General features: G+C 71.5%; 92 protein-coding genes, 1 pseudogene and 1 riboswitch. Of the genes and pseudogenes, 36 read left to right on the top strand and 57 right to left on the bottom strand.

Annotated elements, in window-relative coordinates; genetic code table 11:
* Positions 1-228 precede the first annotated feature (228 nt).
* Complete coding sequence (locus tag ACZ4TV_RS29515; RefSeq protein ID WP_468138132.1) at positions 229-1035, top strand: purine-nucleoside phosphorylase; 807 nt, start codon at positions 229-231, stop codon at positions 1033-1035.
* Positions 1036-1069: 34 nt separating this feature from the next.
* Complete coding sequence (locus tag ACZ4TV_RS29510; protein WP_468138131.1) at positions 1070-2725, top strand: phospho-sugar mutase; 1656 nt, start codon at positions 1070-1072, stop codon at positions 2723-2725.
* Positions 2726-2791: 66 nt separating this feature from the next.
* Here the strand turns inward: ACZ4TV_RS29510 and tgmC are convergent, their stop codons facing one another.
* From tgmC to ACZ4TV_RS29490, 4 genes are read right to left on the bottom strand one after another with little or no spacing between them, the layout of a single operon-like run.
* Complete coding sequence (tgmC, locus tag ACZ4TV_RS29505; protein ID WP_468138130.1) at positions 2792-3922, bottom strand: ATP-grasp peptide maturase system methyltransferase; 1131 nt, start codon at positions 3920-3922, stop codon at positions 2792-2794.
* A complete protein-coding gene (gene tgmB, locus ACZ4TV_RS29500) occupies positions 3919-4869 on the bottom strand; it encodes an ATP-grasp ribosomal peptide maturase (protein ID WP_468138129.1) in 951 nt (316 codons plus the stop codon). Before tgmB ends, tgmC begins: the two co-directional genes overlap by 4 nt.
* Positions 4866-5177, bottom strand: coding sequence for a putative ATP-grasp-modified RiPP (gene tgmA, locus ACZ4TV_RS29495; protein ID WP_468138128.1), 312 nt, complete (start codon positions 5175-5177; stop codon positions 4866-4868). The genes tgmB and tgmA overlap by 4 nt, the downstream gene beginning before the upstream one ends.
* A 37-nt stretch (positions 5178-5214) precedes the next feature.
* The gene (locus tag ACZ4TV_RS29490; protein WP_468138127.1) at positions 5215-5412 is read right to left on the bottom strand and encodes a hypothetical protein; all 198 of its coding nucleotides are present in this window, start codon (positions 5410-5412) and stop codon (positions 5215-5217) included.
* Positions 5413-5663: 251 nt separating this feature from the next.
* On the opposite strand from ACZ4TV_RS29490, the gene ACZ4TV_RS29485 reads away from it, so the two are divergent.
* The 3 genes from ACZ4TV_RS29485 (at position 5664) to ACZ4TV_RS29475 (ending at position 7703) form a co-directional block, all read left to right on the top strand.
* On the top strand, positions 5664-6902 hold the full coding sequence (locus ACZ4TV_RS29485; protein ID WP_468138142.1) for an XRE family transcriptional regulator: 1239 nt from the start codon (positions 5664-5666) through the stop codon (positions 6900-6902).
* Complete coding sequence (locus ACZ4TV_RS29480; protein ID WP_468138126.1) at positions 6899-7447, top strand: GNAT family N-acetyltransferase; 549 nt, start codon at positions 6899-6901, stop codon at positions 7445-7447. The genes ACZ4TV_RS29485 and ACZ4TV_RS29480 overlap by 4 nt, the downstream gene beginning before the upstream one ends.
* Before the next feature lie 109 nt (positions 7448-7556).
* Entirely contained in the window at positions 7557-7703 is a 147-nt protein-coding gene (locus ACZ4TV_RS29475) for a hypothetical protein (protein WP_468138125.1), read from the top strand.
* A gap of 543 nt (positions 7704-8246) precedes the next feature.
* Here the strand turns inward: ACZ4TV_RS29475 and ACZ4TV_RS29470 are convergent.
* The 3 genes from ACZ4TV_RS29470 to afsQ1 are packed head-to-tail and all read right to left on the bottom strand — an operon-like array spanning position 8247 to position 11048.
* Positions 8247-8894: a GerMN domain-containing protein gene (locus ACZ4TV_RS29470; RefSeq protein ID WP_468138141.1), complete on the bottom strand. Its 648-nt coding sequence runs from the start codon at positions 8892-8894 to the stop codon at positions 8247-8249.
* Positions 8887-10374 carry an ATP-binding protein gene (locus tag ACZ4TV_RS29465; RefSeq protein ID WP_468138124.1) on the bottom strand — a complete coding sequence of 496 codons (1488 nt, stop codon included), beginning with the start codon at positions 10372-10374 and terminating at the stop codon, positions 8887-8889. The genes ACZ4TV_RS29470 and ACZ4TV_RS29465 overlap by 8 nt, the downstream gene beginning before the upstream one ends.
* Positions 10371-11048 carry a two-component system response regulator AfsQ1 gene (gene afsQ1, locus ACZ4TV_RS29460; RefSeq protein ID WP_468138122.1) on the bottom strand — a complete coding sequence of 226 codons (678 nt, stop codon included), beginning with the start codon at positions 11046-11048 and terminating at the stop codon, positions 10371-10373. The genes ACZ4TV_RS29465 and afsQ1 overlap by 4 nt, the downstream gene beginning before the upstream one ends.
* 188 nt (positions 11049-11236) lie before the next feature.
* Between afsQ1 and ACZ4TV_RS29455 the strand changes: the two genes are divergently transcribed.
* On the top strand, positions 11237-11932 hold the full coding sequence (locus ACZ4TV_RS29455) for a SigE family RNA polymerase sigma factor (RefSeq protein WP_468138121.1): 696 nt from the start codon (positions 11237-11239) through the stop codon (positions 11930-11932).
* 326 nt (positions 11933-12258) lie between these two features.
* On the opposite strand, the gene ACZ4TV_RS29450 is transcribed toward ACZ4TV_RS29455, so the two are convergent.
* The gene (locus ACZ4TV_RS29450; protein ID WP_468138140.1) at positions 12259-12957 is read right to left on the bottom strand and encodes a uridine kinase; all 699 of its coding nucleotides are present in this window, start codon (positions 12955-12957) and stop codon (positions 12259-12261) included.
* 54 nt (positions 12958-13011) lie between these two features.
* Between ACZ4TV_RS29450 and ACZ4TV_RS29445 the strand changes: the two genes are divergently transcribed.
* Positions 13012-13371: a hypothetical protein gene (locus tag ACZ4TV_RS29445; RefSeq protein WP_468138120.1), complete on the top strand. Its 360-nt coding sequence runs from the start codon at positions 13012-13014 to the stop codon at positions 13369-13371.
* Positions 13372-13455: 84 nt separating this feature from the next.
* Here the strand turns inward: ACZ4TV_RS29445 and ACZ4TV_RS29440 are convergent, their stop codons facing one another.
* The 3 genes from ACZ4TV_RS29440 to deoC are packed head-to-tail and all read right to left on the bottom strand — an operon-like array spanning position 13456 to position 16758.
* Complete coding sequence (locus ACZ4TV_RS29440; RefSeq protein WP_468138119.1) at positions 13456-14361, bottom strand: aldehyde dehydrogenase family protein; 906 nt, start codon at positions 14359-14361, stop codon at positions 13456-13458.
* Complete coding sequence (locus ACZ4TV_RS29435; protein WP_468138117.1) at positions 14354-15790, bottom strand: aldehyde dehydrogenase family protein; 1437 nt, start codon at positions 15788-15790, stop codon at positions 14354-14356. Before ACZ4TV_RS29435 ends, ACZ4TV_RS29440 begins: the two co-directional genes overlap by 8 nt.
* Before the next feature lie 5 nt (positions 15791-15795).
* Positions 15796-16758, bottom strand: a complete 963-nt coding sequence (gene deoC, locus ACZ4TV_RS29430) for a deoxyribose-phosphate aldolase (RefSeq protein WP_468138139.1) — start codon at positions 16756-16758, stop codon at positions 15796-15798.
* Between the two features lie 203 nt (positions 16759-16961).
* Between deoC and ACZ4TV_RS29425 the strand changes: the two genes are divergently transcribed.
* The 3 genes from ACZ4TV_RS29425 to ACZ4TV_RS29415 all read left to right on the top strand — a co-directional run bounded on the left by ACZ4TV_RS29425 (position 16962) and on the right by ACZ4TV_RS29415 (position 18526).
* Entirely contained in the window at positions 16962-17606 is a 645-nt protein-coding gene (locus ACZ4TV_RS29425) for a PH domain-containing protein (RefSeq protein ID WP_468138116.1), read from the top strand.
* An 88-nt stretch (positions 17607-17694) separates the two neighbouring features.
* Positions 17695-18273 (top strand): VanZ family protein, encoded by a 579-nt coding sequence (locus ACZ4TV_RS29420; protein ID WP_468138115.1) that lies wholly within the window; start codon positions 17695-17697, stop codon positions 18271-18273.
* A 52-nt stretch (positions 18274-18325) separates the two neighbouring features.
* Positions 18326-18526 (top strand): PspC domain-containing protein, encoded by a 201-nt coding sequence (locus ACZ4TV_RS29415; RefSeq protein ID WP_468138114.1) that lies wholly within the window; start codon positions 18326-18328, stop codon positions 18524-18526.
* Between the two features lie 68 nt (positions 18527-18594).
* On the opposite strand, the gene ACZ4TV_RS29410 is transcribed toward ACZ4TV_RS29415, so the two are convergent.
* The 3 genes from ACZ4TV_RS29410 to ACZ4TV_RS29400 form a co-directional block, all read right to left on the bottom strand.
* Positions 18595-19365, bottom strand: coding sequence for a hypothetical protein (locus tag ACZ4TV_RS29410; protein ID WP_468138113.1), 771 nt, complete (start codon positions 19363-19365; stop codon positions 18595-18597).
* Positions 19366-19497: 132 nt separating this feature from the next.
* Positions 19498-19761 carry a hypothetical protein gene (locus ACZ4TV_RS29405; RefSeq protein ID WP_468138112.1) on the bottom strand — a complete coding sequence of 88 codons (264 nt, stop codon included), beginning with the start codon at positions 19759-19761 and terminating at the stop codon, positions 19498-19500.
* Between the two features lie 139 nt (positions 19762-19900).
* Positions 19901-21049 (bottom strand): adenosine deaminase, encoded by a 1149-nt coding sequence (locus tag ACZ4TV_RS29400; RefSeq protein WP_468138111.1) that lies wholly within the window; start codon positions 21047-21049, stop codon positions 19901-19903.
* Positions 21050-21163: 114 nt separating this feature from the next.
* Here ACZ4TV_RS29400 and ACZ4TV_RS29395 point away from each other — a divergent pair, with 114 nt between their 5' ends.
* On the top strand, positions 21164-21886 hold the full coding sequence (locus tag ACZ4TV_RS29395; RefSeq protein WP_468138110.1) for a prolyl oligopeptidase family serine peptidase: 723 nt from the start codon (positions 21164-21166) through the stop codon (positions 21884-21886).
* Positions 21887-21961: 75 nt separating this feature from the next.
* On the top strand, positions 21962-22327 hold the full coding sequence (locus ACZ4TV_RS29390; RefSeq protein WP_468138109.1) for a cupin domain-containing protein: 366 nt from the start codon (positions 21962-21964) through the stop codon (positions 22325-22327).
* Between the two features lie 275 nt (positions 22328-22602).
* Here the strand turns inward: ACZ4TV_RS29390 and ACZ4TV_RS29385 are convergent, their stop codons facing one another.
* Positions 22603-23544 carry a LysR family transcriptional regulator gene (locus ACZ4TV_RS29385; protein WP_468138108.1) on the bottom strand — a complete coding sequence of 314 codons (942 nt, stop codon included), beginning with the start codon at positions 23542-23544 and terminating at the stop codon, positions 22603-22605.
* Between the two features lie 98 nt (positions 23545-23642).
* Between ACZ4TV_RS29385 and ACZ4TV_RS29380 the strand changes: the two genes are divergently transcribed.
* Together ACZ4TV_RS29380 and ACZ4TV_RS29375 are read left to right on the top strand one after the other, a co-directional pair.
* On the top strand, positions 23643-24926 hold the full coding sequence (locus ACZ4TV_RS29380) for an MFS transporter (protein ID WP_468138107.1): 1284 nt from the start codon (positions 23643-23645) through the stop codon (positions 24924-24926).
* Between the two features lie 91 nt (positions 24927-25017).
* A complete protein-coding gene (locus ACZ4TV_RS29375; RefSeq protein WP_468138106.1) occupies positions 25018-25734 on the top strand; it encodes a L,D-transpeptidase family protein in 717 nt (238 codons plus the stop codon).
* Between the two features lie 162 nt (positions 25735-25896).
* On the opposite strand, the gene ACZ4TV_RS29370 is transcribed toward ACZ4TV_RS29375, so the two are convergent.
* On the bottom strand, positions 25897-27246 hold the full coding sequence (locus ACZ4TV_RS29370; protein WP_468138105.1) for an MFS transporter: 1350 nt from the start codon (positions 27244-27246) through the stop codon (positions 25897-25899).
* A gap of 189 nt (positions 27247-27435) precedes the next feature.
* On the opposite strand from ACZ4TV_RS29370, the gene ACZ4TV_RS29365 reads away from it, so the two are divergent.
* A complete protein-coding gene (locus ACZ4TV_RS29365) occupies positions 27436-28431 on the top strand; it encodes a sigma-70 family RNA polymerase sigma factor (RefSeq protein ID WP_468138104.1) in 996 nt (331 codons plus the stop codon).
* On the opposite strand, the gene ACZ4TV_RS29360 is transcribed toward ACZ4TV_RS29365, so the two are convergent.
* The 13 genes and pseudogenes from ACZ4TV_RS29360 to ACZ4TV_RS29300 form a co-directional block, all read right to left on the bottom strand.
* Positions 28327-28665, bottom strand: coding sequence for an STAS domain-containing protein (locus ACZ4TV_RS29360; RefSeq protein ID WP_468138103.1), 339 nt, complete (start codon positions 28663-28665; stop codon positions 28327-28329). The genes ACZ4TV_RS29365 and ACZ4TV_RS29360 overlap by 105 nt on opposite strands.
* Positions 28666-28716: 51 nt before the next feature.
* Positions 28717-29310 carry a Uma2 family endonuclease gene (locus ACZ4TV_RS29355; protein ID WP_468138102.1) on the bottom strand — a complete coding sequence of 198 codons (594 nt, stop codon included), beginning with the start codon at positions 29308-29310 and terminating at the stop codon, positions 28717-28719.
* Positions 29311-29404: 94 nt separating this feature from the next.
* On the bottom strand, positions 29405-30682 hold the full coding sequence (locus ACZ4TV_RS29350) for a thymidine phosphorylase (RefSeq protein ID WP_468138101.1): 1278 nt from the start codon (positions 30680-30682) through the stop codon (positions 29405-29407).
* A 102-nt stretch (positions 30683-30784) separates the two neighbouring features.
* The gene (locus ACZ4TV_RS29345) at positions 30785-31183 is read right to left on the bottom strand and encodes a cytidine deaminase (RefSeq protein ID WP_468138100.1); all 399 of its coding nucleotides are present in this window, start codon (positions 31181-31183) and stop codon (positions 30785-30787) included.
* Positions 31180-32445 (bottom strand): ABC transporter permease, encoded by a 1266-nt coding sequence (locus ACZ4TV_RS29340; protein ID WP_468138099.1) that lies wholly within the window; start codon positions 32443-32445, stop codon positions 31180-31182. The genes ACZ4TV_RS29345 and ACZ4TV_RS29340 overlap by 4 nt, the downstream gene beginning before the upstream one ends.
* Complete coding sequence (locus ACZ4TV_RS29335) at positions 32442-33557, bottom strand: ABC transporter permease (RefSeq protein ID WP_468138098.1); 1116 nt, start codon at positions 33555-33557, stop codon at positions 32442-32444. Before ACZ4TV_RS29335 ends, ACZ4TV_RS29340 begins: the two co-directional genes overlap by 4 nt.
* The gene (locus ACZ4TV_RS29330; RefSeq protein ID WP_468138138.1) at positions 33554-35155 is read right to left on the bottom strand and encodes an ABC transporter ATP-binding protein; all 1602 of its coding nucleotides are present in this window, start codon (positions 35153-35155) and stop codon (positions 33554-33556) included. Before ACZ4TV_RS29330 ends, ACZ4TV_RS29335 begins: the two co-directional genes overlap by 4 nt.
* 228 nt (positions 35156-35383) lie before the next feature.
* Positions 35384-36430, bottom strand: a complete 1047-nt coding sequence (locus tag ACZ4TV_RS29325; protein WP_468138097.1) for a BMP family lipoprotein — start codon at positions 36428-36430, stop codon at positions 35384-35386.
* A gap of 227 nt (positions 36431-36657) precedes the next feature.
* Positions 36658-37902, bottom strand: coding sequence for an amidohydrolase (locus ACZ4TV_RS29320; RefSeq protein ID WP_468138137.1), 1245 nt, complete (start codon positions 37900-37902; stop codon positions 36658-36660).
* 136 nt (positions 37903-38038) lie between these two features.
* The gene (locus tag ACZ4TV_RS29315; protein ID WP_468138136.1) at positions 38039-39211 is read right to left on the bottom strand and encodes a hypothetical protein; all 1173 of its coding nucleotides are present in this window, start codon (positions 39209-39211) and stop codon (positions 38039-38041) included.
* A gap of 22 nt (positions 39212-39233) precedes the next feature.
* Positions 39234-40142, bottom strand: a complete 909-nt coding sequence (locus ACZ4TV_RS29310; RefSeq protein ID WP_468138135.1) for an N-acetylneuraminate synthase family protein — start codon at positions 40140-40142, stop codon at positions 39234-39236.
* Positions 40143-40508: 366 nt separating this feature from the next.
* Positions 40509-40898: pseudogene (locus ACZ4TV_RS29305) on the bottom strand (cytidylyltransferase domain-containing protein); the annotation flags it as partial.
* Positions 40895-42535, bottom strand: a complete 1641-nt coding sequence (locus ACZ4TV_RS29300) for a DUF6716 putative glycosyltransferase (RefSeq protein WP_468138096.1) — start codon at positions 42533-42535, stop codon at positions 40895-40897. The gene ACZ4TV_RS29300 and the pseudogene ACZ4TV_RS29305, both read right to left, overlap by 4 nt.
* A gap of 188 nt (positions 42536-42723) precedes the next feature.
* Here ACZ4TV_RS29300 and ACZ4TV_RS29295 point away from each other — a divergent pair, with 188 nt between their 5' ends.
* Entirely contained in the window at positions 42724-43698 is a 975-nt protein-coding gene (locus ACZ4TV_RS29295) for a glycosyltransferase family 2 protein (RefSeq protein WP_468138134.1), read from the top strand.
* The gene (locus ACZ4TV_RS29290) at positions 43698-45116 is read left to right on the top strand and encodes a polysialyltransferase family glycosyltransferase (protein ID WP_468138095.1); all 1419 of its coding nucleotides are present in this window, start codon (positions 43698-43700) and stop codon (positions 45114-45116) included. The genes ACZ4TV_RS29295 and ACZ4TV_RS29290 overlap by 1 nt, the downstream gene beginning before the upstream one ends.
* A gap of 6 nt (positions 45117-45122) precedes the next feature.
* Here the strand turns inward: ACZ4TV_RS29290 and leuE are convergent, their stop codons facing one another.
* Complete coding sequence (gene leuE, locus ACZ4TV_RS29285) at positions 45123-45773, bottom strand: leucine efflux protein LeuE (protein ID WP_468138094.1); 651 nt, start codon at positions 45771-45773, stop codon at positions 45123-45125.
* 44 nt (positions 45774-45817) lie between these two features.
* Positions 45818-47398, bottom strand: coding sequence for an acyl-CoA mutase large subunit family protein (locus ACZ4TV_RS29280; RefSeq protein WP_468138093.1), 1581 nt, complete (start codon positions 47396-47398; stop codon positions 45818-45820).
* A gap of 179 nt (positions 47399-47577) precedes the next feature.
* Between ACZ4TV_RS29280 and ACZ4TV_RS29275 the strand changes: the two genes are divergently transcribed.
* A complete protein-coding gene (locus tag ACZ4TV_RS29275) occupies positions 47578-48444 on the top strand; it encodes a L,D-transpeptidase family protein (RefSeq protein WP_468138092.1) in 867 nt (288 codons plus the stop codon).
* Between the two features lie 304 nt (positions 48445-48748).
* Here the strand turns inward: ACZ4TV_RS29275 and ACZ4TV_RS29270 are convergent, their stop codons facing one another.
* Both ACZ4TV_RS29270 and ACZ4TV_RS29265 read right to left on the bottom strand, forming a co-directional pair.
* Entirely contained in the window at positions 48749-49813 is a 1065-nt protein-coding gene (locus ACZ4TV_RS29270) for a hypothetical protein (protein ID WP_468138091.1), read from the bottom strand.
* Complete coding sequence (locus ACZ4TV_RS29265; RefSeq protein WP_468138133.1) at positions 49813-50565, bottom strand: RNA polymerase sigma factor; 753 nt, start codon at positions 50563-50565, stop codon at positions 49813-49815. The genes ACZ4TV_RS29270 and ACZ4TV_RS29265 overlap by 1 nt, the downstream gene beginning before the upstream one ends.
* Positions 50566-50911: 346 nt before the next feature.
* Between ACZ4TV_RS29265 and ACZ4TV_RS29260 the strand changes: the two genes are divergently transcribed.
* The 5 genes from ACZ4TV_RS29260 to ACZ4TV_RS29240 all read left to right on the top strand — a co-directional run bounded on the left by ACZ4TV_RS29260 (position 50912) and on the right by ACZ4TV_RS29240 (position 55092).
* Positions 50912-51517, top strand: coding sequence for a 2-oxo-4-hydroxy-4-carboxy-5-ureidoimidazoline decarboxylase (locus ACZ4TV_RS29260; RefSeq protein ID WP_468138089.1), 606 nt, complete (start codon positions 50912-50914; stop codon positions 51515-51517).
* A 152-nt stretch (positions 51518-51669) separates the two neighbouring features.
* Positions 51670-52050, top strand: coding sequence for a succinate dehydrogenase, cytochrome b556 subunit (gene sdhC, locus ACZ4TV_RS29255; RefSeq protein ID WP_468138088.1), 381 nt, complete (start codon positions 51670-51672; stop codon positions 52048-52050).
* Between the two features lie 5 nt (positions 52051-52055).
* Positions 52056-52547, top strand: a complete 492-nt coding sequence (locus tag ACZ4TV_RS29250; protein WP_468138087.1) for a succinate dehydrogenase hydrophobic membrane anchor subunit — start codon at positions 52056-52058, stop codon at positions 52545-52547.
* A 23-nt stretch (positions 52548-52570) separates the two neighbouring features.
* Complete coding sequence (gene sdhA, locus ACZ4TV_RS29245; RefSeq protein ID WP_468138085.1) at positions 52571-54325, top strand: succinate dehydrogenase flavoprotein subunit; 1755 nt, start codon at positions 52571-52573, stop codon at positions 54323-54325.
* Positions 54325-55092 carry a succinate dehydrogenase iron-sulfur subunit gene (locus tag ACZ4TV_RS29240; protein ID WP_468138084.1) on the top strand — a complete coding sequence of 256 codons (768 nt, stop codon included), beginning with the start codon at positions 54325-54327 and terminating at the stop codon, positions 55090-55092. Before sdhA ends, ACZ4TV_RS29240 begins: the two co-directional genes overlap by 1 nt.
* A 102-nt stretch (positions 55093-55194) precedes the next feature.
* On the opposite strand, the gene ACZ4TV_RS29235 is transcribed toward ACZ4TV_RS29240, so the two are convergent.
* Positions 55195-55527 (bottom strand): rhodanese-like domain-containing protein, encoded by a 333-nt coding sequence (locus ACZ4TV_RS29235; protein ID WP_468138083.1) that lies wholly within the window; start codon positions 55525-55527, stop codon positions 55195-55197.
* Positions 55528-55565: 38 nt separating this feature from the next.
* Here ACZ4TV_RS29235 and ACZ4TV_RS29230 point away from each other — a divergent pair, with 38 nt between their 5' ends.
* The gene (locus ACZ4TV_RS29230) at positions 55566-56165 is read left to right on the top strand and encodes a TetR/AcrR family transcriptional regulator (protein ID WP_468138082.1); all 600 of its coding nucleotides are present in this window, start codon (positions 55566-55568) and stop codon (positions 56163-56165) included.
* 67 nt (positions 56166-56232) lie between these two features.
* On the opposite strand, the gene ACZ4TV_RS29225 is transcribed toward ACZ4TV_RS29230, so the two are convergent.
* The 3 genes from ACZ4TV_RS29225 to ACZ4TV_RS29215 form a co-directional block, all read right to left on the bottom strand.
* Positions 56233-56442, bottom strand: a complete 210-nt coding sequence (locus tag ACZ4TV_RS29225; protein WP_468138081.1) for a hypothetical protein — start codon at positions 56440-56442, stop codon at positions 56233-56235.
* Positions 56435-56557 carry a hypothetical protein gene (locus tag ACZ4TV_RS29220; RefSeq protein ID WP_468138080.1) on the bottom strand — a complete coding sequence of 41 codons (123 nt, stop codon included), beginning with the start codon at positions 56555-56557 and terminating at the stop codon, positions 56435-56437. The genes ACZ4TV_RS29225 and ACZ4TV_RS29220 overlap by 8 nt, the downstream gene beginning before the upstream one ends.
* 117 nt (positions 56558-56674) lie before the next feature.
* Complete coding sequence (locus tag ACZ4TV_RS29215) at positions 56675-57898, bottom strand: helix-turn-helix domain-containing protein (RefSeq protein WP_468138079.1); 1224 nt, start codon at positions 57896-57898, stop codon at positions 56675-56677.
* 257 nt (positions 57899-58155) lie between these two features.
* Here ACZ4TV_RS29215 and ACZ4TV_RS29210 point away from each other — a divergent pair, with 257 nt between their 5' ends.
* From ACZ4TV_RS29210 to ACZ4TV_RS29200, 3 genes are all read left to right on the top strand, one after another.
* Entirely contained in the window at positions 58156-59283 is a 1128-nt protein-coding gene (locus ACZ4TV_RS29210) for a serine hydrolase domain-containing protein (protein ID WP_468138078.1), read from the top strand.
* A gap of 42 nt (positions 59284-59325) precedes the next feature.
* Positions 59326-59877 carry a hypothetical protein gene (locus ACZ4TV_RS29205; protein ID WP_468138077.1) on the top strand — a complete coding sequence of 184 codons (552 nt, stop codon included), beginning with the start codon at positions 59326-59328 and terminating at the stop codon, positions 59875-59877.
* A gap of 89 nt (positions 59878-59966) precedes the next feature.
* Entirely contained in the window at positions 59967-60725 is a 759-nt protein-coding gene (locus tag ACZ4TV_RS29200) for an alpha/beta fold hydrolase (RefSeq protein ID WP_468138076.1), read from the top strand.
* Between the two features lie 7 nt (positions 60726-60732).
* On the opposite strand, the gene ACZ4TV_RS29195 is transcribed toward ACZ4TV_RS29200, so the two are convergent.
* Together ACZ4TV_RS29195 and ACZ4TV_RS29190 are read right to left on the bottom strand one after the other, a co-directional pair.
* Entirely contained in the window at positions 60733-61614 is an 882-nt protein-coding gene (locus ACZ4TV_RS29195; protein WP_468138075.1) for a geranyl diphosphate 2-C-methyltransferase, read from the bottom strand.
* A gap of 49 nt (positions 61615-61663) precedes the next feature.
* On the bottom strand, positions 61664-63091 hold the full coding sequence (locus ACZ4TV_RS29190; RefSeq protein ID WP_468138074.1) for a family 2B encapsulin nanocompartment shell protein: 1428 nt from the start codon (positions 63089-63091) through the stop codon (positions 61664-61666).
* A gap of 226 nt (positions 63092-63317) precedes the next feature.
* Between ACZ4TV_RS29190 and ACZ4TV_RS29185 the strand changes: the two genes are divergently transcribed.
* Genes ACZ4TV_RS29185 through ACZ4TV_RS29175 form a run of 3 tightly spaced genes read left to right on the top strand, consistent with a single transcriptional unit; the run spans position 63318 to position 64915 of the window.
* Entirely contained in the window at positions 63318-63722 is a 405-nt protein-coding gene (locus ACZ4TV_RS29185) for a hypothetical protein (RefSeq protein WP_468138073.1), read from the top strand.
* 3 nt (positions 63723-63725) lie between these two features.
* Complete coding sequence (locus tag ACZ4TV_RS29180) at positions 63726-64151, top strand: thiol-disulfide oxidoreductase DCC family protein (RefSeq protein ID WP_468138072.1); 426 nt, start codon at positions 63726-63728, stop codon at positions 64149-64151.
* An 11-nt stretch (positions 64152-64162) separates the two neighbouring features.
* Positions 64163-64915: a TetR family transcriptional regulator gene (locus ACZ4TV_RS29175; RefSeq protein WP_468138071.1), complete on the top strand. Its 753-nt coding sequence runs from the start codon at positions 64163-64165 to the stop codon at positions 64913-64915.
* A gap of 53 nt (positions 64916-64968) precedes the next feature.
* Here the strand turns inward: ACZ4TV_RS29175 and ACZ4TV_RS29170 are convergent, their stop codons facing one another.
* Both ACZ4TV_RS29170 and ACZ4TV_RS29165 read right to left on the bottom strand, forming a co-directional pair.
* Positions 64969-66375 carry a metallophosphoesterase gene (locus ACZ4TV_RS29170; RefSeq protein WP_468138070.1) on the bottom strand — a complete coding sequence of 469 codons (1407 nt, stop codon included), beginning with the start codon at positions 66373-66375 and terminating at the stop codon, positions 64969-64971.
* On the bottom strand, positions 66372-66662 hold the full coding sequence (locus ACZ4TV_RS29165) for an SCO4848 family membrane protein (protein ID WP_468138068.1): 291 nt from the start codon (positions 66660-66662) through the stop codon (positions 66372-66374). Before ACZ4TV_RS29165 ends, ACZ4TV_RS29170 begins: the two co-directional genes overlap by 4 nt.
* Positions 66663-66783: 121 nt before the next feature.
* Between ACZ4TV_RS29165 and ACZ4TV_RS29160 the strand changes: the two genes are divergently transcribed.
* Positions 66784-68028, top strand: coding sequence for a D-alanyl-D-alanine carboxypeptidase family protein (locus tag ACZ4TV_RS29160; protein WP_468138067.1), 1245 nt, complete (start codon positions 66784-66786; stop codon positions 68026-68028).
* Here the strand turns inward: ACZ4TV_RS29160 and ACZ4TV_RS29155 are convergent.
* The 4 genes from ACZ4TV_RS29155 to ACZ4TV_RS29140 all read right to left on the bottom strand — a co-directional run bounded on the left by ACZ4TV_RS29155 (position 67976) and on the right by ACZ4TV_RS29140 (position 72505).
* Positions 67976-68959, bottom strand: a complete 984-nt coding sequence (locus ACZ4TV_RS29155) for a YihY/virulence factor BrkB family protein (RefSeq protein ID WP_468138066.1) — start codon at positions 68957-68959, stop codon at positions 67976-67978. The two genes, ACZ4TV_RS29160 and ACZ4TV_RS29155, sit on opposite strands and share 53 nt — an antisense overlap.
* 178 nt (positions 68960-69137) lie before the next feature.
* The gene (locus ACZ4TV_RS29150; protein WP_468138065.1) at positions 69138-69734 is read right to left on the bottom strand and encodes a 2'-5' RNA ligase family protein; all 597 of its coding nucleotides are present in this window, start codon (positions 69732-69734) and stop codon (positions 69138-69140) included.
* A gap of 97 nt (positions 69735-69831) precedes the next feature.
* Complete coding sequence (trpS, locus tag ACZ4TV_RS29145; protein WP_468138064.1) at positions 69832-70845, bottom strand: tryptophan--tRNA ligase; 1014 nt, start codon at positions 70843-70845, stop codon at positions 69832-69834.
* Between the two features lie 391 nt (positions 70846-71236).
* Complete coding sequence (locus tag ACZ4TV_RS29140; RefSeq protein WP_468138063.1) at positions 71237-72505, bottom strand: serine hydroxymethyltransferase; 1269 nt, start codon at positions 72503-72505, stop codon at positions 71237-71239.
* Positions 72506-72538: 33 nt separating this feature from the next.
* A riboswitch (ZMP/ZTP riboswitch) is annotated at positions 72539-72629 on the bottom strand.
* Positions 72630-72748: 119 nt separating this feature from the next.
* On the opposite strand from ACZ4TV_RS29140, the gene rocD reads away from it, so the two are divergent.
* Positions 72749-73954 carry an ornithine--oxo-acid transaminase gene (gene rocD / locus ACZ4TV_RS29135; RefSeq protein WP_468138062.1) on the top strand — a complete coding sequence of 402 codons (1206 nt, stop codon included), beginning with the start codon at positions 72749-72751 and terminating at the stop codon, positions 73952-73954.
* Positions 73955-74058: 104 nt separating this feature from the next.
* Here the strand turns inward: rocD and ACZ4TV_RS29130 are convergent, their stop codons facing one another.
* The 3 genes from ACZ4TV_RS29130 to pdxR form a co-directional block, all read right to left on the bottom strand.
* Positions 74059-75261 carry a glutathionylspermidine synthase family protein gene (locus ACZ4TV_RS29130; protein WP_468138061.1) on the bottom strand — a complete coding sequence of 401 codons (1203 nt, stop codon included), beginning with the start codon at positions 75259-75261 and terminating at the stop codon, positions 74059-74061.
* Between the two features lie 8 nt (positions 75262-75269).
* The gene (locus ACZ4TV_RS29125; protein ID WP_468138060.1) at positions 75270-75572 is read right to left on the bottom strand and encodes a hypothetical protein; all 303 of its coding nucleotides are present in this window, start codon (positions 75570-75572) and stop codon (positions 75270-75272) included.
* A gap of 150 nt (positions 75573-75722) precedes the next feature.
* Positions 75723-77120: a MocR-like pyridoxine biosynthesis transcription factor PdxR gene (gene pdxR, locus ACZ4TV_RS29120; RefSeq protein ID WP_468138059.1), complete on the bottom strand. Its 1398-nt coding sequence runs from the start codon at positions 77118-77120 to the stop codon at positions 75723-75725.
* A 47-nt stretch (positions 77121-77167) separates the two neighbouring features.
* Between pdxR and ACZ4TV_RS29115 the strand changes: the two genes are divergently transcribed.
* A complete protein-coding gene (locus ACZ4TV_RS29115) occupies positions 77168-77671 on the top strand; it encodes a carboxymuconolactone decarboxylase family protein (protein WP_468138058.1) in 504 nt (167 codons plus the stop codon).
* Positions 77672-77716: 45 nt separating this feature from the next.
* On the opposite strand, the gene ACZ4TV_RS29110 is transcribed toward ACZ4TV_RS29115, so the two are convergent.
* The 6 genes from ACZ4TV_RS29110 to ACZ4TV_RS29085 all read right to left on the bottom strand — a co-directional run bounded on the left by ACZ4TV_RS29110 (position 77717) and on the right by ACZ4TV_RS29085 (position 83410).
* Positions 77717-78550 carry a serine/arginine repetitive matrix protein 2 gene (locus ACZ4TV_RS29110; RefSeq protein WP_468138056.1) on the bottom strand — a complete coding sequence of 278 codons (834 nt, stop codon included), beginning with the start codon at positions 78548-78550 and terminating at the stop codon, positions 77717-77719.
* A 3-nt stretch (positions 78551-78553) separates the two neighbouring features.
* Positions 78554-78928, bottom strand: a complete 375-nt coding sequence (locus ACZ4TV_RS29105; protein ID WP_468138055.1) for a hypothetical protein — start codon at positions 78926-78928, stop codon at positions 78554-78556.
* Complete coding sequence (locus tag ACZ4TV_RS29100; protein WP_468138054.1) at positions 78918-80651, bottom strand: hypothetical protein; 1734 nt, start codon at positions 80649-80651, stop codon at positions 78918-78920. The genes ACZ4TV_RS29105 and ACZ4TV_RS29100 overlap by 11 nt, the downstream gene beginning before the upstream one ends.
* Positions 80652-80757: 106 nt before the next feature.
* Positions 80758-81747 carry a malate dehydrogenase gene (locus ACZ4TV_RS29095; RefSeq protein WP_468138052.1) on the bottom strand — a complete coding sequence of 330 codons (990 nt, stop codon included), beginning with the start codon at positions 81745-81747 and terminating at the stop codon, positions 80758-80760.
* A gap of 252 nt (positions 81748-81999) precedes the next feature.
* Entirely contained in the window at positions 82000-82560 is a 561-nt protein-coding gene (locus tag ACZ4TV_RS29090) for a DUF3017 domain-containing protein (protein ID WP_468138050.1), read from the bottom strand.
* Positions 82550-83410: a bifunctional methylenetetrahydrofolate dehydrogenase/methenyltetrahydrofolate cyclohydrolase gene (locus tag ACZ4TV_RS29085; RefSeq protein WP_468138049.1), complete on the bottom strand. Its 861-nt coding sequence runs from the start codon at positions 83408-83410 to the stop codon at positions 82550-82552. The genes ACZ4TV_RS29090 and ACZ4TV_RS29085 overlap by 11 nt, the downstream gene beginning before the upstream one ends.
* A 244-nt stretch (positions 83411-83654) precedes the next feature.
* On the opposite strand from ACZ4TV_RS29085, the gene ACZ4TV_RS29080 reads away from it, so the two are divergent.
* Positions 83655-84326 carry a hypothetical protein gene (locus ACZ4TV_RS29080; RefSeq protein ID WP_468138048.1) on the top strand — a complete coding sequence of 224 codons (672 nt, stop codon included), beginning with the start codon at positions 83655-83657 and terminating at the stop codon, positions 84324-84326.
* Positions 84327-84420: 94 nt separating this feature from the next.
* Here ACZ4TV_RS29080 and purH read toward each other — a convergent pair whose 3' ends face one another.
* Complete coding sequence (gene purH, locus ACZ4TV_RS29075; protein WP_468138047.1) at positions 84421-86013, bottom strand: bifunctional phosphoribosylaminoimidazolecarboxamide formyltransferase/IMP cyclohydrolase; 1593 nt, start codon at positions 86011-86013, stop codon at positions 84421-84423.
* The gene (gene purN, locus ACZ4TV_RS29070) at positions 86010-86633 is read right to left on the bottom strand and encodes a phosphoribosylglycinamide formyltransferase (protein WP_468138046.1); all 624 of its coding nucleotides are present in this window, start codon (positions 86631-86633) and stop codon (positions 86010-86012) included. The genes purH and purN overlap by 4 nt, the downstream gene beginning before the upstream one ends.
* 243 nt (positions 86634-86876) lie before the next feature.
* Between purN and ACZ4TV_RS29065 the strand changes: the two genes are divergently transcribed.
* A complete protein-coding gene (locus tag ACZ4TV_RS29065) occupies positions 86877-87461 on the top strand; it encodes a hypothetical protein (protein ID WP_468138045.1) in 585 nt (194 codons plus the stop codon).
* A gap of 166 nt (positions 87462-87627) precedes the next feature.
* Here ACZ4TV_RS29065 and ACZ4TV_RS29060 read toward each other — a convergent pair whose 3' ends face one another.
* Positions 87628-89229: a cell division protein PerM gene (locus ACZ4TV_RS29060; RefSeq protein ID WP_468138044.1), complete on the bottom strand. Its 1602-nt coding sequence runs from the start codon at positions 89227-89229 to the stop codon at positions 87628-87630.
* 119 nt (positions 89230-89348) lie between these two features.
* Here ACZ4TV_RS29060 and ACZ4TV_RS29055 point away from each other — a divergent pair, with 119 nt between their 5' ends.
* A complete protein-coding gene (locus ACZ4TV_RS29055) occupies positions 89349-90746 on the top strand; it encodes a helix-turn-helix domain-containing protein (protein ID WP_468138043.1) in 1398 nt (465 codons plus the stop codon).
* The last annotated feature ends 134 nt before the right edge of the window (positions 90747-90880 follow it).

The raw sequence follows: 90880 nt of genomic DNA, 5'->3' as shown, positions 1-90880 counted from the left end.
TTCCCCCCCCCCCCCCCCTCCCCCCCCCCCCCCCCCCCCCCCCCCCCCCCCCCCCCCCCCCCCCCCCCCCCCGCAACGGCGCCGCACCCGCCCCCCACCCCCACCAGCCCCCGCACATACCCCGCCCCACCGTCGGGGACATTTGGTCGGAAACGACAAGGCAACGATCCGAACACCGTGAGCTGTGCCATCTACGCGCGTAGGCCGAGAGCGGCTACGCTCGTCCGCGTGAACGCATCTGTTACCGACCCCTTCGCCGCCGCCGACGCCGCAGCCGCCCGCCTGCGCGAGCTGACCGGCGTCGAATCCCACGATGTCGCGCTCGTCATGGGCTCCGGCTGGGCCCCCGCCGCCGAGGCGCTCGGCGCCCCCGAGTTCGAGTTCCCCGTCACCGAGCTGCCCGGCTTCCCGCCGCCCGCCGTCGAGGGCCACGGCGGCAAGATCCGCTCGTACAAGATCGGCGACAAGCGCGCGCTGCTCTTCCTCGGCCGGACCCATTACTACGAGGGCCGCGGCGTCGCCGCCGTCGCCCACGGCGTCCGTACGGCCGTCGCGGCGGGCTGCAAGACCGTCGTCCTCACCAACGGCTGCGGTGGCCTGCGCGAGGGCATGAAGCCCGGTCAGCCGGTCCTGATCAGCGACCACCTCAACCTGACGGCCACCTCGCCGATCGTCGGCGCGAACTTCGTGGACCTCACGAACCTGTACTCGCCCAAGCTGCGGGCGATGTGCAAGGAGATCGACCCGAGCCTCGAAGAGGGCGTCTACGTCCAGTTCCCCGGCCCGCACTACGAGACCCCGGCCGAGATCAACATGATCCGCGTCATGGGCGCCGACCTGGTCGGCATGTCCACCGTGCTGGAGGCCATCGCGGCCCGTGAGGCCGGCGCCGACGTGCTCGGCATCTCCCTGGTCACCAACCTGGCGGCGGGCATCTCCGGCGAGCCGCTGAACCACGAAGAGGTTCTCCAGGCCGGCCGCGACTCGGCCGCGCGCATGGGCAAGCTGCTGACCCAGGTCCTCGCCCGCATCTGAGGCACCGGACCGTACGAGAGGTAAGGCGGAAGTAGTGCAGGAACAGGACGACCTGATCACCCGGGCCCAGGCCTGGCTAGCGGAGGACCCGGACCCGGAGACGGCGGCCGAGCTCGCGGCGCTCATCGAGGCGGGCGACACGGCGGAGCTCGCGGACCGTTTCTCCGGCACCCTGCAGTTCGGCACGGCCGGACTGCGCGGTGAGATCGGCGCGGGCCCGATGCGGATGAACCGCTCCGTGGTCATCCGGGCCGCGGCGGGCCTCGCGGCTTACCTGAAGGCCCAGGGCCACGCCGGCGGCCTGGTCGTCGTCGGCTACGACGCCCGCTACAAGTCGGCGGACTTCGCCCGCGACACCGCGGCCGTCATGACCGGCGCCGGGCTGCGCGCGGCCGTCCTGCCCCGCCCGCTGCCGACGCCCGTCCTCGCGTACGCCATAAGGCACCTGGGGGCCGTCGCCGGCGTCGAGGTGACCGCGAGCCACAACCCGCCCCGGGACAACGGCTACAAGGTCTACCTCGGCGACGGCTGCCAGATCGTCTCCCCGGCGGACGGGGAGATCGCGGCCGAGATCGCCCGCGTCGACACGCTCGACTCGGTCCCCCGCCCGGAGTCCGGCTGGGAGGACCTCGGCGACGAGGTCCTGGAGGCCTACCTGGCCCGTACGGACGCCGTCCTGACCCCCGGGTCCCCCCGGGGCGTGCGGACCGTCTACACGGCCATGCACGGCGTCGGCAAGGAGGTCGTCATGGCCGCCTTCGCCCGGGCCGGCTTCCCGACCCCGGTGCTGGTCGCCGAGCAGGCCGAGCCGGACCCGGCCTTCCCGACGGTGGCCTTCCCCAACCCGGAGGAGCCGGGCGCGATGGACCTGGCCTTCGCGAAGGCCGCCGAGGCCAACCCGGACATCGTGATCGCCAACGACCCGGACGCGGACCGCTGCGCGGTGGCCGTACCGGACGACGCGGCTCCCTCCGGCTGGCGGATGCTGCGCGGCGACGAGGTCGGCGCGCTGCTGGCGGCGCACCTGGTGCACAAGGGAGCGCGCGGCACCTTCGCGGAGTCCATCGTCTCCTCCTCCCTCCTCGGCCGGATCGCCGAGGCGGCGGACCTGCCGTACGAGGAGACCCTCACGGGCTTCAAGTGGATCTCCCGCGTCGAGGGCCTGCGCTACGGCTACGAGGAGGCGCTCGGCTACTGCGTGGACCCCGAGGGCGTCCGCGACAAGGACGGCGTCACCGCCGCCCTGCTGGTGGCCGAGCTCGCCTCGGAGCTGAAGGAGCAGGGCCGCACCCTGACCGACCTGCTGGACGACCTGGCGATGGCCCACGGCCTGCACGCCACCGACCAGCTGTCGGTCCGCGTCTCGGACCTGTCGATCATCGCCTCGGCGATGTCCGCGCTGCGCGCGCAGCCCCCGACCTCCCTGGCGGGCCTGCGCGTCACCTCTGCGGAGGACCTATCGGTCGGCTCGGCCGCCCTCCCGCCGACGGACGGCCTGCGCTACTACCTGGACGGCGACTACAAGGCCCGGGTGATCGTGCGCCCGTCGGGCACGGAGCCGAAGCTGAAGTGCTACCTGGAGGTGGTGGTCCCGGTCCCCGAGGCCTCCGACCTCACCCCGGCCCGCACCCGCGGCCAGGAGATCCTGGACGCGATCAAGAAGGACCTGGCGGTGGCGGCCGGCATCTAGCCCGGCCCAGCAGTCTGACGGCCCCCCGAGCCCCGTCCGGCCCGGGGGGCCGTCGCCGTCCGCGTGTCAGGGCCGCCAGGTGATGGTTTGTCCTTCGGGCGTGACGGTGATGTCGAACCGGTCGAGGCCGGGGGCGCCGTCGTCGCGCCACCGGGTGACGTAGTCGGTGATCCGGTCCCACAGGTTGTCCGGGCCGCCTTGCCGTACCAGCCACCGGCCGCCGTCGTGCCGGAGTGCGGCCCATGCGCCTGCTTCGACGTCGAGGAGGACGTGTTCGGTGCGACCGTCGCGGTCCACGGTCATGTGCTGCGAGCTGGGAGCTGCGAGCTGGGCAACGAAACGGGTGTCCCAGTCTTCGAGGACGTCCGCGCCGAGGTCGGCGGTTCGTTCGTCCCCCTGGTCGATGTCCGGAAGCATGCCGAGCGGGGGCGGTGTCTGGGGGCGAGCGAGCATGAAAGAGTTCCGGCCGTCGAGGAACCGGCCCGTGGCGGTGCCGTCGCCCTTGACGGTGAGGCGTGCGAGCTCAGAGGAGTACATCCACCCGCCGACGGTGGCGAGGATGATCCCGCCGGGCCGGGCCTGCTCAATCCACGCGGGCGGCACGGTGACCGTTCCGCAGTAGACGACGATCCGGTCATACGGGCTGCCGTCCTTCCATCCTTCGAGGCCGTCGCCGATGACCGCGGTGGGAAGGTAGCCGCACGCGCCGAGCGCGGCACGGGCGCGGCTGGTGACATCCGGGTCGATCTCGACAGCCGTGACGTTGTCGTCCCCGAGGCGGTGGCAGGCGAGGGCGGTGGAGTAGCCGGTGCCGCCACCGACGAGGAGAAGCCGGTGCCCGGCCTCGACATGGAGGTCTTCGAGCATCCGCACCACCAGGGAGGGCAGTGTGCTGGACGACGTCGGCAGGCGCATGATCTCGCCGCGCAGGTCGCCTGGGACGATCGTGCCGGCGATCTGCGTGACGAGGGATTCATCCGCGTAGCAGGACCCCAGCCACGGCGGGTCCTGCGGCATGACCGGCGCCCATGCGGTCGGGTGGCCGGGGGTATCGATCCGCTTGAAGTAACCGCCGCGCAGGAACTCGTGACGTGGCACGGACTCCACCGCGCGGCGCCACGGTTCGGTGCGCAGGTGGCCGGCACCAGTGAGGTGCTCTGCGAGCCGCAGCCGCAGCTCGGCGGCGTCGTCGCTCATCCGCTGGTCCTTTCGAGAAGGTCAGCCATGGCCGCGACCATGGGAAGGCCGGTTTCCGGCTCCAGCCATGCCCACTGGCCGGAGGGGTTGCATTCGAGGAACCACCATGTACCCGTGCGATCAATGGCGAAGTCGAAAGCGCCGAAGACCAGCCCGAACAGGGACAGGTAGCGCGTGAGGGCGGCGGCGATGCCGGGCGGGGGTTGGACCACGGTGTAGGTGAGCTGGTCGTAGTCGGTTCGCCAGTCCAGCAGTCCGGAGTCAATACGGACCGCGTACACCTGGTCGCCGATGACGGTCACGCGGACATCCGCCGTCTTATCGATGCGCTGCTGGAAGAGATGAGCGGTACCGGTCACCCGATCGTCGATCTCCTCTGCAGTCACCTCCCGTACCTCGACGGTGCAGGAGACGCCGTCAACGCGGTAGAGCGGCGCGGACAACGGCTTGTAAATCACCTGTTCGTGAGCGGTGATGAACGCGCGGGCGGCGGCCGGGGCGGAGGTGATACACGTGGGCGGGACCTGGAATCCAGCCTTCACAGCGGCGGCGAGTCCGGACGGTTTGAACTCGGCGTCGCCGATGCGGTGGGGGTGGTTGACGTAGAGGCAGCCAGGCAGGGAGGCGAGCGTTCCGCCGAGGCCGTAGCGGGCCTGTGTGGTGGCGAACCGCGCGTCATGCTCGGGCAGGTGGGGGAAGGCGAACCCGGACGGCCGCCGGTAATACAGCGACCGGACGCGGGAGAGATCCGCCGTGCGGGTCGGGGTGGACAGTGATCCTTCGATCCCGTCCGCCGTGATGTAGGCCGCGAACGACAAGGTGGCGGGGAAGTCCCCGGAGTCGAGCCGCACGACCGGGAGGCCCCGGCCGTGCAGCTCGTGAATCACCAGGTCGGCCGTGGGGTCGTCGATCATGGTGACGACCAGCACCGGACCGGAGTGGGTCACTGGTCGCTGTCGTTCCCGGTGTCCTGGTCCCCGCCGCCGGAGCCGCCGCCGCTGGAGCCGTCGGAGGGGTTGCCAGTGTTGGTGGCCGGGTTGGTGCCGGTACTGGTGCCGTGGCCCGGCATCGTCATCGGCTGTCCGTCGTGGTCGAAGTAGCGGGCCGTCTGCGTGGTGGGGTCGATCTCGGCACGGCCGTAGCCGCGGGACATGGCCGGGTACGCGGCCATACGCTGTACGCCCCACGGGGTCGGAGTGTTGTGGCCCATGGGCAGGGGGCTGCCGGCGGGGAGCCGGTCGGAGTGGACGAACACGCTTACCTCCATTGGTCGGATGGAATCGCGGGGCGGTTCAGGGGCGACGCACGCGATCGGCGCGCGTCTGGATGACTGACAGGCTGTCGGGGTCCGTGGTGATCCACTGCGGCGCCAGGAGTGCGTCAGCGGGACGCAGAACCCACACGGCGCCTCCCGCCACGTCGGTGACGATGGCGACCTGACCGTCTTCGTCCTTGACCAGGTCGCCGATCCACGCGCGTGGGCCGCTCATGCGGAAGGTTCAGTGTCGTCGGTGCATGCAGCTGGGGTCATGTCGCCAGTCCCTCCGGGCAGTTACGCGCAGTGGCGCTGTCGGTACAGACAGCTAAGCGCCGTAGAAGCGGCGACGGTAGGGCGATCGTGGGCGTTCAACGGCACGCCGTCTAGGGCGATTTGACCGTTCGTTTACCTGATGCGCCGGAGTTGGACGGGCTACCGTAGGGGCGTATGGACACAGCGCCAAACCACGCATTAGCGGCATGGATGCGAGAGGTGGGCTACAGCTCTCGCGAACTCGCCGCCCTGGTCAATCGCATGGTCGGTGAACTGACCGGGAAGCCGGGCGGGCTGGACGATTCCAGCATCCGGGGGTGGCGGTCGGGGCGCGTGCGCTGCCCGAAGGGGGCCCAGCTCGCGGCGCTGGAGCTGATCAGTGGGCGCACTTCTCTCGCCTTAGGTTTCTCGCGCCGTACCCGTACCCAGTTCCAGGAGCCGCCCATGGACCGCCGCGCCTTCCTCACCTGCGCCACCGCAGCGGCTGCCGCATCGTCCGGGAGGGTGCCACCGACAACGGCCGCGCCGCGGCGAGTGGGCATGGCGGACGTCGCGCTCATTCACCAGCGGTTCGCGGACGTCATCGCCTCCGACCACCGGCACGGTGGACAGCTCGACATCGAGCGGCAGGCGGCCGCCCTCGCCGACGAAGCGCTTGCACTTCAGTCGTCCGGGTCGGCATCACAGCGGGTCCGGGCCAGCCTGTACGGGTCGGCGGCGTCGTTCCGATCGTCGGCGATGTGGGCGGCGATCGACGGCCGCCGGTTCGGCGACGCGAACAGCCACATGCGACATGCACAGGAACTCGCCGAGCTGTCCGGTGATTCGGCGATCAAGTTCCGGATCTGGTCGCACGCGGGGACGATGTACCGGCACATGGGACGCCCGGCGGACGCGGCTGCCGCGAACGACGTGGCCCGCGGGCTCACCCTCACCCGCCGTGACCCGCTGTTCGCGTCGCTCGGGCTGGCGCGGCAGGCAGCGATCCACGCGGCGGCCGGGGACCGGGCCGCGGTGCGGCGGGCGTTCGGGCAGGCACAGGATGCGATGCACCGGGCCAACACTGCCGAGCTTCGGCCGGTGTGGCTGAATGCCTTCTACGATCAGGCCGAGATCGACTCCCTTGCCCTGTCCGCGTACTCCTCGCTCGGCGACTGGGCAACGGCGGAAGCGCACGGCCACAGGTGTCTTGCCGGTCTGCGGCCGCACATGGTTCGGTCGAAGGCGATCACCACAGCCCGCCTCGCACGGGCACAGCTCGAACAGAAGGAGGTCAAGGCCGCCGTGACCACCGCAATGAGCGTGCCCGCCGAGGCGGCCGCGGGGCACCCGCGGGTGGCGGTGATGCTCGCCAGGTTCGGGGACCGCCTGCAAGAGATCGCCCCGTCGAGCGGCGATACGTCCGCGTGGCGCTCGCACATGGTGCGGGTGAAGGTGGCGGCCCAATGAGTTCACCCGCCCCGCTCATAGGCCGCCACTCGGCGCTGACACCCATGCTGCGGCAGACGATCGGCGACGTGTACGCGCAGGTTCGTGACGACCTCCTCGACCACCCGAACTACAGGGTGGACGTCTTCCTTGACCGGCTGGACCGGCACGCCACCGAACCCGGGTGGGCCATCGCCGTAGCGCACGACCCGGTCAGCGGCGAAGCGGTCGGCTATGCCTACGCAAACACCATCGCCCCCGGGGACCGCTGGTGGAAGCGCATGACCGTACCCGTTACGGCACGGTTCACCGCCCGGGACACCGTCGCCGTCAAAGAGATCGGCGTCATCCCCGGATGGCGTGGCGTCGGGCTCGCTCGGCGCATGCATGACGTCCTCCTCGACGGCCGAGTCGAGCCATACACGACGCTGATGGTGAACCCGGCCGCCGGCGACGGAAAGGTCATGCGGCTGTACGAGGGATGGGGCTACCGGGAGATCGGGGCGGTCCAGCCCTCGCCGGAGTCGCCATGGCTGGTGTGCATGGGGCGGACCACCCGCGCGTGATGCACCGGGCCGTTCCCGGGGCGGCCGATGCGGTGTAGAGCGGAGGCCGCCGGGTGGCGGGGCAGACTGGCCAGACCCGCTGCGGCGCATCACGCCTCACCTCGCTCGCGTGATCGGGCATGACTCGCCCATGTTCCACCTGCGCCGACACGGCGAGGAAGGCATGTTCGACCGGTTCGCCGGTCATGCCGAGGAGTTGCGGGAGCGGGGCACACCGTACGCATTCGAGCAGTCCCAGACGGCCCTCGGACGCTGAACCATGAGGAGCGCGTAGCGATTTGACGCGCCTGGACGCTCCCCGCCCCGCCCTGGCCGTCGTCTGGCGGCAGATATGAGCCCAAGACTGCCGGCAGACGCCGTCGTCGAGGAGCGCGTAGCGATTTGACGCGCTCCCCGCTCCCGCCGCGGGAATGGTCGGGGTCTCGCTCCGACTCGGCCCCGGCACTCGGGCCGCCCATCGCTGATGTCCCCGCTCATGGGCTCGTACCCCGGTGACCGTTCCTTTGGGGGCTTCCCGGCAGTCCTTGTCTTTCCGGGGCGGGACGCCATGTCAAGGGTGGCCGAAGGCCATCGCGAAGCGACGCGACGACGAAGGAGGAGCGCCCTTGACAGGGCGGCCCGGCCCGGAGAGACAGTGGGGCTGACGGGAAACCCCCAAACCCTCCCTGATCAGGTCCCGCCAAGACACCGCCCACCAGCCCCCCGGACCCGCAGACGGGGGCGGGTGGGCAGCCGCCGACCGGCCCCCGCCCCCTCGAGGGGGAGATAGGGGGCCCGCGCCACGCGACGACGTACAGCCTCACGCCGCCGGCGAGGGGCCGGCGGCCGGGCGGACGATCTCGCCCAGTGTCGGCACCGACTCCGGGCGCGAGCGCACCGCGTCCGTGCAGTCCCACGCCCGCGGCGGATCCTCGTCCGGCCCGCCCAGGACCACCGGCCCCGGCCCCGCCGAGATGGCCTCGCTGCCCGCCAGCGTGCACACGATCTGCGACAACGCCACCGGCGGCAGATCCTCCGGCTTACGGCTCAGACGCACCGTCCCCGCCGGGTCCCCCGCCCGCGGCGCACCCGCCGTCAGGCCCGCCGGAACCTCGGTCGTGAAACCGGCGTCCCGCTCCTCCGCGGTCGGCTTCTGCTCCAGCGCCTCCAGCAGCGCCTGCGCGACCAGGGCCACGGGATCCCGTACGGGCTTCTTCTCGGGCACCGGAACCACTCGCTCCACGCCCACCAGCTGCGATCCGCAGACCAGTTCCACCGTGGCCCGGAAGCCCGGCACCCCGGTCGGCCCGCCGGGCTGCGCCGGAGTGTCGCACGACACCCGTGACGGCGCCGGACCCACGTCCACCGGCACGGTCGTCGCCCGGATCCCGCAGCCCGAGGTGGCGAGCAGAGCGATCCCGACGAGCGGGACCAGCACGGCCGGCAGCACCGGCAGAGCCCTACGCATCCTGGTCACGCGCGATCACCTTCCCCACGTCCACCGGCAGCCGCAGCGTGAACAGCGCCCCACCGCCCTGCGCGTTGGCGGCGGTGATGTCGCCGCCGTGGATGTGCGCGTTCTCGACGGCGATCGACAGGCCCAGCCCGCTCCCGTCCGACTTCGGCCGCGACGCGCTCGCCTTGTAGAACCGGTCGAAGACGTGTGGCAGGACCTCCTCGGGGATGCCCGGCCCGTTGTCCCGGACCGTGATCACCAGCCACTCCCCCTCCACGGTCACCGACACCCGCACCGGCGAGCCGCCGTGCTTGAGCGCGTTGCCGATGAGGTTGGCCAGGATCACGTCGAGGCGGCGCGGGTCGAGCCGGGCCACGATGTCCCGCTCGGCGTCGAGTTCGACCGCGTCGAGCCAGGCCCGCGCGTCGATGCAGGCCGTGACCTGGTCGGCGACGTTCACGTCGTCCAGCACCAGCCGGGCCGTTCCCGCGTCGAAGCGGGTGACCTCCATCAGGTTCTCCACCAGGTCGTTCAGGCGCCGGGTCTCGCTGACGACCAGCGCCACCGCCGGTGCGATCATCGGATCGAGGTCGTCGACCTCCTCCTCCAGCACCTCGGCCACCGCCGTCAACGCGGTGAGCGGCGTGCGCAGTTCGTGCGACATGTCCGCGACGAAGCGCCGGCTCGCCTCCTCCCGCGCGCTCATGTCGGCGACCTTCTTCTCCAGCGCCTCGGCCGTCTTGTTGAAGGTGCGCGACAGGTCGGCGAGTTCGTCCGTACCCGACACCTCCAGCCGGTGGTCCAGCTCGCCCTCGCCGAGCCGCCGCGCCGCGTCTCCCAGCCGCTGCACGGGCTTGAGTACGGTACGGGCCGCGGCCTGCGCCAGCAGCGCGGAGCCGAGCAGCGCGAGACCGGTCGCGATCGTCAGCGACCAGGCGAGCGCGTTCAGGTCGTCCCGCTCCTGTGCGAGCGACTTGTACATGTAGCCGGTCAGCCCGCCGCCCACGATCCGCGTACCGCCGACCAGGTACGGATTGCCGCGCGGCTTCGTGCGCTGCCAGTACATGTGGTACTCGGCGTCGTTGGCCGCGGTCGTCTTCTGCCGGTCGTTCACCGCCTGCTGCAGGGACTTCGGTACGTCGGCCAGCCCGAAGGAATCCGGTCCCGCCGCGCCGAAGACCTGCCGGTTGTCCTTGCCCACCTGTACGAGCAGCACGCTGTACCCGGGGCTGCTGGCCGCCATCAGCTCGGCGGTGCGCTGCAGCTCCTCCTGCGTCGGCTCGGCGGGCAGCGCGGCGGCCCGGTCCTGCATCTCCCGCCGGAAGTCGCCGAGGGCGGCGTCCTGGGTGCGGGTGAGGACCGCTTCCCGGTTGAGCCAGTACGCGATCCCGGACGCGGAGACCGCGGCCGTGAGCGCGACCAGCGCGAAGACGAAGAGGAGCCGCAGCCGCAGGCTGGTCCAGCGCCGGCCCGCGAGCAACGCCCGGATCACTGCGGGGAGTCCAGGCGGTAGCCGACGCCGCGGACGGTACGGATCAGGGTGGGCGAGGACGGCACGTCCTCGATCTTGGCGCGCAGCCGCTGCACACAGGCGTCGACGAGCCGCGAGTCGCCGAGGTAGTCGTGCTCCCAGACCAGGCGCAGCAGCTGCTGGCGCGACAGGGCCTGCCCGGGCCGGCGGCTCAGTTCGAGCAGCAGCCGCAGCTCGGTCGGGGTGAGCTGGAGGTCCTCGCCGTTCTTCGTCACCGTCATGGCGGCCCGGTCGATGACGAGGGAGCCGAAGCTCGCGGAGTCGCTCGACTCGCGCTCGCCGCGTCGCAGTACGGCCCGGATGCGGGCGTCGAGGACCCGGCCCTGGACGGGCTTGACCACGTAGTCGTCGGCCCCGGACTCCAGGCCGACGACCACGTCGATGTCGTCGCTGCGCGCGGTGAGCAGGATGATCGGCAGCTGGTCGGTGCGGCGGATCCGCCGGCACACCTCGAAACCGTCGATCCCGGGCAGCATCACGTCCAGCACGATCAGATCCGGCCGCTGCTCGCGCAGCAGTTTCAGGCCGTCCTCGCCCGTCGCCGCGGTGGCCACACGGTGGCCCTGGCGAGACAGGGAGAGTTCGAGGGCCGTGCGGATGGCGTCGTCGTCCTCGATCAGCAACAGGAAAGGCACGGGCTCATTCTGACCCATCGGCCGTCGGGAGTTCGACCGTCACGCAGGCGCGATCCTGCCGAGCCCTGCCGGAGGTCGCTGTGACAGGCCTGTGACAGTCGACGGACACCCCGGTTAAGTCGGCCGGGCAGTCTTCTATCAACGCACGACGGACCGAAGCAGACACACTCCACGACGGGGGGCGCGAGATGAACACGCTGCACAGCACCACCACCAGCGCGGTTGTCACGCGGCTGCACGATGTGAACCGCCGGGCGGGTGTCCGTACGGTGGCGGTCGCCCGTCCCCGGCCGGCCCACGTCGTAGCCATTGACGCACACCAGTACCAGGCGGTTCCCGCACAGCAGGCCCCGTCCTCCACGTCCGAGGCGGAGTTCACGGCGTACGTCCAGGAGCGGCGGGCCGCCCTGTACGCGACGGCCTTCCACCTCACCGGCGACCGCTACGAGGCCGAGGACCTGCTGCAGAGCGCGCTGTTCTCCACGTACCGCGCCTGGGACCGGATCAGCGACAAGGCGGCCGTCGGCGGCTACCTGCGCCGCACGATGACGAACCTGCACATCAGCGCGTGGCGTCGGCGGAAGCTGAACGAGTACCCGACGGAGGAGCTGCCGGAGACGGCCTCCGACACGGACGCGATGCGCGGTACGGAGCTGCGAGCGGTGCTGTGGCAGGCGCTGACCCGCATCCCGGAGCCGCAGCGCACGATGCTGGTGCTGCGCTACTACGAGGGCCGTACGGACCCGGAGATCGCGGAGATCCTCGGGATCAGCGTCGGCACGGTGAAGTCGAGCATCTGGCGCTCGCTGCGGCGTCTGCGGGAGGACGAGGCGCTGAGCTTCGGCCGCGACGAGGCGGAGTCCTTCGAGGAGCTCGTCGCCTGAGGGCGGCGCACACAGACCATCGGGCGGGGGGCCCGTCCTACGGGGGTGGGACGGGGGGCACGGGGGGGGAAGAGGCGGGATCAAGCGGCCGGGGGTCCGCCTGATCCCGCCTTTTCGCGTCCGCGGGTTCAGCAGCGAAATCCCGCGCGGCTCACAGCCCGGGGCTCCGCCCCGTACCCCGCGCCTCAAACGCCGGCGGGGCTGGAGGCGCGGCTCAAACGCCGGCGGGGCTGGAGGCGCGGCTCAAACGCCGGCGGGGCTGGAGGTGCGGCTCAAACGCCGGCGGGGCTGGAGGTGCGGCTCAAACGCCGGCGGGGGTGAAATGGCTACGCCGGAGCGGCGGCGCGGTGGCGGCCTGCCGCGGCGGCGGCCAGGCGGCCGAGCGCCTCGTCACGGCCGCAGGCGTGCGCGCCCAGCGCGACGTGCCGCGCCACGATGCCCCGCTCCGCCCGCATCAGCCGAAAGCCCCTGCGCAGCAGGAACGCCAGCGACTTGCGGCCCTCGCGCAGATCGCGCAGCAGCCTGCGCCGGAACGTCGTCGACGGCCGCCCCCGCAGACAGATCGCGTCGGCGAGCAGCCCCAGTTCCTGGCAGCGCGCCGCGACGTCCGCCGCGAAGATGCCCTCCGCGATGAACAGCGGGGTGCGGGCGATGTCGAGGGTGTCCGTGCCCGTACGGGAGCTGGTGGCGATGTCGTAGACCGGCACGTCCGTCCGCCCCGCCGCGCACAGCTGCGCGATCGCGGCGACCGCCGCGTCCGCGTCCCAGGACAGCGGGGAGTCCCAGTCGATGTCGGAGCTGCCGTCGACCAGCGGGAGGGTGGGGTCCTCGCCCTCCTTGTAGAAGTCGTCGAGGCGCAGCACGGGCAGCCCTGAGCGGGCGGCCAGCGAGGATTTTCCGGAGCCCGACGGACCGGTCAGCAGGACGACTCGGGTCGGCGAAGGCGAAGGACAGCTCACGGGACACCAGTCTGAACCATTCCCCCGGGTAGGGGATCCCTCCGGTGACCGGTTGGTATCCAGGATCACACGTCAACTACGCTGCGTGCGCACGCGACTACGACCTCAGGCGGGAACCCCATGGCACGTCACGCAGCCCCATCCGTACCGCATTCCGTACCGAGCCGGCTCCGCACCGCGGGGCTGACGCTCTCGATGGCCGGAGCGGCCCTGGCGATGGCCGCCGGCGGGGCCCAGGCCGGCGAGCTCGATGTCCCGGCGGCCCTGGCCGGGGTCACCGATCCGATCGCGAACCTCAAGGTGAACCCCCTCGCGCACACCGGCGTGGACCCGCTGGACAACGGCGTCGCCACGAAGGTCGCGGACTTCCCCGCCGTCGGCACCGGCATGGTCACCGGCGTCCTGACGCAGGGGCCCTCCGTCGGCGAGCTGCCCGGCGCGGCCGTCTCCTCACTGCTCGGGCCGGTCCTTCCCAAGTAGCCCGTTCTCCCCCGAGGAAGGGGGACGCGAAGGCCCCGACAGCGCGGGGGACGCTGCCGGGGCCGGTCTCGTGGGGGCGGGGCCTCAGTACGACGAGCCGCCCGCGCCCAGCGACCCGGTCGGGTGCCAGACGGTCTTGGTCTCCAGGAACGCCGTCATGCGGGACGTGCCCGGGTCCGCGCTCCAGTCGTCCACAGGCTGTGGACGCAGGACGCGCTTGAGGTTGTCGGCCGCCGCGATCTCCAGCTCCTTGGCCAGCGCCGTGTCGGCTCCGGCCAGGTCGATCGCGTTGACGTCCTGGTGGGACGCCAGGTGGGGGCCCATTTCGGCGGCCTTGCCGGACAGGATGTTGACCACGCCGCCGGGGAGGTCGGAGGTGGCCAGCACCTCGCCCAGGGAGAGGGCCGGCAGCGGGGACTTCTCGCTGGCGATGACCACGACCGTATTGCCCGTCGCGATCACCGGGGCGATCACCGAGACCAGGCCCAGGAAGGACGAGTCCTGCGGGGCGACGACCGCCACCACGCCCGTCGGCTCGGGGGTGGAGAGGTTGAAGAACGGGCCCGCGACCGGGTTGGCCCCGCCCACGATCTGGCCGATCTTGTCGGTCCAGCCCGCGTACCAGACCCAGCGGTCGATGGCCGCGTCCACGACGGCGGAGGCCTTCGTCTTGGACAGCCCCTCGGCCTCGCCGACCTCGCGGACGAACTGCTCCCGGCGGCCCTCCAGCATCTCGGCGATGCGGTAGAGGATCTGGCCGCGGTTGTACGCGGTCGCGCCCGACCAGCCCCCGAAGGCCTTGCGGGCGGCGACGACCGCGTCACGCGCGTCCTTGCGGGACGACAGGGGGGCGTTGGCGAGCCACTTGCCCTTTGAGTCGGTCACCTCGTACACCCGGCCGCTCTCGGAACGCGGGAACTTCCCGCCCACGTACAGCTTGTAGGTCTTGAAGACGCTCAGACGCACAGAAGACGTCGAAGACTCAGACATCGAGGTAGCCCTCCAGGCCGTGGCGGCCGCCCTCGCGACCGAAGCCCGACTCCTTGTAGCCGCCGAAGGGCGAGGTCGGGTCGAACTTGTTGAACGTGTTGGCCCACACCACACCGGCGCGGAGCTGGCTCGCGACCGCGAGGATGCGCGAGCCCTTCTCCGTCCAGATGCCGGCGGAAAGCCCGTACTGGCTGTTGTTGGCCTTGGCGACCGCCTCGTCGGGCGTACGGAAGGTCAGCACGGACAGCACGGGGCCGAAGATCTCGTCGCGGGCGACGGTGTGCGCCTGGGTGACGTTCGTGAAGAGCGTCGGGGCGAACCAGTAGCCGGCGGACGGCAGCTCGCACGCCGGGGACCAGCGCTCGGCGCCCTCGGCCTCCCCGGTCTCGGCGAGCGCGGTGATCCGGGCGAGCTGCTCGGCGGAGTTGATGGCGCCGATGTCGGTGTTCTTGTCCAGCGGGTCGCCCAGGCGCAGGGTGCTCAGGCGGCGCTTGAGGGAGTCCAGCAGCTCGTCGTGGATCGACTCCTGGACCAGCAGGCGGGAGCCCGCGCAGCAGACCTGGCCCTGGTTGAAGAAGATGCCGTTGACGATGCCCTCGACGGCCTGGTCGACGGGGGCGTCGTCGAAGACGATGTTGGCGCCCTTGCCGCCCAGCTCCAGGGTGACCTTCTTGTCGGTGCCGGCGACGTGGCGGGCGATCTTCTTGCCCACGGCCGTCGAGCCGGTGAAGGCGACCTTGTTGACGTCCGGGTGCTCGACGAGGGCCGCGCCCGCGTCGCCGTAGCCGGTGAGGATGTTGACGACGCCCTTGGGCAGCCCGGCCTGGCGGCAGATGTCCGCGAAGAAGAGCGCCGACAGGGGGGTGGTCTCGGCGGGCTTCAGGACGACCGTGTTGCCGGTTGCGAGCGCCGGGGCGATCTTCCACGCGAGCATCAGGAGCGGGAAGTTCCACGGGATGACCTGGCCGGCCACGCCGAGCGGGCGGGGGTTCGGTCCGTAGCCCGCGTGGTCGAGCTTGTCGGCCCAGCCCGCGTAGTAGAAGAAGTGGGCGGCGACCAGCGGGAGGTCCGCGTCGCGGGTCTCCTTGATCGGCTTGCCGTTGTCCAGGGTCTCCAGGACGGCGAGCTCGCGGCTGCGCTCCTGGATGATCCGGGCGATGCGGAAGAGGTACTTGGCGCGCTCGGAGCCGGGCAGCGCGGACCACTTCTCGAAGGCCTTGCGGGCGGCCCTCACGGCACGGTCCACGTCGGCGGCGCCCGCCTGGGCGACCTCGGCCAGGACCTCTTCGCTGCTCGGCGAGACGGTCTTGAAGACCTTGCCGTCGGCGGCGTCGGTGAACTCACCGTCGATGAAGAGCCCGTAGGAGGGGGCGATGTCGACGACCGAGCGGGACTCGGGAGCCGGTGCGTACTCGAATACAGATGCCATGGTGATCAGTCCACCGTCACGTAGTCGGGACCGGAGTAACGGCCGGTGCTCAGCTTCTGGCGCTGCATCAACAGGTCGTTGAGCAGGCTGGAGGCGCCGAAGCGGAACCAGTGGTTGCTCAGCCAGTCCTCGCCCACGGTCTCGTTGACCAGGACCAGGAACTTGATCGCGTCCTTGGTGGTGCGGATGCCGCCGGCCGGCTTCACGCCGATCTGGATTCCAGTCTGCGCGCGGAAGTCGCGTACGGCTTCGAGCATGAGCAGCGTGTTCGCCGGGGTGGCGTTGACCCCCACCTTGCCGGTCGACGTCTTGATGAAGTCGGCGCCCGCGAGCATGCCGATCCATGAGGCGCGGCGGATGTTGTCGTAGGTCGACAGCTCGCCGGTCTCGAAGATGACCTTCAGGCGGGCGGCGCTGCCGTCCTCGCGGACGCAGGCCTCCTTGATGGCCTTGATCAGCTCGTACGTCTCCAGGTAGCGGCCGGCGAGGAAGGCGCCACGGTCGATGACCATGTCGATCTCGTCGGCGCCGGCGGCGACGGCGTCACGGGTGTCCGCGAGCTTGACGGGCAGGGCGGCGCGGCCGGCCGGGAAGGCGGTGGCGACGGAGGCGACCTTGACGTCGGCGCCGTTCAGCGCGGCCTTGGCGGTCGCCACCATGTCGGGATAGACGCAGACGGCGGCCGTCATCGGAGTCGTGCGGTCGGTCGGATCGGGATGGACGGCCTTGGCGGAGAGCGCCCGGACCTTGCCCGGGGTGTCCGCGCCTTCCAGCGTCGTCAGGTCGATCATCGAGATGGCGAGGTCGATGGCGTACGCCTTGGCCGTCGTCTTGATCGAACGGGTACCGAGGGAGGCCGCGCGGGCCTCCAGGCCGACAGCGTCGACGCCGGGCAGCCCGTGCAGGAAGCGGCGCAGCGCGCTGTCGGACGTCGTCACGTCAGCGAATGCGGTGATGGTGGTGGGCATGGTCACCAGATGAGCATATCTACGCGCGTAGCAACATGTCACCCCCTCCCCCGGATCCAATCGGAATCCTGTCCGCCGTTTGACGTCACGGCCCGCCGTACCGATCGGCCCCTTCGACACCGCCCGCGTCCGCCGTGCCCGTCCTGTACGCCGATCTCGTGGGCTGATCCACCCAGGCGGCGCGGTGGGGCAGAATCGACCCCATGAGCAGCCAGCAGCAGCCGACCGACGAGCCGGTCCACGACGATCGGGTCTACCGCTCCTCCATGGGCGTCGTCACGGGGGTCATGCTGCTCGCGCTGATCGTGTGGCTCTGCGGCGACGCCGTGGTGCGGGGCTCGGGGAACACCCCCTTCATCGCGCTGGCGGTCGCGCTGTGCGCCGTACCGCTGGTGGTGGCCTTCACGATCCGCCCGGCCGTGTTCGCCAATGACGACCGGATGCGCGTGCGGAACCCCTTCCGGATCATCGAGCTGCCCTGGGCGGCCGTGGACGCGGTGCGCGCCGGGTACTCGGCGGAGGTGCTCGCCGAAGGGTCGAAGTACCAGCTCTGGTCCGTGCCCGTCTCGCTGCGGGAGCGGAAGAAGGCGAACCGGCAGCAGCTGAGGCAGCAGCACGGCGGGCGCTCCGGCCGCGGCGGGAGCGACCCGGGAGCGAGGACCACCGCCCCGGCCCAGCCGCCGCGGGCCAGTGCGGACCGGATCGTGGACGAGTTGCAGGGGCTGGCCGAGCGCGGCGCCTCGCGGGCCGGGGCCCAGGGCAGCGTGCGCGTGCACTGGTCGTACGAGATCATCGCGCCCGCCGTCGTCGGCGCGGTGCTCCTGATCGTCCTCGTCGCCACCCGCTGACCGGGCTTCCCGCGCGGCGCGCCGGTGCTCCGTGCCACACCCCTTTCGGGGCGGAACCGGGGCTACCACCTCGCACGTCCTCGCAGGTGTGCAGCGTCATGAGGCCGGCGACAACGCCGCCACCGCCACCGCGATCCACCTTCGTCTGCGACTCCTGGCCGGGGTCCTGCTGGCCGCCCATCTCCTGGTCGTGGGCTGGCTGACCCTGCGGCCGCTCGACGTGCCCTGGGCCGCGGCCGCCAATCTGACCCCCCTGGAGGGGATCAGGACGGACCTCGCCTACGGGCCGCTGGAGGCCGCCCGGAGGATCGGCGAGGGGCTGGCGCTGCTGGCCCCGCTCGGGGTGCTCCTGCCGATGATCAGCGGGCGGCTCGCGCTGTCGACGCTCTCCGCGTGGTCCTCCCTGGCGCGGACCTCGGCCGCGGGCGCGCTGGTCTCCGTGTGCATCGAGATGCTCCAGACCGCCGTGGCCGGCCAGGTCGCCGACGTGGATTCGGTGCTGCTGAACACCACGGGTGTGCTGCTCGCGCACGCGGCCGTTGTACCGGCGCTGCGGGCGCGGCTGCGACGTTCACACACCGCTTATCAGGGGGCTACCCCGAAGATTTCCAGGGTCGGGCTCGGCCCCTGGACCGACGTTCTCTCGGCGGTCCAGCGCGAGTATTGAGGCATCGCGCTGCGCTGACTCCAAAGCAGCGATCCCGACGAAGGAGAACCTCATGAGCGCCTTGGTCCGCCCCCGTGACGGCCGCTGGATCGGCGGAGTCTGCGCCGGACTGGCGCGGCGTTTCGGAATTTCCGGGAACGCGATGCGCGCCATATTCATCGTCTCGTGCCTGCTGCCCGGCCCGCAGTTCCTGATCTACATCGCGCTGTGGCTGCTGCTGCCGAACGAAAAGTCCGCCTCGACCGCCTGGTAGCGGCCTGGTCGGCAGATGCGGTCGGCAGGTCCGGTCGGAAGCTCCAGTCGGCAGGTGCGGTCGGCAGGTCAGCCGGCCTTCCGGACCTTTTCCAGCTGCTTGTCGGCCACTTCCTGCGGCACCTCGGCCTGCTGCTGGGCGCCCGCCACATTGAGGGCCATCAGCCGCACGACGGTGCCGCCCTCGCGTACGACGACGAGGTGGACCTGCGCGGAGACGCCCTGGGCGGCCGCGGTCGTGGTCCAGCTGACGCTCTCGTCGCCGGTCGTGCGGTACGCGGCGGCCCGCACGTCGCGGTAGCTGCCGGTCTGCTTCTCCACGGTGGCGGAGAAGCCCGTGCCGCAGGCGGCGACGGCGGCCTTGAGCCGGGAGATCAGCGCCTTGGCGTCGCTCTCGGCGTAGGAGCTGACGGAGGCGGAGACGGCGAGCCCGACCTGCTTCTGGGAGCCGACGCCGCGGTTGACGGTCTCGCGCGCGGCCGGGTCGGGCTTGTCGCCCATGATGTCGGCCAGCGGCTGGCAGGCCTTCTTGTCGGCCTGCGGCTGGCCGTCCGGGGCATTGGGGTTCTTGCCCTGGGCGGAGATCTGGTAGCCGGGCAGGTCGCCTTGCGCCAGCGCGGACCGCTCCAGCTTGCTGCCACCGGCCTTCGGCGCGGCCGGTCCGGTCGATCCCGTCGATCCCGCCGACTCCCCGGGGGCGCCGGGCGCGCCGGAGGTCCGGCCCGCGGAGCCCTTGGGGTCCGGTGCCTTGCCCGGGGCGGGGGTGTCCGCACCGCCGCATCCCACGGCTGCGCACAGCAGGGCGGGAACCAGCGCGACCATCGTCGCTCGTGTCTTCATGCGCATGATCAAAGACCTCGTACCCCGTGCGTCGGCGGGCAGTTGGTGGTGATCGTGGCACACGGCACGACGTGGCGCCCACCCGTTCGAAGGGGTGTGCGCCACGCGTGCACGCGTACGGTCCCGTACGTATCAGCCGCCGAGGCCGCTGGTCGGCAGACCGCCGAGCAGGCCGGTCACCGGGGCGAGCGCGGCAGCCGGGTCGCTCGACTGCTGGCCTTCCTCGGCGCCCATGTGCTGCTGGCTGGTGAGGCCCTGGACGGCACCTGTGGCGGTGCCCAGCGCGTCGGTCAGGCCGACGGCCGGAACGGCGGCGGAGGCGGTACCGGCGGCGACGGCGGCGAAGGCGGCACCGAGAGCGGCGACACCGAGGGTCTTGGCAGCTGACTGCTTCATGAAAACGTGTCCTTGCGACGGGGAATTGAGCGGCTCCGCAAACTAGTCACTTCAAACCCCCGCCCGCAAACATCCTTAAATATGAGAAAGCGCCCGGGAATTGCCGCTCCCGGGCGCTTTCAGTACGTCATGCCATGGCCTACGCCGAAACAGAACCGCTGGTGGAAGCCGTCTGCTGGAACAGCCACTCCGACTTCAGCTCCGCATAACCCGGCTTGATCACCTCATTGATCATGGCCAGTCGTTCATCGAAAGGAATGAACGCGGACTTCATCGCATTGACGGTGAACCACTGCATGTCGTCGAGCGAGTAGCCGAAGGTCTCGACCAGGTGCTCGAACTCCCGGCTCATGCTGGTGCCGCTCATCAGACGGTTGTCGGTGTTGACCGTGAGCCTGAAGTGCAGCTTCCGCAGCAGGCCGATCGGGTGCTCGGCGTAGGAGGCGGCCGCGGCCGTCTGCAGGTTCGAGGTCGGGCACATCTCCAGGGGGATGCGCTTGTCCCGGACGTACGAGGCCAGGCGCCCCAGCTTCACGGAGCCGTCGGCGGCGACCTCGATGTCATCGATGATCTTCACGCCGTGGCCGAGCCGGTCGGCGCCGCACCACTGCAGGGCCTGCCAGATCGACGGCAGGCCGAAGGCCTCGCCCGCGTGGATGGTGAAGTGGTTGTTCTCGCGCTTGAGGTACTCGAAGGCGTCGAGGTGGCGGGTGGGAGGGAACCCGGCCTCGGCCCCGGCGATGTCGAAGCCGACGACGCCGTTGTCGCGGTAGCGGTTGGCCAGCTCCGCGATCTCCAGCGCACGGGCCGCGTGGCGCATCGCCGTCAGCAGCGCGCCGATGCGGATGCGGTGGCCGTTGGCCTTCGCGCGGCGCTCGCCCTCGCGGAAGCCGTCGTTCACGGCCTCGACGACCTCTTCGAGGGTCAGGCCGGCTTCCAGGTGCTGCTCGGGGGCGTAGCGGATCTCGGCGTACACGACGCCGTCCTCGGCCAGGTCCTCGGCGCACTCGGCGGCGACCCGGATGAGGGCCGCCTTCGTCTGCATGACCGCGCAGGTGTGCGCGAAGGTCTCCAGGTAGCGCGGGAGGGAGCCGGAGTCGGCGGCTTCGCGGAACCAGATGCCGAGCTTGTCGGCGTCGGTCTCGGGGAGGCTCTCGTAGCCGGCCTCGCGGGCCAGCTCGATGATGGTGCCGGGTCGCAGTCCACCGTCGAGGTGATCGTGCAGCAGCACCTTCGGGGCGCGGCGGATCTGATCCGGGGTCGGCAGGGTGGGGGTCTCGCTCGTCATCTGCGCACTCTAACTCCTACGCGCGTAGAGCGGGGGGCCGACGGCGACCGTCGATATGTAACAGAGACCGCGCGGACGGATGGCGTACACCTCCGGGTCTGAGACTGTTCCGCCATGGCACAGCATGCGCCGCCGGCGCGCGGGGCCCGTCTGGGACGGGCGGCCGGCGCGAACGGCTCGGGTTCGACGGTCAATGGTGTGGTGCTCCTGCTCCCCGGAGCGTCCAGACTCTCCCCCGGTCCACTGCGTCCGCTCGCGCGGGCGCTGGCCCGGGCGGGCGGGACGGACGGGCTGGTCACGCACACCGTGATCCATGGCGGGGGGTCATCCCGGGAGGAGCAGGCGCGGTGGGCGGCGGACGAGGCGGTACGGCGGTACGGGGACGTGCCGGTGTGCCTGGCCGGCTATGACGCGGGCGGCCTGGCCGCGCTGCGGGCGGCGGGCCACGGGGCCGTCAACTCGGTTCTGGCCATGGCCCCCTGCCTGGCGGAGGCGGCCGCCGCGGACTCCCCTGAACCGGTGAAACAGCTGGCGGGCCGGCAGGTGTTGATCGTGCACGGCACCAACGACGCGCGCAGCGACCCGGAGACCTCCTTCCGGCTGGCGGCGCGGGCGAAGAAGACGAACAGGACGACGTGCCGGTTCGAGGTCCACTCCGACGGGCACGGGTTGCGCGAACACCAGGCGGAAGTGGTGGCCCTGGCCGTGGACTTCGTGCTGGGCTCGGTGCTCTCGGGGCGGTACTCGCGGCCGGTGACGGACGCCCTGGCCGCGCCGCCGCCGCTGGGCCTGCGGATGCCGCTGGCCTCGGGCTACGGGAGGTCGCTGCGGAGGTGAGCCGCGGCCCCCGCGCGTAACGTGAAGAGAGGACTCGGGGCGGACTCGGGGGTTTCTTCGCGGAGGCGGTGAGCCATGGCCGGATTGGTGTCCAGGAACTTCGACCAGCCGGACGAGACGAGGCCTTTCGAAAAGGGCAGGCTGGACCTGTTCAACACGGAGGCGGGGCCCGTGGGGCGCGCCGTGTTCGAGCCGGGGTGGCGCTGGTCGGAGCACGTGAAGCCGCTGGCGGGTACGGACAGCTGCATGTCCGCGCACACGGGATACATCGCGAGCGGGCGCTTGAAGATCGTCATGGATGACGGGGAGAGCGCCGAGGTCGGCCCGGGCGACTTCATCCAGGTCGCGCCGGGGCACGACGCCTGGGTCCTGGGTGACGAGCCCTGTCTGGCTCTGGACTGGACCGGTTACGGCGACTACGCGAAGCCGGCCTCCGGCTGAGACCCCCTAGCAGGGCCCGCGGCGCCGGTCGTAGTAGGCGCGCAGTCCGGGGCTGCTCGGACGGCGGGCAGGGCCGTCGCGGCCTCGCCCACCTCGTCCCACAACCGCCAGGGCGGACCGGACGGTTCGGGGTCCACGGCGTACGTAGCCGGCTCCATCAGCGGCGGATGCAGTTGCTCCCAGGCCGCGTAGCGGGTGTGGACGGGAAGGGCGACCCGGGAGACCGGCGCCGTCAGCTCGCCGCCGCGGTCGAGCGCTTTTCGGGCGTACGGACCTTACGCGGCCGGTGGCTCCAGGTCAGGGATCAGCCGGCCGCGCCGGGAGAGCAGGAAGCGCTTGAATTCCGCGACCGGCGGGGTGTCGGGGTGGCCGTCGAGCCAGGCGACGCCGATCTCGCGGACGGCGCGCGGGGCGGTGACGGTCAGCTCGACCACGCCGGGGCGGGCGACGGCCGGGGGCGGCAGCAGGGCCACGCCGAGCCCGGCGGCGACCAGACCGCGCAGGGTCTCGGCCTCCTCGCCCTCGAAGGCGACGCGCGGGGTGAAGCCGGCCTCCGCGCACAGGTCGTCGGTGATGCGGCGCAGCCCGTAGCCCGGTTCCAGGGTGACGAAGGTTTCCTCCGCGGCTTCGGCGAGGCGGACGCGCTTGCGGCCGGCGAGGCGGTGGTCCTCGGGCACGACCAGGCGCAGGCGCTGCTCGTCGAGGCGGCGGGCGACGAGGTCGGGGGCGTCCGGGAGCGGTGAGGTGAGGCAGAGGTCGAGTTCGCCGGCCCGGAGCTTCTCCAGCATGGCCTCGCCGTAGTTCTGGACCAGGGAGAACCGCACGCGCGGGTGGTCGGCGCGGAAGGCGCGGATGAGGCCGGGTACGGTCTCGGAGCCGAGGGTGTGGAGGAAGCCGAAGGCGACCTTGCCCGAGGCCGGGTCGGCATCCTGCTGGACGGACTCGGCCGCGCGGGCGATCCCGTCCAGCGCCTCCTCGGCCGAGGCCAGGAAGGTGCGGCCCGCCGTGGTGAGGGCGACGGTGCGGCCCTTGCGGGCGAACAGCGTGACGCCCAGGTCCTCTTCGAGGCGGACCATGGCCCGCGACAGGGTGGACTGGGGGACGCCCAGCTCGTGCGCGGCGCGGGTGACGTGCTCGTGCCGGGCGACGGCCGCGAAGTACGCGAGGCGCGGGGCCAGCAAACGTGTCACCGACACGTCTTCTTCGTAACGGTTCATCGACATGCGCCGCCCTGAGCTGTGCTGATGCGTGGATGGATCGATTATCGCGATTCCATGCATTGGACGCATCAAAAACGGGAGCCTACCTTCGACGTATGCCTCCCGCTCATACCGGGGCACCCGTCATCCCGGGTGCCTCCACCCCGTCGTTCCCTCGGCCCGAACCCCGTGCCCCCGGCCGCCCCGGCTACCGCCGGATGAGCCTCGCGCTCTTCGCCGCCGGACTCGCGACCTTCGCCCTCCTCTACTCCACCCAGGCGCTGTTGCCCGCGATCTCGGCCGGCTTCGGGGTGACGGCGGGCCGGGCCAGCTGGACGGTGTCCGCGGCCACCGGCGCGCTCGCGCTGTTCGTCCTGCCGCTCAGCGCGCTGTCCGAGCGCTTCGGCCGCAGCCGGATGATGACCTGCTCGATGGTGGTGGCCGTGGGCGTCGGCCTGCTGGTGCCCTTCGCGCCGAGCCTGGAGTGGCTGGTGGTGCTGCGCGCCGTCCAGGGCGCGGCGATCGCCGGGATCCCGGCTTCCGCGATGGCGTACCTGGCGGAGGAGGTCGAGCCGCGGGCCCTGGTGGCCGCGATCGGCCTGTTCGTGGCGGGGAACTCCATCGGCGGCATGAGCGGTCGCCTCGTCACGGGCTGGGCGGCGCAGCTGTGGGGCTGGCGTGCGGGGCTGGCGGCCGTCGCCCTGATGTCCCTGGCCTGCGCGGTGGCCTTCCTGGTGCTGCTGCCCCGGGCGCGGTTCTTCCGCCCCGCGTCGCTGAACCCGCGCGCGGTGGGCCGTACCGTCTCGGGCCACCTGCGCGATCCGCTGCTGCTGCGGCTGTACGGGATCGGCGCCCTGTTCATGACGGTCTTCGGCGCGGTCTACACCGTCATCGGCTACCGCCTGGTGGAGGAGCCGTTCTCGCTGGGGCAGGGCGTGATCGGGTCGATCTTCCTGATCTACCTGGTCGGTACGGTCTCCTCCGCCGCCGCCGGCAGGCTGGTGGCCCGCGCGGGGCGGCGCGGCGCGCTGTACCTGGCCGTGACCACCACGGCGCTGGGGCTGCTGCTGTCGCTGTCGCAGTCCCTGGCGGCGGTCCTGCTCGGGCTGGTCCTGATCACGGCCGGCTTCTTCGCTGGGCACGCGGTGGCCTCGGCCGCGGTGAGCCGGACGGCGAAGAAGGGCCGGGCGCAGGCCTCCGCGCTCTACCAGTCGGCGTACTACCTCGGCTCCAGCGCGGGCGGCACCCTGGGCGCGCTCGCCTACCACGGTGCCGGGTGGGCGGCCACGGTCGGCATCGCGCTGCTGGCGGTGCTCGGCGTCGTGTCGATCACGCTGTACGGGACGCACGCGGCTCGCGCGCAGCGGCGGATGCCGGTTTCGGCGGCGGCCGCGCGCTGACGAAATCTACGCTCCTGCCGTAGGCAACTCCTGCTCTTTTTCCGGGCATTCAACACGGAGAACGGACGCTGTGCGAGCAGGGGAGGACCGGATGGGGACGCGGAGTGCACACACGCGTGCGAGGCGGCGGGCGGTGGTGTGGGGCGGGGTGCTGACGGTGGCCCTGGCGCTGCCGGTGGTGGTCGCGGGGGGCGGGCCGGCGCAGGCCGCCTCGTGCAACCTCACCACCGGGCCGTACCAGCGGCAGGTGGAGCAGTTCCTGGGACGGCCCGTGGACGGCAGGCAGTCGGCGGCCGACTGCACGGCCATCAGGGCGTTCCAGGCGCGCCACGGGATCACCCCGACCCAGGGGTACGCCGGGCCGCTGACCTGGCGGACGATGAGCACGATGCTGGCCCAGCGGGCGGCCGGCAGCACCCCGAACAAGGCGGGCGCCTGCCCGACGAACCGCGGCCGGATCGCCTGCGTCGACCTGACGCGGCAGCTCAGCTGGATCCAGGACGGCGCCACCGTGAAGTACGGCCCCGTCCCGGTCCGCACCGGCAAGGACGGCACGGAGACCCGGACCGGCCTGAAGAAGATCTACTACCGCAGCATCAACCACTGGTCGACGATCTACGACGTCGCGATGCCGTACGCGCAGTTCTTCGACGGCGGCATCGCCTTCCACTCGACCACCAAGAGCATGTGGAACCCGCCCGGTTCGGGCGGCTGCGTGAACATGCGGCCGGCGGACGCCAAGGCGTACTGGAGCATGCTGGGAAAGGGCGAGGACGTCTACGTGTACGGCCGCAAGCCCGGGACCTAGGCCCTGTCCGGGCGATCTTCGTGGATCAGGCCGCGGCGTCTGGTGCGGTGCATCGCAAGGCGGAGGGGCGCAGCTCGTACTTGGCCGTACTCGCGCGCTCCGACAACGCAGCGAGGTGCCGTGCCAGGCGTCGCGGACCCGCGAAGATCGCCCGGACAGGGCCTAAGCGGTGCCGGCGGCCCGCCCGGCGGTTTCGGCGGCGGGCGGCGGCGGTGCGGTGGGGTCGGGCGCCGCGTGCAGGCGGTCCAACCGCCGCAGGCTGGCCCGGCGTTGCACGAGGGACAGTCCGGCCACCGCCGCCCCGAGGACCAGCCAGCCCGCCGGGCCGGCCGTCATCACCGCGCCGGTCAGCAGCAGCGGGCCGGCGGACTTCTGGACGGACTGGGCCATGCCGGCCACGCCGAGGTACGAGGCCCGGGCCTCCGGGGGCGCGAGGGAGACGGCCAGTTCCCAGGAGCTCACCGAGCGCATCAGCTCCGCCGCGGTGGCCAGCACGGCCGCGGCGAGCAGGGCCGCCGAGGCGGCCCAGACGCCGCCCGCGGGGGCCATGGCCAGCAGGACGCAGCACAGGAGCGTCGTCAGCCCGTACAGGGCGACCGCTCCCGCCGCCTGGCGCGGGCCCGGGACCCGCGCCGACACGCGCCACTGGAGGAAGACGACGAGCACGGTGTTGAGGACCAGGAAGGCCGGGATCAAGGCGTGCGGCGCGGTGGTGTGGTTCACCAGCCACAGTGGCAGGCCGACGCCGAGGATCGCGTCGTCCAGGTTCATCGGGATGTCGAGCAGGACGAACTGGAGGTAGCCGCGGTCCCGCCAGGGACTCCGCCCGGCCGCCCCGGCCGCCCCGGCCGCCCCGGCCGCCCCGGATGCCCCGAGCCCGTGGCCGCGCGGCTCGCGGGTGCGCCACACCAGGGCGGCGGCCACGAGGAACGACAGCGCGTTGGCCAGGATCAGCACGTGATAGGCGCCGCGGGTCCCGACGGCGAGGCCGATGGCGGCGAGGCCCGCGCCCAGCGCGTAGCCCGCGTTCGCCGCACTGCGCGCCAGCGCCTGGTACGTGGAGCGCCGCTCGCCCGCGACCCGGGTGGCGAAGAGCATCTCCAGCGTCTTGGCCGCCCGGTCGCCCAGGTACGTCACGGCGACCACGGGCAGCAGCACGTCGAAGTCGGTCACCACCAGCAGCGCGCAGAGGGTCACCATGCGCAGCAGGTGGCAGCCGATCAGCAGGGAGCGCACCGGGAAGCGGTCGGCCAGGTGACCCGCCAGCGGCGATCCGGCGATGCCCGCCACTGCGGCCGCGCCCAGCAGCAGGCCCAGCTGCCGGGCGTCGAGTCCGACGATGAAGGTGAAGTAGAGGACGCAGGACGCGGCCCATACGCCCGTACCCGCGCGGTCCAGGAGTTGGGCGAGCAGCATGATCCGCGCGTCGCGCCCGCCCGGTGGCCTGCGCAGCTGCGCCAGCAGCCCGGTTCCCTCCCGCTGTGCCTTCCGGATCTCCCCGCCGCGCCGCATTCCGGCCTCCGCATCCGCCGCCCATGTATCTCGATGTCGAGATACATGGCGGAAGCCTGCCCCACATCAATCTTGACGTCAAGATACTTGATGTCGATAGACCCTCGCGTCCGCGCGCTTCCGGCTGCCGTTGTCGGACCCCTCCGGTAGTTTCCGGAGTACCGGGAACTACCAGGGGGATGAACGGACATGAGCGACCTCGCCACCAGTACGGACCTCGATGCGGCGATGGACCGGTACCGGGTCGAGCTCACCGGCTACTGCTACCGGATGCTCGGCTCGTCCTTCGACGCCGAGGACGCGGTGCAGGACACGTACATCCGCGCCTGGCGCAGCCACGAGAAGTTCGAGGGCCGCTCCTCGCTGCGGTCGTGGCTCTACCGGATCGCCACGAACGTCTGCCTGGACCTGCTGAAGGCCGGGAACAAGCGGGCCCGCCCGATGGACCTGACCGCCCCGCAGCACCAGGCCTCCGCCGTGCTCAACGAGCGGTCCGAGGTGACCTGGCTGGAGCCGGTCCCGGACGGCCGGGTGCTGCCGCAGACCGCCGATCCGGCGGAGATGGCGCTGGCGAAGGAGTCCGTACGGCTGGCCTTCGTCGCGGCGCTCCAGCATCTGCCGGCGAAGCAGCGGGCGGTGCTCATCCTGCGCGAGGTGCTGGCCTGGAAGGCGGACGAGGTCGCACAGCTGCTGGACACCACGGTGGCGTCGGTGAACAGCGCACTGCAGCGGGCACGGGCCACGCTCGCGGGCCACGGGCTGCGCGAGAGCGACCCGGCGGACCCGCTGGACGAGGACCAGGCGAAGCTGCTGGAGCAGTACCTGTCCGCCTTCGAGGCGTACGACATCTCCCGGCTCACCACGCTCCTGCACGAGGACGCGGTGCTGTCGATGCCGCCGTTCGACCTGTGGCTCCAGGGCCACGCCGACATCGCGGCCTGGCACCTGAACCAGGGCATCGGCTGCCAGGGCTCCCGACTGGTCCCCACGACGGCGAACGGCATGCCGGCCTTCGGGCAGTACCGCCCGGCGGCCTCCGGGAAGGGCCACACCCCGTGGGCGCTCCAGGTCCTGGAGATCTCAGACGGCAAGATCGTCGGGCTCAACGCCTTCCTGGACACCGCCCGGTGGTTCCCGCTCTTCGGCCTCCCCGAGCAGCTCGACGAGACCTACGAGGTCCAGTAGGGCCCGTAAGGCGGGCGGAGCCCCGGTGACGGTGAAGGCACCCCGCCCCCTCGCGGTCAGCCGCAGCCGGGCCAGCACCTCGACGGCGCCGAGGCCCGGCGCGGTGACGGCGGCGGCGTCACACACCACCGCGCCGGCCCCACCGTCGTACAGCCGCGCCAACCGCGCGCACAGCTGCGCGGCGTCGTATCCGGTCAGGTGGGGTCCGGGCAGCACAAGTCGTCTGATCTCCATGAGTGGACGACTCGTCCGCCACCCGGAACTCATCGGTGCCGGGCGTGCAGGTCAGGGCGTCGGAAAGTTGGAAGTGTCCAGCTTGAGGTCGAAGGGCGCTGGGAGATGGAAGGTCTCGCCGAACTTGCCTGCCTGAAGAATCCGGTAAACGCCGTTACTTGGCTCACCGTAGAGGGTGATGGTCGCGCCGCCAGGCGCGTGACCGTCGATGAGCAGGTAGAGCGGGACGCCTGCCTGGGCATACCCGGCGGCCTTGGCGATGCGATCGTGCGAAGCGTTCGACTTCGAGGTGATCTCGACGGCGAGCTCCGCAGCAGCGGCGGAGATGAAGTTGCCGTCGTCTTCGAGGACGAGATCTTCAGGGACAACCACCACGTCCGGGATGTAGAGGCCGCTGCGAGACGGGACGGCCACGTTAAGGGTTTGGAAGATCTCCCAGTTCTCAGGAATCGCGGCCAGCAGGCATCGATGCACCTTGGCCGCGATGAAGTTGTGGTGGTTGGCGGGCGGTGGCGCCACGGTGATGATCCCCTCGATGATCTCCACCTTGCAGCCCTCCGGCCCGTCCGTCTCCTCCCAGAGGCGGACGAGGTCGTCCCAGCCGTCGCCGCTCGTGGGCTCCTGCTGGACGGTGAGTGCGCTCATGGTGTGCTCCTAGGCTGTTGGCACCGATCCCAGCATGACGAACGGGACCGGTGGGCGTCCACCGGTCCCGTTCAGCCGTAGGAGTGAGGACGGATCAGGCGATGCGGTCCAGGACGATCGGCGTGGCGGAGAAGGGGGTGCCCGCCGGGGCGATGTCGTAGGAGCCCTCCAGGGAGGCCAGGGCGTAGTCGAACTTCTCCGGGGTGTCCGTGTGCAGGGTCAGCAGGGGCTGGCCCGCCGTCACCGTGTCGCCGGGCTTCGCGTGGAGCTCGATGCCCGCACCCGCCTGCACCGGGTCCTCCTTGCGGGCGCGGCCGGCGCCGAGGCGCCAGGCGGCGACGCCGACCCCGTACGCGTCGAGGCGGGTCAGGACGCCCGAGGCCGGGGCGGTGACGACGTGCTGCTCGCGGGCCACCGGCAGGGCCGCGTCCGGGTCGCCGCCCTGGGCGGCGATCATCCTGCGCCAGTGGTCCATCGCGGAGCCGTCGGCCAGGGCCTTCGCCGGATCGGCGTCCTTGATGCCCGCCGCCTCCAGCATCTCCCGGGCCAGCGCGAGGGTCAGCTCGACCACGTCGGAGGGGCCGCCGCCCGCCAGGACCTCCACCGACTCGCGCACCTCCAGCGCGTTTCCGGCGGTCAGGCCCAGCGGCGTGGACATGTCCGTCAGGAGCGCGACGGTCTTGACGCCCGAGTCGGTGCCGAGGCCCACCATGGTCCGCGCCAGTTCCCGCGCGTCCTCGATGTTCTTCATGAAGGCGCCGGTGCCGACCTTCACGTCCAGGACGAGCGAACCCGTACCCTCGGCGATCTTCTTCGACATGATCGAGGAGGCGATCAGCGGGATGGCCTCGACCGTGCCGGTGACGTCGCGCAGCGCGTAGAGCTTCTTGTCCGCCGGGGCCAGCCCGTCGCCCGCCGCGCAGATGACCGCGCCGGTGGTGTCCAGGACGTGCAGCATCTCCTCGTTGGACAGCAGCGCGCGCCAGCCGGGGATGGACTCCAGCTTGTCGAGGGTGCCACCGGTGTGGCCGAGCCCGCGGCCCGACAGCTGCGGCACGGCCGCGCCGCACGCGGCGACGAGCGGGGCCAGCGGGAGGGTGATCTTGTCGCCGACGCCACCCGTGGAGTGCTTGTCGGCGGTCGGGCGGGAGAGGGAGTCGAAGTTCATGCGCTCGCCGGAAGCGATCATCGCCGCGGTCCAGCGGGCGATCTCGGCCCGGTTCATGCCGTTCAGCAGGATGGCCATCGCCAGCGCCGACATCTGCTCATCGGCGACGACACCGCGGGTGTACGCGTCGATGACCCAGTCGATCTGCTCGGGGCTCAGCTCACCGCGGTCCCGCTTGGTCCGGATGACGGAGATGACGTCCATGAGGTGCTTCCTTCTACGCGCATAGAGAGAGGGAGAGAGGGGTTCAGGGAACGGAAGTGCGACGGCCCTCCGCCCCGGCAGGGCGAAGGGCCGTCGGCACGGCTATCTCAGGTGGTCGGGCCCGAAGGCCTGCGGCAGCATCGCCGCCAGCGGGAGCACCCCGTCCGGGGTCTCCACCAGCAGCTCGTCGCCGCCGAACTCGTACAGAAGCTGGCGACAGCGGCCGCACGGGACGAGGACCTCGCCCTTGCCGTCCACGCACGTGAAGTGCGTGAGGCGGCCGCCGCCCGTGGCCTGGAGGGAGGAGACCAGGCCGCATTCGGCGCACAGGCCCAGACCGTAGCTGGCGTTCTCGACGTTGCAGCCCGTCACGACCCGGCCGTCGTCCACGAGGGCGGCGACCCCGACCGGGAAGCCCGAGTACGGGGCGTACGCCCGGGTCATCGCCTCCCGGGCGGCCGTCCGCAGGGCCTCCCAGTCCACCGCCTGGCCGGAGGTCACTTGCCCTGGCCCTTGCGGTACGGCAGGCCGTCCGCCTTGGGCATCCGCAGGCGCTGCGCCGACAGTGCGAGCACCAGCAGCGTCGTCAGGTACGGGGCCGCGTCCACGAACTGGCTCGGCACCGCGTCCGTCAGGGCGTACCAGACGGTCAGCAGCGCGGCGAAGGCCGCCGAGACGCCGGCCTGGACGTACTTCTTCTTGTAGAGCTGCCAGACGCAGACCAGCACCAGCAGTATCGCGATCAGCAGCAGCATCGCGTGGACGTTCTCCGCGCCACCGCGCAGCTTGAGGCTGTCGATGAAGCCGAAGAGGCCCGCACCCAGCGCCATGCCGCCCGGCATCCAGTTACCGAAGATCATCGCGGCGAGGCCGATGTAGCCGCGGCCGCCGGTCTGGCCCTCCTGGTAGATGGGGCTCGCGACCTCGGACAGGAACACGCCGCCGAGGCCCGCGAGGGCGCCCGAGACGATCACGGCGATGTACTTGTACTTGTAGACGTTGACGCCGAGCGACTCCGCGGCGACCGGGTTCTCACCGCAGGAGCGCAGCCGCAGGCCGAAGCTGGTGCGCCACAGCACCCACCAGGTGGCCGGGATCAGCAGCAGGGCGACGATGGTGAGCAGCGAGATCCCGGTGACCAGGCCGCCGATGACGCCGGCGAGGTCGGAGACGAAGAACCAGTGCTTGCCCTGGAGGTCGGCCATCCAGTCCGAGAGCCCCGGCACGGTGACCTTGTAGATCGGCTCGACCTGCGGCGACTGCTTCGAAGAGCCGCCCGGCGCGTCGGCGAACGTGAAGTTCGACAGGTACTGGGTGAAGCCCAGCGCCAGGATGTTGATGGCCACACCGGAGACGATGTGGTTGACGTTGAAGGTGACCGTGATGATCGCGTGCAGCAGGCCGCCGATGGCGCCGCCGGCGATGCCGAGGGCGACGCCCGTCCAGGGGCCCCACTGGTAGCCGGCCCAGGCACCGAACCAGGTGCCGAGGATCATCATGCCTTCGAGGCCGATGTTGACGACACCGGCGCGCTCGGCCCACAGGCCGCCGAGACCGGCGAGGCCGATCGGCACGGCGAGGGAGAGGGCGCCGGAGACCTGGCCGACCGAGGTCAGGTCGTCGGCTCCGCTGATCACACGGACCAGCGAGACCAGTGCGAGGCCACCCGCGATGATCAGCATGATCCACGGCAGGGTGAGCTTCTTGCGTCCGCCCGACTTCTTCGGGGCGGCACTCGTCGCGGATACGGTGCTGGTGCTCACGCCGCGACCTCCTTCTCGGTCTTGATGGCGTGGCCCGCGGCCAGTTCCTCGCCGACCTTCTGCTGCTGGCGGCGGATGCCGTAACGGCGGACGAGCTCGTACGAGACGACGACCGCGATCACGATCAGGCCCTTCATGATCGTGCCGATCTCCTTCGCGTACCCCTCCGTGTCGAGCGAGGCCGAGGCCTTGTCGATGAAGGACATGAGGAACGCGGCGAGGAGGATGCCGACCGGGCTGTTGCGGCCGAGCAGCGCGATGGTGATGCCGGTGAAGCCGACACCGACCGGGAAGGACAGGCTGTACGTGTGGCTCTCGCCCAGCAGCACCGGCATGCCGGAGAGGCCGGCGACCGCGCCCGAGATCAGCATCGAGGTGATGATCATCTTCTTGGCGTCCACACCGGAGGCCTGGGCGGCGGACTCGCTGGCGCCGGTGGCGCGCAGGTCGAAGCCGAAGCGGGTGCGGTTGAGTACGAACCAGTAGACGATGCCGAGGGCGAACGCCACGAAGGTGAAGCCGTAGATCTCCAGGCCGTCGGCGACCTGCACGGCGGGGAACCAGCCGGACTCGGCGATCTCGCCGGTGTTGAGGGTGTTGGAGCCGGGCGGCTGGACACCGAGGTTCTTCGGCAGGATCAGCCAGGCGATCAGACTGGTCGCGATGGCGTTCAGCATGATCGTGGAGACGACCTCGCTGACGCCGCGCTTGGCCTTGAGGATGCCGGCGATACCGGCCCAGAACGCGCCGACCAGCATCGCGACGAACACGATCAGCAGGATGTGCAGCGGACCGGGCAGGGTGACGGCCGCGCCGACCACGGCGGAGAGCATCGCCGCGAGGCGGTACTGCCCGTCGACACCGATGTTGAAGAGGTTCATCCGGAAGCCGATGGCCACGGCCAGGGCCGCCAGGTAGTACGTGCCGGCCTGGTTCACGATGAGGATCTGGATGTCCTCGTAGCCGGCGGCCTCCACCATGATGCGCAGCGGCTCGATCGGGTTCACACCCGTGGCCGCGAGTACGGCCATGGTCAGTGCGAACGCGGTGACCAGCGCCAGCGCGGGCCCGGCGAAGGCGAGGAGCAGCCGGTCCTTGTCGAATTTCTTCATCGGGCCTCGTCCTCCGGCGATTCGGTACCCGCGTCGGTACCTGCGGAGTGGTTGTCGGTTGCTTCCAGGTGCCCGGAGGCGGCGCCCGTCATGGCGGTGCCGAGTTCCTCGGGGGTGATGGTCGCCGGGTCTGCGTCCGCGACCAGCCGGCCGCGGTAGATCACGCGCAGGGTGTCGGACAGGCCGATGAGCTCGTCCAGGTCGGCGGAGATCAGCAGGACCGCCAGGCCTTCGCGGCGGGCCTCGCGGATCGCGTCCCAGATCTGCGCCTGCGCGCCGACGTCCACACCGCGGGTGGGGTGGGCGGCGATGAGGAACTTCGGGTTGTGGCTCATCTCGCGGCCGACGATCAGCTTCTGCTGGTTGCCGCCGGAGAGCGAGGCCGCGGTGACCTCGATGCCGGGCGTGCGCACGTCGTACTCGCGCACGATCCGCTCGGTGTCCTTGCGGGCCGCCTTCGGGTCGAGGATGCCGCGCTTGGCGTTGGGCGCCTCGGTGACGTGACCGAGGATCCGGTTCTCCCACAGCGGGGACTCCAGCAGCAGGCCGTGGCGGTGGCGGTCCTCGGGGATGTACCCGATGCCGCCCTCGCGGCGCTTGCGCGTGGGCGTGGTGGAGATGTCCCCGCCGTCCAGCGTGATGGTGCCGCCGTCCGGGATGCTCATGCCCATGAGGGCCTCGATGAGCTCGGTCTGGCCGTTGCCCTCGACACCGGCGATGCCGAGCACCTCACCCTTGTGGATGGTGAAGTTGATGCCGGCCAGTACCTCGCGGACGACGCCGTCCGGGTCGGTCGCGGTCAGGCGCAGGTCGGCGACCCGGAGCATCGGGGTGGTGGTCACCGTGGACTCGCGGGTCTCGGGCGACGGCAGCTCGGAGCCGACCATCAGCTCGGCGAGCTGCTTGGTGGTGGCGGTCTTCGGGTCGGCGGTGCCGACCGTGGTGCCGCGCCGGATGACGGTGATGTCGTCGGCGACCTTCAGCACCTCGCCCAGCTTGTGCGAGATGAAGATGACGGTCAGGCCCTCGGCCTTGAGCTCGCGCAGGTTGTCGAAGAGGGCGTCCACCTCCTGCGGCACGAGCACGGCGGTCGGCTCGTCGAGGATCAGGATCTTCGCGCCGCGGTAGAGGACCTTGAGGATCTCCACACGCTGCCGGTCGGCGACCCCGAGGTCCTCGACCAGGGCGTCGGGGCGCACCCCGAGGCCGTACGCGTCCGAGATCTCCTTGATCTTCTTGCGGGCCTTGGCGCCGATGCCGTAGAGCTTCTCGCCGCCGAGAACGACGTTCTCCAGGACGGTGAGGTTGTCGGCGAGCATGAAGTGCTGGTGCACCATGCCGATGCCGCGGGCGATGGCATCGCTGGGCGTGTGGAAGGAGACCTGCTCCCCGTCGACGGCGATGGTGCCCTCGTCCGGCTTCTGCATGCCGTAGAGGATCTTCATCAGGGTCGACTTGCCGGCGCCGTTCTCGCCGATCAAGGCATGGACCGTGCCCTTGCGGACGGTGATCGCGATGTCCTTGTTGGCGACGACGCCGGGGAAGCGCTTGGTGATGCCGTGCAGTTCTACGGCGGGGGGCGGGCTGGACGCGTTGATGACGCACTCTCCTTGGCGCGGAAGGAGCGGGAGGCGGGGGACAGGGCGGGGAGTGAAAGTATCGCGTCCACGATGCTTCTACGCGCGTAGCACTGTCGGAAGTGAAAACTCGCGGCCACACGGGCCGCTCGTCACAGAGTAGTGATCACAGAACGCGGCTCGGGGCCCGGGAGCGGCAGAGACCGCTTCCCGGACCCCGGAGACCACGACTGAAGGTCAGGCAGAACCTTACGGCGCTACCTTGACGGTGATCTTCTTGGCGATGATGTCGGCCTTGGCCTTCTCCACCGCGGCGATGACGTCGGTCATCTTCTTGTACTCGGGGTTGGAGTCGGCCAGGCCGACGCCGTCGGTGGCCAGGCCGTAGCGGACCTCACCGGTCTGCGGCTTGCCGTCCTTGACCGACTTGATCAGGTTGAAGACCGAGTCCGAGACGTCCTTGGTGACCGAGGTCAGGATCTTGTCCTTGAACTTGGCCAGACCAGCCTGGTTGTACTGGTCCGAGTCGACGCCGATGGCCCACTTGCCGTCGGTGGCGGCGGCCTCGATGGCACCGGATCCGGCCCCGCCGGCCGCGGCGTAGACGACGTCCGCGCCCTTGGCGAGCTGGCCCTGGGCGGCGGCCTTGCCGAGGTCGGGCTTGGCGAAACCGCTGAAGTCCGGCGGCTGGGTCAGGTACTGGGTCAGTACCTTCGCGCTGGGGTTGGTGTCCTGGACGCCCTGGACGAAGCCCGCCTCGAACTTCTTGATCAGCGGGGTCTCCACACCGCCGATGAAGCCGACCGTGCCGGTCTTGGTCGTCTTGGCGGCGACGACGCCGGCCAGGTAGGAGCCCTGCTCCTCGTTGAAGACGAGGTTGGCGATGTTCGGGCCCTGCTTCGAGATGTCGTCGATGAGGCCGAAGGTGGTCTTCGGGAACTTCGGCGCGACCTTCTCGATGGCCTCGGCGTAGGCGAAGCCGACGCCGATGACCGGGTTGTTGCCCTTGCGGGCGAGCTCGGTGAGGCGCTGGACCTTGTCGGCCTCGCCCTCGCCGTCGGTGGGCTCGGCCTCGGCGCCCTTGACCTTGAGCTCCGTCTCGGCCTTCTGCAGGCCGGCGTAGGCGGCGTCGTTGAACGACTGGTCGCCGCGGCCACCGACGTCGTACGCGATGGCGGCGGTGGGTTCCTTGTCGGACCCGGCGTCCGACGACTTCTTTCCGCCACAGGCGGTGGCCGAGAGGGCCAGCGCCGCGGACGCGACGCCCACGGTGGCGATCCTGGTGATCCGGCGCAAGGGGAGGCTCCTTCAAAACCTGACCGAAGCGCCACGACCGGCGCTGGTTTCGCGGCGATCGTAACGCGCGTAGATGTCAGTTAAAGGCCCGTTCATGAGTCGTTATCGGATCGTCGCGAACCGGACAGTGACCGATTGGTGACTCATTTCCTGTCCAGCCCTTGGTACCAAGGGCTGGACACGTCTGCGGGCGGAGCCGTCGATGTTGTAGCGACTTCGCCCCGCCGCTACCTGGCGGGCATCGTGCGCCGGCCGTCCAGCAGCGCGGCGGCCGTGAAGAACTCCACACCGACGGAGATCGCGGACTCGTCCACGTCGAAGTCGCCCCGGTGCAGGTCGTGCTTGGCGGTGTCGCCGGGGGTACGGACTCCCAGGCGGGCCATGGCGCCCGGAACGTGCTCCAGGTACCAGGAGAAGTCCTCTCCGCCCAGGCTCTGCTCGGTGTCCTCGACCGACTCGGCGCCGCGGCGGACCGCCATCGCCTCGCGCAGCAGCTCGCTGATCACCGGATCGTTGACCACCGGCGGCACGCCGCGCACGTGGTTGATCTCGAACTTGGCCCCGTGCATGGTCGCGATCTCGTCGATCGCCGCGTGGATCATGTCCGGGGCCTCGTGCCAGGCGTTCAGGTCCAGGCACCGTACGGTTCCGGACAGCTCGGCGTGCATCGGGATGACGTTGCAGGCGTGCCCGGCCTCGATCCGGCCCCAGGTGACCGACATGCCCGAGCGGGCGTCCATCCGGCGGGCCAGCAGGGCCGGGGCGTCGATGGCCACGCGCGCGGCGGCCGTCACCAGGTCGGTGGTCAGGTGCGGCCGTGCGGTGTGCCCGCCGGAGCCGGAGAGGCTGACCTCCAGCCGGTCGCAGGCGGAGGTGATGGGGCCGGGGCGCAGCCCGATCCGCCCCGCGTCGACCCGGGGGTCGCAGTGGACGGCGACGATCCGGCCCACGCCGTCCAGGACCCCGGACTCGATGGCGTCGGTTGCTCCGCCGGGGAGCACCTCCTCGGCCGGCTGGAAGAGCAGCCGCACGGGGCGGGGCAGCAGCCCTTGGCGGTCGAGCTCGGCGAGGACCAGGCCGGCGCCGAGGACGACCGCGGTGTGCACGTCGTGGCCGCAGGCGTGGGCGCGGTCGGGGAAGGTCGAGCGGTACGAGACGTGCGTCTTGGCATCCGGGATGGGCAGGGCGTCGATGTCCGCGCGCAGGGCCAGCATCGGCCGGCCGCCGTCCCAGGTGCCTACGTCACAGATCAGGCCCGTGCCGGACTTCAGCACCCGTGGTCGCAGGCCGGCTTGCTCCAGCCGGGCCTTGATCGCCGCGGTGGTGCGGAATTCCTGGTGTCCGAGCTCCGGGTGCATGTGCAAGTCCCGGCGGAAGGCGATCAGTTCGGCACGCAGGTGGTCCGGAAGCTTGCCGGGCAGCTCGGGCCGGTCGGACGCGGCGGGCTGGGCGGTCTGGGACTCGCGGGACATCAACTGGTTCACCCGTTGAAGGGTAGGCGCACGGACGGGTCAACTGGCCGGGGATCAGGAAAAGTTCATGCCGTTAGGGGAAAGAAACCCGGCCTCTGGCGCATGACCCCCTGCGCCGGGGGGTAAACTCGCGCGCTCATCCGGCCGTGGGAGCCGCCTGGGCAGGGAGTCTGCGCACATCACGGGCGGTGTCGGTGACTCCGGCGAGGAAACCGCGGGCGCGCGGGGACGCCGATCCGGTGAGCCAGGCGGGGTCGACATCGCATACGGCGACGGTGACCCCGGTACCGGTCAGGGCGTACGGCAGCGTGTGGACGACGGTGGACGGAAAGCTGACGATCGTCCGGCCGACGGGACCGCGCCGGGCGACCAGCTCCAGCGGCAGGTCCGGGCGTACGATCTCCAGCCCGGTCGCCCGGCTCAGCGCGCGCAGCTTCTCCGGGGACTCGCGGCGGTGCGCGAAGTAGCGGGTGGCACCGTGCTCCAGGGTGAGGGCGCGCACCGCGTCCAGATAGCGGGCCGGGTCGACCACGCCGGTCTCCACGAGCGAGGTGCCGACCAGGTCGGTGCCCTTGGTCAGGCGGGGCGGGCCGAAGCGGGCGCGGGTCCAGGCGAAGTCGTTGAGCCGCAGCGTCATCCCGCCGTGGGCGGTGACGGGCATCGAGCTGAACACCTCGACGCGGGGGGCGCGCTCCCCGGCGGGCGTGAAGCGCCGGCGCGCGGTGGCCGCGACGGGGGCGTACGCCAGCTCGCGGACGCGGCCGGGCAGCCCCCCGCCGCCGACCCGGTGCCAGCGTACGAGGCGTTCGCCGCGGGCGGTCTGGGCCATGAACTCCATGGTGGCGGTGCCGTCGTCGACCACGACGAGCTCCTCGGCGCGCACCAGGGTGAGCAGCAGCTGGACGTAGCGCGAGAAGGGGTCGCCGACGACGACCGTGCGCGCCGCGCGGACGTCGCGTGCCAGCGCGGCGAGCGCCTTCAAGGGCGCGAACCGGCTGCCGCGCGCCTCCTGCCACCGGACCTCGTACCCCTCGTCCCGCGCCAGTGCGGCCATCCGGCGCAGCTGGCCGCGGGACATGGGGTCGGTGGGCGGCAGGACGACGATCCTCAGCGGTGACCCGGCGTCGGCGCGGCGCTGCCGCCCCCGCGTGACGGCGTCCGGCCGCGGACCCTGCGGGTGGCCGGGGCCGGCCGGGACGCCCCGCGCGTGCGCCCACTCCAGCACGTTCAGGAGTTGGACCGGGCTCTCGACGAACGCCAGGGTGGAGGCGGAGGGGGTCACCACGTACTCCTTGTCGGGGGGCGGGATGCGTACGCGCCGGACCGCGTGGTCAGACGGCTGCCAGCTCGCCCCGGACGCGGCGGAGCTTCTTCATGGGGCCGAGCTCGGAGTCGTAGACCCGCTTGACGCCGTCACCGAGGGCGGTCTCGATGGTGCGGATGTCGCGGACCAGGCGGGCGAGGCCGCCGGGCTCGACGGAGGCGGCCTGGTCGGATCCCCACATCGCGCGGTCGAGGGTGATGTGGCGCTCGACGAAGGTGGCGCCGAGGGCGACGGCGGCGAGGCTGGTCTGCAGGCCCGTCTCGTGGCCGGAGTAGCCGATCGGGACGTTGGGGTACTCCTCCTGGAGGGTGTGGATCACCCGCAGGTTGAGCTCCTCGGCCTTGGCCGGGTACGTCGAAGTGGCGTGGCAGAGAAGGATGTTGGCGCTGCCGAGCACCTCCACCGCGTGGCGGATCTGCTGCGGGGTGGACATGCCGGTGGACAGGACGACGGTGCGGCCGGTGGCGCGCAGGGCGCGCAGCAGCTCGTCGTCGGTGAGGGAGGCGGAGGCCACCTTGTGGGCGGGGACGTCGAACTTCTCCAGGAAGGCGACCGCCTCGGTGTCCCACGGGGAGGCGAACCAGTCGATGCCGCGCGTGGCGCAGTGCTCGTCGATGGCGCGGTACTCGTCCTCTCCGAACTCGACCCTGTGGCGGTAGTCGATGTAGGTCATGCGGCCCCAGGGGGTGTCGCGTTCGATGTCCCACTGGTCGCGCGGGGTGCAGATCTCCGGGGTGCGCTTCTGGAACTTCACGGCGTCGCAGCCGGCTTCGGCGGCGGCGTCGATGAGGGCGATGGCGTTGTCGAGGTCGCCGTTGTGGTTGATGCCGATCTCGCCGACGACGTAGACGGGGTGGCCGGGGCCGGCGGTGCGCGATCCGAAGGTACGGAGGCGGGAGTCGGGAGTGGAGGTCATGGCAGGGGGCGTCCTTCGGTGCGGGGGTGTACGGGGTGTACGGGGTGTGGGCTGCGGGTCGGGTCGTGCCTCGGGCACCGGGTCGAGCAGGGGGGCGAGCAGTTGGGCCCGGGCCAGGTCGTGCGGGTCGTCGATCTCCAGGACCCGCGCGGGGTCGGTGGCGACGGGGAGGGTGCGGCCGAAGAAGCGGTGGCGGGCGGTACGGAACCCGGCCGCGTCCATGGCGTACGCGGCGCCGGTCTCCAGCAGGTCCTGCGGCCGGTCCTGGCGGCGGGGGCGTACGGCCATGTCGTGGTTGACGCCCGTCCCGCCCTCCTCCTGCTCCCGCCAGAGGAAGCCGTGGAAGGGGGCCACGGTCAGGGCCGAGTCGGCCGCGCCGGAGGCGACGGCCGCGGCGACCGACTCGACGTCGGAGGCGGTGAGGAAGGGGCTGGTGCACTGGACGAGCAGGACCACGTCCACGGTGAGGGAGTGCAGTTCCTCGAAGGCGCCGAGCGCGTGCAGGAGGGCGGCCTCGCTGCTGGCGGTGTCGCCGGAGATCGCGGACGGGCGGGCGATCACGTCGGCGCCGGCGGTGCGGGCGGCCGCGGCGATCGCCGCGGAGTCGGTGGAGACCACCACGTCGGTGACGGTCGGCGCGGCGCGGCAGGCCCGGACGGCGCGGGCGACGAGCGGGGTGCCGGCGACCTCGGCGAGGTTCTTGCCGGGGACTCCCTTGGAGCCGCCGCGGGCCGGGATGACGGCGAGGACCCTCACAGCTCCCCCAGCCTGCGGATCACCGGGGCCACGCGCTGCACCCCGTGCCGGTACGCACCACGGGCGGCCTGCCGCAGGTGGGCGCGGAGCCGGCGGCGCAGCCGGGACTCCCCCGCCGCCGGACGCACCGCGCCGGGCAGCGGGGTGCCGTCGGGCGCGAGGTGGTGCCGGGCGAGGATCCCGGGCAGGTATCCGGGCGCGGTGGTGAGCGTGTAGTAGGGGTCCGGGGCCGGGAGCCGCGACAGCGCCATGAGCTCCGCCACCTTCGCCCGGGCGAGGCCGTAGGCGTCAGCCGATACCGAAACGGCGCCCTCCGGCACGGCCAGTGCCCGCCCGATGAGGTTCGGCGCAGGCGAAATCGGCTCGGCGGACACCGGCGCGGCCGCGGCCGGCCCGGTGAAGTTCGGCGCAGGCGAAATCGGCTCGGCGGACGCCGGCGCGGCCGCGGCCGGCCCAGTGAAGTTCGGCGCAGGCAAAGTCGGCTCGGCGGACACCGGCGCGGCCGCGGCCGGCCCGATGAGGTTCGGCGCAGGCAAAGTCGGCTCGGCGGACACCGGCGCGGCCGGGGCCGGCGCGGTGGGCCTCGGCGTAGCCGGGGCGTGCTCCGCGGGCCTCGGCGTAGCCGGAGGCGGCGTGGGACGGACGCCCTGCGAAGCCAGCCAGTCCGCGTCCCCCTGCGGGAGCAGCCCCGCGTCGAGCTGGTCCCACGAGGCCAGGCAGCCGGAGCCCAGGAAGTGGTGGTTGCCGAGGGCCTCGCGGATGCCGAGGTCGGTGAGGATCGCGGTCGGGATGGACCGGTGCAGGGACTCCAGGGCGGCGGTGGAGGAGACGGTGACCAGCAGGTCGGTGCCGTCCAGCACCTCGCCCATGTTCCCGTACACGAGGCGGCAGTTGGCGGGCAGGCCGCCCGGGAGTTTCTCCGCGAGCCGCTGGTACGGCTGCTCCTCCAGGTGCGTGGTGTGCTCCCCGGGCTTGCTGCGCAGCTTGATCAGCACCTCCCGCTCCGGGTGCAGTCGCGCGTGCCCGGCCGCCCGCTCCAGCAGGTAGGCGCGGTCGGCGCGGCTGTCGGGTACGGAGGGCTGGACGGCGAAGACCACCGTGTGGGCCCTGCTCCCGGCCGGCTCGTACGGCGCCCCGCCCAGGAAGGGCAGCGCGGTCTCGGTGACGGCGGCGGCATCCGCGCCGACCCCTTCGTACACGGCGCGGAAACGCTCCGCGTCATGGCGGGAATTGGCGAGTACGAGGTCGGCCCCGTGCCGCAGCAGCAGCCCGTCGGCGAGCTTCTCGTACACGACGCCCACGTATCCGGTGACGAGTACGGGGCGTCTGGCCGGGGCGGGCCACAGGGCCCGGGTCCCGTGCAGGACGGCCTGGACGGCCCCGCCGACGAGCGCGAGGACGACCACGTCGTAGTGCTCGCGCTCGATCTCGGTGAGGAACTCGGCGCAGGTCACCTCGGACAGCCGCTCGGCCCGCACCCCCACCTCGCCGAGCTGGCGCGCGGTGGGTGTGGCGCGGCCGCGCAGCAGGTAACCGGTGAGCTGGTGGTCGGGCACGAGACGGCGGGCGGTGAGTGCGCCCCATTTCCATCGCGTATCGGAATCGGCGAGTACGGCGACGCGTTTGCGTTCTGGCACGCGGCAGAAGCTATTCCGCAATTTCGCTGATCGGCCCAACGAACGCACAACAGCCGGTTAACAACGCGTCGACTGAATGCGAAAGCGTACGGGTTAACTCGCCCGCCCGGCGCCGTTCACGTGGAATCCGCATCCGGGCCACAGTGAATGCCGGGCGGCGCCCTAATGTCTCGCGGGTGCCCAAGCCCATGCTCTCTGTCGTCGTGCCGTTCTACAACGTGCAGACCTACGCACCGGATGCCCTGAAGAGTCTCGAAGTCAACGCCCGGGAGGATTTCGAGTTCCTGCTCGTCGACGACTGTTCGACGGACGGGACGCCCGGTCTGCTGGAGCGGGCGGCGCGCGAGCTGCCCGGGGCGGTGCACCTCAGACACGAGCGGAACGGCGGCCTGGCCACCGCGCGGAACACCGGTCTGGACGCGGCCCGCGGCGAGTACCTCACCTTTCTGGACGGGGACGACTGGCTCGCCCCCGGCCACCTGGCCCGGATGCTGGCCGCCATACAGGCTCTGAACTGCGATTTCATCCGCACCGACCATGTGCGGTGCACCGGCCGGCAACGGAGCGTGCAGCGCGTCCCCTTCGGCCCGCAAGCGGTGGTGGCCGACCCGCGCGCCGCGATCCTGCCCGCCGACCGGGCCACGTCCGTGGACTATCCGTACGCCTGGGCCGGCATGTACCACCGGCGGCTGCTGGACCGCGGGGTACTTCACTTCACGGACGGGCTGCGGACGGCGGAGGACCGGCCGTGGATCTGGCGGCTGCACCGGGAGGCGGCGTCCTTCGCCGCGGTCGGATTGCCCGGAATCTTCTATCGACGCGGTATTTCAACCTCCTTGACGCAGATCGGGGACGAACGGCAGCTCGATTTCATCCGCGCCTTTGATCAAGTGCTCGCGGAGGTCATCGCCGACCGGGAATCCGATCTACTACTCCCGAAAGCCGTCCGAACGTATTGTGCAATTATCGCGCACCATTTCGGATCCATCGAAAGGTTCGAACCGGCCGTGGCCAGGAAACTCCGCTCGATGAGCACGGCGGCCCTCGGCCGCATGCCCCAGGACGTACTGGACCAGGTCCTGGACGCCATGGACATCGAACGCTCCACCGTGCTGCGCCGCCTGCGCGCCGGCCGCCGCACCCCGTCGGGGGCGGCCGCCTGATGCCCACGCAGATCTTCCTGGCCTCCACCCTCTACGGTGCGGCCACGCTCGCGGCGGGCATCGACGCGGGCTGCTTCCCGCCCGCCGGCCGCCGGATCCTGCTGACCAGCAACCACGCCGCCACCGCCGAGATCAGCCCGGGAGTCGCGGACATGCCGGGCTTCGCCGCCCTGCGCGCCCGCTTCGACGAGGTGCTCGACTGGAACCGGGTCATCGAGCCGCAGCACCCGAGCACCTGGGCCCCGCGCGCGGAGGACGTCCCGATCTGGGAGCGGCAGCTGCGCACCCTGTGGGGCCTCGGCGAGCACCGCGTCGAGCTCATCGTGGAGTCCCTGCAGGTGCCGCCGGCCCAGACCCTGTGCCGGCTCTTCCCCGGTGCGGCGGTCGACGTCTACGCCGACGGCCTGATGAGCTACGGTCCCACCCGCGTCCGTCTCGACCCACAGCTCGGGATGCGGGTGCGCCGGGTGCTCCACCTGGACCTGGTGCCGGGGCTGAAACCGCTGCTGCTGACGGAGTTCGGGGTGCGGGCGGAGCTGGTGCCGACGGAGTCCTTCCTCAAGGTCCTGGCAGAACTGGCAGAACTGGCGGAACTGGCGGACCTGGCGGACCGGGCGGACCGGGCGGACGTAACGGAACTCGCGGAACCGCCCGCGCCCGCGCACACGCACGGCACGGACCTCGGCGGCATCGGGGATTCCCCGGCGCTCCTGCTCGGCCAGTACCTCTCCGCGCTCGACCTCATGACCCCGGACGAGGAGGAGGAGCTCCACGTGTCCATGGTCCGGGGCGCCTGCGCGCTGGGCCACCGGGAGCTGGTCTTCAAGCCGCATCCCAGCGCCCCGGCCGAGTACTGCCGGCGGGCCGCGGCCGAGGCCGAGCGGCTCGGCGCCCGGCTCACCGTGACGGACACCCCGGTACTGGCCGAGAGCCTCTACCAGCGGCTGCGCCCGGCCCTGGTCGTCGGCTGCTTCTCCACCGGCCTGCTGACCGCCTCCACGCTGTACGGGCTCCCGGTCGCGCGCACCGGGACCGGGAGCGTACTGGCCCGCCTGACCCCGTACCAGAACAGCAACCGGGTGCCGCTGGTCCTGGTGGACGCCCTGCTGCCCGATCTGGCGGACGCCGCGGCCGTACGCGACTGGACTCCCCCGGAGCCCGGGCCGGTCTCCTCGGAGCTGGCCGCTCTGCTCATCGCGGTCGGCTTCACGATGCAGCCGCAGATCCTCTCCGCGCACCGGGCCGCGGCCGAGGCCTATCTGGCCGAGCGGCTGGACACCCGCACCTGGCGCTACTTCACCCGCCGCCGGCTGGCCGGGCTCGGCCTCCCGGGCGGCGTCCCGGCCCGGCTGTCCTTCCTGCCCCACCACCCCGCGGTCCGCCGCCTGGCCCGGCGGCTGCGCCACGTCTTCGGCTGAGGGGCCTCAGCTGACGGCGAGCTTGGCCGCGAAGCCCAGGAACAGCACGCCCGCCGCCGAGGTCGCGCCCGCCGACAGGCGCTTGCGGCGGCGGAACGCGGCGGCGAGGCGGGTGCCGCCGAATATCAGCAGCGTCAGGTACAGGAAGCTGCCGGCCTGCAGCAGACCGCCCAGGACCAGGAACGACAGCGCCGGGTAGGCGTAGGACGGGTCCACGAACTGCACGAAGAAGGACATCAGGAAGAGGATGGCCTTCGGGTTGAGGAGGCTGATCAGCAGCGCCCGCCGGTAGGGCCGCTCGTTCTCACCCGCGTCGGCGGGGCCGGCGACCTCCGCCTGCGTCCGCTCCCGGCGCGTGCGCCACAGCGCCCAGGCACCGCGCATCATCCCCACGGCCAGCCACGCCAGGTAGCCGGCCCCGAGGAACTTCACCACGGTGAACACCAGCGGGCTCGCCCGCAGCAGCGCCCCGGCGCCCACGGCGGTCAGCAGCATCAGCACGGCGTCGCCGGTGAACACCCCGGCGGCGGCCTTGTACCCGGTGCGCACCCCGCGGCGGGCGGCGACGGACAGCACGTAGAGCGAGTTCGGCCCCGGCAGCAGAATGATCAGCACCAGGCCGGCGAGATAGGTCGGAAGATCGGTCACACCCAGCATGCGCAGGAGTGTCCCATGAGATCGCACCTGTCAGCCGGGGATTTTCACCAGGTGGAACCGGTCGGCTCGTACGCCCCCCACACCTCCCGCAACGCCCCGCACACCTCGCCCACCGTGGCCCGGGCCCGCAGCGCCTCCTTCATCGGGTACAGCACGTTCTCCGTCCCCGCCGCCGCCCCCCGCAAGGCCGCCAGCGCCGCCGCCACCGCCGCCCCGTCCCGCTCCGCCCGCAGCCGCGCCAGCGCCGCGCACTGCCGCGCCTCGATCGCCGGGTCCACGCGCAGCGGCTCGTACCGCTCCTCCCGGTCCAGCGCGAAACGGTTCACCCCGACCACCACCCGCTCCCCGCTCTCGGTCTCCTGCGCGATGCGGTAGGCGTTGCGCTCGATCTCGCCCTTCTGGAAGCCGGCCTCGATGGCGGCCACCGCCCCGCCGTGCTCCTCCACCCGCCGCATCAGCGCGAGCGCCTCCGCCTCCAGGTCGTCCGTCATCCGCTCCACCGCGTACGAACCGGCGAAGGGGTCCACGGTGTGCGGCACGTCCGTCTCGTGCGCGAGCACCTGCTGCGTGCGCAGCGCGAGGCGGGCGGACTTCTCCGTCGGCAGCGCGATCGCCTCGTCGAAGGAGTTGGTGTGCAGCGACTGCGTGCCGCCCAACACGGCGGCCAGGGCCTGCACGGCCACCCGTACGAGATTCAGCTCGGGCTGCTGCGCGGTCAGCTGGACTCCGGCCGTCTGGGTGTGGAAGCGCAGCATCAGCGACTTCGGATCCCGCGCCCCGAACTCCTGCCGCATGACGCGGGCCCAGATCCGCCGGGCCGCACGGAACTTCGCGACCTCCTCCAGCAGGGTGGTGCGGGCGACGAAGAAGAAGGAGAGCCGGGGCGCGAACTCGTCGACGGCCATCCCGGCCGCCAGGGCCGTACGGACGTAGGCGATGCCGTCGGCGAGCGTGAAGGCCACCTCCTGCGCGGGCGAGGCCCCCGCTTCGGCCATGTGGTAGCCGGAGATGGAGATGGTGTTCCACCGGGGGATCTCGGCGCGGCAGTAGCGGAAGGTGTCGGCCGTCAGCCGCAGCGAGGGCTCGGGCGGGAAGATGTACGTCCCGCGCGCGATGTACTCCTTCAGGACGTCGTTCTGGATCGTCCCCGTCAGCTGTGCGCCGGAGATGTCCTGTTCCTCCGCGACCAGCTGATAGAGCAGCAGGAGCAGCGCGGCGGGCGCGTTGATCGTCATCGAGGTGGAGACCCGGTCGAGGGGGATCCCGTCGAACAGCGTCCGCATGTCGTCGAGCGAGTCGACGGCGACCCCGACCTTGCCGACCTCGCCGTGCGCGAGCGGGGCGTCGGAGTCGTGTCCCATCTGGGTCGGCAGGTCGAAGGCGACGGACAGCCCGGTGCCGCCGCCCGCGATGAGCTGCCGGTACCGCGCGTTGGACTCGGCGGCCGTGCCGAAACCGGCGTACTGCCGCATGGTCCACGGCCGACCGGTGTACATGTTCGGATAAATCCCCCGAGTGTAGGGGAAGTCGCCCGGCTCCCCCAGTTCGACCGCCGGGTCCCACCCCGTCAGGTCGCCGGGCCGGTAGACGGGTTCGATGGGGATTCCGCTCTCGGTGCGTGCCATGTGACGTATCCCTCCGTAGAGCATCCAGGCCCGGGACTGGTACAACCGTGCCCGCATATCGCTTCGTAAGGCTGCGGACGGCTGCTGGTCACAATGGCGCAACATCCCGGACCGCAGTGCAACTCTCCACGCGCGCGAGGCATCACCTAGATACACGACGTAGAAACCGGGGGACTGCAATGCAGCGCCAGAGAGTCATATTCCGCACGCTCGGGGTGGCCACCGCCGTCGCGCTCGCCGCGACCGCCTGTGGGCCGCAGAAGTCGGAGTCCGCGGGCTCCGCTTCCTCGGCCCCCTCCTCGCCCACGGCGGGCGCCACTCCCGAATCCTCCCCGTCGACCGACAACAAGCCGGCCTCGCCGTCCCCCTCGGCCTCCGCCTCGGCGTCCCCGTCCGCCTCTCCTTCGCCGACGGTGAAGCAGATCATGGCCAACGGCGACGACAGCGAGCAGGTGCGCGAGCTCCAGGCCCGTCTGAAGCAGCTCAAGCTGATGACGGTGGCGCCGACCGGCTTCTACGGCTCGAAGACGACGGCGGCGGTCAAGACCTTCCAGTCGAAGCACGGGCTGAACCCCACCGGTTCGGTCGACGAGGCCACCTGGAAGAAGATCCAGAACTCCACGAAGAAGCCCACCGCAGACGAGCTGCGCCCGCCGGCGGTCAACGAGGCGGACGCGCCCGACCCGCGCTGCATGGAGGGCCGGGTCATGTGCATCAGCAAGGAGAGCCGCACCCTCGCCTGGATGATCGACGGAAAGATCATCTCCACGATGGACGTGCGCTTCGGCTCGGAGAACACCCCGACCCGCGAGGGCGTCTTCAAGGTGGACCGGAAGGAAAAGGACTGGACGTCCACGATCTACCACACGGCCATGCCGTACTCGATGTTCTTCAGCGGCGGCCAGGCGGTGCACTACTCGGCCGACTTCGCGGCCCGCGGCTACGCCGGCGCCTCGCACGGCTGTGTGAACGTCCGGGACAAGGGGAAGCTGGCGGCGGTCTTCGGCCAGGTGAACGTCGGCGACAAGGTCGTCGTCTACTGGTGAGGCGCGGGGCCGCAGGCGGGGCCGCGGACCGGGATCGGTCCGCGGTCTATATCAAGGCCCGGATGATCGGCTCGGACAACCGGCCCGCATGAGGGTCCACATGACGCGCCCGCACTGCGGGCCGAGGTAACAGGTCCAAGTAAAGGGCGCGGGCAGGGCCGGGGGAACGTGCCCCGCCCGCGCCGGTTGCGCAGAGCCCAGGGGTACGGGGGGAACCCCGGCTCATGCGCGGCCGATGACCAGTCGGCTCGTTATGTACTGCGTCGCCGGTTCGAAAAGTGTTACAGGCGGGTCAGCACACGTTTCAGCGGCTCGTGCGCAGGCCCGTCGAGCCCTGCGGAATCGCCGGTTCCAGAGTCGGGGCCCTGAGCGTCCCGTCCCCCAGGGGGGAGTCGCTGCGCCGGCCTCCGGCGGAGTCCCCGTCCAGCACGGTCTTGCAGTAATCCGGGATCCGGGTGAGGCCGTTGGCCAGCTTCGAGAGCCGCTCACGGCCGTCGTCGTCGAGGCGGCCCGCCCGGTACTCCTCGCAGAGGTCCACGGCCTTGAGGCGGTTCTGCTCGCGCTCGCGTTCCTTGGCGGTGTCCCCGGTACCGAAGGTCTCCTGGATCCCGTCCTTGCCGCCCACGCCGCTCTGGCCGCCCTGGGCGTCCTTGCCCGAGCCGCCGGTCGCCGACGTGCCCGACGAGGTGCCGGCGTCGGTTCCGGTCCCGGGCGGCGTACGCCCGTCCGCGCCCGGCGACTGCGCCGCGCCCGAAGTGACGTTCGAGCCGTCCGCAGGGGGCGTGGACGTCAGCTTCGGGGCGGGGCTCGGGGCTCCGCTGCCGACGCCCGGGGCCGGGTTCTCGTCCGCGCTGACGGACATCGCCGGTCCGGGGCCCGCGCTGTCGTGCCGGGCCCGGTCCAGCAGCCCGGCGCCCGCCGCGGCGGCCAGCCCGCCCACGGCGACGCTCGCCAGGGCCGCCGCCAGGCCGAAGCTCACGGTCCGGGCGCGCCGGGGCGCCATCGCGGCCGCGCGGCTCCCGAGATCGATCAGCGGCTCGGCGGCGATCAGCGGCTCGGCGGCGGTGGGGGTCACAGCCGCGGAGAACCGCCCCACGTCGGGGACACCCGCCACGGACCGAGCCGCTCCGGGCGAGCCCGCAGGACGGGCCGCGCGGAAGGCGGCCAGCGCCGCGGCCTCGCCGGGCAGTTCGACGCCCGCGGACGGCGGTTCGGCGGCGGCGGCCAGGGCTTCGAGGGCGGCACGCAGCCGGGCGGCCTCGATCCGGGCACTCGGATCAGCGGGCGGCCCCACAGGTTCCGCCGGTTCACCGCGCAGCAGTCTGTCCGCCGCGGCTTTGTCCAGCCACCTGTTGCGCTCGTCGGCCATCACATGTCCTTCTGCGTCCGCCAACGTGAATGCGTCACACCGGTTTGTTCCACGAAGCCCCCGCCTCGGCCACGCTGCGCGGGGACGGCGTCGAGATCCCTCCCGCCCCCGCCGTCCCATGCCTGGCCATCGGCATTATGACCGACCCGGGCGCCGGGGTCCGACCCGGTGTCCGAGCTCGGCTCGAACCCGCCGTCCACACCCTCCGCGCTGAGCAGCTCGGCCAGCTTCTTCAGACCGCGGTGCGCGGCGGTCCGTACGGCGCCGGGCCGCTTGCCCAGGGTCTCGGCCGCGCTCTTGGCGTCCAGCCCGACCACGACCCGTAGGACGACGGCCTCGGCCTGGTCCTGCGGAAGCTGCGCGATCAGCGCCATGGTCCGTCCGGTGGACAGCGACTCCATCGCCGCGCCCGCGGTGTCGCACTCGGCGGCCCAGCCGGTCAGCTCGGTGTCGTCGCCGCCGATGGCGGGGCGACGGCCGCGCATGCGGATGTGGTCGAGGGCCCGGTTGCGCGCGATGCGGGCGGCCCAGCCGCGGAAGCGGTCGGCGTCGCCGGTGAAGGAGTCGAGGTCGCGGGCGATCTGCAACCAGGCTTCGGAGGTCACGTCCTCCGCGTCGCCGTCTCCGACGAGCGTGCGTACGTAACCGAGCAGGCGTGGGTGCACGGCGCGGTACACAGCACGGAACGCGTTCTCGTCGCCGTCCTGCGCCGCGAGCACGGCGGCGGTCAGTTCCGCGTCGTCCCCCAGCAAAGTCCCCAACCCGTTCACTGTCCTGTACGTGTGGCGCAAATCAGCACGTTACGGCTTTCCAGCACCTCTCGTCCACGAGTGATACAACGCGCAACCAATCCTGTGCGGAGCGAGGTGTGACACAAAACGCACCCGGGGCGCTGACAGGGGTACGGGCTTGTCGCACGAGCCCGTGACGGATGGCGGCCGGGGCCTCTCCTGTGGGGGGTGGCGGCCTCGGTCGCCCTCCCCCTCCCGCTCCCGGGCCTCTCACCATGCCTGTCCGTGGCGCTCACGTCATCCTTTCGGCTCACTTCCGGGTGAAATCCCCGCATGGGTACGACACACCCTGCCCTGCGTCGATAGCGTGGCGGCACATCCGAGCCACGCCCCGAGGAGCCCCCTGCTGTCCAGCCACCTTCCGGCACAGGCCCGCGGCAGCTCCGATCCTCCTCACGGCTCCGGACTGGCGCGGTTCAACGCCTTGTCCCCCGAGGCCGCCCATGCCGTCCTGCTGCACTGCTGCGGAAGCCGGCGCTGGGCGCACCGGGTCGCCACGCACCGCCCTTACCCCGATCTCGGCGCTTTGATCGCCGCCGCGGACGAGGCCTCGTACGACCTGTCGCAGGCCGACCTGACGGAGGCGCTGGCCGCCGAGTGCTCGGCGGAGCTGGACCACGGGGCCTCGTACGCCGCACTGCTGGCCCTCGACGCGGCCCACGCGGAGTACGAACGCAAGTTCGGCCACGCCTTCGTGATCTGCCTCGACGGGCATCCGCCGGAGGAGCAGGCGGACCAGCTGCTGGGGGCGATCCGCCGGAGGATGGGGCACGAGGTGGACGAGGAGCGCTCGATCTCGGCGGACGAGCTGCGCCGCGTCGCGCAGGCCCGGCTGTGCGACCTGACACATTGGCTGACCTCTACGAATGGACCGTCTGGGGCGGAAATCGGGCTATTCGCCCCTGTGGGATAGCCCGTCCGAGCCTGTTTGATCACACCGATGGCCCCCGCGCGAAGGAACCGACAAAGCGTCGCTACGATGTCCGGGGCCGGAGGACCGTACCCGGCCGGGCCCGACCGACAAAGAAGCCGGCTGGCCCCCGCCCCGCTTCCGGAGGGTTTTCCGTGCCGGCTGGAACGTTGTACCGCGGCCGGGAAGGAATGTGGTCCTGGGTGGCTCATCGAGTCACCGGCGTCCTCATTTTCTTCTTCCTGTTCGTACACGTCCTCGACACCGCTCTCGTTCGCGTCTCCCCCGAGGCGTACGACGATGTCGTGGCTACCTACAAGACTCCGATCGTCGCGCTGCTGGAATACGGCCTCGTGGCCGCCATCCTGTTCCACGCGCTCAACGGTCTCCGTGTCATCGCCGTGGACTTCTGGTCCAAGGGCCCGCGCTACCAGAAGCAGATGCTCTGGTCGGTCATGGGCATCTGGATCGTGCTGATGGTCGGGGCCCTGTACCCCGTCCTGGGCCACGCCTACCTTGAACTGTTCGGGAAGTGACACGCATGTCTTCTGACACTTCTTCCGTCGACATGGCCAAGGGCGTCGGCGACGTGGAGGGCGTTTCCCTCTACGACGTCGACAACCCGGCGCCGTACATCGAGGCCCCGCGCAAGCGCACCGGCAAGACCCCGCGCTCGACCCGCGGCAACTTCGAGATGGCCGCGTGGCTCTTCATGCGCCTCTCGGGCATCGTGCTCGTCGTCCTGGTCATCGGCCACCTGCTGATCCAGCTGGTGCTCGACGGCGGCGTCTCCAAGATCGGCTTCGCCTTCGTGGCCGGCCGCTGGGCCTCGCCGTTCTGGCAGGTCTGGGACCTGCTGATGCTGTGGCTGGCGATGCTGCACGGCGCCAACGGCCTGCGTACCGTCATCAACGACTACGCGGAGCGTGCCAACACGCGGCTGTGGCTGAAGGGCCTGCTCTACACCGCCACGGTGTTCACCATCCTTCTGGGCACGCTGGTGATCTTCACCTTCGACCCGAACATCCGCTAGGCAACGGGGCTGAGGCGAAACCAATGAAGATCCACAAGTACGACACCGTCATCGTCGGCGCGGGCGGCGCGGGCATGCGCGCCGCCATCGAGTCGACGAAGCGCAGCCGCACCGCCGTGCTGACGAAGCTCTACCCGACCCGCTCCCACACGGGCGCCGCGCAGGGCGGCATGGCCGCCGCGCTGGCCAACGTGGAAGAGGACAACTGGGAGTGGCACACCTTCGACACGGTCAAGGGCGGTGACTACCTGGTCGACCAGGACGCCGCCGAGATCCTGGCGAAGGAGGCCATCGACGCGGTCCTCGACCTGGAGAAGATGGGCCTGCCGTTCAACCGCACCCCGGACGGCACCATCGACCAGCGCCGCTTCGGCGGTCACTCGCGCAACCACGGCGAGGCCCCGGTCCGCCGGTCCTGCTACGCCGCGGACCGCACCGGTCACATGATCCTCCAGACGCTGTACCAGAACTGCGTCAAGGAGGGCGTGGAGTTCTTCAACGAGTTCTACGTCCTGGACCAGATCCTCGTCGAGGAGGACGGCGTCAAGAAGTCGGCCGGTGTGGTCGCGTACGAGCTCGCCACCGGCGAGATCCACGTGTTCCACGCGAAGGCCGTCATCTACGCCTCCGGCGGCACCGGCAAGTTCTTCAAGGTGACCTCCAACGCGCACACCCTCACGGGTGACGGCCAGGCGGCCTGCTACCGCCGCGGTCTGCCGCTGGAGGACATGGAGTTCTTCCAGTTCCACCCGACGGGCATCTGGCGCATGGGCATCCTGCTGACGGAGGGCGCCCGCGGTGAGGGCGGCATCCTCCGCAACAAGGACGGCGAGCGCTTCATGGAGAAGTACGCGCCGGTCATGAAGGACCTCGCGTCCCGTGACGTCGTCTCGCGCTCCATCTACACCGAGATCCGTGAGGGCCGCGGCTGCGGTCCGGCCGGTGACCACGTGTACCTGGACCTGACGCACCTGCCGCCGGAGCAGCTCGACGCGAAGCTCCCGGACATCACCGAGTTCGCCCGTACGTACCTCGGCATCGAGCCGTACACGGACCCGATCCCGATCCAGCCCACCGCGCACTACGCCATGGGCGGCATCCCGACCAACGTCGAGGGTGAGGTCCTGGCGGACAACACCACCGTCGTCCCGGGCCTGTACGCGGCCGGCGAGGTCGCGTGCGTGTCGGTGCACGGCGCGAACCGTCTGGGCACCAACTCGCTCCTGGACATCAACGTCTTCGGCAAGCGCTCCGGCATCGCGGCGGCCAAGTACGCGCACGAGAACGACTACGCCGAGCTGCCGGAGAACCCGGCGAAGGACGTCGCCGACCTCGTCGAGCGCCTGCGCGCCTCCACGGGCAAGGAGCGGGTCGCCGAGCTGCGTCTGGAGCTCCAGGAGACGATGGACGCGTGCGTGATGGTGTTCCGCACGGAGCAGACCATCAAGACCGCGGTCGAGAAGATCGCGGAGCTGCGCGAGCGCTACAAGAACGTGTCCGTCCAGGACAAGGGCAAGCGCTTCAACACGGACCTGCTGGAGGCCATCGAGCTGGGGAACCTGCTCGACCTGGCCGAGGTCATGGCCGTGTCCGCGCTGGCGCGCAAGGAGTCCCGCGGCGGTCACTACCGCGAGGACTACCCGAACCGCGACGACGTCAACTTCATGCGCCACACCATGGCGTACCGCGAGGTCGGCGACGACGGCAAGGATTCCGTCCGGCTGGACTACAAGCCTGTCGTTGTCACCCGCTACCAGCCGATGGAGCGTAAGTACTGATGGGCACCCCCACCCTGAGCAAGACGGACACGATGGAGGCCGCGGCCGCGGCCTCGCCCTTCATCACGGTCACCTTCCGGATCCGCCGCTTCAACCCCGAGATCTCGGACGAGGCGCAGTGGCAGGACTTCCAGATCGAGATCGACCCGAAGGAGCGCGTGCTCGACGGTCTCCACAAGATCAAGTGGGACCTCGACGGCACGCTGACCTTCCGCCGCTCGTGCGCGCACGGCATCTGCGGCTCCGATGCGATGCGGATCAACGGCAAGAACAGGCTCGCCTGCAAGACGCTGATCAAGGACATCAACCCGGAGAAGCCGATCACCGTCGAGGCCATCAAGGGCCTCACGGTGATGAAGGACCTCGTGGTCGACATGGAGCCCTTCTTCCAGGCCTACCGCGACGTCATGCCGTTCCTGGTCACCAAGGGCAACGAGCCGACGCGCGAGCGCCTGCAGTCCGCCGAGGACCGCGAGCGCTTCGACGACACCACCAAGTGCATCCTGTGCGCCGCGTGCACGTCCTCGTGCCCGGTGTTCTGGAACGACGGCCAGTACTTCGGCCCGGCGGCGATCGTCAACGCGCACCGCTTCATCTTCGACTCGCGTGACGAGGCCGGCGAGCAGCGGCTGGAGATCCTGAACGACAAGGACGGCGTGTGGCGCTGCCGCACGACCTTCAACTGCACCGACGCGTGCCCGCGTGGCATCGAGGTCACGAAGGCGATCCAGGAAGTCAAGCGTGCGCTGATCACGCGCCGCTTCTAGCCTTCTCGACGGACTCCGTCCGCCGGTTTCGGCTGAGGCCGGTGGCCGTCAGGGGCCCGCACCCCCTTCATGGGGTGCGGGCCTCCGGCATGCCCGGACTCGTCAGGCGGCGGTTGTCTCGGTCGGCAGTCCGGCCTCGACCCAGTCCTGGATGCCCTCGCGGTACTTGCGGACGTTCGTGTAGCCGAGGGCGGTCAGCCGGTCGGCGACCTGGCCGCTGTTGGGGCAGGCCAGGTTGGAGCAGTAGGTGACGATCGCGGCATCGAGGTCGGGGAGCAGGTCCGGGGCCAGGTCGTCGACATCGGCCCGTACGAGCTCGACCGCGCCGGGCAGGTGCTGCTGGGCGTAGTAGTCGCCGCCGAGGGTGTCGAGCAGGATCACCGAGCCCTCCGCTATGGCCTGCTTCAGTTCGTCACGGGTGATGAGTGCCGTCATGGCTGTGCCCCTCCAGAGAAACGGACTATAGTCCGGTTATGGATCGAGACATTAACGGACCGCAGTCCGTTTACGCAATCACCCCGCCGCCCAAGGAGCGCGCGGACGCCGCCCGCAACCGCGCCGCCGTGCTGGAGGCGGCCGCCGCACTGTTCGCCGAGCACGGCGTCGAGGCGGTCTCGATGGACCAGATCGCCACGGCGGCCGGGGTCGGCAAGGGCACGCTGTTCCGCCGCTTCGGTGACAAGTCGGGGCTGGCGGCCGCACTACTGGACGCGCGAGAACGCGTACTCCAGCAGGCGATCCTGTCCGGGCCGCCGCCGCTGGGTCCCGGCGCTCCGGCGGCGGACCGGCTCGCCGCCTTCGTCGACGCCTACCTCGACTACCTGCTGGAACACCTGGACCTCGTACGGGTCTCGGAGACGGCGGCCCCGGGCGCCCGCTACCGCATCGGCGCCTACCGCTTCTGGCACCGGCACGTCGCGATCCTGCTCGACGGATCCCCGGACCCGGAGCACGGGGCACACGCCCTGCTGGCCGCGCTGGCGGGCGAGCACGTGGCGGCCCTGCTGCCGGAATTGGGCGAGCGTCGCGTACGGGAGGGCGTACGGCGGCTCGCGCGGAGTCTCCACGGATAGAGCCGCGTGTCGCGCGATGTCGCCCCCTGCCGAAGTCAGGCCGGTAGCACCTGGCGGCGGATCTCGCTCATGCCGACTCGATGTTGTCGACGACGGTCGTGACCTCACGGCCTGACGGGAGCCGGATGTAGGCCAGCTCCACCCAGTGCTCGCTGACCGCCGAACTCGACACGTTCTCGTTGATGACAGCCATCAGCTCGCCCTCGACGCCGGACGCGATGTCGCGCACCCGCTTGCGCAGCAGGCGGTGCGGTACGTACTCGTACACCTCAGACATCCGGCTGCTCCTCGTCGGCGCCGGTGAAGCGCTCCCAGCCGACCATGGCGCGATCGAGCAACTCGGCGCTGCTGAGCACGCCATGGGCGCAGCTCTGCGAGATGCGGCTGGTCACGGGTCACTCCCTACCGTCGTCAGCGTGTGGTGTGACGACGGTAGGGGCCTCGGAATCTCGTGAGGGGTAGCGTCTCTGCCCCCTCGCCGAGGGGTAGCGTTTCTATCCCTCAGAGGATCACGCCGAGATGCCCAGTTCGAGCGCCAGCTCGCGGGCATCCTCGCGCACCATCCGGGGGCCGGCCTTGGCCAATTCGGGGAGGACCATGCGGCTGTACGTGCTGAACCGGATGGTCTCCGGCGACACCCGGTGGGCCTTCTGTAGCAGCGCAACGGCGGCCACGCCCTCGTCCTGCATTCCGTACGCCCGTGCCGCCTCGACGAGGTGGAACGCACGCCGCGTTGCGGACGGAACTGCGCTCAGGTCCAGCCCTTCAGCCACCTCAACGGCCTTTCCGGGCTGTACGAGATTAAGGTGCATGGTGAGCGCGTAGGCATCCACCACCCCCTTCCCGAAGATCAGCCATGGGTGCGCGTAGTCGTCACCGAGTCGGCGGGCGGCATCCTGCGCCCGGTCCCAGTACCGCCAGGCGAGGCCGTTCTTGCCGATCTTTGCGAAGGACAGAGCCACGGCAAGCTGAAGCAACCCCCAGCGCGCGAGGTCTTCCGGATCCTCTTGGCGGAGCAGCGATGCCGCCTGTTCCGCCAGCTCCACGCGGGCGTCCGCTGCCTCGTTCGCGTCCCGGTAGACGTGGTTCATGTACCAGGCGGCACCTGCCATGGCGCGGGGGCTGTCCGCGTCCTGCGCAGCAGTCATCGAGCGGTCGCCGGTCATCATGATGAGTTCTGGCTCGGGCTGGAACGCGAGGAACAGCTGGGTAAGGTGGTAGGCCTGCGCCTGTGTGACGAGGGCCCGGCGGCGCTGCTGACCCTCCAGAGCGCGGGCAGAGTACTGGGTGTCGGCCAGCAGATCAGGGAGCAAGGAAGCAACTCTGGAGCGGTGATCGCCGTCACCATGCCATAGCTTCCAGGCCTGCCGCACGCGGGCGGCCAGGACGTCGGCCGACTCGGGCTCAGCGTCGGCTGGAGTGAGCCTGTACGTGGTCAACGCCCGCTTGATCGCGGGCAAGGACGCGTGGGCTGCCTTCGTGTAAGTAGCGGCAGAGATCCGCTCATCGCCGGTCAGGTCTGCGATGTCGCACTCGTAGATCGTGGCCATGCGGATCATCATGGGGAGGCGGGGCATTCCGATGGCTCCGGTCTCGATTCCCTTGACCCACTCGGGTGAGCGCCCAACGAGACCTGCGGAAACAGGCCGGGTGAGGCCTGCACGGTCTCGGGCTGCTCGTGCTCGATGGGCGAACGTCTGAACGGCAGGTGTGGTGTCGTGCTGCTCGGGCATCCTGGATACTCCGTTTCTGGCCTCGACATCCAGAACGCTACTCCCGTTTGGCGACGGGGGAATGACAAAATCGCCCCGCCCGTAAGGCGAGGCGGGGCGCGAGCCGCTGGTGGCCCACGTCCCGTTGAGCAGCCGTGTGGCCTTCAGCTTGGCGGCGGAGTCGTACACACACGAGGTGTCAAGTAGGGGGCGGGTCAGGGGCGGGTAGGGGGCGTCCCCCATGCTCGGTGGATCTTCCTCGCGGCAGCATGACAGCCATGACGAACTCGGTGAACTCCCCGAACTCCGCCACCCGCACGGCCCCTTGGGTCACACTGGTCGCCGCCGGCGCTGCCCTCGTATCAGTCACCGCCGGCGCCCTGCCGGCCTCGGCGCAGCAGCAGAACCCGGCCCCGGCGACCGCGACGATCGCCGACCGGGGCCGCCACACGATCGACGAGGTGGCGCTGGCGAAGGCCATGACCCCCGACACCACCGCGAACGGGATGATGGTGCGGGTGTCCGGTCCCGGCATCCGCTGGACGAAAGCGGTCGGACCGGTCTCGCCGGATCCCGCGGCCTCCTTCCGGATCGGCAGCATGACCAAGCTGTTCACCTCCGCCGTGGTGCTGCAACTGGTCGCGGAGGAACGGTTCACCCTGGACACCCCGATCCGCGAGGTCCTCCCCGACACCATCCCCGCGCACTGGAAGCCGATCACCATCGGCCAGCTGCTGAGCCACACCAGCGGCCTGGAGCGGCCCTGCGGGGAGCTCGGGGACGGGCTGGGCCTCACGCCGGAGAAGGCCGTCGCCGCCTGGACCCGGGACGGCTGCCCCGCACCCGAATATCCGGTCACCAGGCAGCAGTACAACGGCGGCAACTACTTCATCCTCGGCCTCGCCATCGAGAAGGCCACCGGCCGCTCCTACTCCGACGAGGTCCAGCGCCGCATCGCCCGCCCGCTGGGCCTGCGCCACACCTACGTCCCGAAGGCCGGGGACGCGTCCATGCCGAGCCCGTCACTGGCCGCTCCCAGTCCGAAGGAGCCGTGGGCGTGGGCCGAGGGCGGCATGATCTCCAACGCTCCCGATCTGGAACGCTTCATGAACGCCCTGCTGAGGGGCCGGCTCCTGCCGCCCGCCCAGCAGCGGCAGCTGTTCGTCATGCCCTCCCTTTCGGAGGGCAGCAAGGAGCCGTACAGCGCTGCAGGGTTGGCGTACTACAAGCTGTCGGACGGGACCGAGGTCTGGGGGAAGACCGGCAGCATGGCCCAGTACTCCAGCGGCGTCTTCGGTACGGACCGCGGCCGACGGGTCGTCACCTACTCGTTCCTGCCGGCCCCGACGGCGACCAGGGCGGACGTCATCACGCGCGTCACCCAGATTGTGGAAGCAGCTCTCTGACCGGGGTACGGCACCGGGGGTCGCTGTGGAAGGATCGGCCGCATGAGCGAGCAGCAGCCGAATCCGTACGCGAGCGACCCCGCCGGCCAGGGCGGCCAGCCCGCCACGCCCGGCCAGGGCGAGTACAAGTGGGGCCCGGGCGAAGCCAGTTACGGCTACCCGCAGCCCTACCCGGCGGCCCCGGCCTACCAGCCGACCATCGGCGGCGCCGGCATGCCGGGCCCCGCGGGCTACCCCGCCGCCCCGGCCGGCGGCGCCGGCCTGACCCTCGGCGACATCACCATCGCCGGGGACCAGATCATCACCCCGTCGGGCACCATGCCGCTCAAGGGGGCGATGTGGAACGCGACCGACTTCTCGCGCACCGAGGAGAAGATCCCGCCCCACGCGATCGTGCTCGCGATCGTCTTCTTCCTGTTCTGCCTGCTCGGCCTGCTCTTCCTCCTGATGAAGGAGAAGACCACCACCGGCTACATCCAGATCACCGTCAGCAGCGGCGGCCGCCACCACTCCACGATGATCCCGGCGGTGGACGCGGGCACCTACCCGTGGGTGATGTCGCAGCTCAACTACGCGCGCTCGCTGAGCTTCTGAGGCTCGCGGCGGCGCGGGTACGCGCCCGCGGCAAAGGCCGCCCCCGAAAGGGGGTGGCGGGAAGGCCGCGGGTACCGCAAGATCGCCGGATGATCGTTTCTCATGATGTGGACGGGCCCTCGGACGGCCCCGCCGTCGTCCTGCTGCACTCCTCCGTCTGTGACCGGCGGATGTGGGAGCCGCAGTGGCGGCCGCTGACCGAGGCCGGCTTCCGGGTGGTCCGGCCCGACTTCCGGACCTGCGGGGACTCCCCCGCCGCCGAGGCCCCGTACAGCGACGCGGGCGACGTACGGGAGCTGCTGGACCACCTCGGCGTGCGGCGGGCGACCCTGGTGGGGAGCTCCTACGGCGGCCGGATCGCCCTGCAGCTCGCCGCGCTGCATCCGGAGCGGGCGGCCTCGCTGCTCCTGCTCTGCCCGGGGCGGCCGGGGCACGAACCGAGCCCGGAGCTGCGGAAGTTCGGCGCGGCCGAGGACGCGCTCCTCGACGCGGGCGACCTGGCCGGTGCGGCCGCGCTCAACGCCCTTACCTGGCTCGGCCCGGACGCCGATGCCCGCGCCCACGACCTCGTACGGGCCATGCAGCTGCGGAACTTCGAGATCGGCCTGGCCGTCACGGAGCACCACGAGCTCCCCGAGCCCCCGGTCGATCTGGCCGCGGTCACCGCCCCGACCCTGGCCGTCGGCGGCGCTCACGACCTCCCGGACTTCCGCCGCATCGCCGCCGAGCTCCCGACCCTGATCCCGGGCGCCGAGCACCGGGAACTCCCCTGGGCGGGCCACCTCCCCTCACTGGAACGCCCCGAGGAGACCACCCGGCTGATCCTGGAGTTCCTCGGGCGCTCCTGAACTCGGGTCAGACCCGATCGGCGACGATCATCAGGTAGTGGAAGCTGCCCTCCTTGTAGGCGGTGAGGAAGGGGTCCTCGATGCCGCTGGCCACCGAGCTCGTCGCCCGCAGCTCCCAGTAGGGGAGGGTGAGCGCGGTCAGGTCGATGACCTCGATGGGCACGAGCTGGTGGGCCGCCAGCGCCTTGAAGTACTGGCTGCGCGGGTGGATGTTGCAGGTGTAGTGCTCGTCGATGCGGCTGACGGCCTTGGAGCGCAGGCCCTGTACGTCGTTGGAGCAGCCGGTGATGCAGACGTAGCGGCCGCCGGGGCGCAGGAGGCGGGAGAACTCTTCGAAGAGCTCGGACAGGTCGACGTACATGGTGGTTTCGTTGGTCCAGATCGCGCGCCGCGAGCCGGTGGCGAAACCGCTGTGGAGCATGTTGCGGAAGTGGAACTTAACCCGGTCGGCCACGCCCCGCTCCACCGCCTGGTCGTTGGCGAACCGGACCTGCTGCTCGGAGATCGAGACCCCGTCGACGTGGCAGCCGAAGCGCTGCTCGGCCATGAAGCTCGTGCCGCCGCGGCCGGAGCCGGCGTCCATGAGGTGGTCGTCGGGCGTGATGGGCCCCAGATGGTCGAGGAGGAAGTTCGCCTGGGCCGTTTCGAGCCGGTGGAGTTCCTTGATGACGCGTTCGTCGCGGGTGGCCGGGGGGCCTTCGAGCGCCGACCGGTCGATGTCGCCGATGCCGTAGTGGTGGTGGTAGAGGCCGTCGACCTCGCCGAGCCGGATGTTCACCGGCGCCTTCTCGGTGTTCCAGTACGCGGCGACGGACTCCTGGTACGCGGTGCGCAGGACGTCGGACGGCGTGGTCGCGGTGGACGCGGTGGACGCGAGGGAAGTGGTCATGGTGGGTCCTCAGGATGGGGGGATGTGACGGGTCAGGGGCGCGAGGCGCTCACGCCCGCGGCCGGACCTCGACGTTTTCGAGGACGCCGATCGCGTCCGGGACCAGCACGGCCGCCGAGTAGTAGGCGGTGACGAGGTAGGAGATGATCGCGCGCTCGTCGATGCCCATGAAGCGGACGTTGAGCCCCGGCTCGATCTCGTCCGGCAGGCCGGTCTGGTACAGCCCGATCACGCCTTCGTTGTCCTCGCCCGTGCGCACCGCGATGATCGAGGAGGTGTGCTGCTCGGTGAGCGGGATCTTCCCGCAGGGCAGGATCGGCACGCCGCGCCAGGCGGGGATGTGGTGGCCGTCGACGTCGACGCTGCTGAGGGCGAGGCCCCGCTTGTTGCACTCCTTGCCGAAGGCGGCGATGGCCTTGGGGTGGGCGAAGAGGTACTGGGTGCCGCGCCGCATGGAGAGCAGGTCGTCGAGGTCGTCGGGGGTCGGCGGGCCGGAGTGGGTCTGGATGCGCTGGTCGTAGTCGGTGTTGTGGAGCAGCCCGAACTCCGGGTTGTTGACGAGCTCGTGCTCCTGCCGCTCCCGCAGCTCCTGGACGGTGAGCCGCAGCTGCTGCTCGGTCTGGTTCATCGGCTGGTTGTAGAGGTCGGCGACGCGGCTGTGCACCTTCAGCACGGTCTGGGCCACGCTCAGCTCGTACTCGCGCGGCTTGAGCTCGTAGTCCGCGTAGGCGCCCGGCAGTACGGCCTCACCGTGGTGGCCGGCGCTCATTTCGATCAGCTTCTCGCCGGACCGGTTGGTCTTGAAGCCGTCGCGGCTGCCGTTCTGGCTCGCGACGTGCGCGCGCAGGTGCTCGTACTGGTCGGCGACCGAGCGGTACGCCGTTTCCGGGAGCGCGAGGATCGTCACCGCCGTCGTCGCGCGGGCGGTGAACTCCCAGGTGGTGCCCCTGGAGCGGGCCAGGGTGTGGCCGCCGAAGGTGTCGCCGTCGCCCATGCGGCCGATGACGTTCTCGTCGCCGTACTTGCCCGGGCAGATCTTCTCGACCTTGCCGTGGGCGATGAGGTAGACGTGGTCGGCCTTCTTTCCGGCGTGCACGATGACCTGGCCGGGCTGGTACTCCTTCTGTACGAACCTCTCGGCCAGCGCGCCGAGCGCGACCGGATCCTCGAAGCCGCGCAGGAGGGGCAGTTCGGTCAGCTCGGCCGGGATGACCTGGACCTTGGAACCGTTCTTGACGAAGGAGACGCGGCCGTCTCCGAGCACGTACGAGAGCCGCCGGTTGACGCGGTAGACGCCGCCGGGCGTGTGTACCCAGGGCAGTTTGCGCAGGAGCCAGCGGGAGCTGATGCCCTGCATCTGCGGTTCGGACTTGGTGGTCGTCGCGAGGTTGCGCGCCGCCGCCGTGCTGAGGCTGTGCTGTTCCTGATGCCGCTGCGCCGTTCCGGTCCGGGTGCCCGGGTCTGTCTCGACCGACATGGCCGCCTCACTTTCGAGTACAGGTAGCAGTTACCAGTAGTTACTCTCCGTGGCTATGTGTAACGCATCGCGGTCGCGGCTGTCTCCGACCGCCCCCACCGGCGGGTGATGCGGTGGGGCCGTTCGGCCCAGTCCGAGAGCCTCGGGAACTTCGCTTGAACTTGTTCAAAAAAGGCCCTACAGTCAGCGGCGTAATCATTTGAACGCGTTCAAGGGGGCTGGGGCTATGGACCTCACCGTGGTCACGTACGTCATCTACCTGCTCATCAGCATCGGGCTCACCGTCTGGGTGGCCCGCACGCTCAGCCGTAACGGCCGTGTCTTCATCGGCGACGTACTCCACGGGAACGAAAAGCTCGCGGACGCCGTCAACCAGCTCCTCGTCGTGGGCTTCTACCTCGTGAACATCGGCTTCGTGACCCTCTTCCTGCGGTCGAGCAAGGAGATCGCCACCCCGCGCGAGCTCTTCGAGGCGCTCTCGGTCAAGCTCGGTGTCGTCCTCCTGGTCCTCGGGGTCATGCACCTCGGAAACGTGTGGGCGCTGAACAAGATGCGCCGCCGGGGAATCATGGAGCGCCAGCAGACTCCGCCCGTCACCCCGCAGGGGTGGACCGCGCCGGCCGGGGCCTGAACCGTGGCAGCCGGGTGGCCGGTCCGGAATCTGACGGTCCTCTACGACGCCAACTGCCCGCTCTGCGTCCACATCCGGCACTGGCTGCTCGCACAGCGCCGGCTGGTCCCGCTCGACCTGGTCCCCGCCGCCTCCCACGAGGCGCGGCGCCGGTTCCCCCGGCTCGACCACGAGTCGACGCTCCGGGAGATCACCGTCGTCGGGGACTCGGGGCAGGTGTGGACCGGGACGGACGCCTTCATCGTGTGCCTGTGGGCGCTGGCCGACCACCGGCCGAAGGCGAACTGGCTGGCCACCGCGGCCGGTCGGCCCTTCGCCCGGGCGACCATGTACACGGCCGCCGCCTGGCGGCAGGCGGTACGCACCGAAGGCCGCCCCGAAGGGGGCGGGGGACCGGCCTGTGACGACCAGTGCTCCGTCCCCCGATAGGCTCGTACACCGTGACTGATCAGAAGGCTCCCAAGAGCGAGCAGACCCGCACGCTCATCCTCGAAACCGCGCTCCGGCTCTTCCAGGAGCGCGGTTTCGACAAGACGACGATGCGGGGTATCGCGAAGGAGGCCGGTGTCTCGGTCGGCAACGCCTACTACTACTTCGAGTCGAAGGAACACCTGGTCCAGGGGTTCTACGACCGGATCGGCGCCGCCCACCAGGCGGCGGTCCGGCCCATCCTGGACAGCGAGACCGATCTGCAGAAGCGGCTCGCGGGCGTGCTGACGAGCTGGATGGACATCGCGGCCCCGTACCACGAGTTCGCCTCGCAGTTCTTCAAGAACGCGGCGGACCCCGAGAGTCCGCTCAGCCCGTTCTCGCCGGAATCGGAACCGGCCCGACAGGCCGCGATCGACATCCACCGCGAGGTGCTGGCGGGCGCGAAGACCAAGGTGCCGGCCGAGCTGGCCGACGTGCTGCCGGAGCTGATGTGGCTCTCGCAGATGGGCCTGGTCCTGTACTGGGTCTTCGACCGCTCCCCGAACAGCGAGAAGACGCGGCGGCTCGCCGAGCGCGGCGCGCAGCTGACGACGCGGGGCATCGTGCTGGCCCGGTTCCGGGTGCTGCGGCCGCTGGTGCGTGAAGTGCACGAACTGTTCGCGGACTTCCTGCCGGGCATGGCCCAGACGGCGACCGCGGGGGCCCGGCGCAGGGCGTCGGACCCGGACCCGGAGCCGGACCCGGGCCCGGACCCCGCGTAGCCGCCCGGCAACACCCTCCGCAGGCGCGCCAGTCGATACCGGGCCGGGGGCGGTCAGGCCTGGTACGAGGCGAGTTCGACGACCGTGATGTCGGACGGCGCCCCCACCCGGACCGGGGGCCCCCAGGCACCGGCCCCGCGGGACACGTAGAGCTGCGTGTCGCCGTAGCGCTCCAGGCCGGCGACGGTCGGGTTCGCGAGCTCGGCGAGGTAGTTGCCGGGCCACAGCTGCCCGCCGTGGGTGTGCCCGGAGAGCTGGAGGTCGACGCCGTGGCGGACGGCGTCGTGGATGACGACGGGCTGGTGGGCGAGGAGTACGGCGGCCCGCGTCCGGTCGCGGTCACCGAGGGCCGCCTGGAAGTCCGGGCCGCTCCCCTCCTTCTCGCCCTGGATGTCGTTGACGCCGGCCAGGTCGAAGTACGGCAGGGCGCGGCGGGCGTTCTCCAGGGGCGTCAGGCCCAGTTCGCGGACGTGGTCGATCCACTGCTGGGCGCCGGAGAAGTACTCGTGGTTTCCGGTGACGAAGTACGCGCCGTGGCGGGCGCTGAGCCCGCGCAGCGGCTCCGCGGCGGGCCCGAGGTCCGGGACGCTGCCGTCGACGAGGTCGCCGACGATGGCGATGAGGTCGGGCTGGGTGCGGTTGACGGTGTCGACGATGCGCTGGCTGTGGGCGCGGCCGAGCACGGGGCCGAGGTGGACGTCGCTGACGACGGCGATCCGGAAGCCGTGCGCCGCGCGCGGCAGTTTGGCCAGGGGAACCTGGACCCGCCGGACGCTGGGCCCGCGCAGGACCCCGTACGCCCCGGTCCCCACGGTGCCGACGGCCACGGCGGCGGCCGCCCCGCCGACCGCGCGCGCGACGAAAGTGCGGCGGGTCAGCCCGTCGCCCGCGGCGGGCCGGGCGGTGGCTGCGGCCGGCTCGTCGGGAGAGCCGTGCCCCTGCGGGCCGGTGGCTTCGCCCGCGGCGCGCTCCGCGAGGGGGCCGAAGCCCTGAGGGCCCGGGCCCGGCGCGCTGCCTGCGGCGAGGGCCGCGCTGGGCTCCGCCGCGGCGCCCGCGGGCGCCGGGCCGGGCTCGGAGAAGGAGGCCCGGGAGACGGACCGCGGCCCGGGACGCCCGCCTACCGCCTCCGAGGGGGCCCGATCGGCCAGACGGCGGAGCAACAGCGCGCGGATCGGTTCCGCGACCAGCATCGTCAGGGTCAGGTACAGGAGCACCGCGAGCCAGAGGTACCCCGGCCACGCCACCGTCTGCTGGAGCCAGAAGGGGACGCCGGCGCGGCCCGTGGTCAGGGCGGCCACAGAGAGGAGCGGCAGGGCGATGATCAAGGCCGTGCCGGTGCGGCGGGGCAGGCCGCCGGGGGCCGTGGTGTCGCGGACCAGGCGGATCCAGAGCCAGCGGTGGACCAGGACCAGCAGGGCGAAGACCGCCAGCGCGACCAGCGCGAAGATCACGATCTTCATGCCGAGGTGTCCGCGTCCGTGCCCGCGCCCCTGCCCGTACCCGTGTGGGAGGCGCGCCGCAGGGCCAGGACCCCGCGCAACCCGATCACGCCGACGACCGTCCCCAGAAGCAAGGACGTCACCGCGAGCGTCAGGTGCACCCAGAAGTACGCCGTGGGGTCGCCCGCCGCATCGAAGGCCAGGCCACTGCCGTTCTTCCACAGGTTCCGGACGAAAGACACCCAGATGACCCAGCTCCACACTCCGAAGGCGAGCAGGAACCAGGAGGCGGTACGGCTCAGTTTCATGCCCTCAGTATCGGATTCTTCCCCAGGACGGACGCGCCGGGGTGGGCTGTCCCGGGGGTGGTTGCCGCGAATGGGCCGGTCCGCGACGCCGATCAGCTCATCGGGATGTACTTTCACCTGCGTGTCTGCCAATACGACCGCACTGACGGTCCTTTCCGCCGTGTTGCTGGTCCCCGCCATGCTGGTGGCCCCCGCACATGCCGCGCCGACCCCGCCGGCCGACGGAAAGGGCGGTCCGGCGAAGGTCCCGGCGGCGCCCGCACCGCCCGTCTCGATGTCCACGGTCGGCGGATCCCGGCTCGGCCAGCCGGGTACCCAGGTGAACTTGCTGCCCGGCGCGCCCGTCCTGCCGGCGAACCTCACCGGGCGGTCGTGGATCGTGGCGGACGCCGAGTCCGGCGAGGTCCTGGCGGCGCACAACGCGCACTGGCGGCTCCCCCCGGCCTCCACCATGAAGATGCTCTTCGCGGACACCGTGCTGCCCAGCCTCCCCAAGGACCGGGTCCACAAGGTCACCGACGAGGACATGGAGGGCGTGGGCCCGGGCAGCAGCCTGGTCGGGGTCAAGGAGGACCTCGAGTACAGCGTCCACGACCTGTGGCTCGGGGTGTTCCTGCGGTCGGGGAACGACGCGGTGCACGTGCTCTCCGCCATGAACGGCGGCGTCGAGAAGACCGTCAGGGACATGCAGGCGCACGCCGAGGAGCTCCAGGCGCTGGACACCCACGTCGTGTCCCCCGACGGGTACGACGCCCCGGACCAGGTGTCGAGCGCGTACGACCTCACGCTCATCGCCCGCTCCGGACTGCAGAAGCAGGACTTCCGCGAGTACTGCGGCACGGCCGAGGCGAAGTTCCCCGGCAGGCAGGAGCCGGGCAAGCCGCGCGACTACTTCGAGATCCAGAACACCAACCGGCTGATGACGGGCGCCGGCGGCATCTCCCCCTACAAGGGCATCGCCGGGGTGAAGAACGGCAGCACCACCATGGCCGGGTCCACCTTCACCGGCGCCGCCCAGAAGGGTTCCAAGAAGCTGCTGGTCACCGTGATGAACCCGGGCGCGGGCGGCGCGAACTCGGTCTACGAGGAGACCGCCGCGCTCTTCGACTGGGGTTTCGCCGCGTCCGGGAAGGTCAAGCCGGTGGGCGAGCTGGTGCCGCCGAAGAGCGCGGACACCTCCCCGCACGGCTCACCGGCCCAGTCGCACGAGAACAACCCGGCCGCGGCCGGTGCGGGCCCGGCCGGGGGCATGGGCACCGCGCTCGGCGTCGCGGGCGGCGCGCTGGCCGTGCTGGCGGTCGGCGCCTTCGTGGTCAACCGCCGCTGGCCGCGCGGCCGCCGGAGCCGGGGCGAGGACCTCGTGTAGGTCCTGCCCGGCCCGCCGGGGAATCCTCGGCTGCGCCGCCGTCGCGCTCGCCGCCGCTGTCGCGCTCGCCGCCGCCGTCCTCGTCGCCTTCCGTCGCCGTCCAGGCCGCGACGAACAGCAGCAGCTTCGCCGTGAAGTTGATCCAGAGCAGCAGGGCGATCGGCACGCCGAAGGCCCCGTACATGCTCTTCGCGGCGACCTCCCGCATATAGCCGCTGAGCAGCAGCTTCAGCAGCTCGAAGCCCGCCGCGCCGATGAGGGCCGCCTGGAGCAGGCGGCCGCGCGACGGTTCGACGCCGGGGAGCAGCGTCAGGACGTAGAGCAGCAGCAGGAAGGCGGCCACGACGCCGACGAGGAAGGCGAGGGCGCGCAGCAGGGCACCGCCCGCGCCCTCCTGCGGGATGCCCAGCCACTCCGCGGACTTCCCGACCGCGCTGGCTCCGAAGATCGAGGCCGCGGCGGAGGCCAGACCCGCTCCGCCGAGGCCGAGGAGGACGAGCCCGTCCTTGCCCTTGCGGACGAACGGGTTCCCCTCGTCCTCGTCGTCCTTCTCCCACACCGCGCGCAGGCAGTCCCGCATCGAGCCCACCCACCCGATGCCGGTGAAGAGCAGGAGTGCGCCGGCGACCAGACCGACCGTGCCCGCGTTCGCGACGAGCCCGTCGATGTCGAGCTGGTCCGAGATGCCCGGGACCTGCTCGGAGAGGCTCTTCTGCAGCCGGTCCAGCTGCTCCTCGCTGAGCAGCGCCGCGCCCACCGCGGCGGCGACGGTGATCAGCGGAAAGAGTGCGAGGAAGCTGATGAAGGTGATCGCCGCGGCGAGCCGGGTCCAGTGCACGCGGTCGAGGCGCTCGTACGAGTGCCAGGCGTGCGTCCGCATGAGACGGGCGGCCGGCGGACCGATCACGGGGAGTTTCGTCAGCCAGTCCATGGGGTCACCGTAATTGAGTCGCCGGAAATAGCCGGGATTGTCGCTTTCGGGGACTACGGTCGTCGATTGTGACTTTTCGCGAAGTGCGCCCGACGGGTCGCCCGTTCCACACCCTGGTCCTGCGAAGGCTCAGCTATCGCGCCCGGCTCACCGCCCGGCTGACCCTGCGCCCGCTCCGTCAGCGGGGTCGTGCGCTCGCCCCGGCCGCATCGTCGGCGGCTGAACCCAGCTGCGCCGGGACGCCGGTCGGTCCGGTCCCGAAGGGGTACTCGCGCAGCTTGCGCCAGACCCCGTCCGAGCCCTGCTCGTAGAGCGCGAAGCCCTCGCAGACCCACTCGGCGGCGTACTCGGCGAGGGCCGTGAAGGCCAGGTCCATCGCCTCCTCGGAGATCCCGTGGGCGACCGTGACGTGGGGGTGGTACGGGAAGGCCAGCTCGCGGCTGAGCGGTCCGTGCGGATTGCGGACCTCGCCCTGGAGGCGGGTGCAGCCCGCGGCGCCCTCGACGACCCGGACGAAGACGACCGGCGAGAGGGGGCGGAAGGTTCCCGTCCCGCCCAGCCGCATCTGGAAGGCGCGGAAGGCGGCCGCGACCTCGGCCAGGTGGGCCCGGATCGCCGGGAGCCGGTCCGCCTCCACCTCGGTGGGCGGTACGAGGGTGACATGCGTGGGGATGCCGTGCGCGGCGGCGTCCCCGAAGCCCGCGCGCAGCTCCTGGAGCTGGCTGCCGTACGGCTCCGGGACCGCGATCGAAACGCCGAGCGTTACGGTCCCCACGTATCTCTCCTCCGCTTGTCTCTGTGGACTGCTGCCGCCCCAGTGTGGCGGCAGCACCCCCGTTCTTGCCAGAGCCCTCTGTCCGTAGTTGCGTTCGTCAGTGCTTGGCGGGCAGCAGACCGAGGTGGTCGTAGGCCTGCGCGAGCGTCTCCGCGGCGACCGCGCGGGCCTTCTCCGCGCCCTTGGCCAGGATGGAGTCCAGCGTCTCCGGGTCGTCCAGGTATTCCTGGGTGCGCTGCTTGAACGGTGTGACGAAATCGACCATCACTCCGGCCAGGTCGGTCTTCAGCGCGCCGTAGCCCTTGCCCTCGTACCGCGCTTCCAGGGCGGGGATGGTTTCGCCCGTGAGGGTGGAGTAGATCGTGAGGAGGTTGCTGACGCCGGGCTTCTTCTCGACGTCGAAACGGATCTCGGCCTCGGTGTCGGTGACCGCGCTCTTGATCTTCTTCTCGGTGACCTTGGGCTCGTCGAGGAGGTTGATCAGGCCCTTGGGGGACGACGCGGACTTCGACATCTTGATCGCCGGGTCCTGGAGGTCGTAGATCTTCGCGACCTCCTTGACGATGTGCGCGGCGGGGAGGGTGAAGGTCTGCCCGAAGCGCTGGTTGAAACGCTCGGCCAGGTCGCGGGTCAGCTCGATGTGCTGGCGCTGGTCCTCGCCGACGGGGACCGAGTTCGCCTGGTAGAGCAGGATGTCGGCGACCTGCAGGATCGGGTACGTGAACAGGCCCACGGTGGCGTTGTTGACGCCGCCCTTGGCGGACTTGTCCTTGAACTGGGTCATCCGGCTGGCCTCGCCGAAACCGGTGATGCAGTTCATGACCCAGCCGAGCTGTGCGTGCTCGGGCACGTGGCTCTGGACGAAGAGCGTGCAGCGCTCGGGGTCCAGGCCGGCGGCGAGCAGCTGCGCGGCGGAGAGGCGGGTGTTCGCGCGCAGATCCTTCGGATCCTGCGGCATGGTGATCGCGTGCAGGTCGACGACCATGTAGAAGGCGTCGTGCGTCTCCTGCAGGGCGACGTACTGGCGAATGGCTCCGAGGTAGTTCCCGAGGTGGAACGAACCGGAGGTGGGCTGGATGCCGGAGAGCGCGCGAGGACGATCAGAAGCCATGGCCTCATTCTCTCAGGTGCGGGGGCGGGCTCGGGCCCGCCGCTGGCCGGAACCTTCCGGCTCCCGCCGGGCCCGGCCCGCACCGGGCCCGGGTACCCGACGGTAGAGGCAAGTCCGGATCTAGCCCCGGCCGAGCGACCGCTTTCCGCACAATCCAGCCTCGCCGGCGATTGAGCCGCGGGGTCCGGGGCGGAGCCCCGGTCTTTCACCCTCGCCGGCACAACCCAGCCCCGCCGGCGTTTGAGGCGCGGGGTCCGGGGCGAAGCCCCGGTCTTTCAGCCTCGCCGGCGTTTGAGGCGCGGGGTTCGGGGCGGAACCCCGCTCTTTTCAGCCTCGCCGGCGTTTGAGGCGCGGGGTCTGGGGCGGAGCCCCGGGAAGGCGGGCCGCAGGCTTACGACAGCGGGAGGCCCGGGGCCGGGAAGGCGGCCATGAGATCGGCCACCTCCGCGCGCACAGCGGCCAGCCCCCGCTCGTCCCCCTTCGCCGCGGCGTCCACGCCACGGTCGATCCAGTCGGCGACCTGCGCCATGTGGTCGACCCCCAGCCCCCGCGACGTCAGCGACGGCGTACCGATCCGCACCCCGGAGGGATCGAACGGCTTGCGCGGGTCGAACGGCACCGTGTTGTAGTTCACCACGATCCCCGCCCGGTCCAGGGCCTTGGCCGCGACCTTGCCCGGCACGTCCTTGCCCGTCAGGTCGATCAGGATCAGGTGGTTGTCCGTACCGCCGGAGACCAGGTCGAAGCCCCGCTCCAGCAGCGCCGCGGCCAGCGCCTTCGCATTGGCGACGACCGCGTGGGCGTACGAGACGAAGGACGGCTGCGCCGCCTCGTGCAGCGCCACCGCGATACCGGCCGTCGTCTGGTTGTGCGGGCCGCCCTGGAGCCCCGGGAAGACCGCCTTGTCGATCGCCTTCGCGTGCTCCTCCCGGCACATCAGCATCGCGCCCCGCGGCCCGCGCAGCGTCTTGTGCGTCGTGGTGGAGATGACGTCCACGTGCCCCGCCGGGGACGGGTGCGCACCGCCCGCGATCAGCCCCGCGATGTGCGCCACGTCCGCGACCAGGATCGAGCCCGCCTCCCGCGCGATCTCCGCGAAGGCGGCGAAGTCGATGGTCCGCGGCAGGGCGGTGCCGCCGCAGAAGATCAGCTTGGGCCGCTCGGCGAGGGCCAGCTCGCGCACCGCGTCGTAGTCGATCAGCCCCGTCTCGGCGCGGACGCCGTACTGCACGCCGCGGAACCACGAGCCCGTCGCCGAGACGCCCCAGCCGTGCGTCAGGTGCCCGCCCATCGGCAGGGCCATGCCCATCACCGTGTCGCCCGGCTTCGCGAAGGCCAGGTACACGGCCAGGTTCGCCGGGGACCCGGAGTACGGCTGGACGTTCGCGTGGTCGACGCCGAACAGGCCCTTCGCCCGCTCGACCGCCAGGGCCTCGACCCGGTCGATGTTCTGCTGGCCCTCGTAGTAGCGGCGGCCGGGGTAGCCCTCGCTGTACTTGTTCTGCAGCACGGTGCCGGAGGCTTCGAGCACGGCCGCGGACACGTAGTTCTCGCTGGGGATCAGGCGCAGGGTCTGTGCCTGGAGTACTTCTTCCGCCGCGACGAAGGACGCCAGTTCGGGGTCGGTCGCGGAAAGGGCGGGATGGCGGCTCGCGGACATGGCGGCTCCTCCGGGGTCGATGTGATCGGTACCCCGCGAGGCCCAGGCGAGCGGCCCTGTATGCGGTCGAGCGCGCACGACTCCCCCGGAGTCGGTTCTCCGTACGCCAGTCGCCGTGCGTACCGTTCACCTTAGCGGGCGCGCCGTGGGGAAGGTTTCTGCGTCCGGGATACGAGCGACGATAAGAAGGTGACGCCACCCTCGTCACCGTTTCACCCGGCAAGACGGACGATCGGAGACCCCGTGTCGACAACTGCTGATGCCATCCGCTCCGCAGAGGCGCACAGCGCGCACAACTACCACCCGCTGCCCGTGGTCGTCGCATCCGCCGAAGGCGCGTGGATGACCGACGTGGAGGGTCGCAGGTATCTCGACATGCTCGCCGGGTACTCGGCCCTCAACTTCGGGCACGGCAACCGCCGCCTGATCGACGCCGCCCGCGCCCAGCTGGAGCGCGTCACGCTCACCTCGCGCGCCTTCCACCACGACCGTTTCGCCGACTTCTGCGCCGAGCTCGCCGCGCTCTGCGGCAAGGAGATGGTGCTGCCCATGAACACGGGCGCGGAGGCCGTGGAGACGGCGGTGAAGACCGCCCGCAAGTGGGGCTACGAGGTCAAGGGCGTCCCGGACGGGCACGCCAAGATCGTGGTCGCCGCCGACAACTTCCACGGGCGGACCACGACCATCGTCTCCTTCTCGACGGACCACGAGGCCCGCGACCACTTCGGTCCGTACACGCCGGGCTTCGAGATCGTTCCGTACGGGGACCTCACCGCGCTCGGCCACGCCGTCACCGAGAACACCGTGGCCGTGCTGCTGGAGCCGATCCAGGGCGAGGCGGGGGTGCTGGTGCCGCCCGCCGGGTACCTGAGCGGCGTACGGAAACTGACCCGCGAGCGCAACGTCCTCTTCATGGCGGACGAGATCCAGTCGGGTCTGGGCCGGACCGGCAGGACCTTCGCGTGCGAGCACGAGGGCGTCGTCCCGGACGTCTACGTCCTCGGCAAGGCGCTCGGCGGCGGTGTCGTCCCGGTCTCGGCGGTGGTCGCCGACCGTGACGTGCTCGGGGTGTTCGGCCCCGGCGAGCACGGTTCCACCTTCGGCGGCAACCCGCTGGCCTGCGCGGTGGCCCTGGAGGTCATCGCGATGCTGCGCACGGGCGAGTACCAGCAGCGCGCCACGGAGCTCGGCGACCACCTGCACCGGGAGCTGAACCTCCTGGTCGGCGGTGGCGCGGTGACCGCCGTACGGGGGCGGGGGCTCTGGGCGGGCGTGGACATCGACCCGGCCCGCGGGACGGGCCGGGAGATCTCCGAGAAGCTGATGGAGCTCGGTGTGCTGGTGAAGGACACCCACGGTTCGACGATCCGCATCGCGCCGCCGCTGGTGATCAGCAAGGAGGACCTGGACTGGGGGCTGGAGCAGCTCCGGTCGGTGCTGGCCGCGTAGCCCGCGTAGCCCGCGCAGATCTCGTAGCCCGCGCGGTCACGTGGTTCGCACGGTCACGCGGTTCGCACGGTCACGCGGTTCGCACGGTCACGCGGTTCGCACGGCTACAGGATGACGTGGGGCAGGAAACGGGCGTACTCGTCCGTGACCGGCCCCGCCGATTCGCGGATGCCGAGCCCCGCCGCCTCGTCCTCGACGACCCACGCGCCGAGCACCACCCGGTTGCCGTCGAAGTCGGGCAGCGGGGCCAGGCCCTGGAAGCAGTACCGCTCCCCCGCCTCCGGTACGAACGGCTCGCCGCCCTCGCCCGTCGCGTGCAGGGTGACGCCCGCGCCCTCGCGGCCGAGCAGGGGCTTGGCCACGTAGCCGGCGGAACCGGGCTCCGCCAGTTCGCGCGGGCCGTCGAGGTAGGCGGGCAGCAGGTTCGGGTGCTCCGGGAAGAGCTCCCACAGGATCGCGAGCAGCGCCTTGTTGGAGAGCAGCATCTTCCACAGCGGCTCGATCCAGCAGGTGGTGCCGGAGCCGCCGCCGTGGTCGTACGTGCCGAGGACCTGCGGGGCGAACTCGTCCGTGGCCAGCCACTCCCACGGGTAGAGCTTGAAGCAGCTGCGGATGAAGCGGAGCTTCTCGTCCACGAACCGGCCGGACAGGCTGTCCCAGCCGATCTGCTCGACGGAGAGGGCCTGGGTGTCCAGGCCGGCCTGTTCGGCGGTCTCCTGGAGGTAGGCGACCGTCATCAGGTCCTCGCCGAGCTCGTCGGTCTCGGAGTGTGCGAAGTGCAGCGGGCCGGGCGGCAGCAGCTCGGCCTGGCGGCGCCAGGCGTCGACGAGGCGCTCGTGGAGGGAGTTCCACTGGTCGGCGCCGGGGAACCGTTCCTCCATCCAGAACCACTGCGGGCTGGCCGCCTCCACGAGGGAGGTGGGGGTGTCGGCGTTGTACTCCAGCATCTTGGCCGGGCTGCCGGTGCCGTCGTAGCGCAGGTCGAAACGGCCGTAGAGGGAGGGCTGTTCGGCGCGGCGGCGCCAGGACTCGGCGATCAGCGCGGCGAGCTTGGGGTCGGTGATGCCGAGGTCGGCGAAGCGGTCCTGCTCGACGATGTGCGCGGCCGCGGCCAGGCACATGGCGTGCAGCTCCTCGACGACGTTCTCCAGCGCCTCGACCTCGGGGAGGGAGAAGGAGTAGTACGCGCTCTCGTCCCAGTAGGGGCGCAGGGAGCCGTCGGGGTAGCGGGTGAGGGGGTAGATCAGGCCCTGTTCCTCGACGGTCTTCTGCCAGCCGGGGCGGGGCTCGATGGTGTGCCGCTTCATGGGTGCGCTCAGCCGCCGCTGGAGCCGGAGCTGGTGTGGCCGCCGATGCCGCCGCGGGTGACGGCGGACTTGTCGAAACTGCCGCCGGTGACCTTGCCGTTCTTGACGGCGCCGCCGTAGTAGTAGGCGCCGGTGCCGCCGGTCTTGCACTCCTTGCTGTTCAGGTGGTCCAGCGTGGAGCGGGACGCGCAACGCCGGTCCGGCTCGTCGCTGCTGCCGCAGGCCACGAGGGTGGCCGCCAGCAGGCCCATGCCGCCGAGGGCGACGGCTCCGGAGCGCATGCGGCGCTGATTGGTGCTGCTGCTGTCCATGTCTGCTGCTCCCCCTGGGGCCTGGCGTGCTCCCGACAGACTAGAGGTGTGTCCACGGCCGATGGAATCCGGCCGCCGTGAGATCCGTGACCTGGAGTCAGTTCGCACGCCTTCGGGCGATTTGTTCAGGGCCTCGGCTGCCGCGCCGGGTCATGCGGGAAGAGCCGCCGACAGGGCCGCGAGGGTCGGGGTCCACGCGCTGTCCGACGGGGTGCCGTAGCCGACGACCAGCGCGTCCCGCGGTGGCAGTTCGGCCTCCGGGTGGCGGAAGCCGGTCAGGCCGTGCAGGGCCAGTTCCTGCCAGGCCGCGGACTGGAGCACCGCGCGCTCCGTCCCCGCCGGGAGGTCCAGCACCGCGTGCAGGCCCGCCGCGATCCCCGAGACGGCCACCCGGTCGCTCACGGCCGCGACGAGTTCGTCCCGCCGCCGCCGGTACCGCAGCCGCATCCCGCGCACGTGCCGGTCGTACGCCCCGGAGGTGATGAACTCCGCCAGCGTGAGCTGCTCCAGCGTGCTGGAGGCCCAGTCCGTGGGGCCCTTGACGGCCAGGACGTCCCCCAGCAGATCCGGCGGGACCACCATCCAGCCCAGCCGCAGCCCCGGCGCCAGGGACTTGCTGGCCGTGCCGAGGTACACCACCCGGTCGGGGTCCAGACCCTGCAGCGCCCCCACCGGCTGGCGGTCGTAGCGGAACTCGCCGTCGTAGTCGTCCTCGAGGATCAACCCGCCGGTGGTCCGCGCCCAGTCGACCGCCGCCGTCCGGCGGGCCGGGGTCAGGACGACGCCCGTCGGGAACTGGTGAGCGGGGGTCAGGAGCACCGCGCCCGACGCCGCGGTCAGCTGCCCCGTACGGGCCCCCTGCCCGTCCACCCCCAGCGGCCGCGTCCGCAGCCCGGCCCGCACCAGCAGGTCCCGGTGGACGTCCAGGCCGTACCCCTCCACCGCCACCTCCCGCACCCGTCTCGCCCGCAGCACCCCCGCCAGCAGCGTCAGCCCGTGCAGGAAGCCGGCGCACAGCACGATCCGCTCCGGGTCCGCGTACACCCCGCGCGCCCGTGCCAGGTAGCCGGCCAGCGCCTGCCGCAGCTCGACGCGGCCGTGCCCGTCCCTCCCGTACCCGAAGGCCTCGTTGGGCGCGGCGGTCAGCGCCCGCCGGGCCGCCGACAGCCAGGCCGCGCGCGGGAAGCCGCCGAGGTCCGGGGAGCCGGGCACCAGGCTGTACGAGGGCCCCTGGCGCGCGGGACGCCGTACGGGGGCGGCCGCCGCGGCCCGGCGCGGGCGCGCCCGTTCGGCGACGCGGGTGCCGGAGCCCTGGCGGGCGGTCAGCCAGCCCTCGGCGACGAGTTCGGCGTACGCCTCCGCGACCGTGTTCCGCGCGATGCCCAGGTCGGCGGCGAGGCTGCGGGAGGACGGCAGCCGGGTCCCGGCCGGCAGCCGCCCGCTGCGCGCGGCCTCGCGCAGCGCCTCGGTGAGCCCGGCCCGAAGACCGCGCCCGGCGGACAGGTCCAGATGCAGGTCGACGCCGAAAGTGGCCCATGATTCCGTCATGGATGTGGACCATATCGCTGGGCCGCTTGCCTCCTAGGGTGGATCACATGACGACGACGAACGAAACGCGGGCACTCGCCCCCGAACAGCCCTCCCGCATGCAGTGGCACCAGCTGGCCCCCGAGGTCTACAAGGCCATGGTCAGCCTGGAGATCGCGGCCCGGAAGGGCCTCGACCCGGTGCTGGTCGAGCTGGTCAAGATCCGCGCCTCGCAGATCAACCGCTGTGCCTTCTGCCTGGACATGCACACCAAGGACGCGCTCGCGGCGGGCGAGAGCGTCGAGCGGATCGTGCAGCTGGGCGCCTGGGAGGAGTCGCGGCACTTCTACACGGAGAGGGAGCTGGCGGCGATCGAACTGACCGAGGCCGTCACCGTCCTGACGGACGGTTTCGTGTCCGACGAGGTCTACGAGCGGGCCGCCGAGCACTTCGAGCCGGCCGAACTGGCCCAGCTGATCGCCGTGATCTCGACGATCAACGCGTGGAACCGGTTCGGCGTCACCACCCGCGCCGTACCGGGGCACTACACGCCGGGCATGTTCAAGCACTGAACCGCCAAGCACTGAACCGCCAAGCGCTGAGCCGCCGGACACGCCCTAGCTTCCGGGGCGGAATTCCCGGAGGGCGGCGGCCAGGTTCTTCTCGGTGCTGGGCCATTCGGCTGCCGGGCCGGCCACCAGGACGGCCCACTTGTTGCCGTCCTGGGCGTACAGGACCCGCTCGACGCCGCGTCGGCGGCCCTTCGACTCGGCGCTGTCGTACTCGTAGACCAGCTCGCAGGCTCCGGAGCCACCGGGTACCGCGCCGACGCGGATCTCGGTGTAGTTGGTGGTGCGCGCCCGCAGGTCCTTGGAGGCGCCCTGTACCGCGTCGAGAGGGCTGAGCTCCGGCTCGACGACCTTGAAGACCTGGAGCAGCGCGGTGCGGTCCGGGGATCGGTAGAACACGCCGGCGCCGGTCTGCTCCCGGTCCCAGCCCTCGGGAACGGCGATCGTGAAGCCCTCGGGGTCGGTGACGGTCTCGTGGCCGCCGGACGCGCTCGGGCTCGGGCTCGCGCTGGGGCTGCCGCTGCGGTTGCGGCTCGGTGATGGCGAGGCGGACTCGGAGTCCGTCGGCGACGCCGATGACGTGGGGCCGGGGGGCGGTACCGGACCGGCCCGGTCGTCGTCCCGCTGTACGAACCACACCGCCGCCGCGCCCAGGGCGACGGCCGCCACCGCCACCCCTGCCGTCAGCGGGGTCAGCCGGTGCCGCCCCGGCGGACCCGGCGGCCCGGGCGGCACCGGCGGCGGCCCGGGCGGCATAGGCGGGACCGGTGCCGGCCCGGGAGCCGGCACCGGTTGCGGGCCCGGCTCCGCCGCCGGGGCCTGCGGGTCCCACTCCCAGCGCTGCGACCGCGGGTCCCAGCGGGGTGCGCCGGACGGAGCCACGGGTCAGCCTCCCAGCGAGGTGAGGATGCCGCCGAGGGCGGTCGCCGCGCTCACCGACTCGACCAGCGGAGCCCACCGCTCCAGCGCGTCGCGCAGCCGGGTGAGCATGCCCGGCCGGATCGCTTCCGCCTCCTCCAGGTCGCCCGCGACCTCGTCCAGCTCGGCGTCGAGCGCCGAGCGGTCGGCGCCGCGGGGCAGCCGTACGAGGGCCGCGCGGAGCTCTCGTACGGCCTCCAGCAGTTCCTCGGGGCCGGGCGTGTCCGGCGCGCCGTCGGCGCCGTGGCTGACGGTGTTGGTGTTGTTGCTGCCGCCGATGCTGAAGGCGCTGCCGTGGACGTCGCCCAGCCGTACCGAGGGCTCCTCGCCGTTACTTCCCACCGCTGCTCCCCTTGTTGGCCGTGCCGCCCTTGACGGTGTTGTGGTGGCCGGTGCCGCCGACGCTGAAGGCGCTGTCGTGGACCGACTGGATGAATACGCCGCCCTCGGCGACGGTGATCGCACGCTGCGCGAACTCCTCGGTGTGCCAGCCGGCGTCGTGCAGGGCGACCGTAACCCCGCCGACGACCCGGTCCTGAATGGTTTTCAGGTACCGGTCCAGGTCCATGAGGTGGAAGAGCGAGCCGTTGTCCTGCGAGGCGAGCTCGCGCACCGACAGGCCGGGGCCTTCGGGGCGTGCCCCGCCGTGCCCGCCGGTGGCGATCCGCCACCAGCTGGCCAGGCCCCGGGCCAGGGTGGCGATGGACGCGGCGAACGATCCGGGGGTGTGCCGCAGGGCCCAGACCGCCTTCCCGAAGCGGTTGTTGTTCAGGTAGCGCTGGGCGGCGGCGTCCGCGTTGTAGAAGAGGACGTGGACGGGCAGCAGGACGTGCGGCGCCACCTCCAGCATCATCATCCGGCCCTGGGTGTGGACGCGTACGAAGAGGGTGACGACGAGGTTCTCGTCCCAGCCGCCGACCCGGATGCGCAGGAAGTGCCGGCGGCGCTCGCCGCCCTCCTCGATGGCGTCCGCCCGGTGCTCGGCGAACTGCTGCGCGGCGAGCGGCGCCGCGTCGCGGTGCGGCAGCCCGCCGGCGGGCAGGAAGACGCATTCGTCGACGACGAGTTCGCGCAGCCGGTCGAGTACGGCGGCCTGGGCTCGCGACGAGCCGTGCGGGGAGGGCACGCGCAGGGCGTGGAGGAGCGGGGTGATCCGTTCCACGATGTGGGCGTTGGTGACGGGCGTCGGCTTGCGGTCGGGGCCGAGGTCCTCGCGGGGACGCAGTTCGACCGACAGGTGCCAGGGCCGGTAGGGCTCTCCCGCCCCGCTGAACGGGTCGTTGATGTTGTACATGATCAGCGGTGCGTGCTGTTCGTCGCGGATGCGCCGGCGGACCCGCGCGAACCGGGCTCCCTGCGCCGTTTCGGCAGGGTCGGCGGCGGGGTCGGCGTACCGGTTCGGGGAGAGGTCGTGGGCGATGACGCGCGCGACATGGCCGCGCTGCAGCCCGACGACCGTCACCAGAGCGGTGAAGACGGCGGCCGTGCCCCAGAGGGCCACCGCTCCCACCACTGCGCCCGAGGAGCCGAAGGCGAGACCCACGCCGAGCTCGGCCAGCTCACCGAGCTCGCCCACGAGGGCCAGTCCGACCCCGACCGTCAAGATGACGATGAAGACGAGCATCCACCAGGCGTAGATGCGCAGCACCACGCCCAGGAAGCGCAGGAGCCCGAGGTCACGGGCCCTGAGCCAGTCGGCGAGGCTGAGGAGGAGGAAGGGGGCCAGCAGGCCGGCCAGGGCGCCGCTGGTGAGCAGGGTTCCGACGAACCAGGTGCCGATGACGGCGGCCGCCCAGCCGAGTTCGACGCGGCGCGCGCGGAGGGCGTGGGCGAGTACGCGGGAGGCGTCGAAGCCGTAGGAGGGGGCGACGATGCGCTCCTCGTGCACGTACAACTCGTCGATCACCCGATCGCGGTACCCGGCGTCGAGGTAGGTGCCCGCGCACAGGAGGCGGCCGGCCTCGCTGACGGAGGGGTGCACCGGGGGTCGGCCGCCGAGCAGGTCGTCGCGGTGGGGATCGCCCCGGCCGCCGGTGGGCTGGTGGGGAATCGGGGTGTCGGTCACCGGCCGACCTTATTTTCCCCCTACATCCACCGACAGGAGTTTTCACGCCAAAGCGCCCCGGCCAGGTTTGGCCGGGGCGCATCGGTGACGCAAGGGTGTTCGGGGATCAGATCAGGCCGAGCCCGCGGACCGCGTCGCGCTCCTCGACCAGCTCCTGGACGGAGGCGTCGATGCGGGTGCGGGAGAACTCGTTGATGTCCAGGCCCTGGACGATCTCGTACTTGCCGTCCTTGCAGGTGACGGGGAAGGAGGAGATCAGACCGGCCGGGACCCCGTAGGAACCGTCCGACGGGATGCCCATCGAGGTCCAGTCGCCCTCTGCGGTGCCGTTGACCCACGTGTGCACGTGGTCGATGGCGGCGTTGGCGGCGGAAGCGGCCGAGGACGCGCCACGGGCCTCGATGATCGCGGCGCCGCGCTTGGCGACGGTCGGGATGAAGGTCTCGGCCAGCCACAGCTCGTCGTTGACGACCTCGGCGGCGTTCTTGCCGGCGATCTCCGCGTGGAAGATGTCCGGGTACTGGGTGGCCGAGTGGTTGCCCCAGATCGTCAGGCGCTTGATGTCGGAGACGGCGGCACCGGTCTTGGCGGCCAGCTGCGAGATCGCGCGGTTGTGGTCCAGGCGGGTCATCGCGGTGAACCGCTCGGCCGGTACGTCCGGGGCGGCGGCCTGCGCGATGAGCGCGTTGGTGTTGGCCGGGTTGCCCACGACGAGGACCTTGATGTCGTCCGCGGCGTGGTCGTTGATGGCCTTGCCCTGCGGCTTGAAGATGCCGCCGTTGGCCTGGAGCAGGTCGCCGCGCTCCATGCCCTTGGTGCGCGGGCGGGCGCCCACGAGCAGCGCGACGTTCGCACCCTCGAAGCCCTGGTTCGGGTCGTCGAAGATGTCGATGCCGGCGAGCAGCGGGAACGCGCAGTCGTCGAGCTCCATGGCGGTGCCCTCAGCGGCCTTCATGCCCTGGGGGATCTCCAGAAGCCGGAGCTTGACCGGCACGTCCGCGCCGAGCAGGTGACCGGACGCGATGCGGAAGAGCAGCGCGTAGCCGATCTGGCCGGCGGCGCCGGTGACGGTGACATTCACGGGAGTGCGGGTCATGGCCTTCTCCGTTAGACAGCTGGCGGTGGGGCGTCCCTGCCCCATGTGCTGGAGGACGCCGCTCCCCAGTAAATCTTGACGTGAAGAGACATCCGCGGTCAGGCTATCCGACCCCGGAGCGGCCTGACCCCCGGGTCCCTGTGGTGCGTCGCACACGGACCCCGCCGTTCGAAGGCGGGGCCGGTTCGCGGACCGTCGTTCGGGCGGGGAGGCGCGCCCCGTGTCCGGTGGCTCCCGATCCCCCGGCGGCACTCACCTCACGGTGAAGCGGACCGCGCTCTCCAGGAACGGGATCTCCAGCCAGGGCTTGGGCATGACCAGCGCGAGCAGCGTGATCGCCACGCCCAGCACCCCGTACGTGATCATGTCCGTGAAGCGGGAGCGCACCGCGAGCATCCCCACGGAGGGCAGCACGCGCCGCAGCACCGAAGCCGCGATCAGGGCCACGCCGATCACCAGGCAGCCGGCGCGCGGGTGCCCCAGCGCCGTGGCCAGCAGCCCGGCCGCGGTCGCGGTGAGCACGCTGAGCATCGGCCACTGACGGGCGGGCGCGGACACCGCCCCGGGGACGGCGCGGCCGCTGCCCTCGGGGCGGGCGGTGTCCCGGGTGACGGACGGGAAGCGGCGGGACCTGGGCGCTTCGGCCCCGGCCGTCACGGGCGTGCCCGGCGTGACGGGCGTGTCCGGCGTCACGGGCGTGCCCGGCGTCACGGGCGTGCCTGCCGCGGCGGACGTGCCCGCCGCGACGGGCGTGCCGTTCGCCCTGGTCGCGCCGCTGCCGGCCGCGTGCGCGGCATCCCGTTCAGCCTGCACTGGTGGTCCGTTCCGCCGCCTCGACGACATTGACGAGCAGCTGGGCCCGGGTCATCGGGCCGACCCCGCCCGGGTTCGGGGAGATCCAGGCGGCCACCTGGGCGACACCGGGGTGCACATCGCCGACGATCTTCCCGGCCTCGTCGCGGCTGACGCCCACGTCGAGCACGGCCGCGCCCGGCTTCACGTCCTCCGGCTTGACCAGGTGCGGGACACCGGCCGCCGCGACGATGATGTCCGCCTGGCGCAGCAGCCCGGAGAGGTCGCGCGTACCGGTGTGGCAGAGCGTCACGGTGGCGTTCTCGGACTTCCGGGTCAGCAGCAGGCCGATGGAGCGCCCGACGGTGATCCCGCGGCCGAGGACGACGACGTGCGCGCCGTTGATCCCGACGCCGTGGTGGCGCAGCAGCTCGACGATCCCGTACGGGGTGCAGGGCAGCGGACCGGGCTCGTTCAGCACCAGCCGGCCGAGGGACATGGGGTGCAGGCCGTCGGCGTCCTTGAGCGGATCCATCAGCTCGAGGACCCGGTTGGTGTCGATGCCCTTGGGGAGTGGGAGTTGGACGATGTAGCCCGTGCACTGCGGGTCGGCGTTGAGTTCCCGTACGACCGCCTCGATGTCCTCCTGGGAGGCCGTCGCGGGCAGTTCGCGCTGGATGGAGGCGATGCCGACCTCGGCGCAGTCCTTGTGCTTGCCGTTGACGTACCAGCGGCTGCCCGGATCGTCACCGACCAGGAGGGTGCCGAGGCCGGGGGTGGTACCCCGGGCCTTCAGGGCCGCCACGCGGGCGGTCAGTTCGGACTTGATCGCGGCCGCGGTGGCCTTGCCATCGAGAATCTGGGCGGTCATGACCCCATCCTCCCGGATGAGGTGGTCCCGGTTCCAGTCAAGGCGCGCAGCGGAATACAGCGTTCATTGCACTTGCACAACAAGTCACCGGCCGCACGGCAACCAACTGGACAAGCCCTTGCCGGTCGGACGACGATGAAAGGACCGAGTGCCGCGGGCAGTGCCGGGGGGCGGACCGCACCGAGCAGATTTCCTCCGCGCGTATGCCGTGCGTCCCCGCACTTCCACGGAGGAACACCCCAAGATGAGCTTCGGCGACCCGCACAATCCGTACGGACAGCAGCCGCCCCAGTCCCCGCAGGGCCAGCCCGGCTACGGCTACCCGCAGCAGGCACCGCAGGGTGTGCCGCCGCAGGGCGGCTACGCCTACCCGCAGCAGGCGCAGGGCTACCCGGGCGGTCCGGCTGGGTACCCGGGGGCGCCGGCCGGATACCCGGGACCCGCCATGGAGATGCCCGGCGGTGCGAAGGCCGCCCGCGTCATCCTCTTCATCCTGGGCAGCCTGACGGCCCTGGCCGGCCTGTTCGTCATCATCGGCGGCGCGGTCTTCGCCTCCGTCTTCTCGGACTCGTCCAGCTCGTCGGCGAGCGAGGCGGGTGCCATCGCCGGCGGCGCGTTCGTCTTCGCCGGCATCTTCATCATCGGCCTGTCCCTGTGGCCCATCCTGACGGCCGCCAAGCTGAGCAAGGGGCGCACGGGAGTCCGTGTCTCCGGCATCATCTACGGGTCGCTGCAGGCCCTCTTCGCCGGCTTCAGCCTGCTCGGCAATCTGGTCATTCTCGCCGCAGACGAGCAGACCCCGGTCGGCGGCGCCATCCTCTCCATGCTTCTGGCCGCGGTCTCCCTCGCCCTCGGCATCATGGTCATCGTGGGCCTCGCCAAGGCCGGCGACTACTTCCGGCGCCCGAGCTACTGAGCCCGTACGCCCGCCCGTAGTACGGCGAAGGCCGCGACCCGCAGCGCTGCGCGGGTCGCGGCCTTCGCCGTGTGCCTGGGGGCGTCCGGCGGGCTCAGTGGAGGAAGTGCCGGGTCCCGGTGAAGTACATGGTCACACCGGCCTTCTTCGCGGCCTCGACGACCTGCTCGTCACGGACCGAACCACCCGGCTGGACCACGGCCTTGATGCCCGCGGCCGTCAGGATCTCCAGCCCGTCAGGGAAGGGGAAGAAGGCGTCGGACGCGGCGTACGAGCCCTGCGCGCGCTCGGCGCCCGCCCGCTCGACGGCGAGCTTCGCCGAGTCGACGCGGTTGACCTGGCCCATGCCGACGCCGACCGAGGCGCCGTCCTTGGCGAGCAGGATCGCGTTGGACTTGACGGCCCGGCAGGCCTTCCACGCGAAGGCCAGCTCGGCGAGCTCCGCCTCGGACAGGGCGTCGCCGGTGGCGAGGGTCCAGTGGGCCGGGTCGTCGCCCTCGGCCTGGAAGAGATCACTCTGCTGGAGCAGCGCGCCGCCGGAGATCGGCTTGAGGTCACCCGGCTGGTGCGGGGTGCCGTCCACCTTCAGGACGCGGATGTTCTTCTTCTTGGCCAGGACCTCGATCGCGCCGTCCTCGTAGGCGGGGGCGGCGATGACCTCGGTGAAGATCTCCGCGACCTGCTCGGCGAGCTCGACGGTCACCGGGCGGTTGACGGCGATGACACCGCCGAAGGCCGACAGCGGGTCGCAGGCGTGCGCCTTGCGGTGGGCGGCGGCGACGTCCGCGCCGACCGCGATGCCGCACGGGTTGGCGTGCTTGATGATCGCGACGCAGGGCTCTTCGTGGTCGTAGGCGGCGCGGCGCGCGGCCTCGGTGTCCACGTAGTTGTTGAAGGACATCTCCTTGCCGTGCAGCTGCTCGGCGTTGGCGAGCCCACCCGGCTGACCGTCCGTGTAGAGGGCGGCGGCCTGGTGCGGGTTCTCGCCGTAGCGCAGGGTGGACTTGCGCTCCCAGGCGCCGGCCAGGAACTCGGGCAGCACCGCCTGCGGCTCCGGGGCGTACGCGTTCGTGAACCAGGAGGCCACGGCCACGTCGTAGGCGGCGGTGTGCTGGAAGGCCTCGGCCGCCAGCCGCTTGCGCGCGGTGAGGTCGAAGCCGCCGCTCCGGGCGGCCGCGAGCACGTCGGCGTAGCGCTCGGGGCTGGTCACGACCGCGACCGAGGGGTGGTTCTTGGCGGCGGCACGGACCATGGAGGGGCCGCCGATGTCGATCTGCTCCACGCACTCGTCCGGGGTGGCACCCGACTGGACGGTCGCGAGGAAGGGGTAGAGGTTGACGACCACGAGGTCGAAGGGCTCGACGCCCAGCTCGGCCAGCTGGTCGCGGTGGTCCTCCAGGCGCAGGTCGGCGAGGATGCCGGCGTGCACGCGCGGGTGCAGGGTCTTGACCCGGCCGTCCAGGCACTCGGGGAAGCCGGTCAGCTCCTCGACCTTGGTGACGGGGACCCCGGCCGCGGCGATCTTCGAGGCGGTGGAGCCGGTGGAGACGAGCGCGACGCCCGCCTCGTGCAGCCCGCGGGCCAGCTCTTCCAGTCCCGTCTTGTCGTAGACACTGACGAGCGCACGCCGGATCGGCCGCTGAGTCGTGGTCGGTTCGTTGCTCTCTACGGTCTCTGCGGCGGTCACTGGATTGTTACCTTTCGTCCCTCAATGCGGTAGCCGTGCCGGGCCAGGCGCCCCACGACGTCGACGAGCAGCTGGCGCTCGACTTCCTTGATGCGCTCATGGAGAGCGGCTTCGTCGTCCTCGTCCCGGACCTCGACCACACCCTGGGCGATGATCGGACCGGTGTCCACGCCGGAGTCCACGAAGTGGACCGTGCAGCCGGTGACCTTCGAGCCGTAGGCGAGCGCGTCGCGTACGCCGTGCGCGCCGGGGAAGGCGGGGAGGAGGGCGGGATGGGTGTTGATGAACCGGCCGCCGAAGCGGTCGATGAACGCCTTGCCCACGATCTTCATGAATCCGGCGGACACGACGAGGTCCGGCGCGTGGGCGTCGGTCGCCTCGGTGAGGGCGACGTCCCACTCCGCACGGCTCCCGTAGTCCTTGACCGGGCAGACGAAGGTGGGGATCCCGGCCTTCTCCGCCCGCTCCAGGCCGGCGATGTTCTCGCGGTCGGCCCCCACGGCGACGACTTCGGCGCCGTAGCCCTCGGCTCCGCCGGGGTGGGCGTCGATGGCGTCGAGCAGGGCCTGGAGGTTGGTGCCGGAACCGGAGACCAGCACGACCAGGCGGGAGGCGGCCATGGGAGGCCCTTTCTCGCGGGAATTGCGGTGTTCGTCTTGTGTGGTCATACGAAACTTCGGGGTACCGATATACGGGGAACCATACGAAGCCACCGACCGCCTGCAACGATACCGGCACACCGGACGGCCCCCGAGGGACGGGGGGACGGCCGGGCGGTAGCGTCTGGCGTACAAGCCCACACAGGCCTCACCTCGCCACGACGTTCTCGCGACGTCCATGACACAGGGGAAGAAACACACCCGATGCCGGACCGCCGTCAGCCCGACTCCCCCACCGACGACAACCCCTTCGCGGCTCCGCCGGAAGACCGGCCTGACCAGCCGTGGCAGCCGCGCAGCGGTGGTGACGGAGGCAACGGGGACAGCCCGAAGGATCCGGAGGGGCAGCGGGGTCCGGCGCGCTGGGACCCGACGGACCCGATCCAGCGCCGCGCCCGCTACGCGCTGCTGGCCGGCATGTGGGGCTTCTTCTTCGGCATCTTCGGGATCCCGTCGGTCGGCCTGCTGCTGGGCGCGCTCGCCCTGTACTGGGGCATCAGCGCCCTGCGCGGAAAGCCGGCCACGTCGACCGCGTCGACCACGTCGCCCGCTCCGGCCGGCCTGGACGCCCTGGGCCCCGCGGCCCGCCCGCAGCGCACCGCGGCGGTGAGCGGCCTGGTCACGGCCTCGCTGGCGATCCTGCTGGCCATGAGCTCGTACGCACTGCAGCTCACCTACAAGGACTTCTACGTCTGCCGCGACGACGCCCTCACGAAGTCGGCGGAACTCCAGTGCAACACCCTCCTCCCGGACAACATCGTGGGCGACGTCCTGAAGGTCCGCCAGTAATCCCACCGGGCAAATCCAGCCCCGCGGGGCACCATTCAGCCCCGCCGGCGTTTGAGGCGCGGGGTCCGGGGCGGAGCCCCGTTCTTTCAGCCCCGCCGGCGTTTGAGGCGCGGGGGTCCGGGGGCAGCGCCCCCGGCAACGGCGCCGCACCCGCCCCCCGGCGGAGCTAGCCCGGCGGCTTCCGTCGAGCCAACACCCGCGCCCCAACCACCGGCGGAGCCAACGGCGGAGCCGGCGACGGCTCGCCCGACCCACCCGCCCTCAGGATCGGCGTCAGATCCATCCCGAGCCCCGACACGACCGTCACCGCCCGATGCCCCCGCTCGGCAGACGCCACCGGACCCGCCGGAGCCACAGGACCCGCCGGGGCCACAGGAGCCACCGCCTCGGGCACCGAAATGTCAGGGACCAGCACCCCCGCCACCCGCCTCATCTCCGCCCACCGAATCTCCCGTACGCCACTGTCGTGCCACCGGTCATCCACCGGCTCGTCCACATCCAGCCCGGCCAGCCCCTTGGCCGGGCGGTTCCGCCACGCGTGCACCGCCACCGCCACCGGCACCGCCAGCAGCAGCGTCCAGCCGAAGGCCGCCGCACCGGTGGCCCACCACACCGGCCCCACATCGGCCAGCCGCCGCGAGCCCAGCGGCCCCGCCGAGGCCGCCGCCAGCCCGGCCATCGCCAGCCCGCACACCAGCGCGCCCAGCGCCGCCGTGAGCGCGGTCTCCCCGTACGAGACCTCGCGCGCCCGGCGTACCGCGAACCAGCCCACCGCCAGCCCGGCGACCACCGGCACCCCGGCGACCGCCCAGGTCAGCGGCGTACCGGGCCCCTCGGGCGGAAGCGCCGCCAGCAGCGGGAACCGGGGCAGCCCAGGCGCCCCCGCGAAGCCGAGCGGGGTGGCGGTCGCGTCGACGCCGAGGGCGAAGCCGGGCCCGAGGGCGTAGGCCGCTCCCCAGACCAGGGCGTTCGGGATCAGCGTGAGCGCGAGCAGCAGGACCGCGAACCGGCCCGACCACACCCCGGTCAGCGACAGGAACGAGGCCTGCACCTCCGCCCCGTGCCACGCGAGCGAGACGCCGACGAGCAGCGCGCCGCCGCCCAGGAGCACCAGGGCGCCGCCCGCCCCCGCCCGGAGCGCGAGCGCGTAACGGGGGCGCGCGACAGCCCTCCGTACGCCTCCTGGCAGCCACGACGGCAACGGCCCGAGCGGACGCCCCTTGGCCCCCCACACCCCGCCCGCGGCGGCGAACAGGGCCACCAGCGGAATGTGCCAGGCCGCGCTGATCGGGTCGGCCGGCATGGGGCCGCCGGCCGCGTACACCGTGGCGAGGGCCCCGACGGCGAGGTATCCGCACAGCACGGCCGAGAACACGGCGCCGGCGGGAAGCACCTCCTCCCCGTCCTCCTCGGACGCGCTCCCCAGCCGGGCGGCCCGCCGCATGAGCAGCACGGGCAGCGCGACGAGGAGCAGGGGTGTCAGGCCGACGGGCGCGGGAACGCCGGAGAGGGTCTCGTACCGCACCAGCTCCGTCCCGTGGGCGAGCAGCCACAGCCCGGCGGCGAGGTGCAGGGCCCCGCCGGGGCCGCTGTCGGGATAGGGGGAACTGATCCACAGCACGATGACGAGCACGGCGAGGAAGCCGAGCCCGAGCCCGGCGGCCACGGCGCCGCCCACCACGCATGCGGCGGCGGCCGGCGAACGGCGCCGCACGCCGGTTCGCGGGGCCGCTGACAACGGGGTCCCGTGTTCGGTCACTTGGGTCACCCCGCCATGGTGCCAACGACACGCGCTATGGGCGGGTAACAGGCGAATGTCCGTGGTGTCGCCCAATATACGTTTATGTACTTTTTCGCCCAGGGCTGTCGGGTCGCGGGGAGTGTGGCATGACACGAAGCGTCGAGACGGCCTCCTCATCGGCCTCGGAGCTGAGCCTGCCCGCCCCCAAGGAGCGCCGCAGACTGCGCGAAGCGGCGGATCTGACACATCAGCAGGTCGCGGCTGCGGTGGGCGTCGCCGTGAAGACGATCCGCTCCTGGGAAGCGGGCCGTACGCGCCCCCGCGGCCGCAAGCGCGAGGCGTACGCGGCATTCCTGGCCACCCTCGCGGCCCCGCCGCAGGCCGCCGCCCCGGAAGCGGAGGAGGCGCCCCCGCCAGCCGGACACGACACCGCGGCCGACGGCCCCCCGGAGGCGGCAGAGGGCGCGGACCAGGCGCACCAGGCGCACCAGGCGCACCAGGCGGAGAAGACCGAGCAGGCGGAGGAGACGGACGAGACAGCAGAGGCGAGGGAGGCAGAAGCGGAGGCACTCCCCGAGCCCGGCCAACCGGCTGAGCCCGCCGCAGAGCAGCCCGCCGAGCCCCCCACAGAGCAGCCCGCCGAACAGTCGGCCGAAGAGCCGGCCGAGCAGTCCGCCGAAGAGCCGGCCGAGCAGCCCGCCCAGCCCCCCGCAGGAACCCCCGCGTCGGCCAGAACGCCGGCCGGGGCCTTCGACGCCCTCTACGCCGACGCCGCCCCCGCCCTCGCCCGGCAGACCTACCTGCTCACCGGCCACCGGGCCCTCGCCCTGCAGGCCGTGGAGCGTGCGTTCATCCTGGCCTGGGACCGGTGGCCCGAGGTGGCCACCGACCCGGACCCGGTGGGCTGGGTGCGCGCGGCCGCGTACGAGTACGCCCTCTCCCCCTGGCACCGGTTCCGCAGCGCCCGCCGCCCTCCCGGCAAGCCGCCCGCCGAGCCCGCCGACCGGATCCTGCTCGACGCCCTGCTCGCGCTGCCCCCCGTCCACCGCCGTACCGTCCTGCTCTACGACGGCGTCGGCCTCGACCTCCCCGACACCGCCGCCGAGACCGAGGCCACCACCCCCACCACGGGCAACCGCCTCCTGCACGCGCACGCCGACCTCGCCGACCGGATCCCCCAACTGGCCGACGTACCGCCCGAGGAACGGTCCGCGCTGCTGCACGACCAGCTCACCGCGCTGCGACCGGCCGTCGTGCTCCACCCGCGCCCGGCGGCGGCCGTACGCGGCGGCGGCGAGCGGCGCGTACGGAGGTGGACCCGCGCGACCCTCGGGCTGACCGCGGTGATCGCCGCCGCCACCGCCTACACGGTCACGACCGCGCCCACCCGCTACGAACCCCCGATGGCGCCCGGTGAGATCGTTTCCGGCGTGCCCCCGCTCAGCGGCCCCCAGCAGCTCACGGAGCAGAGCAGAGAGCTCCACGACAAGCTGCTCGCCGACCCGGAAGCCGGGCCGGCCAGGATCGCCCCGAAGGGCGAATGAGAACGGGCGTGGGGGGGGGGGGAGGGGGGGGGGGGGGGGGAGAGGGAGAGGGGGGGGGGGGGGGGGCGAGCCGGGCGGGGAGGGGGGGGGGGGGGGGGGTTGGGAGTTGTTGAGGCCCTCGTTTCGGTCTTGTT

The sequence above is a fragment of the Streptomyces sp. NPDC028910 genome, from assembly GCF_055564955.1.
Note: the sequence above shows the minus strand (reverse complement) of the source record. Positions and strands in the feature narration are given on the sequence as shown.

Bases quoted from the DNA above. Each gene is read 5' to 3' on its own strand.
- tgmC (WP_468138130.1), bottom strand. From the start codon at position 3,922: ATGAGCGACGACGCCGCCGAGCTGCGGCTGCGGCTCGCAGAGCACCTC.
- ACZ4TV_RS29490 (WP_468138127.1), bottom strand. From the start codon at position 5,412: ATGAGCGGCCCACGCGCGTGGATCGGCGACCTGGTCAAGGACGAAGAC.
- ACZ4TV_RS29485 (WP_468138142.1), top strand. From the start codon at position 5,664: ATGCGAGAGGTGGGCTACAGCTCTCGCGAACTCGCCGCCCTGGTCAAT.
- ACZ4TV_RS29480 (WP_468138126.1), top strand. From the start codon at position 6,899: ATGAGTTCACCCGCCCCGCTCATAGGCCGCCACTCGGCGCTGACACCC.
- ACZ4TV_RS29470 (WP_468138141.1), bottom strand. From the start codon at position 8,894: ATGCGTAGGGCTCTGCCGGTGCTGCCGGCCGTGCTGGTCCCGCTCGTC.
- ACZ4TV_RS29455 (WP_468138121.1), top strand. From the start codon at position 11,237: ATGAACACGCTGCACAGCACCACCACCAGCGCGGTTGTCACGCGGCTG.
- ACZ4TV_RS29445 (WP_468138120.1), top strand. From the start codon at position 13,012: ATGGCACGTCACGCAGCCCCATCCGTACCGCATTCCGTACCGAGCCGG.
- ACZ4TV_RS29440 (WP_468138119.1), bottom strand. From the start codon at position 14,361: ATGTCTGAGTCTTCGACGTCTTCTGTGCGTCTGAGCGTCTTCAAGACC.
- ACZ4TV_RS29435 (WP_468138117.1), bottom strand. From the start codon at position 15,790: ATGGCATCTGTATTCGAGTACGCACCGGCTCCCGAGTCCCGCTCGGTC.
- deoC (WP_468138139.1), bottom strand. From the start codon at position 16,758: ATGCCCACCACCATCACCGCATTCGCTGACGTGACGACGTCCGACAGC.
- ACZ4TV_RS29425 (WP_468138116.1), top strand. From the start codon at position 16,962: ATGAGCAGCCAGCAGCAGCCGACCGACGAGCCGGTCCACGACGATCGG.
- ACZ4TV_RS29415 (WP_468138114.1), top strand. From the start codon at position 18,326: ATGAGCGCCTTGGTCCGCCCCCGTGACGGCCGCTGGATCGGCGGAGTC.
- ACZ4TV_RS29410 (WP_468138113.1), bottom strand. From the start codon at position 19,365: ATGAAGACACGAGCGACGATGGTCGCGCTGGTTCCCGCCCTGCTGTGC.
- ACZ4TV_RS29405 (WP_468138112.1), bottom strand. From the start codon at position 19,761: ATGAAGCAGTCAGCTGCCAAGACCCTCGGTGTCGCCGCTCTCGGTGCC.
- ACZ4TV_RS29400 (WP_468138111.1), bottom strand. From the start codon at position 21,049: ATGACGAGCGAGACCCCCACCCTGCCGACCCCGGATCAGATCCGCCGC.
- ACZ4TV_RS29395 (WP_468138110.1), top strand. From the start codon at position 21,164: ATGGCACAGCATGCGCCGCCGGCGCGCGGGGCCCGTCTGGGACGGGCG.
- ACZ4TV_RS29390 (WP_468138109.1), top strand. From the start codon at position 21,962: ATGGCCGGATTGGTGTCCAGGAACTTCGACCAGCCGGACGAGACGAGG.
- ACZ4TV_RS29385 (WP_468138108.1), bottom strand. From the start codon at position 23,544: ATGAACCGTTACGAAGAAGACGTGTCGGTGACACGTTTGCTGGCCCCG.
- ACZ4TV_RS29380 (WP_468138107.1), top strand. From the start codon at position 23,643: ATGCCTCCCGCTCATACCGGGGCACCCGTCATCCCGGGTGCCTCCACC.
- ACZ4TV_RS29375 (WP_468138106.1), top strand. From the start codon at position 25,018: ATGGGGACGCGGAGTGCACACACGCGTGCGAGGCGGCGGGCGGTGGTG.
- ACZ4TV_RS29370 (WP_468138105.1), bottom strand. From the start codon at position 27,246: ATGCGGCGCGGCGGGGAGATCCGGAAGGCACAGCGGGAGGGAACCGGG.
- ACZ4TV_RS29365 (WP_468138104.1), top strand. From the start codon at position 27,436: ATGAGCGACCTCGCCACCAGTACGGACCTCGATGCGGCGATGGACCGG.
- ACZ4TV_RS29360 (WP_468138103.1), bottom strand. From the start codon at position 28,665: ATGGAGATCAGACGACTTGTGCTGCCCGGACCCCACCTGACCGGATAC.
- ACZ4TV_RS29355 (WP_468138102.1), bottom strand. From the start codon at position 29,310: ATGAGCGCACTCACCGTCCAGCAGGAGCCCACGAGCGGCGACGGCTGG.
- ACZ4TV_RS29350 (WP_468138101.1), bottom strand. From the start codon at position 30,682: ATGGACGTCATCTCCGTCATCCGGACCAAGCGGGACCGCGGTGAGCTG.
- ACZ4TV_RS29335 (WP_468138098.1), bottom strand. From the start codon at position 33,557: ATGAAGAAATTCGACAAGGACCGGCTGCTCCTCGCCTTCGCCGGGCCC.
- ACZ4TV_RS29320 (WP_468138137.1), bottom strand. From the start codon at position 37,902: ATGTCCCGCGAGTCCCAGACCGCCCAGCCCGCCGCGTCCGACCGGCCC.
- ACZ4TV_RS29310 (WP_468138135.1), bottom strand. From the start codon at position 40,142: ATGACCTCCACTCCCGACTCCCGCCTCCGTACCTTCGGATCGCGCACC.
- ACZ4TV_RS29295 (WP_468138134.1), top strand. From the start codon at position 42,724: ATGCTCTCTGTCGTCGTGCCGTTCTACAACGTGCAGACCTACGCACCG.
- ACZ4TV_RS29290 (WP_468138095.1), top strand. From the start codon at position 43,698: ATGCCCACGCAGATCTTCCTGGCCTCCACCCTCTACGGTGCGGCCACG.
- leuE (WP_468138094.1), bottom strand. From the start codon at position 45,773: ATGCTGGGTGTGACCGATCTTCCGACCTATCTCGCCGGCCTGGTGCTG.
- ACZ4TV_RS29280 (WP_468138093.1), bottom strand. From the start codon at position 47,398: ATGGCACGCACCGAGAGCGGAATCCCCATCGAACCCGTCTACCGGCCC.
- ACZ4TV_RS29275 (WP_468138092.1), top strand. From the start codon at position 47,578: ATGCAGCGCCAGAGAGTCATATTCCGCACGCTCGGGGTGGCCACCGCC.
- ACZ4TV_RS29270 (WP_468138091.1), bottom strand. From the start codon at position 49,813: ATGGCCGACGAGCGCAACAGGTGGCTGGACAAAGCCGCGGCGGACAGA.
- ACZ4TV_RS29250 (WP_468138087.1), top strand. From the start codon at position 52,056: ATGTCTTCTGACACTTCTTCCGTCGACATGGCCAAGGGCGTCGGCGAC.
- sdhA (WP_468138085.1), top strand. From the start codon at position 52,571: ATGAAGATCCACAAGTACGACACCGTCATCGTCGGCGCGGGCGGCGCG.
- ACZ4TV_RS29240 (WP_468138084.1), top strand. From the start codon at position 54,325: ATGGGCACCCCCACCCTGAGCAAGACGGACACGATGGAGGCCGCGGCC.
- ACZ4TV_RS29235 (WP_468138083.1), bottom strand. From the start codon at position 55,527: ATGACGGCACTCATCACCCGTGACGAACTGAAGCAGGCCATAGCGGAG.
- ACZ4TV_RS29230 (WP_468138082.1), top strand. From the start codon at position 55,566: ATGGATCGAGACATTAACGGACCGCAGTCCGTTTACGCAATCACCCCG.
- ACZ4TV_RS29225 (WP_468138081.1), bottom strand. From the start codon at position 56,442: ATGTCTGAGGTGTACGAGTACGTACCGCACCGCCTGCTGCGCAAGCGG.
- ACZ4TV_RS29215 (WP_468138079.1), bottom strand. From the start codon at position 57,898: ATGCCCGAGCAGCACGACACCACACCTGCCGTTCAGACGTTCGCCCAT.
- ACZ4TV_RS29210 (WP_468138078.1), top strand. From the start codon at position 58,156: ATGACGAACTCGGTGAACTCCCCGAACTCCGCCACCCGCACGGCCCCT.
- ACZ4TV_RS29205 (WP_468138077.1), top strand. From the start codon at position 59,326: ATGAGCGAGCAGCAGCCGAATCCGTACGCGAGCGACCCCGCCGGCCAG.
- ACZ4TV_RS29200 (WP_468138076.1), top strand. From the start codon at position 59,967: ATGATCGTTTCTCATGATGTGGACGGGCCCTCGGACGGCCCCGCCGTC.
- ACZ4TV_RS29195 (WP_468138075.1), bottom strand. From the start codon at position 61,614: ATGACCACTTCCCTCGCGTCCACCGCGTCCACCGCGACCACGCCGTCC.
- ACZ4TV_RS29190 (WP_468138074.1), bottom strand. From the start codon at position 63,091: ATGTCGGTCGAGACAGACCCGGGCACCCGGACCGGAACGGCGCAGCGG.
- ACZ4TV_RS29185 (WP_468138073.1), top strand. From the start codon at position 63,318: ATGGACCTCACCGTGGTCACGTACGTCATCTACCTGCTCATCAGCATC.
- ACZ4TV_RS29170 (WP_468138070.1), bottom strand. From the start codon at position 66,375: ATGAAGATCGTGATCTTCGCGCTGGTCGCGCTGGCGGTCTTCGCCCTG.
- ACZ4TV_RS29165 (WP_468138068.1), bottom strand. From the start codon at position 66,662: ATGAAACTGAGCCGTACCGCCTCCTGGTTCCTGCTCGCCTTCGGAGTG.
- ACZ4TV_RS29155 (WP_468138066.1), bottom strand. From the start codon at position 68,959: ATGGACTGGCTGACGAAACTCCCCGTGATCGGTCCGCCGGCCGCCCGT.
- trpS (WP_468138064.1), bottom strand. From the start codon at position 70,845: ATGGCTTCTGATCGTCCTCGCGCGCTCTCCGGCATCCAGCCCACCTCC.
- ACZ4TV_RS29140 (WP_468138063.1), bottom strand. From the start codon at position 72,505: ATGTCCGCGAGCCGCCATCCCGCCCTTTCCGCGACCGACCCCGAACTG.
- ACZ4TV_RS29130 (WP_468138061.1), bottom strand. From the start codon at position 75,261: ATGAAGCGGCACACCATCGAGCCCCGCCCCGGCTGGCAGAAGACCGTC.
- ACZ4TV_RS29125 (WP_468138060.1), bottom strand. From the start codon at position 75,572: ATGGACAGCAGCAGCACCAATCAGCGCCGCATGCGCTCCGGAGCCGTC.
- pdxR (WP_468138059.1), bottom strand. From the start codon at position 77,120: ATGACGGAATCATGGGCCACTTTCGGCGTCGACCTGCATCTGGACCTG.
- ACZ4TV_RS29115 (WP_468138058.1), top strand. From the start codon at position 77,168: ATGACGACGACGAACGAAACGCGGGCACTCGCCCCCGAACAGCCCTCC.
- ACZ4TV_RS29095 (WP_468138052.1), bottom strand. From the start codon at position 81,747: ATGACCCGCACTCCCGTGAATGTCACCGTCACCGGCGCCGCCGGCCAG.
- ACZ4TV_RS29085 (WP_468138049.1), bottom strand. From the start codon at position 83,410: ATGACCGCCCAGATTCTCGATGGCAAGGCCACCGCGGCCGCGATCAAG.
- ACZ4TV_RS29080 (WP_468138048.1), top strand. From the start codon at position 83,655: ATGAGCTTCGGCGACCCGCACAATCCGTACGGACAGCAGCCGCCCCAG.
- purN (WP_468138046.1), bottom strand. From the start codon at position 86,633: ATGGCCGCCTCCCGCCTGGTCGTGCTGGTCTCCGGTTCCGGCACCAAC.
- ACZ4TV_RS29065 (WP_468138045.1), top strand. From the start codon at position 86,877: ATGCCGGACCGCCGTCAGCCCGACTCCCCCACCGACGACAACCCCTTC.
- ACZ4TV_RS29055 (WP_468138043.1), top strand. From the start codon at position 89,349: ATGACACGAAGCGTCGAGACGGCCTCCTCATCGGCCTCGGAGCTGAGC.